This window comes from Streptomyces sp. NPDC001507, assembly GCF_042894765.1.
Taxonomy (GTDB): Bacteria; Actinomycetota; Actinomycetes; order Streptomycetales; family Streptomycetaceae; genus Streptomyces.
In genome coordinates this window covers 115343-228471 of the sequence record NZ_JBIAVV010000002.1, presented here as the reverse complement: position 1 = coordinate 228471, position 113129 = coordinate 115343, and the positions used below count along the sequence as shown (strand labels likewise).

Annotated in this window: 99 protein-coding genes, 1 tRNA gene and 3 pseudogenes (1 of these 103 cut by a window edge); 58 read left to right on the top strand and 45 right to left on the bottom strand. The window is 71.5% G+C overall.

Translation table 11 applies throughout. The annotated features are described in order from the left end of the window. Positions 1-55 precede the first annotated feature (55 nt). Entirely contained in the window at positions 56-1291 is a 1236-nt protein-coding gene (locus tag ACFY0K_RS07210; RefSeq protein ID WP_390639001.1) for a cytochrome P450, read from the bottom strand. A gap of 287 nt (positions 1292-1578) precedes the next feature. Here ACFY0K_RS07210 and ACFY0K_RS07205 point away from each other — a divergent pair, with 287 nt between their 5' ends. After that, on the top strand, positions 1579-2748 hold the full coding sequence (locus ACFY0K_RS07205) for a steroid 3-ketoacyl-CoA thiolase (protein ID WP_390639000.1): 1170 nt from the start codon (positions 1579-1581) through the stop codon (positions 2746-2748). Between the two features lie 151 nt (positions 2749-2899). Here ACFY0K_RS07205 and ACFY0K_RS07200 read toward each other — a convergent pair whose 3' ends face one another. Further along, positions 2900-4945, bottom strand: coding sequence for a bifunctional glycosyltransferase 87/phosphatase PAP2 family protein (locus ACFY0K_RS07200; protein WP_390638999.1), 2046 nt, complete (start codon positions 4943-4945; stop codon positions 2900-2902). A 373-nt stretch (positions 4946-5318) separates the two neighbouring features. Here ACFY0K_RS07200 and ACFY0K_RS07195 point away from each other — a divergent pair, with 373 nt between their 5' ends. The 3 genes from ACFY0K_RS07195 (at position 5319) to ACFY0K_RS07185 (ending at position 7926) form a co-directional block, all read left to right on the top strand. Next, positions 5319-6701, top strand: a complete 1383-nt coding sequence (locus tag ACFY0K_RS07195; protein WP_390638998.1) for an MFS transporter — start codon at positions 5319-5321, stop codon at positions 6699-6701. A 300-nt stretch (positions 6702-7001) separates the two neighbouring features. After that, positions 7002-7211: a hypothetical protein gene (locus ACFY0K_RS07190; protein ID WP_390638997.1), complete on the top strand. Its 210-nt coding sequence runs from the start codon at positions 7002-7004 to the stop codon at positions 7209-7211. Positions 7212-7254: 43 nt separating this feature from the next. Next, a complete protein-coding gene (locus ACFY0K_RS07185) occupies positions 7255-7926 on the top strand; it encodes an O-methyltransferase (protein ID WP_390638996.1) in 672 nt (223 codons plus the stop codon). Between the two features lie 28 nt (positions 7927-7954). Here the strand turns inward: ACFY0K_RS07185 and ACFY0K_RS07180 are convergent, their stop codons facing one another. After that, on the bottom strand, positions 7955-8344 hold the full coding sequence (locus ACFY0K_RS07180; RefSeq protein ID WP_382732996.1) for a hypothetical protein: 390 nt from the start codon (positions 8342-8344) through the stop codon (positions 7955-7957). A gap of 91 nt (positions 8345-8435) precedes the next feature. Here ACFY0K_RS07180 and ACFY0K_RS07175 point away from each other — a divergent pair, with 91 nt between their 5' ends. Continuing rightward, entirely contained in the window at positions 8436-8879 is a 444-nt protein-coding gene (locus ACFY0K_RS07175) for a DUF1992 domain-containing protein (RefSeq protein WP_382732999.1), read from the top strand. Between the two features lie 38 nt (positions 8880-8917). Here ACFY0K_RS07175 and ACFY0K_RS07170 read toward each other — a convergent pair whose 3' ends face one another. Both ACFY0K_RS07170 and ACFY0K_RS07165 read right to left on the bottom strand, forming a co-directional pair. Continuing rightward, a complete protein-coding gene (locus tag ACFY0K_RS07170) occupies positions 8918-9460 on the bottom strand; it encodes a hypothetical protein (RefSeq protein WP_390638995.1) in 543 nt (180 codons plus the stop codon). A 5-nt stretch (positions 9461-9465) separates the two neighbouring features. Beyond that, positions 9466-10113 carry a hypothetical protein gene (locus ACFY0K_RS07165; protein ID WP_351954770.1) on the bottom strand — a complete coding sequence of 216 codons (648 nt, stop codon included), beginning with the start codon at positions 10111-10113 and terminating at the stop codon, positions 9466-9468. Between the two features lie 150 nt (positions 10114-10263). Between ACFY0K_RS07165 and ACFY0K_RS07160 the strand changes: the two genes are divergently transcribed. Continuing rightward, entirely contained in the window at positions 10264-10761 is a 498-nt protein-coding gene (locus tag ACFY0K_RS07160) for a GNAT family N-acetyltransferase (protein ID WP_351954771.1), read from the top strand. Here ACFY0K_RS07160 and ACFY0K_RS07155 read toward each other — a convergent pair. After that, entirely contained in the window at positions 10754-12790 is a 2037-nt protein-coding gene (locus ACFY0K_RS07155; protein ID WP_390638994.1) for a DHA2 family efflux MFS transporter permease subunit, read from the bottom strand. The two genes, ACFY0K_RS07160 and ACFY0K_RS07155, sit on opposite strands and share 8 nt — an antisense overlap. Before the next feature lie 160 nt (positions 12791-12950). Between ACFY0K_RS07155 and ACFY0K_RS07150 the strand changes: the two genes are divergently transcribed. Continuing rightward, positions 12951-13847, top strand: a complete 897-nt coding sequence (locus tag ACFY0K_RS07150; RefSeq protein ID WP_390638993.1) for a peptidoglycan-binding protein — start codon at positions 12951-12953, stop codon at positions 13845-13847. A 192-nt stretch (positions 13848-14039) separates the two neighbouring features. Here ACFY0K_RS07150 and ACFY0K_RS07145 read toward each other — a convergent pair. From ACFY0K_RS07145 to ACFY0K_RS07135, 3 genes and pseudogenes are all read right to left on the bottom strand, one after another. Then, positions 14040-14418, bottom strand: a pseudogene (locus tag ACFY0K_RS07145) (transposase); the annotation flags it as partial. Between the two features lie 46 nt (positions 14419-14464). Next, positions 14465-16201, bottom strand: a complete 1737-nt coding sequence (locus tag ACFY0K_RS07140) for an insulinase family protein (protein WP_390638992.1) — start codon at positions 16199-16201, stop codon at positions 14465-14467. Beyond that, the gene (locus ACFY0K_RS07135; RefSeq protein WP_390638990.1) at positions 16198-17196 is read right to left on the bottom strand and encodes a hypothetical protein; all 999 of its coding nucleotides are present in this window, start codon (positions 17194-17196) and stop codon (positions 16198-16200) included. Before ACFY0K_RS07135 ends, ACFY0K_RS07140 begins: the two co-directional genes overlap by 4 nt. A 220-nt stretch (positions 17197-17416) precedes the next feature. Here ACFY0K_RS07135 and ACFY0K_RS07130 point away from each other — a divergent pair, with 220 nt between their 5' ends. After that, positions 17417-17716: a hypothetical protein gene (locus tag ACFY0K_RS07130; RefSeq protein WP_390638989.1), complete on the top strand. Its 300-nt coding sequence runs from the start codon at positions 17417-17419 to the stop codon at positions 17714-17716. Between the two features lie 407 nt (positions 17717-18123). Further along, a complete protein-coding gene (locus ACFY0K_RS07125) occupies positions 18124-20136 on the top strand; it encodes a S9 family peptidase (RefSeq protein ID WP_390638988.1) in 2013 nt (670 codons plus the stop codon). Positions 20137-20201: 65 nt separating this feature from the next. Here ACFY0K_RS07125 and ACFY0K_RS07120 read toward each other — a convergent pair whose 3' ends face one another. Then, positions 20202-20570: a hypothetical protein gene (locus ACFY0K_RS07120; RefSeq protein ID WP_390638987.1), complete on the bottom strand. Its 369-nt coding sequence runs from the start codon at positions 20568-20570 to the stop codon at positions 20202-20204. A gap of 160 nt (positions 20571-20730) precedes the next feature. Here ACFY0K_RS07120 and ACFY0K_RS07115 point away from each other — a divergent pair. Beyond that, positions 20731-21456, top strand: a pseudogene (locus ACFY0K_RS07115) (transposase); the annotation flags it as partial. 225 nt (positions 21457-21681) lie between these two features. On the opposite strand, the gene ACFY0K_RS07110 reads toward ACFY0K_RS07115, so the two are convergent. Both ACFY0K_RS07110 and ACFY0K_RS07105 read right to left on the bottom strand, forming a co-directional pair. Beyond that, positions 21682-22344 (bottom strand): HAD-IA family hydrolase, encoded by a 663-nt coding sequence (locus tag ACFY0K_RS07110; RefSeq protein ID WP_390638986.1) that lies wholly within the window; start codon positions 22342-22344, stop codon positions 21682-21684. A gap of 188 nt (positions 22345-22532) precedes the next feature. Further along, positions 22533-23114, bottom strand: coding sequence for a TMEM165/GDT1 family protein (locus ACFY0K_RS07105; protein WP_390638985.1), 582 nt, complete (start codon positions 23112-23114; stop codon positions 22533-22535). Positions 23115-23534: 420 nt separating this feature from the next. Between ACFY0K_RS07105 and ACFY0K_RS07100 the strand changes: the two genes are divergently transcribed. The 4 genes from ACFY0K_RS07100 (at position 23535) to ACFY0K_RS07085 (ending at position 28861) form a co-directional block, all read left to right on the top strand. Next, positions 23535-24179 carry an HNH endonuclease family protein gene (locus ACFY0K_RS07100; protein ID WP_351954776.1) on the top strand — a complete coding sequence of 215 codons (645 nt, stop codon included), beginning with the start codon at positions 23535-23537 and terminating at the stop codon, positions 24177-24179. Positions 24180-24337: 158 nt separating this feature from the next. After that, positions 24338-25963 carry an alkaline phosphatase D family protein gene (locus tag ACFY0K_RS07095; RefSeq protein WP_390638984.1) on the top strand — a complete coding sequence of 542 codons (1626 nt, stop codon included), beginning with the start codon at positions 24338-24340 and terminating at the stop codon, positions 25961-25963. A gap of 230 nt (positions 25964-26193) precedes the next feature. Beyond that, on the top strand, positions 26194-28101 hold the full coding sequence (locus tag ACFY0K_RS07090; RefSeq protein ID WP_390638983.1) for an FAD/NAD(P)-binding protein: 1908 nt from the start codon (positions 26194-26196) through the stop codon (positions 28099-28101). Between the two features lie 154 nt (positions 28102-28255). After that, entirely contained in the window at positions 28256-28861 is a 606-nt protein-coding gene (locus ACFY0K_RS07085) for a DedA family protein (RefSeq protein ID WP_390639454.1), read from the top strand. A 33-nt stretch (positions 28862-28894) separates the two neighbouring features. On the opposite strand, the gene ACFY0K_RS07080 is transcribed toward ACFY0K_RS07085, so the two are convergent. Then, entirely contained in the window at positions 28895-29128 is a 234-nt protein-coding gene (locus tag ACFY0K_RS07080; RefSeq protein WP_351954779.1) for a DUF2277 domain-containing protein, read from the bottom strand. Positions 29129-29219: 91 nt separating this feature from the next. Here ACFY0K_RS07080 and ACFY0K_RS07075 point away from each other — a divergent pair, with 91 nt between their 5' ends. Next, positions 29220-30140 carry a ketopantoate reductase family protein gene (locus ACFY0K_RS07075; protein ID WP_390638982.1) on the top strand — a complete coding sequence of 307 codons (921 nt, stop codon included), beginning with the start codon at positions 29220-29222 and terminating at the stop codon, positions 30138-30140. Here the strand turns inward: ACFY0K_RS07075 and ACFY0K_RS07070 are convergent. Continuing rightward, a complete protein-coding gene (locus tag ACFY0K_RS07070; protein ID WP_390638981.1) occupies positions 30137-30712 on the bottom strand; it encodes a hypothetical protein in 576 nt (191 codons plus the stop codon). The genes ACFY0K_RS07075 and ACFY0K_RS07070 overlap by 4 nt on opposite strands. A gap of 566 nt (positions 30713-31278) precedes the next feature. On the opposite strand from ACFY0K_RS07070, the gene ACFY0K_RS07065 reads away from it, so the two are divergent. The 7 genes from ACFY0K_RS07065 (at position 31279) to ACFY0K_RS07035 (ending at position 40898) form a co-directional block, all read left to right on the top strand. Next, positions 31279-32523: an alpha/beta hydrolase family protein gene (locus ACFY0K_RS07065; RefSeq protein ID WP_390638980.1), complete on the top strand. Its 1245-nt coding sequence runs from the start codon at positions 31279-31281 to the stop codon at positions 32521-32523. A gap of 288 nt (positions 32524-32811) precedes the next feature. Next, a complete protein-coding gene (locus ACFY0K_RS07060; protein WP_390638979.1) occupies positions 32812-35064 on the top strand; it encodes a HAMP domain-containing protein in 2253 nt (750 codons plus the stop codon). Positions 35065-35079: 15 nt separating this feature from the next. After that, entirely contained in the window at positions 35080-36630 is a 1551-nt protein-coding gene (gene pgsB / locus ACFY0K_RS07055; protein ID WP_390638978.1) for a poly-gamma-glutamate synthase PgsB, read from the top strand. Then, positions 36627-37109, top strand: a complete 483-nt coding sequence (locus ACFY0K_RS07050; RefSeq protein WP_351954785.1) for a poly-gamma-glutamate biosynthesis protein PgsC/CapC — start codon at positions 36627-36629, stop codon at positions 37107-37109. The genes pgsB and ACFY0K_RS07050 overlap by 4 nt, the downstream gene beginning before the upstream one ends. Positions 37110-37153: 44 nt before the next feature. Next, complete coding sequence (locus tag ACFY0K_RS07045) at positions 37154-38233, top strand: NlpC/P60 family protein (protein ID WP_390638977.1); 1080 nt, start codon at positions 37154-37156, stop codon at positions 38231-38233. Between the two features lie 56 nt (positions 38234-38289). Beyond that, positions 38290-40422 (top strand): ArnT family glycosyltransferase, encoded by a 2133-nt coding sequence (locus tag ACFY0K_RS07040; RefSeq protein ID WP_390638976.1) that lies wholly within the window; start codon positions 38290-38292, stop codon positions 40420-40422. A 134-nt stretch (positions 40423-40556) separates the two neighbouring features. After that, positions 40557-40898: a hypothetical protein gene (locus ACFY0K_RS07035; protein WP_390638975.1), complete on the top strand. Its 342-nt coding sequence runs from the start codon at positions 40557-40559 to the stop codon at positions 40896-40898. Positions 40899-40944: 46 nt separating this feature from the next. Here the strand turns inward: ACFY0K_RS07035 and ACFY0K_RS07030 are convergent. Beyond that, a tRNA-Val gene (locus tag ACFY0K_RS07030) sits at positions 40945-41016 on the bottom strand. Between the two features lie 214 nt (positions 41017-41230). Between ACFY0K_RS07030 and ACFY0K_RS07025 the strand changes: the two genes are divergently transcribed. The 3 genes and pseudogenes from ACFY0K_RS07025 to ACFY0K_RS07015 all read left to right on the top strand — a co-directional run. Then, entirely contained in the window at positions 41231-42619 is a 1389-nt protein-coding gene (locus tag ACFY0K_RS07025) for a hypothetical protein (RefSeq protein WP_390638974.1), read from the top strand. A gap of 69 nt (positions 42620-42688) precedes the next feature. Next, positions 42689-43228 (top strand): DUF4383 domain-containing protein, encoded by a 540-nt coding sequence (locus ACFY0K_RS07020; protein WP_390638973.1) that lies wholly within the window; start codon positions 42689-42691, stop codon positions 43226-43228. Positions 43229-43326: 98 nt separating this feature from the next. After that, positions 43327-43410, top strand: a pseudogene (locus ACFY0K_RS07015) (FmdB family zinc ribbon protein); the annotation flags it as partial. A 17-nt stretch (positions 43411-43427) separates the two neighbouring features. Here the strand turns inward: ACFY0K_RS07015 and ACFY0K_RS07010 are convergent. The 3 genes from ACFY0K_RS07010 to ACFY0K_RS07000 are packed head-to-tail and all read right to left on the bottom strand — an operon-like array spanning position 43428 to position 48201. Continuing rightward, positions 43428-44360, bottom strand: a complete 933-nt coding sequence (locus ACFY0K_RS07010) for an HAD family hydrolase (RefSeq protein ID WP_390638972.1) — start codon at positions 44358-44360, stop codon at positions 43428-43430. After that, positions 44360-46999, bottom strand: a complete 2640-nt coding sequence (locus tag ACFY0K_RS07005; protein ID WP_390638971.1) for a phosphoribosyltransferase — start codon at positions 46997-46999, stop codon at positions 44360-44362. Before ACFY0K_RS07005 ends, ACFY0K_RS07010 begins: the two co-directional genes overlap by 1 nt. 29 nt (positions 47000-47028) lie before the next feature. Then, a complete protein-coding gene (locus tag ACFY0K_RS07000; protein ID WP_390638970.1) occupies positions 47029-48201 on the bottom strand; it encodes an HpcH/HpaI aldolase/citrate lyase family protein in 1173 nt (390 codons plus the stop codon). A 176-nt stretch (positions 48202-48377) separates the two neighbouring features. On the opposite strand from ACFY0K_RS07000, the gene ACFY0K_RS06995 reads away from it, so the two are divergent. Further along, entirely contained in the window at positions 48378-49148 is a 771-nt protein-coding gene (locus ACFY0K_RS06995) for a TerD family protein (RefSeq protein WP_390638969.1), read from the top strand. A gap of 127 nt (positions 49149-49275) precedes the next feature. On the opposite strand, the gene ACFY0K_RS06990 is transcribed toward ACFY0K_RS06995, so the two are convergent. The 6 genes from ACFY0K_RS06990 to ACFY0K_RS06965 form a co-directional block, all read right to left on the bottom strand. Continuing rightward, complete coding sequence (locus tag ACFY0K_RS06990; protein ID WP_093503518.1) at positions 49276-50010, bottom strand: Tellurium resistance; 735 nt, start codon at positions 50008-50010, stop codon at positions 49276-49278. Between the two features lie 119 nt (positions 50011-50129). After that, positions 50130-51275: a DUF475 domain-containing protein gene (locus ACFY0K_RS06985; RefSeq protein ID WP_388596826.1), complete on the bottom strand. Its 1146-nt coding sequence runs from the start codon at positions 51273-51275 to the stop codon at positions 50130-50132. Positions 51276-51404: 129 nt separating this feature from the next. Continuing rightward, positions 51405-51980, bottom strand: a complete 576-nt coding sequence (locus tag ACFY0K_RS06980; protein WP_093503514.1) for a TerD family protein — start codon at positions 51978-51980, stop codon at positions 51405-51407. A 118-nt stretch (positions 51981-52098) separates the two neighbouring features. After that, positions 52099-52674: a TerD family protein gene (locus ACFY0K_RS06975; RefSeq protein ID WP_181803425.1), complete on the bottom strand. Its 576-nt coding sequence runs from the start codon at positions 52672-52674 to the stop codon at positions 52099-52101. A gap of 161 nt (positions 52675-52835) precedes the next feature. Beyond that, the gene (locus tag ACFY0K_RS06970) at positions 52836-53294 is read right to left on the bottom strand and encodes a peroxiredoxin (RefSeq protein WP_388596825.1); all 459 of its coding nucleotides are present in this window, start codon (positions 53292-53294) and stop codon (positions 52836-52838) included. A gap of 117 nt (positions 53295-53411) precedes the next feature. Then, on the bottom strand, positions 53412-53849 hold the full coding sequence (locus tag ACFY0K_RS06965) for a DUF3052 domain-containing protein (RefSeq protein ID WP_207921612.1): 438 nt from the start codon (positions 53847-53849) through the stop codon (positions 53412-53414). A gap of 432 nt (positions 53850-54281) precedes the next feature. On the opposite strand from ACFY0K_RS06965, the gene aceE reads away from it, so the two are divergent. Next, the gene (aceE, locus tag ACFY0K_RS06960; RefSeq protein ID WP_390638968.1) at positions 54282-57029 is read left to right on the top strand and encodes a pyruvate dehydrogenase (acetyl-transferring), homodimeric type; all 2748 of its coding nucleotides are present in this window, start codon (positions 54282-54284) and stop codon (positions 57027-57029) included. A 140-nt stretch (positions 57030-57169) separates the two neighbouring features. After that, positions 57170-58018, top strand: coding sequence for a potassium channel family protein (locus ACFY0K_RS06955; protein WP_390638967.1), 849 nt, complete (start codon positions 57170-57172; stop codon positions 58016-58018). Between the two features lie 164 nt (positions 58019-58182). Here the strand turns inward: ACFY0K_RS06955 and ACFY0K_RS06950 are convergent, their stop codons facing one another. Both ACFY0K_RS06950 and ACFY0K_RS06945 read right to left on the bottom strand, forming a co-directional pair. Next, positions 58183-58470, bottom strand: a complete 288-nt coding sequence (locus ACFY0K_RS06950) for a small hydrophobic protein (protein WP_390639453.1) — start codon at positions 58468-58470, stop codon at positions 58183-58185. Between the two features lie 250 nt (positions 58471-58720). Beyond that, on the bottom strand, positions 58721-60340 hold the full coding sequence (locus ACFY0K_RS06945; RefSeq protein ID WP_388596824.1) for an MFS transporter: 1620 nt from the start codon (positions 60338-60340) through the stop codon (positions 58721-58723). Positions 60341-60406: 66 nt separating this feature from the next. Between ACFY0K_RS06945 and ACFY0K_RS06940 the strand changes: the two genes are divergently transcribed. From ACFY0K_RS06940 to ACFY0K_RS06930, 3 genes are all read left to right on the top strand, one after another. Then, positions 60407-61033, top strand: coding sequence for a TetR family transcriptional regulator (locus tag ACFY0K_RS06940; RefSeq protein WP_390638966.1), 627 nt, complete (start codon positions 60407-60409; stop codon positions 61031-61033). Positions 61034-61136: 103 nt separating this feature from the next. Further along, the gene (locus ACFY0K_RS06935; RefSeq protein ID WP_390638965.1) at positions 61137-62354 is read left to right on the top strand and encodes an alpha/beta hydrolase; all 1218 of its coding nucleotides are present in this window, start codon (positions 61137-61139) and stop codon (positions 62352-62354) included. Between the two features lie 67 nt (positions 62355-62421). After that, the gene (locus ACFY0K_RS06930) at positions 62422-63273 is read left to right on the top strand and encodes a DUF4429 domain-containing protein (RefSeq protein ID WP_390638964.1); all 852 of its coding nucleotides are present in this window, start codon (positions 62422-62424) and stop codon (positions 63271-63273) included. A 70-nt stretch (positions 63274-63343) separates the two neighbouring features. On the opposite strand, the gene ACFY0K_RS06925 is transcribed toward ACFY0K_RS06930, so the two are convergent. Beyond that, positions 63344-63811, bottom strand: a complete 468-nt coding sequence (locus ACFY0K_RS06925) for a MerR family transcriptional regulator (protein ID WP_382734414.1) — start codon at positions 63809-63811, stop codon at positions 63344-63346. A 97-nt stretch (positions 63812-63908) separates the two neighbouring features. On the opposite strand from ACFY0K_RS06925, the gene ACFY0K_RS06920 reads away from it, so the two are divergent. Further along, positions 63909-64379, top strand: coding sequence for a GNAT family N-acetyltransferase (locus tag ACFY0K_RS06920; RefSeq protein ID WP_390638963.1), 471 nt, complete (start codon positions 63909-63911; stop codon positions 64377-64379). 18 nt (positions 64380-64397) lie between these two features. Further along, complete coding sequence (locus ACFY0K_RS06915) at positions 64398-65222, top strand: serine hydrolase domain-containing protein (RefSeq protein ID WP_390638962.1); 825 nt, start codon at positions 64398-64400, stop codon at positions 65220-65222. 228 nt (positions 65223-65450) lie between these two features. Here the strand turns inward: ACFY0K_RS06915 and ACFY0K_RS06910 are convergent, their stop codons facing one another. Next, on the bottom strand, positions 65451-66104 hold the full coding sequence (locus ACFY0K_RS06910) for a pirin family protein (RefSeq protein WP_390639452.1): 654 nt from the start codon (positions 66102-66104) through the stop codon (positions 65451-65453). A gap of 73 nt (positions 66105-66177) precedes the next feature. On the opposite strand from ACFY0K_RS06910, the gene fasR reads away from it, so the two are divergent. From fasR to fabF, 5 genes are all read left to right on the top strand, one after another. Next, the gene (fasR, locus tag ACFY0K_RS06905) at positions 66178-67383 is read left to right on the top strand and encodes a fatty acid biosynthesis transcriptional regulator FasR (RefSeq protein WP_390638961.1); all 1206 of its coding nucleotides are present in this window, start codon (positions 66178-66180) and stop codon (positions 67381-67383) included. Positions 67384-67472: 89 nt separating this feature from the next. Beyond that, positions 67473-68393 carry an ACP S-malonyltransferase gene (locus tag ACFY0K_RS06900; protein ID WP_390638960.1) on the top strand — a complete coding sequence of 307 codons (921 nt, stop codon included), beginning with the start codon at positions 67473-67475 and terminating at the stop codon, positions 68391-68393. A gap of 17 nt (positions 68394-68410) precedes the next feature. Then, the gene (locus ACFY0K_RS06895; RefSeq protein ID WP_390638959.1) at positions 68411-69442 is read left to right on the top strand and encodes a ketoacyl-ACP synthase III; all 1032 of its coding nucleotides are present in this window, start codon (positions 68411-68413) and stop codon (positions 69440-69442) included. An 89-nt stretch (positions 69443-69531) separates the two neighbouring features. Then, positions 69532-69780, top strand: a complete 249-nt coding sequence (locus tag ACFY0K_RS06890; protein ID WP_046425089.1) for an acyl carrier protein — start codon at positions 69532-69534, stop codon at positions 69778-69780. A gap of 85 nt (positions 69781-69865) precedes the next feature. Further along, entirely contained in the window at positions 69866-71128 is a 1263-nt protein-coding gene (gene fabF / locus ACFY0K_RS06885; protein ID WP_388596807.1) for a beta-ketoacyl-ACP synthase II, read from the top strand. Between the two features lie 199 nt (positions 71129-71327). On the opposite strand, the gene ACFY0K_RS06880 is transcribed toward fabF, so the two are convergent. Further along, complete coding sequence (locus tag ACFY0K_RS06880; RefSeq protein WP_093503479.1) at positions 71328-71822, bottom strand: DUF3145 domain-containing protein; 495 nt, start codon at positions 71820-71822, stop codon at positions 71328-71330. A 253-nt stretch (positions 71823-72075) separates the two neighbouring features. Here ACFY0K_RS06880 and ACFY0K_RS06875 point away from each other — a divergent pair, with 253 nt between their 5' ends. The 3 genes from ACFY0K_RS06875 to ACFY0K_RS06865 all read left to right on the top strand — a co-directional run bounded on the left by ACFY0K_RS06875 (position 72076) and on the right by ACFY0K_RS06865 (position 75475). After that, the gene (locus ACFY0K_RS06875; RefSeq protein ID WP_390638958.1) at positions 72076-72978 is read left to right on the top strand and encodes an SGNH/GDSL hydrolase family protein; all 903 of its coding nucleotides are present in this window, start codon (positions 72076-72078) and stop codon (positions 72976-72978) included. A gap of 22 nt (positions 72979-73000) precedes the next feature. Continuing rightward, positions 73001-73975, top strand: coding sequence for an aldose epimerase family protein (locus ACFY0K_RS06870; RefSeq protein WP_390638957.1), 975 nt, complete (start codon positions 73001-73003; stop codon positions 73973-73975). A 264-nt stretch (positions 73976-74239) separates the two neighbouring features. After that, the gene (locus ACFY0K_RS06865; protein WP_390638956.1) at positions 74240-75475 is read left to right on the top strand and encodes a pyroglutamyl peptidase; all 1236 of its coding nucleotides are present in this window, start codon (positions 74240-74242) and stop codon (positions 75473-75475) included. Here the strand turns inward: ACFY0K_RS06865 and ACFY0K_RS06860 are convergent. After that, on the bottom strand, positions 75465-76253 hold the full coding sequence (locus ACFY0K_RS06860; RefSeq protein ID WP_390638955.1) for an EI24 domain-containing protein: 789 nt from the start codon (positions 76251-76253) through the stop codon (positions 75465-75467). The two genes, ACFY0K_RS06865 and ACFY0K_RS06860, sit on opposite strands and share 11 nt — an antisense overlap. 374 nt (positions 76254-76627) lie before the next feature. Continuing rightward, complete coding sequence (locus ACFY0K_RS06855) at positions 76628-77482, bottom strand: hypothetical protein (RefSeq protein ID WP_390638954.1); 855 nt, start codon at positions 77480-77482, stop codon at positions 76628-76630. Between the two features lie 179 nt (positions 77483-77661). Between ACFY0K_RS06855 and ACFY0K_RS06850 the strand changes: the two genes are divergently transcribed. After that, entirely contained in the window at positions 77662-78825 is a 1164-nt protein-coding gene (locus ACFY0K_RS06850) for a serine hydrolase domain-containing protein (protein WP_390638953.1), read from the top strand. Positions 78826-78957: 132 nt separating this feature from the next. Here the strand turns inward: ACFY0K_RS06850 and ACFY0K_RS06845 are convergent, their stop codons facing one another. Both ACFY0K_RS06845 and ACFY0K_RS06840 read right to left on the bottom strand, forming a co-directional pair. Then, positions 78958-79377 (bottom strand): organic hydroperoxide resistance protein, encoded by a 420-nt coding sequence (locus tag ACFY0K_RS06845; RefSeq protein WP_351954824.1) that lies wholly within the window; start codon positions 79375-79377, stop codon positions 78958-78960. A gap of 95 nt (positions 79378-79472) precedes the next feature. Beyond that, positions 79473-80471, bottom strand: coding sequence for an NADP-dependent oxidoreductase (locus ACFY0K_RS06840; RefSeq protein WP_390638952.1), 999 nt, complete (start codon positions 80469-80471; stop codon positions 79473-79475). A 91-nt stretch (positions 80472-80562) separates the two neighbouring features. Here ACFY0K_RS06840 and ACFY0K_RS06835 point away from each other — a divergent pair, with 91 nt between their 5' ends. Beyond that, entirely contained in the window at positions 80563-81012 is a 450-nt protein-coding gene (locus ACFY0K_RS06835) for a MarR family transcriptional regulator (RefSeq protein ID WP_362598700.1), read from the top strand. Between the two features lie 137 nt (positions 81013-81149). Beyond that, complete coding sequence (locus ACFY0K_RS06830; protein ID WP_390638951.1) at positions 81150-82208, top strand: LysR family transcriptional regulator; 1059 nt, start codon at positions 81150-81152, stop codon at positions 82206-82208. Between the two features lie 169 nt (positions 82209-82377). On the opposite strand, the gene ACFY0K_RS06825 is transcribed toward ACFY0K_RS06830, so the two are convergent. Continuing rightward, positions 82378-83223, bottom strand: coding sequence for a hypothetical protein (locus tag ACFY0K_RS06825; RefSeq protein ID WP_390638950.1), 846 nt, complete (start codon positions 83221-83223; stop codon positions 82378-82380). Between the two features lie 201 nt (positions 83224-83424). On the opposite strand from ACFY0K_RS06825, the gene ACFY0K_RS06820 reads away from it, so the two are divergent. From ACFY0K_RS06820 to ACFY0K_RS06785, 8 genes are all read left to right on the top strand, one after another. Next, positions 83425-84582, top strand: a complete 1158-nt coding sequence (locus ACFY0K_RS06820) for a mandelate racemase/muconate lactonizing enzyme family protein (protein ID WP_390638949.1) — start codon at positions 83425-83427, stop codon at positions 84580-84582. Continuing rightward, positions 84579-85586: a zinc-binding dehydrogenase gene (locus ACFY0K_RS06815; RefSeq protein ID WP_390638948.1), complete on the top strand. Its 1008-nt coding sequence runs from the start codon at positions 84579-84581 to the stop codon at positions 85584-85586. The genes ACFY0K_RS06820 and ACFY0K_RS06815 overlap by 4 nt, the downstream gene beginning before the upstream one ends. Before the next feature lie 114 nt (positions 85587-85700). Further along, complete coding sequence (locus tag ACFY0K_RS06810) at positions 85701-86678, top strand: hypothetical protein (protein WP_390638947.1); 978 nt, start codon at positions 85701-85703, stop codon at positions 86676-86678. Between the two features lie 119 nt (positions 86679-86797). Further along, entirely contained in the window at positions 86798-87907 is a 1110-nt protein-coding gene (gene chvE / locus ACFY0K_RS06805) for a multiple monosaccharide ABC transporter substrate-binding protein (RefSeq protein WP_390638946.1), read from the top strand. 44 nt (positions 87908-87951) lie between these two features. Continuing rightward, positions 87952-89514, top strand: coding sequence for a multiple monosaccharide ABC transporter ATP-binding protein (gene mmsA, locus ACFY0K_RS06800; protein WP_390638945.1), 1563 nt, complete (start codon positions 87952-87954; stop codon positions 89512-89514). Beyond that, positions 89511-90755, top strand: a complete 1245-nt coding sequence (mmsB, locus tag ACFY0K_RS06795) for a multiple monosaccharide ABC transporter permease (protein ID WP_390638944.1) — start codon at positions 89511-89513, stop codon at positions 90753-90755. Before mmsA ends, mmsB begins: the two co-directional genes overlap by 4 nt. Positions 90756-90807: 52 nt before the next feature. Beyond that, positions 90808-91962: an aldose epimerase family protein gene (locus tag ACFY0K_RS06790; protein WP_390638943.1), complete on the top strand. Its 1155-nt coding sequence runs from the start codon at positions 90808-90810 to the stop codon at positions 91960-91962. A gap of 211 nt (positions 91963-92173) precedes the next feature. After that, positions 92174-93799 carry a pyridoxal phosphate-dependent aminotransferase gene (locus tag ACFY0K_RS06785; protein ID WP_390638942.1) on the top strand — a complete coding sequence of 542 codons (1626 nt, stop codon included), beginning with the start codon at positions 92174-92176 and terminating at the stop codon, positions 93797-93799. 228 nt (positions 93800-94027) lie between these two features. Here ACFY0K_RS06785 and ACFY0K_RS06780 read toward each other — a convergent pair whose 3' ends face one another. The 5 genes from ACFY0K_RS06780 to ACFY0K_RS06760 form a co-directional block, all read right to left on the bottom strand. Further along, on the bottom strand, positions 94028-95638 hold the full coding sequence (locus tag ACFY0K_RS06780; protein ID WP_390638941.1) for a methyltransferase: 1611 nt from the start codon (positions 95636-95638) through the stop codon (positions 94028-94030). Positions 95639-95698: 60 nt separating this feature from the next. Beyond that, positions 95699-96871, bottom strand: coding sequence for a 4-hydroxybenzoate 3-monooxygenase (locus tag ACFY0K_RS06775; protein ID WP_390638940.1), 1173 nt, complete (start codon positions 96869-96871; stop codon positions 95699-95701). Positions 96872-97173: 302 nt separating this feature from the next. Continuing rightward, positions 97174-98112, bottom strand: a complete 939-nt coding sequence (locus ACFY0K_RS06770; protein WP_388711331.1) for a UTP--glucose-1-phosphate uridylyltransferase — start codon at positions 98110-98112, stop codon at positions 97174-97176. A 128-nt stretch (positions 98113-98240) separates the two neighbouring features. After that, on the bottom strand, positions 98241-99518 hold the full coding sequence (locus ACFY0K_RS06765) for a CaiB/BaiF CoA transferase family protein (RefSeq protein ID WP_390638939.1): 1278 nt from the start codon (positions 99516-99518) through the stop codon (positions 98241-98243). Positions 99519-99523: 5 nt separating this feature from the next. Continuing rightward, the gene (locus ACFY0K_RS06760) at positions 99524-100750 is read right to left on the bottom strand and encodes an acyl-CoA dehydrogenase family protein (RefSeq protein WP_351954839.1); all 1227 of its coding nucleotides are present in this window, start codon (positions 100748-100750) and stop codon (positions 99524-99526) included. Positions 100751-101059: 309 nt separating this feature from the next. Here ACFY0K_RS06760 and ACFY0K_RS06755 point away from each other — a divergent pair, with 309 nt between their 5' ends. Then, entirely contained in the window at positions 101060-101818 is a 759-nt protein-coding gene (locus ACFY0K_RS06755) for an intradiol ring-cleavage dioxygenase (RefSeq protein ID WP_390638938.1), read from the top strand. 40 nt (positions 101819-101858) lie between these two features. On the opposite strand, the gene ACFY0K_RS06750 is transcribed toward ACFY0K_RS06755, so the two are convergent. Then, entirely contained in the window at positions 101859-102323 is a 465-nt protein-coding gene (locus tag ACFY0K_RS06750) for an ATP-binding protein (protein ID WP_388711337.1), read from the bottom strand. A 120-nt stretch (positions 102324-102443) separates the two neighbouring features. Between ACFY0K_RS06750 and ACFY0K_RS06745 the strand changes: the two genes are divergently transcribed. Together ACFY0K_RS06745 and ACFY0K_RS06740 are read left to right on the top strand one after the other, a co-directional pair. Continuing rightward, entirely contained in the window at positions 102444-103274 is an 831-nt protein-coding gene (locus ACFY0K_RS06745) for a Scr1 family TA system antitoxin-like transcriptional regulator (protein ID WP_390638937.1), read from the top strand. Continuing rightward, complete coding sequence (locus ACFY0K_RS06740) at positions 103271-103513, top strand: DUF397 domain-containing protein (RefSeq protein ID WP_390638936.1); 243 nt, start codon at positions 103271-103273, stop codon at positions 103511-103513. The genes ACFY0K_RS06745 and ACFY0K_RS06740 overlap by 4 nt, the downstream gene beginning before the upstream one ends. Before the next feature lie 870 nt (positions 103514-104383). On the opposite strand, the gene ACFY0K_RS06735 is transcribed toward ACFY0K_RS06740, so the two are convergent. Beyond that, positions 104384-104854 carry a pyridoxamine 5'-phosphate oxidase family protein gene (locus ACFY0K_RS06735; protein ID WP_390638935.1) on the bottom strand — a complete coding sequence of 157 codons (471 nt, stop codon included), beginning with the start codon at positions 104852-104854 and terminating at the stop codon, positions 104384-104386. Between the two features lie 90 nt (positions 104855-104944). Continuing rightward, positions 104945-106120 carry a hypothetical protein gene (locus tag ACFY0K_RS06730; protein WP_390638934.1) on the bottom strand — a complete coding sequence of 392 codons (1176 nt, stop codon included), beginning with the start codon at positions 106118-106120 and terminating at the stop codon, positions 104945-104947. A gap of 225 nt (positions 106121-106345) precedes the next feature. Here ACFY0K_RS06730 and ACFY0K_RS06725 point away from each other — a divergent pair, with 225 nt between their 5' ends. Beyond that, positions 106346-107332 carry a GlxA family transcriptional regulator gene (locus tag ACFY0K_RS06725; RefSeq protein ID WP_390638933.1) on the top strand — a complete coding sequence of 329 codons (987 nt, stop codon included), beginning with the start codon at positions 106346-106348 and terminating at the stop codon, positions 107330-107332. Between the two features lie 39 nt (positions 107333-107371). On the opposite strand, the gene ACFY0K_RS06720 is transcribed toward ACFY0K_RS06725, so the two are convergent. Further along, positions 107372-108823, bottom strand: a complete 1452-nt coding sequence (locus ACFY0K_RS06720; protein WP_390638932.1) for a carboxylesterase/lipase family protein — start codon at positions 108821-108823, stop codon at positions 107372-107374. Between the two features lie 112 nt (positions 108824-108935). Here ACFY0K_RS06720 and ACFY0K_RS06715 point away from each other — a divergent pair, with 112 nt between their 5' ends. After that, positions 108936-109913 carry an AsnC family transcriptional regulator gene (locus ACFY0K_RS06715; RefSeq protein WP_390638931.1) on the top strand — a complete coding sequence of 326 codons (978 nt, stop codon included), beginning with the start codon at positions 108936-108938 and terminating at the stop codon, positions 109911-109913. A gap of 9 nt (positions 109914-109922) precedes the next feature. Here ACFY0K_RS06715 and ACFY0K_RS06710 read toward each other — a convergent pair whose 3' ends face one another. Both ACFY0K_RS06710 and ACFY0K_RS06705 read right to left on the bottom strand, forming a co-directional pair. After that, positions 109923-110591, bottom strand: a complete 669-nt coding sequence (locus tag ACFY0K_RS06710) for a DUF4360 domain-containing protein (protein ID WP_351954851.1) — start codon at positions 110589-110591, stop codon at positions 109923-109925. A gap of 204 nt (positions 110592-110795) precedes the next feature. Further along, positions 110796-111254, bottom strand: coding sequence for an Rrf2 family transcriptional regulator (locus ACFY0K_RS06705; protein WP_093503415.1), 459 nt, complete (start codon positions 111252-111254; stop codon positions 110796-110798). Between the two features lie 73 nt (positions 111255-111327). On the opposite strand from ACFY0K_RS06705, the gene ACFY0K_RS06700 reads away from it, so the two are divergent. After that, on the top strand, positions 111328-113129 hold the 5' portion of the coding sequence (locus tag ACFY0K_RS06700; protein WP_390638930.1) for a beta-galactosidase. The gene runs 1192 nt beyond the window's last position; only the first 1802 of its 2994 coding nucleotides appear in the window; the start codon lies at positions 111328-111330; its stop codon lies beyond the right edge, outside the window.

The following is a 113129-nucleotide window of genomic DNA, read 5'->3' as shown; positions in this document are numbered from 1 at the left end:
GGGCCGGCGGCGCCGGGAGCCGTCGGCCCGGCTCCGAGGGGGTGGGGAAGGCGGTCTACGACGTGGTGACCTGGAGGTGTTTCACACCGTTGATCCATGCCGAGCGGAGCCGGTCCGGGTCGCCGACGAGGCGCAGGTCCGGCATCGCGTCGGCGATCGCGTTGAAGATCAGATCGATCTCGAGGACGGCCAGGGACTTGCCGAGGCAGTAGTGGGGGCCGCCGCCGCCGAAGCCGAGGTGGGGGTTGGGGTCGCGGGTGATGTCGAAGGTCCCCGGGTCGGTGAAGACCTCGGGGTCGTGGTTGGCGGAGGCGTAGAAGACGCCGACCCGGTCGCCCTTGCGGATCAGCTTGCCGCCCAGCTCGGTGTCCTGGGTCGCGGTGCGCTGGAAGGAGTTGACCGGGGTGGCCCAGCGGACGATCTCCTCGGCCGCGGTCGCCGGGCGCTCGCGCTTGTAGAGGTCCCAGGCGTCGGGGTGGGTCAGGAACGCGTGCATGCCGTGGGTGATGGCGTTGCGGGTGGTCTCGTTGCCGGCCACCGCGAGCATCAGCACGAAGAAGCCGAACTCGTCGGAGCCGAGGTTGCCCTCGTCCTCGGCCGCCACCAGGGTGCTCACGATGTCCCTGGCCGGGCACTGCTTGCGGTCGGCCGCCATGTTCATCGCGTAGGCGATCAGCTCGGTGGCGGACTCGGCGCCCACCTCCTCGGTGATCGCGTACTCCGGGTCGTCGTACGAGATCATCTTGTTCGACCAGTCGAAGATCTTGGCCCGGTCGTCCTGCGGGATGCCGATCAGTTCCGCGATCGCCTGCAGGGGGAGCTCGCAGGCGACCTCGGTGACGAAGTCGAAGGGGCCGGTGTGGGCGCGGGCCGCCTCGACGATCGCCCCGGCGCGGGTGCGCAGCCGCTCCTCCAGGGCCCGGATGGAGCGCGGCGTGAAACCGCGCTGGATGATCTGGCGGACCCGGGTGTGCTCGGGCGGGTCCATGTTCAGCAGGATCAGCCGCTGGGCGTCGATCGCGTCCCGCTGGATGTGCTCACCGAAGCGGATGATCGCCGTGTTGAGCCAGGAGGAGAACAGCTCGGGGTGCGTGGAGACGTACTTGACGTCCGCGTGCCGGGTGACGGCCCAGTAGCCGTCGTCCGCGAACCCGGCGATGCCGTGCGGCTGTTCGATCCAGCGGACCGGTTCGGCCTGGCGCAGCGCCGCGAACTCCGGGAGCGGCACCCGGTGATGGAGCAGATCGGGGTCGGTGAGGTCGAACCCGTCGGGCAGCGCGGGACAGGGCATGGCGACTCACTCCCACCGTGTACGGACCTGGACGTGTCGGCGTTCCGGCGGTCCTTCCGACAGCCCTTCTGACGGGCCATCAGAAATGCCGGTTGCCGTGAAGGTAATAACGGGTTCTACAAGTCGCAAGGGGCACGGTCACCCCAATTGCGTGCACCCCTCTTGCGGTTGTGGAAGGACTGTCAGCAGACTGCACGCAGAACTAGTACGCGTTCTAGTTCTGCGTGGCGGGCCGGGCCGGGACGCCCCTGCGCCGCGCGGGTGACCGAGGAGAGGACCGAGCCCCCATGGCCGCGGAACCCGTGATCGTCGAAGCCGTACGCACCCCCATCGGCAAGCGCGGCGGCGCGCTCGCCAACCTGCATCCCGCCTACCTCCTGGGCGAGACCTACCGTGAACTCCTCGGCCGCACCGGCATCCCCGCCGACGCCGTCGAGCAGATCGTCGGCGGCACGGTGACCCACGCCGGCGAGCAGTCCATGAACCCCGCGCGTACCGCCTGGCTGACCATGGGGCTGCCGTACGAGACCGCGGCCACCACGGTGGACTGCCAGTGCGGCTCCTCGCAGCAGGCCTCGCACATGACCGCCAACATGATCGCCGCCGGGGTCATCGACGTCGGGATCAGCTGCGGGGTCGAGGCGATGTCCCGGGTGCCGCTGGGCTCGGGCTCCAAGCACGGGCCGGGCAAGCCGTTCCCCGACGAGTGGAACGTGGACCTGCCCAACCAGTTCGAGGCCGCCGAGCGCATCGCCCGCCGCCGGGGCCTGACCAGGGAGGACGTCGACGCGCTCGGTCTGCTCTCGCAGGAGCGGGCGGCGCATGCCTGGGCCGAGGAACGCTTCAAGCGCGAGACCTTCGCCGTCCAGGTGCCGACGACGGAGGAGGAGCAGCACGCCGGGCAGGGCATGTGGCGCCTCGTCGACAAGGACGAGGGGCTGCGGGACACCTCGGCGGAGGCGCTGGCGGGCCTGAAGCCGGTGATGCCGACGGCCGTGCACACGGCGGGCAACTCCTCCCAGATCTCGGACGGCGCCGCCGCCGTCATGTGGGCGTCGAAGCGGATGGCCCGCGCCCTCAAGCTCCGCCCGCGGGCCCGGATCGTCGCCCAGGCCCTGGTCGGCGCCGACCCGCACTTCCACCTCGACGGCCCCGTCGACGCCACCCGCGCGGTGCTCGGCAAGGCCGGCATGAGTCTCAGGGACATCGACCTCGTCGAGATCAACGAGGCGTTCGCGTCGGTGGTGCTCAGCTGGGCCCGCGTCTTCGAGCAGGACCTGGACAAGGTCAACGTCAACGGCGGCGCGATCGCCCTCGGCCACCCGGTGGGCGCCACCGGCGCCCGCCTCATCACCACCGCCCTGCACGAACTGGAGCGCACCGACAAGGAGTTCGCCCTCATCACCATGTGCGCGGGCGGCGCCCTGGCGACCGCGACGATCATCCAGCGGCTCTGAGAAACGCCCCGCAAGTCAACGCCCCGAGGGTCAGCGCCCCAAAGGGGCGCTGGGGGTACCCCCGGCCGAAGGCTGGGGGAGGAACTGCGCGACCAGCCCCAACGGCGCCGCAGCCGAACGACGTCCCACCGCACCGCTTACAACCGCACGTTCACCCGGGAGCCGGTGCCGTCACCGGCTCCCTGGGCTCCCGGACCTCCTTGTCGGCCCCCGCCAGCCGCAGGGCCCGCGGCCCCTGCAGCAGATACCCCACGCCGAACCCCGCGCCGACCACCGCCGCCCCGCCCACCGCGTCCAGCACCCAGTGGTTGCCGGTGCCGATGATCGCCGTGACCGTGAGGAGCGGGTGGACCAGGCCGAAGGCCTTGAGCCACCACTTCGGGGCGACGACCGCGATGACGATCCCGCACCACAGCGCCCAGCCGAAGTGCAGCGAGGGCATCGCCGCGTACTGGTTTGTCAGCTGGGTGAGGGTGCCGTAGTCCGGCCTGGCGAAGTCCTGCGGGCCGTGCACGGTGTCGATGATGCCGAGGCCCGGCATCAGGCGGGGCGGGGCCAGCGGGTAGAGCCAGAAGCCGATCAGGGCGAACGCGGTGGCGAACCCGAGGGCGGTACGGGCCCAGCGGTAGTCGACCGGGCGGCGGACGTAGAGGACGGCGAGGACGGTCAGCGGGACGACGAAGTGGAAGGACTCGTAGTAGAAGCCGAGGAAGCTCCGCAGCCAGCCGATGCCGTACACCGTGTGATTGGCCCAGTGCTCGATGTCGACGTGCAGGAACCGCTCGACATCGTGGATCTGGTGCCCGTGGTGCTCGGCGCGGGCCCGCCCGGAGGTGCCGTTCCCGTCGCCGGCGGCGGCGAGCCGTATCTGCTGGTAGACGAAGTAGACCAGCCGCATCGCGACCAGTTCGAGGAAGAGGTTGGGGCGGGACAGCACCCGGCGCAGCGCGGAAGCCGACGGGACCCGCCGGAAGCGGGCCGGGACCGGCTCGGCGTACTCCGTCGGGACCGGGCGGGCGAACTCCGGGGCGGTGCGGGAGAGGAAGGGGACGACCGTGGCCGCGGCCAGGGCGGCGAGCAGGATCGTGTTGTCGCGCACGGGCACGAAGAGCGACTGGTTCGGCAGCAGCGCCTTGGCGGGCAGCGTCATCACGAGGACGACCACGACCGGCCACACGGGCCGGTCGGCGGTGCGCCGCCCGGCCCGGCCGACCACCGCGAGCAGCACCCACAGCAGCTGGTGCTGCCAGGCCGTCGGCGACACAGCCACCACCGCGCAGCCCGTGATCGCGACCGCGAGCAGCAGCTGCCCGTCCCGGGCGTAGCGCACCGCGCGGCGCAGCGCGAGGACGGCCACGGCCGCGCCGAGCGCCAGGAACAGCATGATCTCCAGCGGGCCGGTCAGCCCGAACCGCAGCAGGGCACCGTGCAGCGACTGGTTGGCGAGCGCGTCGGCCTGACCGCCGAGGCCGGCGCCGGCGATGTGGTGGACCCAGTAGGTGTACGAGTCGTGCGGCAGCGCCGCCCAGGCCAGCGACGTGCAGACGGCGAAGGTCGCGCCGGTGGCGACGGCTGCCCGGCGGCGGCCGGTGAACCACAGCAGCGGGGCGAAGAGCAGCAGGGCCGGCTGGAGGGCGGCGGCCAGCCCGACGCACACTCCGCTGTCGCGCTGCCCGCGGGCGGCGAAGCAGCCGAGGAGCACCAGCAGGACCGGGATGATGCTGGTCTGGCCGAGCCAGAGGGTGTTGCGGACGGGCAGCGAGAGCATCAGCAGGCTGATCGCGACCGGTGCGGCCAGCAGCGAGGTGCGGCGGCCGACCGGCTGGGGCAGCGCGCGGGCGGCGACCAGGCCGAGGGCGACCACCAGCAGCAGGGTGCCGAAGGTCCAGCCCCAGCCGAGGGCCTGTTCGGCGGCTCTGGTGAGCGGCTTGAGCACCAGGCCGCCGAAGGGGGTGCCGGTGAACTGCGTGGAGTCGTACAGGGAGCCCTTGACGTGCAGCACGCCCTCGGGGCCGACCCAGGTCTCCAGGTCCGTCAGCCGTTCCCCGCTCGGGGTGGCGAGGACGACGGCCAGCTGCCGTACGACGAGGATCGCGGCCACCGCCCACAGGGCGAGCCGGACCATTCTGAACCGCGCTCCGGCTTCCGCCCCTCCGAATGCCTCTCCCGCTCGCCCGCTGTGCTCCACGTTCGCCACGCCTCGCCGGCCTCCCGCCGCGTCCCGCACGTCGTCTGAGAACCCTACGAGGCTCCCACCACCTCTGTGCACAGACGCAGGCAACCCCCTCTTCACCTGACATCCGACCGCCTTTTGACCGGAAGACGACGAAGTCGACGGGGCACGAGCGGCGTGGTTGCGCCCGCGGAGCGCGACAAGGATCACAGTGCCCGGCCTGCATACGGCCGCGCGAGCGGGCAGACGTCCCTGCGTACAGCACATTTAGCTGCACTACGCACGTAAGTGCGTACGCGACGTAACGCCCCCAAGTGCTCCTATCGTCGCTTTTCGTCCCGTCCACCGCCGTACGGGCCGCGCCCCTGTCCCCCACGAAAGGTAGGCGAGCCCCGTTTTGGCGACCGCCACAGCAGTCACCCCGTCCGCGCAGGTCCCCGGCCCCCGTACGGCCACCGCCCCCGCGCCGACCGTCACCGACCCCGCGCTGGTGAAGCGCGCCGTGAAGGCGGCCGCGCTCGGCAACGCCATGGAGTGGTTCGACTTCGGCGTCTACAGCTACATCGCGGTGACGCTGGGCAAGGTCTTCTTCCCGTCCGGCAACCCGACCGCCCAGTTGCTGTCCACGTTCGGCGCCTTCGCCGCCGCCTTCCTGGTCCGCCCGCTCGGCGGCATGGTCTTCGGCCCGCTCGGCGACCGCGTGGGCCGCCAGAAGGTCCTCGCCGTCACCATGATCATGATGGCGGCCGGCACCTTCGCGATCGGCCTGATCCCGTCCTACGCGTCGATCGGCGTCGGCGCCCCGCTGCTGCTCCTCGCCGCCCGCCTGGTCCAGGGCTTCTCCACCGGCGGCGAGTACGCGGGCGCGTCCACGTTCATCGCCGAGTACGCGCCGGACAAGAAGCGCGGGTTCTTCGGCAGCTGGCTGGAGTTCGGCACGCTGGCGGGCTACATCGGCGGCGCCGGCCTGGTGACCCTGATGACGGCCCTGCTGTCCGCGGACGACCTGACCTCCTGGGGCTGGCGCATCCCCTTCCTGATCGCGGGCCCGATGGGCATCATCGGCCTCTACCTGCGGATGCGCCTGGAGGAGACCCCGGCGTTCGCGGCGGAGGTCGAGAAGGCGGAGTCGGCCCGCCCGAAGGTCCCGCTCCGCGAGATGATCACCAGCCAGTGGCCCGCCCTGCTCCTGTGCATGGCCCTGGTCCTGGTCTTCAACGTCACCGACTACATGCTCCTGTCGTACATGCCCAGCTACCTCACCAGTGAGCTGAAGTACGACGAGACGCACGGCCTGCTGGTCGTCCTCGGCGTGATGGCGCTGATGATGATCGTCCAGCCGTTCGCCGGCGCCCTCACCGACCGTGTCGGCCGCCGCCCGGTGATCGCGGCGGGCTGTGCGGGCTTCCTGTTCCTCTCCGTCCCCGCCCTCCTCCTGATCCGCCAGGGCAGCCTGCTCGCGGTCGGCCTCGGCATGGGCGCCCTCGGCCTCCTCCTGGTCTGCTTCACGGCAGCGATGCCGGCCGCCCTGCCGGCCCTGTTCCCCACCAGGGTCCGCTACGGCTCCCTGTCCATCGGCTTCAACATCTCGGTCTCCCTCTTCGGCGGCACGACCCCGCTCGCGGTGACCGCCCTGATCGGAGCGACGGGAAACCTGATGATGCCCGCGTACTACATGATGGCCGCGGCGGTGGTGGGCGGCTTCGCCGCCTGGCGCATGACGGAAACAGCAGGCAAGCCCCTCCCGGGCTCGGCCCCATCTGTGGAAGCACCCCGCTAGAAGCCCCCCGTCAGGGGCGCGGGGAACTGCGCGACAAGCCCCCACACACCCGCGGCCGACGGCGCGGGCGCCCCCCGTCTCAGGGGCGCGGGGAACTGCGCGACAAGCCCCCACCGCCCCGCACCCGACGAAACAAGCACAGCCGCCCCCCAGGGGTGCGGGGAACTGCGCAAAACGGGTCGTCTACGCCGGCCGTCTCGGCCACCCGGCGGGCGAGCTGGGTGAGCTGGTGCCGGCACCCCGTACCCGACGGCGATCGGCCAGGAGTTCCCGTACCCGTCCCGGATCACCGCCGACCACGTGCTGCGGCGGGCAGCCTCCGACACCCCGTTCCAGCAGGTCGTCTACGAGGACCGGCTGCGCGAGGTGGCCGGGGTTCCGGCCTGGCTGCTGACGGTCGCCGCCGCACTGCTGCCGGCCGTCACGGCCGCCTCCCTGACGGCCGTACGACACTCCCGCCGCCCGCCGCCGGCGCCCCCCGTCGCCGCCCCGGTAGTGCTATCCAGGTAGCTGCACTGGACGGCGATCTGCATAGGCGAAAGGCTACGGACGCATGAGCGGCTCTCAGCTCTGGGACGACGTCGACTTCTACTTCACCAGCCACCTGTCACCGGACGACGAGTCGTTGCAGGCGGCCCTGCGGGAGAGCGAGGCGAACGAGCTTCCGCACGTCAACGTCACCGCCAACCAGGGCAAACTGCTCCAGCTCCTGGCCCAGATCCAGGACGCCCGGAACATCCTGGAGATCGGCACCCTCGGCGGCTACAGCACCATCTGGCTGGCCCGCGCCCTGCCCGCCGACGGCAGGCTGATCTCCCTGGAGTACAGCGCCCACCACGCCGAGATCGCGGTCCGCAACATCGCCCGCGCGGGCCTGGAGAAGCTGGTCGAGGTGCGGGTCGGGCCCGCCCTGGAGTCGCTGCCCAAGCTCGCCGACGAGAACCCCGCCCCCTTCGACCTGGTCTTCATCGACGCCGACAAGGCCAACAACCCGCACTACGTGGAGTGGGCGCTCCGGCTCACCCGCACCGGCAGCCTGATCGTCGTCGACAACGTGGTGCGCGGCGGCCGGGTCGTCGACGCCGAGAGCGCCGAGCCGGACGTGGTCGGCACCCGCGCCGCGATCGAGCTGATCGCGGCGCACCCGAGGCTGACCGGCACGGCGATCCAGACGGTCGGCAGCAAGGGCTACGACGGCTTCGCGCTGGCGCGGGTCCTCGACTGAGCCGGCCCGGCCGCCCACGAGTTGCCGCTCAACCCTCCTGGTAGAACCCCACGTTGACGCTGCGCGGGGCGGTGCGGTCCCGGATGACGATCTCGCCGGAGCCGCCCCGGGGCAGCGCGACCGTGCCGCCGTAAGCGATGGCCTGGGCGTACTCGCCGACGGTCAGCAGCACCTCGGAGGAGGGTTCGGCCTGGGAGCCGCGCAGCCAGGTGACCTGCCAGCCGCCCTCGGGCCCGCACAGGAACTCCAGGTGCACCCGGGAGACGAACAGCCAGTCGTCGGGCGTCGTCAGCCGGCAGGTGGCGGCGTCGCGGCCCACCCGCAGCACGGCACCGGGGTCGCTGGGCGCGTCGGCCATGAGCATTCCGGCCGTCTCGCCCGCTTCTCCGGACACGGAGGCCATGGTGAGTTCGAGCACGTGCGTTCCCCCTGCGCGGTTCCTGAATCCTTCGTGGATCTCCGGCGCATGATAAAACGCCCGGCCGGGCGGCGTCCGGCACAATGGAGTCATGACCGAGCGAAAGCCACCCGGGGTGCCGTTCGAGTCCTGGGTCGACAAGCAGATCCAAGACGCCCAGCGGCGCGGTGAGTTCGACCGGCTGCCGGGCGCGGGCGAGCCGTTGCCCGCCGCCCTGGAGACGTCGTACGACGAACTGTGGTGGATCAAGCGGAAGATGGCCCGGGAGGGCCTGGCCGTGCTGCCGCCGACGCTCGCCCTGCGCAAGGAGGCCGAGGACGCGCTGGCGGCCGCCTACGCGGCGCCTTCGGAGCGGATCGTCCGCAAGATCATCACCGATGTCAACGTCAAGATCCGCGACATGATGTTCAAGCCGCCGCCCGGGCCCCCGCTGGGCAAGAAGCCGTACGACGTCGAGGAGGTCGTACGCGAGTGGCGGGAGCGCCGGACGGCGGCCGGGGCGGAACGGGACCCGGAGCCGGACCCGCACGGGTGACACGCGGGTGACACGGAGGCGCGGGCGGCTCGGGTGACTCACATGTGCAGCAGCCGGTCCGCCAGTTCGCGGTACTCGCGCAGGGCCAGCCGGAGCTGCTCGGTGTCGGCGCTGCCGGGGCGGTTCGCGTCGGCGGACTGCCAGCTGCCGCGCAGCGTGCGGCGGCGCCGGTCGACGGCGTCGGTGAAGCGGGCGCTGATCTCCTCGACGGCCCGGTCCGCCTCCTCGACGGCCGTCCGCGGCTCGTCGACGAAACCGGTGACCGCGTGCTGGAGCCTGCGCTCCAGCTGTCCGCACTCCTCGCGGGGCATCAGCTGCTCGCCGCCGCGGCCCGCGTCCGTCTCGTGCCCCGGGCCGTCACCGGCCACCAGCACCGCCTGCCCGGCGTCGCCCCGGTCGCCCCGGTCGTCCCGGGGCGCCATGCGTTCGGGTTCCTCCTGTCCCGGGGTGACCCCGCTGACGGCGGCGTCGCCCCAGTCGGTCGTCCCCTCCTCACGTCCCGGGGGCGTCGCGGTACCGCCGGGATACACGTCACCGCCGACGGGGCGGCGGCCCGATGATCCGGTCCTGGCGTCGGTCATGTCGGTCAACTCTCCTTCGGGCGGCTCTGGTCGGCGGACCAGGGCAGGTGTCCGCCGGTGTCGGCACCGACACCGGCGCGGTGCCGGCCGTGCTCGTGGGACGAGGGGGTGACCAGGTCGTCGAAGAGGGAGCGGGCCTCGATCATGGCCGTCCGCATCTCCTCGGTCCCGGCCTGGCTCTGCGGCGACCCGCCCACGGGCGCCTGGACGGCACGGTGGACGCGGCGGTAGCCGTCGACGTGTGCGGCGTGGTGCACGGAGAGCGCGGCCACCTGCTCCTCGTAGTCGGCGCCGGCCGGGAAGCCGCGGTCGGCGGCCAGTTCGGCGAGCAGCCGGTCGATCTCGGCCACGGACTCCCGGGGCGAGTCGACGAAGTGCTCCTGTGCGGTGGTCCAGCGGGCCGCGTAGCGCTCCCGCTCCGCCGGTTCCAGCTCGCGCTCGTGCAGTCCGCCGTGGCGCTGCACCCGCTCGGCGAGTTCCTGCTCGGCCGCCTTGGTGTCGCCGCCGTGCTGGGCCACCGTCCGCTCGTACTCGGGTCCGAAGCGCCGCTTCAGACCCTGCGGGCCACTGCCCCTGGCGCGCACGGCCAGCAGGGCCGCGACGACGACCACGGCGGCCACGATCACGATCGCGATGATCAAGCCTGTGGACATGGTTGCCTTCCGGTGTCTCGGCCCGACGGGCCGTCTCCCCCATCGGGTGACCCGCACACCGCCCGGCAAACAGCCCGGCCGGACGGACCAGGACCCGGCCGCCGATATCCGGTTGCGCGGACCACCCCGGACCGCCGGACACTACGGCCCATGACCTCCTGGACGATCACCCCGGAACGCCCGGACTCCGTCGCCGCCCGCGCCCTGTGGCGGGCGTACTACACGGAGGTCAGCGACCGCTGGTACCTGCACCACGAGGGCCGCCGCACCGACCCGGCCGAGCTGGAACGGGAGATCGCCGCCCGGCCGGGCTCCGAACTGGCCCCGCCCACCGGCGGGTTGCTGATCGCGCGGTACGGCGGTGAGCCGGCCGGCAGCGCGGGCGTACGGCTCCTGGAGCCGGCCACCGCCGAACTCACCCGGGTCTTCGTGCACGAGGGGCTGCGCGGCCGGGGCGGGGCCGCGCTCCTCGTCGCGGCGGCCGAGGACACGGCCCGTGCCCTCGGGGCCGCGCGGATCGTCCTGGACACCCGCACCGACCTGGTGGAGGCCCGCGCCCTGTACGCGCGGCTCGGCTACACGGAGACCGCGCGGCACAACGACGACGTCTACGCCGAGCACTGGTTCCGCAAGGAGCTCGTCAGCTGACCTGCCCGGCCGCGCGGTTCTGCGGCTGCTCGCGTTCGGTGCCGCACAGTTCGTCGGTCAGTTCCCTCACCAGGCGGTCCAGGTCGGTGGGCCGGTCCGGGCTCCACCAGTCGCCGAGGAGGTCGGCCAGGGACTCCTCACGGGCCCCGGCGAGCCGGTCGGCGACCTCGCGGCCCTGCTCGGTGAGGGTCAGGTCGAGGCCCAGGCGGTCGGCGAGGTGCCGCTCCTCCAGCTGGCGGGCGCCCGCCAGGACGACGTTCATCGGGACCGGGCCGCGCTCGGCGAGCCGCCCCGGCTCCACGGAGCCGTACTTCCGGATCCGCAGCAGCAGCCAGCCGGAGGCGGGCAGCAGGTCGGCGTACCCGGCCCGCGCGTTGATCTTCCGGTAGACCTCCCGGCGTCCCTCACGGGTGCCGAGCAGGGACAGCGCCCGGGAGCACTCGTCGTACGACGACCGGTGGACCGGGTTGGGCGGGATGGTCTCGGAGGCGTCCGGCGCGGTGACCGAGCCGCGCAGCGGGTCCTCCTTGAGGAACCAGGCGAGGGCGAAGCCGAGGAGGGCGACCGGGGCGGCGTACAGGAAGACGTCGGTGATCGAGGACGCGTACGCGTGCAGGGCGGCCGGACGCAGCGCGGGCGGCAGGGTGGCGATGCCGCGCGGGTCGGCCTTGAGGGCGTCCGGGGTGGCGCCGGGCGGGAGGCGGACGCCGCGGAAGGCGTCGGCGAGCTTGCCGGCGAGCCGGCCCGCGAAGACGGAGCCGAAGACGGCGACGCCGAAGGAGGCCCCGATGGAGCGGAAGAAGGTGGCGCCGGAGGTGGCGACGCCGAGGTCCTCGTACGAGACGGAGTTCTGGACTATGAGCACCAGCACCTGCATGACCAGGCCGAGGCCCAGGCCGAAGACGAAGAAGTAGGCGCTCATCTCGGCGGTCGAGCTGTGTTCGTCGAGCCGGTGCAGGAGCAGCAGCCCGATGGTGGTCACACCCGTGCCGGCGACCGGGAACACCTTCCAGTGCCCGGTACGGCTGACGATCTGCCCGGAGAGCGTGGACGACAGCAGCAGCCCGATCACCATCGGCAGCATGTGCACGCCCGACAGGGTCGGCGAGATGCCGTGCACGACCTGGAGGAAGGTCGGCAGATAGGTCATCGCGCCGAACATCGCGAACCCGACGACGAAGCTGATCACGGCGGCGAGGGAGAAGGTGCGGATGCCGAAGAGGTTCAGCGGGAGCACGGGTTCGGCGGCCCGCCGCTCGACGGCGACGAAGGCGACGGCGAGTGCCACCCCGACGACCACGAGCCCGATGATCTGCGCCGACCCCCACGCCCACGTCGTCCCGCCCAGCGAGGCCACCAGCACCAGGCAGGTGGCGACGGCGGCGATCAGGAGGGTGCCGAGGTAGTCGATGACGTGGTGGGCCCTCCGGCGCGGGATGTGCAGCGCGGCGGCGATCACTACGAGCGCGACGACGCCGACGGGCAGGTTGACGTAGAACACCCACCGCCAGCTCAGCTGCTCGGTGAGCACCCCGCCGAGCAGCGGCCCGAGCACGCTGGTGGTACCGAACACGGCACCGAACAGCCCCTGGTACCGCCCCCGTTCACGCGGCGGCACGATGTCCCCCACGATCGCCATCGACAGCACCATCAGCCCGCCGCCGCCCAGCCCCTGCAGGGCGCGGAAGCCGATCAGCTCGCCCATGTTCTGGGCCATCCCGCACAGTGCCGACCCGACGAGGAAGATCACGATCGCGAGCTGGAAGAGCCGCTTGCGCCCGTACTGGTCGCCGAGCTTGCCCCACAGCGGGGTGGCGGCGGTGGAGGCCAGCAGGTAGGCGGTGACCACCCATGACAGGTGTTCGAGGCCCCCGAGGTCGCTGACGATGGTCGGCAGCGCCGTCGACACGATCGTCTGGTCCAGCGCGGCCAGCAGCAGCCCGAGCAGCAGCGCGCCGATCGGGACCAGCACGTTGCCGGGTACGCGCTCCGCGTCCTTCGCCTGGGCGTGCGTCGTTTCCAGCGCCATGGAGACCTCCCGGGGCTTTCGGCCATCTTCCATCGTGGACGGTGTCACCCGGTATGGCCCGTCGAGTCCTTTTCGGCGCCTGTGAGACGAGGGGTTCCGGAGAACGTACGTGTGGGCGCTCTGCATAATCTGTGGAGTTCGTGAGGGGAGGGACGACGCCGTGAGCCACCAGTGCCCGGAGTGCGGGACGCCGAAGGGGCCGGACGGCTCGCCCGCCTGCGACTGCAACCAGCGCACCGCCGACGCGTTGCGCGACGCGCGTACGGCCGAACAGGCGGCGGCGGAGGACTTCGACCCGCTGCGGATACGGCCGTACGTGGCCATCGAGGCGGACGCGGGGGCCGATGCCGATGCCGGTGGCGGGACCGCACCGCTGCCGGTGGTGGCGGAGCCGACCGTGCCGTTGCGGGCGGTGGCCGCCGACGCGGCCGACGCGGCCGAGGCGGCCCCGGCCCGGCAGCCGCGCCGGAGTCCCCGGTGGGCCCTGCTCGTGGCGGTAGCCGCGGCGGTGGCCGCGATCCTCGGAGTGGCCGGGTTCGCGAGCGGGCTGTTCGCCCGCGTGACGCCGACGAGGGACGGGGCGGCACCGGCGGACGTACGGCAGAGCGTCCCGGACGTGACCCCGAGCACGGCGTCGACCTCGGCGGCGTCGGGCACCTCACCCTCACCCTCGCCGTCGGCCACACCGTCCGCGCCGGCGAGCCCGAGCCCGTCGCACTCCCCGTCCCCGACGCCGTCCGGCACGCCGGCCTCCCCCACGCCCTCCCGCTCCGCGGCCCCGACCGCATCCGCGACGACGGCGGGCACGGCGGCCTCCGCGCAGCCCACCACGGCTCCGGTCCTCCGCCCCGGCGACACCGGGGCGGAGGTGACCGAGCTCCAGCAGCGGCTGGCCCAGCTGAACCTCTACACCGGGAGGCCCGACGGCCACTACGACCGCACCACCGAGGACGCGGTACGCACGTACCAGCTGGCGCGGGGCATCCTGACCGACCAGTCGGGGGTGTACGGGGCGGCTACCCGGACGGCACTGGAATCGGAGACGACGAAGCCGTAGGGGGTGGGCCGACGGGGGGTACGTTGCCGCACGGATCCCTGAACGGCGCCGGCCGGGACGGTTGCGGGGTGGGTTGCGGTGGTGGGTGGGTGCGGGTGAGTGGGGGCTTGTCGCGCAGTTCCCCGCGCCCCTTACGGGGCTACTCAGCCGCCCGCAGCCGTGCCAGCCACCTAGATGATCTGTTCCAAGGGGTCAGTGATCGTAGGCGGTCAGTGAGCGTAGGACGGTTTGTCCGGTGGCGTCGTTGTGCCAGACCGCGGCGGTCAGCGCGAGTACGCGTTGCATGACGCGTGCGATGACGCCGTCGGGTTACGTCCGCGGTGCTGTTCGAGGTCGAGCTGCCCCTTGAACGTCTCGTTGATCGACTCGACGACCTGCCGCTCGCCTTTCGAAGGCGCGGCCGAAGTAGTTCTTGTCGCCGATCAGTGTCTGTCCGGGGTGGCGTCGGAGGAGGTCGGGTCCGGCGGAGAGGAGGTCGAGGAGGGTTTCGCGTTCGTCGGCTTTCGCTCCGGTCAGGGCAAAGGCGATGGGGCAGGCCCTGGAGGGTGCAGACCAGGTGCAGGCGCAGACCCCGTATCTTCGGTAAGGACCTTCGGCGGGGCCCTTCGGTGGGACACTCACCCCCGTCGGGTGCGCCGCAGGATCCGTACGGCGGGCCAGGCGACGAGTGCGGTCACGCCCCACAGGAAGCCGGCGATCGCGATCCACGCACCGGTGCTGGTCTGCGGGTCGTCGCCGCCGAAGACCGTGACCGCCAGGGCCAGCAGGGCACAGATGCCGCCGAAGAGCCCGAAGACGACCAGAGCTGCCGTCTGCAGCCCGGTGCGCGGTGCCGTCGGGCCGGCGCCGACGCCGGCCGCGGTCTCACCGTTGCCCGACGAGACCCTGGCCGCTTCCGGCTTCGGCTGCTGCCGGCGGGGCGGCAGCCACACCACCGCGGTCGGCGGCACCGCCGCGTCGATCGTCGCCATCGTGTGCGCGTCGATGCGGTACAGACCCGGCTCCAGGTCGATGACCAGGCCGTCGGTGCCGATGAGCCTGCGGCCGCCGTCCGGCCAGCTCATCATCGCGGCGCAGGTCCGGTAGGACACGGTCACCACATGCTCCCCCTCCTTGCCCCCGGCCGTGACACTGACGCCCTCGTCCCCCACCACGAGCGCCGTACCGTCGCCTTGGAGCGAGGCGAAACGCCGCCCGGCCACCGCGTACGACGAGCCGGTGGGCGCCGCCGTGTAGCCGGCCCAGTCGGCGCTGTGTCCGGCGGGCACCTGCAGCAGGGCGCTTCCGGCAGCCTCCACGGCCACCGCGTGCAGATGACCCGGCGTCACCGCCCATAGCTCGTACCGCAGTTCATCGAGAGTGCGCAGGGGCCGTCCGGTGAGCAGATCCTCGGCCGCTGCGGGCAGCCGTCGTACGGCCGCGTCGGGAGCGGTCAGCGCCCCGTCGGCCCGGGTGCGCACCGCCTCTACGTCCGCCTGCCCGATCCGTCCCACCTGGAGCCCGGCGAGGACATCGAGGAAGCCGCCGAGCACCGCGTCCTGCTTGGCGGGCAGAGCGTCCGCGAAGGCGGTCACGAGGGCGAAACCGTCACGGCGGTCGGTGTAGTCGGTGGCCGTCGTATAGGAGGACCCGTCCTGCTGGCGCAGGGCGCGGGAGAGTTCGCGTTCCAGGACGCCCGCGTAGAGCCGGGCGGCGGTCGTGTCGGTGACGACGGCGTCGAGCAGGACGCCGCCCTTGCCGGCGGCGAAGTAGGCGGGGGTGGTCGGGAGGGCGGAGGTGGCGGCAGGCAGGGGACGACGCGGACCGGAGGGCAGCTTCAGGGTGAGCCCGGCCGGGAGGCGCTCGCCGGCGATCCACAGCACGGCGTTGCCCTGGGTGAACCAGCTCTGCGCCCAGAGCTGTACGTCGTCGGGCCGCAGGCCCCGTACGCCCCACTCCGGGTAGCTGACCAGGCCGTGGCCCTGGGCGCCGTAGCGCCACAAGGGAAGTTGGGGGTTGTCGCGCCGGGACTCCTCGGTGCGCAGGATCTCCTTCTCGGTCTCCAGGCGTTCCATGGGCAGATCGGTGAGCGAGGCGCAGACGCCGTTGAGGTAGGCGGCGATCTCGTGCTCGGCGCCTTCCACGTGGAAATGGGTGAAGGCGGCCTTGGTCGCGCCGTTGAAATGGTAGTCGGCCAGGCCCTGGCGGTGCAGGGCGAGGTGCTCGACGAGGTGCGTGACGCCGGTCCGGGCGAGCGTCTCGTCGGCGACGCCGACGCGGAAGACGAGTCCGGCGCGCATCGGGCCGGTGGCGTAGGCGAAGAGCGTGGGTATGCCGTCGACTTCGGTGGCGTGGACGGCGGTCAAGGGGTTCATCTCCGGCCTCGGTTCGGCACCTTCACCATCCGGATGCGTGGTCGTAGGCCCAACGCATCGTCACGGTGCAGGACATAGGCCGCGGCGGGGTCGCGGCCCATGTCGGACCAGGGGTACTCGGAGGCGAGGTTGCCGAGGGCCCGGAAGCAGGCGGCGGACCGTGCGGTGTCGCCCGTGAGGGAGAATACGGCGGCGAAGTAGCCCTGAACCGTGACCCAGCCGTAGCCGCGGTGGAAGTTCGGGTGGAGCACGGAGCGTTCGGCGGCCCCGATGAGTTCGGCCCGCACGGAGTCCTGGTACAGATAGTCCACGCGCTCCTTCCCCTGCAGGGTGAGCCAGTGCTCCATGTGCGCCTCGGCCACCAAACCGCCGTTCATCGCCCCTTCGGGCGCGCCCAGCAGGCACTCCCGGGCGAAGCCGTGGGCGGCCTCCCAGCTGCCGCCCCACTTCGGGCACAGCTTCTGCAACAACCGGCCCTGCCCGGTGAGGTGGTGCGGGTGGTGGGCGGCCAGCCGGTCGTACCGGCGCCGCGACTCGTTCTGCCCGAGCTGCAGCCCCATGGCGGTGGTGAGCCGCTCGGCCCAGGCGGCGTCGTACGACGGGTCGAGGGCCGTGGCCCGGATCAGCAGCTGTTCGGCCTGCCGCAGGTGCGCGTGCAGCCCGGCGAACTGTTCACGGCTGACCTGCTTGGCGGGTGCGTCGGTCCGGATCTCCCAGCCGATACGCACCTCTCGTGCGCCGAGGACGGTGAGCGCGAGCACGTCGTCGGGCGCGGCGGCGAGGAGATCATGCAGGAACGTCTCGATTCCGGACACCTTGCTCAGCACGCCGACGGCGAAAGTACGGTCCGTGCCCCGGGGCAGCCCGTCGACGTACTGCCGGACGGCCCCCCAGTTCCGCGCCGCGGCGGCCTGCCGCAGCCAGCCGGCCTCGGGGAAGGCGGACGCCACCTCGAAGTCGGGTGGCGGCAGGGAGGAGTTGGAAACCAGCGACATGCGCGGATCCTAAGGGAGAGGTGTCACGTCGGAGTTCGCCGGCATCGCCGAGGCCGGAGCGACGGAATCACAACTCCGGCTTGACCTTTCCCATAACACCCGGCCAGCTGCCGTTCACCAGTCCTCCATACCGTCCGCGCATCCCTATGCGGGCGTCTGTTCGGCAGGGGAGCGCCTCCCTTGCGCCTTCCTTCCGCATCCTCTTCCGTCCGGAGTGCCCATGTCGCTGAACACCCGCCGCGCGCGCCAACTACTCGAAGCGGCCACCCCCTTGCGGGGCGGCAAACCGGGCAAGCTGCTGCTGAACCTCCCCCGCCCCTACGTCTCGGCGGGCGGCTCGAAGAAGGCGTTCTTGTGCCTGCAGTACGTCACCCACCCGACTGTGGGGACGGTTCCGGAAGGGCGGCTCACCATAGCCCGGAGGGGGCAGGTCGGCCGACGAGTCGCCTCGATGATCTATTTGTCCTGTCTCAATGAAGTTAGTCGGCCGCATGCTGCTGACCTGCATGGACTGGATTGAGTGAGACGCGTGGACTCGGTTGGTTGAGACAGACTGCAGGGAGTGTCGTCGCCGTGTTCGCCGATGCCGCACCAATCTGAAACAGCTCGGCTGAGGTTACGGCTGTGGACCGAGCCAGACATCGCCGCTCAACACACGCTCATCACCGAACGGGCGGGGCTTGGTAGGAATTGGGAGTCGGGCCGCGCCCCTGGAAGGGGGGCGTTCGTGAGCGTCGGGTGCGGTCTGAACGTGTTGCTGTGATCGGAGGCGCCGTTCACGAGTCAGCTCGTAGGCGGTTGACGGGATCCCGTCCGATCACTTTGATCGGGCGGGATCTCTGCGTGCCGGACGGGCGACAGGCACCGCTGGCGGGCGGCGCCCGTAATCCGCTATTCACCGCCTCCTTCGCGAGCAAGAATCTCCGCATGTCTGCGATCCCCGGTGGCACGACCGCCTTCCACGAACTGCCCGCGTTCCTCGCCCAGCCTCGCGTCAACTCCCTTGCGCTGTCCGTCGACGGTGGCCGTCTCGTCGCCACCGTTCAGACGCTGTCGGAGGACCGGACCAGGTTCGTGTCCGGGCTGTGGGAGATCGATCCGGCTGGGGAGCGCGAGGCGCTGCGCCTGACCCGGTCGGGGAAGGGCGAGTCCGGGCCCGCGTTCGGTCCGGACGGGGTGCTGTACTTCCTGTCGGAACGCGAGGACGACGGTGAGGAGGACAAGCACGAGGGTGCCGCGCTGTGGGCGCTGCCCGGACGTGGTGAGGCCGCCGTCGTGGCCCGGCACCCGGGCGGGATCACCGCGTTCACCGTCGCCCGGGATGCCGGCGCGCTGGCCCACACTGCCGGGCTGCTGCCCGGGGCCGCCGACGCCGACGCGCACGGCAAGCTGCGCACGGCGCGCAAGGACGCGAAGGTCACCGCGATCCTGTACGAGGCCGGGCCGACCCGCGCCTGGGACCGCGATCTCGGCCCCGAGGAACAGCACACCTTCGTGCGCGCGGGGGCCGAGGGCGTCGTGGTTGACGCCGGCGGACAGGGTGTCGGCCTCGAGAATCCCGGGGACGTGGCGCTGTCGCCCGACGGGACGCGAGTGGCCTACACCCGGTTCGTACCCGGCCGGGTGCCCGCCGAGAACCGCACCGCCGTGGTGGTGGCTCACGCGGCCACCGGCGAGGAGGTCTTCGTCCTGGGCGATGTGGAGCACCTCTATGAGGCGCCGGTGTTCACGCACGACGGCTCGGCGGTCGTGTGCTCGCGGATGACGTGGCCGACTTACGACGAGTCGATGGACATGACGCTCGTCCGGGTCGGCGTGGACGGTGGCGAGGCCGTCGATCTGCTGCCCGGGTTCGACAACTGGCCTGTCGGCGCCGTCTGTTCGACGGTCGACGAGGTCCTCTTCTTCGTGGCCGATGTGGAGGGTCACGGGCCCGTCTTCCGGCGGGACGCGGACGGCACCGTGACCCGGCTCACCGCCTCGGGCGCGTACGGCTCGCTCTGCGTGGCTCCCGACGGGCGGACGCTGTACGCGCTGCGCAACGCGATCGACTCGCCGCCGCGGCCGGTCAGGTTCGAGGCCGGCGTCGCCGACCAGACGCCGGTCGAGCTGCCCGCCCCCGGTGCGTTCGACGCGCTGCCGGGCACCCTCACCGAGGTGCACGCCAACGCGGCGGACGGGTACCGGTTGCGCGGCTGGCTCGTGCTGCCCGAGGGCGCGTCGGCCGAGAACCCCGCGCCGCTGCTCGTCGCCGTGCACGGCGGGCCGCAGGGCAGCTGGAACGGCTGGACCTGGCGGTGGAACCCGTGGCCGTTCGCGGCTCGCGGCTACGCGGTGCTGCTGCCCGACCCGGCCCTGTCGACCGGCTACGGTCAGCAGGGCCACCGGCGCGGCTGGGGGCAGTGGGGCGGGGTCCCGTACACGGACGTGATGGCGCTGACCGACGCAACCGAGGCCCGTGACGACATCGATGCCGCGCGGACCGCGCTCGGGGGCGGCTCCTACGGCGGCTACATGGCCAACCGGGTCGCCACGAGCACCGATCGGTTCAAGGCAATCGTGAGCCACGCGGGCCTGTGGGACCTGCGGTCCTTCCAGGGCGAAACCGACGCGCCCTGGTACTTCCAGTGCATCTTCGGGGACCCGGTGACCCGGCCCGAGCGGTACGAGGCGCACTCCCCGTACCTGGACGCCGCGAAGATCCGTACGCCGATGCTGGTCATCCACGGCGCGAAGGACTACCGCGTACCGGTCGGCCAGGGCGCCGCGCTCTTCCAGGATCTGCAGCGGTTCGAGGTGCCTGCGAAGTATCTGTACTTCCCGGACGAGAACCACTGGATCCTCTCTCCGGGCCACATCCAGGTCTGGTACGAGGCGTTCCTGAACTTTCTCGACCACCACGTCCTTGGTGACGAGTGGCAGCGGCCCGGACTGCTGTGAGCGCGGGCGGGCGTCTGCCTTCGAAGAGGTTGGATCCCCGCTTTTGGGCAGGAACGGACGCCGGTTCACCGCGGCCGACGCGTCAGCGGACGCCAGGTGCAGCGACACCCGACCCGGCAGTTGGTGACCTCGCCCGCGACACCGGTGTACTGCCAGGGCACGTGGGTGGCGATGTCGACGGAGTGGTGGGACGGTTCCCCGCCGACCAACGTGTGGCCGGCGGGGCGTGGGGCGGCCCCTATCGTCGGCGGCCGGTCCGGCGGGGCCGCGAGCAGGCCCTTCTTCGCCGTCACCCCCGAGCACTGGCGGCGCCGCGGGTTCCACTCGGGGCTGTCGTAGGTGCGGTGCTTGATGCGGATCCCGTAGGCGTTGATCGCCTGCCAGCGCTCCGGCAGCAACTCGACGCAGTCCTCCCCGCTGAGCGGCACTGGCACGTATCCGCGGGAATCGAGCAGCGGCGCCGCGCGACCAGGTTCGCTGAGACAGAAGCCCGAACGACTCGGTTCGTTGAGAAAACGACTCGATTGAGTGAGACAGGACACTGTTTCAAGAGGTCCTTGCGGGAACGATGACGAGGGTGTCCAAGATCGTTTTGTGACGAACGACCTGGACACCCTCGCGACCGCGCTCTACGCGACGACGGACGACCTGCCGAAGGAGCATCCCGGCCTGGCTCCCTGGCGTCCGCAGGTCGGGATCACTCCCCGCCTGAGCGATGCCGAACTGGTCACCCTTGCGATGATGCAGGCCGTGCTCGGCTTCACCTCCGAGGCCAAGTGGCTCCGCCGTGCCCGCTCCCACGTGCGACACCTCTTCCCCTACCTGCCGCAGCAGCCCGGCTACAACAAGTGGCTGCGCAAAGCCGCCGGCCTGATGCGCCGCATCACCCGCATCCTCGCCACCTCGATATGGAGCGACGACGTATGGGTCGTGGACTCCACCCCGGTCGAGTGCGGTGGCTCCCGCGAGACCTTCAAACGCTCCGACCCGGCAGGCTGGGCCGAATACGGCTACTGCGCCGGCCACAGCCGCTTCTTCTGGGGTCTGCGCCTGCACCTGGTCCGCACCCTCCAGGGCCTGCCCATCGCCTTTGCCCTGACCGGAGCGAAAGCCGACGAACGCGAAACCCTCCTCGACCTCCTCGCCGCCGAACCCGACCTCCTCCGACGCCACCCCGGACAGACACTGATCGGCGACAAGAACTACTTCGCCCGCGCCTTCGAACACGAACTCGCCGAGCGCGGTACCCAAATGCTGAGGCCAACCCGCAAAGGCGAGCACGACCGGCCGGGCGCCCCTCTGTTCAAACCCCTGCGGCAGCAACCGTGCCAGCCACCAGCAGTCGCGTCCCAGCCGCGCGCAATCACGTCAGCCACCCAGCTGCGGGCAGCCGTGTCAGCCACCCAGCTGCCCGCAGTCGTGTCAGCTACTCAGCTGCGGGCAGTCGTGCCTCCCCCAGAGCCCGAAAGGCCTGGGGGACCCCCAGGCGGCACGGGTGGGCGCGGCGGTACCCCGTCGGCGCCGGTGAGCGTCGCTGCCCCGGCCTCAGGCTTCGCCGACGTGCACCCGGATCGACCCGTCCGCCGTCGCCTCGACCCGCACCTCCGTGAGGTCCCGCACGACCGCGTCCGGCCCGTGCACCCCGGCCCGCGCGCCGACGCCGACGACCCGCATCCCGGCCGCGCGCCCCGCCGCGATCCCCGCGCCCGAGTCCTCGAACACCACGCAGTCCGCCGGAGCGACGCCCAGCTCCGCCGCCCCCTTCAGAAAGCCCTCGGGGTCCGGCTTGCTGGCGCCCACCGACTCCGCGGTCACCCGCACCGCCGGCAGCGGCAGCCCGGCGGCGGCCATCCGCACCGTGGACAGCGCCACGTCCGCCGAGGTCACCAGCGCGTGCGGCAGCCCCTGGAGCGAGGCGAGGAAGGCCGCGGCACCCGGGACCTCCACCACGCCCTCCACATCGGCCGTCTCCTCCGCCAGCATGCGCGCGTTGTCCGCGAGGTTCTGCTTCACCGGCCGGTCCGGCAGCAGCACGGCCATGGACGCATGCCCCTGGCGCCCGTGCACCACCTTCATGACCTCGTCGCCGTCCAGCCCGTGCCGCTCGGACCAGCGCCGCCAGATGCGCTCGACGACGGCGTCGGAGTTGACGAGGGTGCCGTCCATGTCGAGCAGGAGGGCGCGGGCGGTGAGGACGGTGGCCGTCATCGGGCAGCTCCTAGTACACGGGCCGAAAGCGGGCCGGGGAGAACAAGGCGGCCCCGCCCGCCGGTCAGGGAAAACGGGCGGGAGCCACTTTGTTCCCCCACGGTACAAAACAGAACGCCGATCCCGCCACCGCCTTCGCCGACCGTTCACCGAGTCTTCAACCCGTCCGGCCCCAGGGCGGGCCCCGCTCAGCCCGCGATCGCCTCCCACAGGCTCCACACGCCCAGCGCCAGCATCAGCACCGCCGCGATCTGCGTGATCAGCCGCAGCGGCACCTTCCTCATGAGCGCCTTGCCGCCGACGATGCCGAGTCCGGCGACCGCCCACAGGCCGAGCACGGCGCCGAGACCGACGGAGAGCGGGTCGTCGTAGCGGGCCGCGAGGTTCGCCGTCATGATCTGCGTGAGGTCGCCGAACTCGGCGACCAGGATGAGCATGAACCCGGTGCCGGCGACCTTCCAGAAGGACTGGTCGGCCGGCTTGCGGATCTCCTCGTCCTCCTCGCCCTTCTTCAGCAGCAGCACGGCCGCGCCGCCGAGGAAAAGCACGCCGGTCAGCGCGTGCACGATCTGCTGCGGGAGCAGGGTCAGGACGCTGCCGGCCGCGACGGCGAGCACGACGTGCAGGAGGAAGGCCGCGGCGACACCGGCGAAGACGTACGACGCCCGGTAGCGCGTGCCCAGGACGAGACCGGCGAGCGCGGTCTTGTCGGGCAGTTCGGCGAGGAAGATGACGCCGAAGACGAGCGCCGTCACGGTGATGCTGATCAAGGGTCCTCAATCGGTCGGGGCCACCCCACCGAGAGCACCGCACTTCGCAGACGATCACCTCGGCAGGCCAGCGCACACGGGCACCCGTGCCGTACGGCACAGGCGTGCACTGCTTGCCGAAGGTCTCGCTGGCGGCCTCCGACCGAGATGGCCGAGGTCCGCCTCCGGGCGCCGGCTCAGACGGGCTGAGCAGTATGTCGACGGTCCGGCGAAGAGCTACTCCCCTTCAACGCCGTCAAGAGTACGTGACTCCGCCATCGATCCCAAGGCCGCACGCCCCGCCTGTGAGTCACGTCGCACATCTTGTCGTGTCATGCACACGTCATTAGTTTCTTACCGAACGCTCACCCAGCGGCAACACGGCGGCGCGAGCATTCCCTCGCTCGCGCTCCAACACCCCACCCCCACCAGGGAGTTCGCATGCCGAAGTTCTACGCGCGTCGACGACTCAGCATACTCGCGGCCTTCACCGGACTCATAGCCTCCGCCGCGCTGTTCAACTCCCCGAGCGCCTCCGCCGCCCTCCCCACCCCGGTCAGCGCGTCCACCGCCCGCACCTACCTCGCCTCCCTCACCGTGGCCACCGAGAACCGCACCGGCTACGCGCGCGACCTCTTCCCGACCTGGGACACCATCAGCGGCACCTGCAACACCCGCGAGTGGATCCTCAAGCGCGACGGCACCAACGTCGTCACCAACTCCGCCTGCACCGCCACCAGCGGCTCCTGGTACTCCCCCTACGACGGCGCCACCTGGACCGCCGCCTCCGACGTCGACATCGACCACCTGGTGCCGCTCGCCGAGGCCTGGGACTCCGGCGCAAGCAAGTGGACCACCGCCCAGCGCGAGGCCTTCGCCAACGACGTCACCCGCCCGCAGCTCCTCGCCGTCACGGACAACGTGAACCAGTCCAAGGGCGACCAGGACCCGGCCACCTGGATGCCGTCCCTCACCTCGTACCGCTGCACCTACGTCCGCGCCTGGGTCCAGGTGAAGTACTACTACAACCTCTCCGTGGACTCCGCCGAGAAGAGCGCGCTCACCAGCTACCTCTCCGCCTGCTGAACCGGCCGCCGCAGCGGCGTCGCTTCCCCCGCGTTCCGGCCACGCTCCCCCCCTTCCCTGCTCTCTTTCCCGTGTCGGGACCTCCCCGTCGGCCTCCGTCGTTCCGTACCGTACGGGGCGACAGAGGCGAACCGACCGAGGAGGAGGGCGGGGCGATCGTGGCCGGACTGCGCCTGGGACCGCTGCTGAGGTACACGGACGGCTCGTCGGCGACCGTCTGGGTCGAGGCGAGCCGTCCGTGCACCGCCGAGGTGCGCTGCTCGGACGGCGCCGGCGGCACCGCGCACACCTTCCAGGTGGCCGGCCACCACTACGCCCTCGTCCCGGTCACCGGGCTGACCCCGGGAACCGCCCCGTCGTACGACGTCCTCCTCGACGGCACCCGCGTGTGGCCGCCGACCGGCTCCCCCTTCCCGCCCCCGGTGATCCGCTCCCCGGCCGCGGGCGAGCCCCTGCACGTCGTCTTCGGCTCCTGCCGCTGGGCCGCGCCGCCCGCCGACGGCCCGGACCCGGTCGGCCCGGACGCCCTCGACAGCCTCGCCGCGCGCATCGCCGCCGGCGGCGAACGGCCCGACGTGCTCCTGCTGCTGGGCGACCAGGTGTACGCCGACGAGACCTCGGCGGCCACCCGGCACTGGCTGGCCGCCCGCCGCGACCTCGCGGACCCGCCCGGCGCCGAGGTCGCGGACTACGAGGAGTACACCCGCCTCTACTACGAGTCCTGGCTCGACCCGGAGGTGCGCTGGCTGCTCTCCACCGTGCCCAGTTGCATGATCTTCGACGACCACGACGTCATCGACGACTGGAACACCTCCGCGGCCTGGCTGGCCGACGTGCGTGCCACGCCCTGGTGGCAGGAGCGGCTGCTGAGCGGACTGATGTCGTACTGGGTCCACCAGCACCTGGGCAACCTCTCCCCGGCCGAGCTGGCCGCCGACCCGCTGTACGCCGCCGTGTGCGACGCACCCGACGGCACGGACGAGTTGCGCGCCTTCGCCGCCGGGGCCGACGCCGACCCGGCCTCCGTACGGTGGAGTTACCGGCGTGACTTCGGGCGGGTGCGGCTGCTGATGGTGGACACCCGGGCGGCGCGGGTCCTGGCCGAGCAGAGCCGCGCCATGCTCGATGCCGGCGAGGCCGGGTGGCTGCGTGAACAGGCCCTGGACCACCGCGCGTCGTACGACCATCTCCTGGTCGGCACCTCGCTGCCCTGGCTGCTGCCGCACCTGATACACGACCTGGAGACCTGGGACGCGGCCCTGTGCCGGGGCGAACGGGGCGCCCGCTGGGCCCGGTTCGGGGAACGGCTGCGCCGCGCGGCCGACCTGGAGCACTGGGCGGCCTTCCCCACGTCCTTCGCCGAGCTGGCGGACCTGTTCGCCCGGACCGGCTCCGGGCCCGCGGCACCCGCCTCCGTCTGCGTGCTCTCCGGTGACGTCCACCACGCCTACGTCGCCGAACCCGAGTGGCCCGCCGGGAGCGCGCCCGGCTCCCGGGTGCTGCAACTCACCTGCTCCCCCGTCCACAACTCCGTGCCGCCGACGATCCGGGCCGGCTTCCGGTTCGGCTGGAGCACGCTGGCCCGGTTCCTCGGGCGGCGGCTGACCCGGCACGGGCGGTGCGCGCGGCCACCGGTCACGTGGCGGAAGAGGGGCGGGCCGTGGTTCGGCAACCAGCTCATGACGCTGACGCTGCACGGCCGTTCGGCCCGGCTGCGGCTGGAACGGGCCCGGCGGGACGGGACCCTGGAGACCGTGTCGGAGTCCGTCCTCACCGACCGGTGAGCACAGCCGGGTGACAACTGTGTTGCGTGGTGCTCACGTTGGCATTCGCTGACCGCGACGGCATGATGAGGCGGACCGTCCGCTTCCCGTTCCCGCGCGGGCGGCGTCACTGCCCTGCGCCCCCCACTCGCCCGGGAGTCACCTCTTTGTCCTCCTCCCCCCAGGAGTCCCCCCAGGAGTCCCCCCGAGAGCCCGTCCAAGAGCGCGTCCGGGAGCGCGGCCAGGAATCCGTGCCGGTCTCCGTCGCCCTGGTCGGCGCCGGCCCGCGCGGCACCAGCGTCCTGGAACGCCTCTGCGCCTCCGCCCCCGAACTGCTGCCTGGACGGCGTCTCACGGTCCACGTGATCGATCCCGACCCACCTGGCCCCGGCCGGGTCTGGCGTACGACACAGCCGGCGGAACTGCTGATGAACACCGTGGCGAGCCAGGTCACCCTGTTCACCGACGCCAGCGTGGACTGCGCGGGCCCCGTGCGGCCCGGCCCCAGCCTGCACGCCTGGGCCGCCGCCACGGACGGCGGCGAGCTGGGCCCCGACGACTACCCGACCCGCGCCCACTACGGCCGCTACCTGGAGTGGGTGTTCGCCCGGACGGTCTGCCGGGCACCGGCGGCCGTCCGCGTCGAGACCCACCGCGCCCGCGCCGTACGGCTCGACGACGACCCCGACGGCCGCCATCAGACGCTCACCCTCCACGACGGCCGCACCCTGCCCGGCCTGGCGGCGGTCGTGCTGGCCCAGGGCCACCTCCCGGCGACGGCGTCCGCCGCGGAACGCCGGTTCGCCGCCCACGCCGCCCGGCACGGCCTCCGGCACATCCCGCCCGCCAATCCGGCCGACGTCGACCTCACCCCGCTCGCGCCCGGCGAACCGGTGCTGCTGCGCGGCCTCGGCCTCAACTTCTTCGACCACCTGGCCCTGCTGACCACCGGCCGGGGCGGCCGTTTCACCCGCACCCCCGGCGGCACCCTGCGCTACACCCCCTCCGGCCGCGAACCCCGCCTGTACGCGGGCTCCCGGCGCGGCGTCCCGTACCAGGCACGCGGCGACAACGCGAAGGGCCCGTACGGCCGCCACACCCCGCTCCTGCTCACCCCCGAGGTGATCGCGGGCTTCCGCGACCGCGCGGACTCCGGCGCGGCGCCCGACTTCCTCGCGGAGATCTGGCCGCTGGTCGCGAAGGAGGTGGAGACGGTCTACTACTCCGCCCTGACCGGTGACCCCGGGTTCACCGCGCGCTTCCTCGCGGCCGGCGGCCGGCGCGCGGAGACGGCCGTACTCGACGCCCACGGCGTGCCGGAGCCGGACCGCTGGTCCTGGGAGCGCCTCCAGCACCCGTACGGAGACCGGAAGTTCGCCGATCCCGCGCAGTGGCGGGCCTGGCTCCTGGACTATCTGCGCGAGGACGCGGCACAGGCCGCCCTCGGCAACGTACGCGGCCCGCTCAAGGCCGCCCTGGACGTACTGCGCGACCTGCGCAACGAGATACGGCTGATCGTCGACCACGGCGGCCTGGCCGGTGCCTCCCGGCGGGCCCACCTGGACGGCTGGTACACCCCGCTCAACGCGTTCCTGTCCATCGGCCCGCCCCGCCGCCGTATCGAGGAGCTGGCCGCGCTGGTGGCGGCGGGCGTGGTGGAGGTGCTCGGCCCGCGGCTTGAGGTGCACCACGCGGACGGCGGGGGCGGCGGGGGCGGCGCGTGGGTGGCACGCTCCCCCGCGGTACCCGGCTCGGAGGTCCGGGTGACCACCGTCGTCGAGGCCCGCCTCCCGGAGCCGGACCTGCGCCGCACCGCCGACGAACTGCTGGCCGCCCTGCTCCGCGAGGGCGCGTGCCGCCCGCACGTGGTGGACGGCCACGAGACCGGCGGGGTCGACGTCACACCACGCCCGTACCGCCTCCTCGACCGTCACGGCCGCCCGCACGCACGGCGGTTCGCCTTCGGGGTGCCCACCGAGGGCGTGCACTGGGTGACCGCGGCGGGAGCCAGGCCGGGCGTGGACTCGGTGACCCTGTCGGACGCCGACGCGATAGCACGGGCGGTGCTGCGGACGGCGGCGGCCGAGGGGCGACCGCGGACGGAGACGCACCCGGAGCGGCCGGCGACGGCCGAACGGCACACGCCGGTCGCCGTATGACACCGCATGGCACCCGCATGACCGTTCTCCGACAACCCTTTGCCGAACATACGAGCCCCCCGTGACACTCCTGTCACACCCCCGGCGTACGCTGTATGGCTGTCGCCGGGGGGCACAACAGGACAATCGCGGGGGAACCGTCGTGTGGGAAAGCATGGGGTCGCTGGAGGCCGGGCCATGGATGTACGCCATGGTCGCCCTCTCCGTGCTGCTCGACGTGTTCCTCCCGGTCCTGCCGAGCGGAGTACTCGTCATCACCGCGGCCACGGCAGCGGCGGCGGGCACCGGCGCGTCGGCCGGACAGGTCCCGCCCCACGCCCTCCCCGACATCCTGGCGCTCACCCTCTGCGCGGCCACCGCCTCGGTCCTGGGCGACCTGTTCGCCTACCGGCTCGCCCGGCGCGGCGGAGCCCGCCTGGACCGCGCGATCGCCCGCTCCCGACGGCTGAGCGACGCGCAGGAACGTCTCGGCGAGGCCCTGTCCCGGGGCGGCGGAGCGCTGGTCGTCCTGGCCCGTTTCGCCCCGGCCGGCCGCTCGATCGTCTCCCTCGGCGCCGGCGCCACCCAGCGCAGCGTCCGCGACTTCCTCCCCTGGTCCGCCCTGGCAGGCCTCACCTGGGCGATCTACAGCGTCACCCTCGGCTGGCTCGGCGCCCAGTGGCTGGGCGCGACCTGGATGGCCACGGCGGTATCGGTAGCAGCCCTGTTCGGCGCGGGCGCGGGCGCGGGCTACCTGATGCGAAGACGCCGCCCGGCGTAGTACGCACCCCTGAGCCGCGGGCAGCCGTATCCCTCAGCCCCCACCACCCACGGCCCCCTGCCCCCGCACCTCCAGTCCCCCCAGCAACGCGGCGGTCGCCTCCGCCACCGCGTCCACCGCCCGCTCGAACACCTCCCGGTTGTGCGCGGCCGGCGCCCGGAACCCGGACACCTTCCGCACGTACTGCAACGCGGCAGCACGGATCTCCTCCTCCGTGGCCTCCTCGGCCAGCTGGGGCGGACGCAGGGTCTTGATACTCCGGCACATGTCCCCAGTCTCCCGCAGACCCCCTCCCTCCTGCGAGGATCTTCCAGAGGCGGCCACCGCTCCCGGGGCCGACCGACGAAAGGACGACGCCATGCCGACCACCCCGAACGCAGCGGCCCCCCACCTCACGGTCGCCGTCCTCGGCCCCGGCGGCGTCGGCGGCCTGCTGGCCGCCCTGCTCTCCCGCTCCGGCCACCGCGTCGTCTGCCTCGCCGGCGAGGAGACCGCACGCACCCTGCGCGCCACCGGAATCCGGGTCCGCAGCGCCCTGTTCGGCGACTTCACGGCCCCCGTCGACGCCGACACGGCCCTCCGCGAACCCGTCGACGCCTGCCTGGTCACCGTCAAGGCCACCGCCCTGGACGCGGCCCTCACCCGGATCCCGCCCGCGGCGCTCGGCGACGCCCTTCTCGTCCCGTTCCTGAACGGCGTGGAACACCCCGCGCTGCTGCGCGCCCGCTACGCCCCCGACCGCGTGGCCCCCTCCGTCATCCGCGTCGAGTCGACCCGCACCGCACCGGGCGTGATCGAACACACCAGCCCCTTCGCGGAGATCGACCTGACCGGCGCCAAGGTCCCCCGCCCCCGCCTGGAGGCCCTGGCCGAAGCGCTCACCGCCGCAGGCCCGGCCACCCGCGTCCTGGACGACGAGACCACCGTCCTCTGGGCGAAGATGGCGTTCCTCGCCCCGTTCGCCCTCCTCACCACCCGCTACGCCCTCCCTCTCGGCGAGGCCCGCACCCGGCACCGCGAGGAACTGGCGTCCCTCGTGGCGGAGACAGCGGCCGTCAGCCGCGCCTGCGGCGCCCCCGCCGACCCGGCCCAGGCGCTGGCCAGGTACGACGCCTTCCCGCCCGCCGCCAAGTCCTCGATGCAGCGCGACGCGGAGGCCGGCCGGCCACTCGAACTCGACGCGATCGGCGGCGCGTTGCTGCGCGCGGCGGACCGGCACGGCGTACCCGTGCCGGTGACGGCCCGCATCATCAGGGAGTTGCGCGAGGCCGGCCGCTAGCGGCTGTTCTGCCCGGGGGTGCGGGCGGCGGCGACGAAGGCGGCCATCTTCTCGCGGCTCTTGACCCCCGGCGCGGTCTCCACGCTGCTGGAGACGTCCACGCCGTAGGGTCCGAACTCCGCGACGACACCGGCCACGTTGTGCTCGTCGAGGCCCCCGGCGATCACCACCTTGCCCGGCACCTCAGCGACCCAGCGGGGGATGTCCTCGAACACGCCGCTGCCCGCGCTGGCGTCGTAGAAGAAGTACCGCAGCGCCTCCGGCTTCTCGGGCGGGGTGCCGGAGGCGAGGGCGAGGTTCGGGATGTCGGCCGGCTCGTAGATCTGGACGACGTCGAAGTGCTCGGCGACGGCGGACGTCTCGGCGAGGGTCAGGGCCACGGCGAAGACGGGGATCCGTCCCCGGGCGTGGCCGGCGAGCGCCACGGCGCGTTCGGGCGGGCAGTACCGCTTGCTCTTCGGCGTCACGACGATCCCGACGGCGTCGTACCCCAGCTCGACGGCCCAGTCGATCTGCTCCTCCCGGGTGAGCCCGCACACCTTCACGAACACCGGCTGCCGCTGCCCGCTCATCCTGTCCTCGCTCCGTTCTCCCGCCCGGCGGGAACACGATCCTGCCCCCAGCTTCTCAGCCCGCGGGCCGGGGCCGGGCGGGAGCTCCGACGATCGCGGCTCCTCTCCGGCCTCGCCGCCCCCGGGCGCCCGTGGTGTGCAACGCTGACCTGCGTACGCGCCGCGCAGTGCGGACCCACGAGCCGACAGGTCGTCAGACCGCCGTCCCCGTGTGGTCACCGACGTCGGCAACCGAGCCGACCTGCCGCCGAGCGGCTTGACTTGACGCGCGTGCTCGGCCGCACCGCAGGGGCGCGGCCGACGCCATGGAGCGCCGGATCAGCGGACCGTGACAGGGCTCGGTATCCGGTACGTGAGGTCACCACGGGGTCATCCGGGGCGCGTGGGTCCGCAGGGAGCTGTCGCGGTACGGTGTGCGGCAGTCGATCGCCCGTTCTGTGATCGCCGACCCACGAGGGGGTTTCATGAATCACCGTCGCCTGCGCCACCGTCGCAGATTGATCGCCGTTGCGGTCGGCTCTGCGGGTGCGCTGGCCGTTGCACTGGGTGTGGGGCTGTCATCGGCGATGGCCACCGGCACATCGTCCTCCCAGCCCACGACCACCGCGTCCTCGTCCGCCACGAGCACGCCCTGGGCACCCGAGAACGACGAGAAGCCGCTGGGCCGCCAGAAGGCCGCCGTACGCCCGCAGACTCTCTCGGCCGCCCGCAAGGCCGCGTCCGGCCTGCAGCTCAAGATGCCCGCCCCGAGCGGGAAGTACAGCGTGGGCATGGTCGGCCTGCACCTCGTCGACAAGTCCCGTACGGACCCGTACGTGTCCGGCAGCAAGTCCCGCGAGCTGATGGTGTCGCTCTGGTACCCGGCCACCTCCACGTCCGGGCACTACCAGGCGCCGTGGATGCCGTCGATCTCCGGTGCCCACTTCCTCGCCACGCGCGGGCTGTCGCCGCAGCTGGTGACCCTGCCGACCACGGCGGGCCATGTCCTCGCCCCGGTGAACACCACGCTCGGCAAGCTGCCCGTCCTGCTGTACTCGACCGGGCTGCACTCGGACCGTGCGATGGGCACCGCGCTCGTCCAGGACCTCGCCAGCCGCGGCTACCTCGTCGTCACCGTCGACCACACGCACGACGCCAACGAGGTGCAGTTCCCCGGCAACCGGCTCGAGGTCAACCAGATGCCGGCGGGCGCCCACTCCTCCGACACGCTCAAGGTACGCGCGGCCGACATCAAGTTCGTCATCAACCAGCTCTCCACGCTGAGCAAGGGCGGCAACCCGGACGTCGGCAAGGCCACCCTCCCCGTGGGGCTGACGAAGTCGGTCGACATGTCCAGGATCGGGATGTTCGGCTGGTCGCTGGGCGGCGCGGCGGTCGACACCGCCATGCAGCTCGACAGCCGTATCGCCGCCGGTGCCAACCTGGACGGCCAGTTCTTCGGGACGGCTCCGAGCAAGGACCTGAACCGCCCCTTCATGCTCTTCAGCTCCGGCAACCACAACCGCAACAACGACTCGTCGTGGCGCACGCTGTGGTCCCACCTGAAGGGGTACAAGGTCGACATCAAGCTCAAGGGCGCGGCGCACCTGTCCTTCAGCGACAACGAGTGGCTGGTGCCCCAGTACGCGCCCCTGCTCGGGATCTCCCAGTCGCAGCTCCAGCAGCAGTACGGGACGATCGACCCGAACCGTGCGATCGCGGTCCAGCGCGTCTACCTTGCGGCCTTCTTCGACCAGGAGTTGCGCAAGCAGCACAGCACCCTGCTCGACGGCACCAGCAGCAAGTACCCGGAGATCTCTTTCGTCCGCTGACCGGACAGTCAGCCGGACATCCGAAGGGCGGGCCCAGCTCATGGCTCCGCCCTTCGGCTCGCCGTGGGACCCGTGCGGCGACCGTCACAGGGCGGGCCGGTTCACACGTACGAAACAGGCGTGAAAGTGTGATGGTTATGTAATCGCGCGACGCTAGAGTGTTCGGCCTGTAGAACGTTCGGGCGCTCGGCGCCAATTGACGAAGGATTTCCTGCCCTGCCCTCCGCCCCCCGGGCGCCGCGCCGGCATCGCACCCGCCGCCGCGCCGATATGCCGATCCTTGGCGGGGTGCGCCCGCCGATCGCCTCGCTCGTCGTACTCCTGCTGGTGGTCGCAGCCCTGACCATGATCGGCCTCGACGGCATCCATGCCACGGGGGTGCCGCAGGCCGTGTCGGACGGGGAGCAGCAGATCGCCGCCGACACCGCGCTGTCGGTGCGCACCAGCATCGACGCCGAGGCGAGCACGGTCCGCCGTGCGGCCAAGGCGTACCCGGCGACGAGCGCGTCGACCCCCGCGACCACGCTCAAAGCACTGACTGCCGCCCGGAAGGGGATCCTCGGCAGTGCGCTGCTCGACCCGCAGACCGGCAAACTGCTGGCGACCGGCGGCAAGACGGTGCAGCTGGCCGGGTTCGACGCCGCCAAGGCGGCCTCCGGGCACAGGGGGATCCCGCCCCGTCTGGTGACCTCGGACGGCACCCGGCAACTGCTGTACTTCGCCAAGGTCACCCTGCCCGCACAGCAGGAGGACGCCAACCAGGACCAGAACCAGGTCCCGAGCGGCCCCGACCGGCAGTGGCTGCTGGTGGTCTCCGAGGCGCTCCCCGCCCCCACGGCGTACGGCGACGGACGCACCGCCGAGGTGCTGGACGCGAGCGGCACCGCGCTCGCCACCGCGTCCCACGGCACGGCGGCGCCGGCCGGCGCCGACAGCGATCTGCCCTCGGCGGCGACCCGCGCGGCGAAGGGGTCGGGGCAGGACACCGACGCCTCGGGAAGCCTGCTGGGTGCCTCCGCGGGCAGCCGGCGCACGGTGGCCGGCTGGGCCCAGGTCGCCTCGACGACCGGTCCCGGCGACACCGACGGCCTCGGTCTGGTGGTGCTCACCTTCCGCACGGTGCCCGCCACGGCCAGCGCCGTCGACTACTCGGGCTTCGCCCTCAAGGCGGCGGGTGCGCTGGTCGTGCTCGCGCTGCTGCTCGGGCTGGCCCTGCACTTCCTCCTGCAGCGGCCGCTGCTGTGGCTGTACCTGTCCGCGGGCCGCCTGGCCCGGGGCGCGACCGAGGGCGGGCCGACCGCGTGGGAGGAGCTGTCCCGGCCGGTTCCGGTGAACGGCTTCGGGGAGATGTCCCGGATCGGGCGGGCCCTGGAGTCGCTGCGCCGGCAACTGCTCGGCGAGAGCGGCCCGCAGGAGTTCCCGGCCCGGCGCGGACCGGGCTACCGGGCGCTGGCCGCGGTCGGCGTGCTGGTGGTGGCCTGCTGGGCGGTGCCGATGATCTCCGTGCTGAACCGGGCGCACAGCGCGACCGCGGTCCCGGCCTCGGTCCTCGCCGTCCAGCAGACCCGCACCGAGATCGCCTCGAACCGGGTCCGGCAGTCCCTCGACCAGCTGTACACCGACCTGAGCGACGCGGCCGCGAGTCTGCCGGGCAGCAGCCGGGCCGCCCAGACCCAGGTGCTGCGGCGCACCCTCGCCGACCACAAGCAGTACCGCTCGCTGTACCTCCTGGACAGCTCGGGCTCCATCACGCTGCGCGTGGGCGGGTCACCGCTGCGCACCATCGTCCACGTGCCCGGCGGCGGCGGGATCACCACCGTCAACACCTCGGGCCGGATCCCGGCGATCGCCGCCTACGCGCAGGTCCGGGCCGTCAAGGGCAAGGCCCCGGCGGAAGGCGTGGTCCTGTTCGGCGAGATCGACGTGAAGGCGCTCAACTCCATTCTGTCCAGACCGAAACTGGGCAGCGTCTGGGTGACGGACGACAAGGACAGGGTGCTGGCGGCGAACGTGGGCTACCGCGCCTTCCAGTCGCTGCCCGACCCCGGCCTCAGCCGTCTCGCCCGCGCCACCCAGGGCGCCCCGGGGACCGCGGGCACCGCGACCTCGCGGGTGCTGCGCACGTCCTCCGGTCCGTCGGTCGACGGTGCCGCGCCGCTGGCGCAGAGCGGTCCGACGGCCCGGCTCGGCTGGCACGTGGTGACCGCGGAACCCGCGGCGGCGCTCCAGATTCCCGCGGTGCAGGCCGAGCAGCGCACCATGCTCGCGGGAATCCTCGGCCTCACCCTGGGCGCCGCCTGCCTGGGCTGGCTGCATGTCGTGGTGGTCCGGCCGCTGCGCTCGGTCGCGGTGCTCGTCGAGCGGCTCGCCGGCGGTGATCGCCGCACCGTGCTGCACCCGGTCAACCACGACGAGATCGGCTCGGTCACCCGCAGCCTGGAACTGATGCGCCAGGCCCTGGCGGAACGCGACCGGACGGCCAGATCCGGCCATGCCGCCGGGTCCCCCCCGTCCCGGCGTCAGACCACCCTCCAGCGGTAGAAGGACGGAATCGGCATGCTCTTCCTCTATGTCATCGTCCTGCTGTGCTGTGCCGGGCTGTGGATCGCCGGAATCGTGGAGCAGCGGCGGCACTTCGCCTCGCTGGAGCAGATACCGACGCGGGTGCTGGTCAACGGCATCCGCGGCAAGAGTTCGATCACCCGGCTGTGCGCGGGCGCGCTGCGCGGCGGCGGCCTGGTCACGGTGGCCAAGACCACCGGCACCGCGGCCCGGTTCATCCATCCGGATGCCACCGAGGAGCCGATCTACCGCAAGTTCGGGCTGTCCAACATCGTCGAGCAGATCGGCATCGTGCGGCGGGCGGCGACCTACCGGCCGGACGCGCTGGTGATCGAGTGCATGGCGGTGATGCCGGCGCTGCAGGAGATCAACCAGGAGAAGCTGATCCGTTCCACGATCGGCGTGCTGTGCAACGTCCGCGAGGACCATCTGGAGGAGATGGGACCGACCCTGGACGACGTCGCCCGCTCGCTCTCCCGCTCGATGCCGGTGGGCGGGGTGTGCGTGACGGCGGAGAAGGACCGGCTGCACATCCTCCAGGAGGAGGCCGACAAGCGGAACTGCCGCCTGATCGCGGTCGATCCGGAGACGGTGACCGACGCGGAGCTGCGCGGCTTCAGCTGGTTCACCTTCAAGGAGAACGTGGCGATCGCGCTGGCCGTCGCCGAACTGCTCGGGGTGGAACGGCAGACCGCGATGCAGGGCATGTGGGACGCGCCGCCCGACCCGGGCGTGCTGTCGGTGGAGCGCTACGTCACCCCCGAGGGCAAGCAACTGCGGTTCGCCAACGTCTTCGCGGCCAACGACCCCGAGTCGACGCTCATGAACGTCCAGCAGCTGGAGGATCTGGGCGCGATCAGGCGGCCTCTCAACGTGGTCATCAACTGCCGTCCGGACCGGGTGGAGCGCAACGGCCAGATGGGCGCGATCGTCCCCGACCTCGCCGCCGAGACGGTGTTCCTCATCGGCCATCCGACCAAGAGCGCCCGCGACGCGATCCCGGCCGCCTTCACCGGGCGGGTGGTGGATCTCGGCGGCGACCGCCGGGACCCCGAGGAGGTGACCGAGTCGATCCTCGCGGAACTCGGCCCGTCCTCCTCGATGGTGGCGATCGGCAACATCCACGGCCAGGGCGAGCTGTTCCTCGAATGCCTCGCCGGGCTGCCGCTGGACGAGTCCGAGGATCCCTTCGGCGCCGTTCCCCAGGGCGACGGCCTGGACCAGGAGACCATGCAGATCGTGCTGGTCCGGCCGCAGGTCGCGCTGGCCCGGCCGCCCGAGCCGGAGCCGTACAGCTGGGTGGCACCGCTGGAGACGACCCACAGCTTCCACATCCCGAACCAGCGCGAACTCGCCCGCCAGTTCGCCGCCACCCACGGCCGGTCCGACAGCAACGGCCGGTCCGACAGCAACGGCCGGTCCGACACCCACGGCCGGCCCAACACCCACGGCCGGTCCGACACCCACGGCCGGTCTGACAGCCAGAGCGCCCCGGACGACCCGCGCCACTCCTACGGTCAGCCCCAGTCCACGAGGAACCCGTGATCCCCGCCAACCTCACCGCACAGACCGCCGCACTCGGGATCGCCCTCGGGCTGGTCTTCTCGCTCGTCTGCTACCTGACCACCAATCTCTCGCCCGGGGGGATGATCACCCCGGGCTGGATCGCCCTCACGCTCGTCACCGACGTGCAGATGGCCGGGCTGATGGTCGGTGTCGCGGCGGTCACGTACTTCGCCACAAGGCTGCTGCAGCGCACCGTGATCCTCTACGGCAAGCGGCTGTTCGCCGCCGTGGTGCTGAGCGCGGTGCTGATACAGACCACCGTGATGCTCGCCCTCAGCCACGAGTTCCCGCTGCTGTACACCTCACAAACCCTTGGCTTCATCGTTCCCGGTCTGGTCTCCTACCAGATGGTCCGTCAGCCGATCGCCGCCACGGTCATCTCGACCACGGCCGTGACGCTGGCCACGTACGTGGTGCTGGTCTCCGGTCTGCTGATCGGCGTCCTGCCCACCGGCTGACCTGCCCACCCCCAGCTCACCCCGTCATTCCAGGAGGATCGGTCATGCACTCCCACTCCGCCGGCAGAGGCAGCAGCCGCCCGACCCGCCGCGCTCTGCTCGGGACGATCGCGGGCTTGACGGCCGCCGGGGCGGTGGGCGGGTACGCCTGGAACCGGCACGACAGCGGCAGCGGCGACGGCGGCGGCACGGCCGCCGACGGCACGGGCACCGGTTCGGGTTCCGGGAAGCGGACCTTCGAGCGGCTGTCCGCCCCCGCCCGCACCGTGGTCCGCGGCGCCGACGGCGGCACGCTCGCCACGTTCACCGACGGAGCCCGGACCGCCGTGCTCACCGGGCGCACCCGCAGCTTCAGCGAGCCGCGGACCACCGAGGCCAAGGTGACCACGGACGCCTGGGTGCGGGTGCTGCCGCAGAGCTGGCAGGAAGGCATGGAGAAGTCCGCCTGGTTCAAGAGCTGGTTCGACAAGACGCTCGGCGACACCAGCCCGGACGTCTTCGCGGTGGCGTTCCAGTACAGCAGCGCCGGGGCGCCCGACCAGCACAACGCCAAGGGCGTGCGCTACGCGGGCACCGCGCACTTCGGCCCGCGCAACTCCGCGGTCAACAACCCGCTGGACTTTGCCTACCACGACGAGCAGTCCGACTTCTACGACTATCTGGGCGTTCCCTGGACCTTCCCGGACGGCACCCGCGTACAGCCGGAGCAGGCCCGCTACGGCGACGTCGACTGCTCCGGCTTCCAGCGTCTGGTGTGGGGCTACCGCATGGGCATCCCCCTGCACAACACCAACACCAAGGGCACCGGTCTGCCGCGCCGCGCCTTCGCCATCGCCGCCTACGGTCCCGGCCGCCTGGTGATCCCGCACACCGGCACGAAGCAGGCCACCGACCTGGGCACCCTGCAACCCGGCGACCTGGTCTTCTTCGCCATCATCAAGGACAAGCCGGACTTCATCGACCACTGCGGCATGTACATGGGCCTCGACGACCAGGGCCGGCACCGCTTCTACTCCAGCCGCTCCGCCGCCAACGGCCCCACCCTGGGCGACCTGTCGGGCCACTCGCTGCTGGACGGCACCGACTTCTACGCCCGCGGCTTCCGGTCGGCCCGCCGCCTGTGATCCCGCCGCCAGTGCACCGCGGCCCCACCTGACCTGCTGATCCAAGGACCCCTGCCATGACCGCCATCCCCGCCGCCCGGCCCACCGGAGCGCACCGAGGCCGCCGGGCGGCGAACCGCCGATCCGGCCCGCCGGAAGACGCCCCGCGCTGGGAACGCCCGGCGCTCGCCGCGGTGCTGGCCGTCGCCACGCTGCTGTACTCCTGGGGCATCGGGCATGCCGCGCTCCACCCCTTCTACGGGGCGGCGATACGGTCCATGGCCGGCAGCTGGCGGTCCTTCTTCTTCGGCGGGCTCGACGTCAGCGGTTCGGTCAGCATCGACAAACTGCCCGGCGCCCTGTGGCCCGACGCCGTCTCCGTCTGGCTCTTCGGCCCGCACACCTGGGCGGCCGCTCTTCCGCAGGTCGTCGAGGGCGTGCTCACCGTATGGCTGTTGCACCGGATCGTACGGGCCTGGGCCGGGCCGTTCGCCGCGCTGGTCGCAGCCCTGGCGCTCACCGTCACCCCGGTCACGGTGGTCCTCAACCGGGGCACCATCCCGGACACCGCGCTCACCCTGCTCCTGGTGGCGGCCGCCGGAGCGCTGCAGAAGGCGGTGCGCACCGAGCGGCTGCTGCCGCTGATCACCTGCGGGATCTGGGTCGGGCTCGCCTTCCAGGCGAAGATGCTGCAGGCGTGGCTGGTGCTGCCGGTCTTCGCCGCCGTGTACCTGGTCGCCGCCCCCGGCACACCGCTGAAGCGGGCGCTGCGCGTCCTGCTCAGCGGTGCGGTCGCACTGGCGGTCTCCTGCTTCTGGGTGCTGATCGCCTGGGCGACCCCGGCCGCCGGCCGCCCGTACCTCGACGGCACCTCCGACAACAATCCGTTCGCCCTGGTCTTCGGCTACAACGGCCTGAGCCGCTTCAGCAGCGACACCACGGCGTTCGGTGCCGTCGCGGGCACCGCCACCAGCCGCACCACCGGCAACACCGGCTGGGACATGCTGATCAACGACACGGTCGGGCCCCAGGTCGCCTGGTTCCTGCCGCTCGCCGTGCTCGCCGTGGTACTGGGCGTCGTCTGGCGCACCGGCCGACCGCGAACCGACATGCTGCGCGCGGGGTTTCTGATGTGGGGCGGCTGGCTGGCCATGCACGCCCTGGTGTTCAGCGCCTCCAACGGCAACCACGCCTACTACACGGCGGTCATCGCCCCGGCGCTCGCCGCACTGGCCGGCGGCGGGCTCGCGCTCTTCCGGTCCGAGTACGAGTCGGCGTACGAGCCGAACCCCGGGCCGAAGCCCGCGCTGGAGCACGAACCGGAGTACGAGCCGGAACCCGAACCGGCGCACGAACCGACGCACGAACCGGGACCCTGGTCGCCGTACGTGTCGGCGTACGGATCGGAGCACTGGTCGCCGCACGTGGCGCAGAGCGTGTCGGTGTTCGAATCCGAGCACGAGTCGGCGCCCGAGCCGGAGCAGCGGTACGAGGGCGGATCGGGCGGCCGACGGCACCTGGCGCTGCCGGCGGCGATCGTGCTGACGGTGGCATGGGCGCTGGTGCTCGACTGGCCCACCCGGTTCGTCTCCTGGCTGCTGCCGGTCGCCGTGATGCTCGCACTGTGCGGCGTGGTGGGCCTGTGGACCCGCGGCCCGCGCACCTCCTCGCGGATGGTCCACGCGGCCCTCGCCTCCGCGATCGCGGCGACCCTGGTCGCACCGGCCGGCTGGGCCGCCTCCAGCCTCGACTCGCTCTACGCGGGTGCCGCCACCGCGCCGATAGCCGGCCCGGTCGGCAACGCGTACTACGACAGCATCCGTCAGCACCACGCACCGCGGAGGATAGGGCTCGACCAGCCGAGCGCCCGCGACACCGCCCTGCTCGACTACCTCACCGAGCACCGCAACGGCGAGAAGTACCTGCTGGCCACCCAGGCCGCCTACGGCGCCGAGCCCCTGCTGCGCGCGAAGTCCGAGCCCGTCCTCGTCATGGGCGGCTTCACCGGCAACACGCCCTTCCCCACCGCCCAGCAGCTCGCCGGCCTGGTCACCGCCCACCAGCTGCGCTACGCGCTGCTCACCACTCAGCGCCCCACCACCGCCGTCACCACCTGGGTGAAGTCCCACTGCACCCGTGTCCCGGCCGCCGCCTACGGCGGCACCACCGGTGGCAGCTTCTCCCTCTACGACTGCAGTCCCAAGAAGTGAGACGACGCGCCCGGGCCCGCGGCAGGCCCGTGGCGCACTCCCGGGCTGGTCCCCGGTCCGCCCGACCACTCTCGAACACATGAACCCCTCGAACGAGCTCGCCACCTAAATTCGAACAGGCGTACCATTGCCGCGTGGCTGCGACCTATGACTTTCCGGGTGACCTTCTCGCCGGTCAGGAGGAGCTGCATCAGGTCCGGGCCGAGCTGTCGGCCCTGCTGAAGCAGCTCCCCTGGTCGGTCGAGCCGCTGGACGGATTCAGTGACGACGGCGGCTGGCGCAAGGTGGAGCGTCCCGCCTCGCCGGGCTGGACCGAGGACCAGCAGGCCGCGGTGGAGAAGCTGCGCCGCCGCGAACACGAGCTCGCGGTGTTCGTCAGCGGCCACCGCTTCTGGGCGGAGATAACGGCACCGGACCGCATGGACGCCCGAAGCCTCCTCAAGCACGCACACGAGCACGCACACGAGAAGGAGTGAGAACGCGAGAAGACCCCGGCCGATCCGGCCGGGGTCTTCCTCGAAGTGGGCGCGGACGGTTTCGAACCGCCGACATCCTGCTTGTAAGGCAGGCGCTCTACCCCTGAGCTACGCACCCGAGACGAGTCGACAGCCTACATCGTCCCCGGCTCCGTCCCGCAATTCCGTTTCTCCGGACCGGCACCCGAGGGCGCGCCGCCTCCTCCCGCTCCTCGACCCCGCGAAGTGAGCACGCGAACCGCGAACTGACCGGCCCGTGTGTTCGTCTTTCACGGGTGGGAGAATGATTCGAACCCCAGAGCACAGGGCGTACCGCGGCACGGGAGAGGGATGTGACGGCGACAACGGCGACACCCGGGCAGTCGTATGCGCCTCCCCCGCCGCCCCGGCGCGGTGCCACCGCCGCCCTCCGGGACGCCCTCGTCCTCATGGGTCTGCCGCTGGCGGCCCTGCTCGTGGTGCCCGGGGCGTTCGCCGGCGGGGGTACCCGACGGTGGTTCGGCGGGCGGGCGGAGAGTCAGCGGGCCGAGGCCCAGGCGGCCAAGGACGCGGCTGCGGCCGCCTTCTACGAGCTGGACACCGCTCAGCGGGATCTGCGGATCTCCATGGAGACCATCTCCGCCGTCGACGACTCACCGGCCGCCCGCCGCGCCCTCTCCGACTTCGAGGCGCTGGGGCGGCGGATAGACGAGGCGAGCAACCGGTACATCCAGGCCATCGACGCCTACGACCTGGACCGGGACGATCTGGAGGCCGGTGCCGCGTCCCGGGCCCGGACCGAGATCACCCGGGCCAAGGACGAGCTCGTCGGCGTCAAGCGGGAGCTGGACCGGTTCGGGGAGTCGCTCGGACCGTTGCTCGGCAAGGCCGAGACGCAGCTGGCGCGGCTCGCGCCCGCCGTGGAGCGGGCCCGGCAGGCGCTGCTGGCGGCCAGCAACGCTCTTGACGCCGTACGAGAGACGCAGTTGCGGGCCGACGAGCTCGCGGCCCGGCTCGCCGCGCTCGCGCCTGAGCTGACGAAGCTGAATCAGGGGGCCGGGCAGCATGGTGCACAGGCGACGCTGGAGCGGGCCGGGCGGGTGCAGCGGGAGGCCGAGGCCATCCGGGTCGAGGCCGAGCGGCTGCCGGAGAAGGCCGCCGAGATCGATCACCGGCTGGTGAGCCTGCGCACCCGTGCGCAGGCGCTGACCACCCGGGCCGGGCAGGTCGACCCGGTGCTGAGCGAGCTGCGGCGGCGGTTCGCGGCAGCCTGCTGGCAGGATCTGCAGCAGGTGCCCCAGCAGGCCGTGGACAACGTACGGGAGGCCGAGCGGAAGCTCACTGAGGCGCAGACCGCGCGGGACGCGCAGAAGTGGGCCGATGCCACATCGCTGCTCGCCACCGTGCGGGCGCTGCTCAACAGCACGGACGAAGCAGTGTCGGCGGCGGGTGACCGGCTGAGCCGTCTCAACGCCGTGCAGAAGGATCCGCAGGCGGAGATCGAGCGGACCCGGTTCGCGATCCGGGACGCGCAGCGGCTTGCGATGGCCGGGCGGACCAGCCCGGATCCGCGGCACGCACGGCCGCTGGACGACGCGGTGGCCCGGTTGGACCGGGCGGTCGGGGCGCTCCAGGGGCGGCACCCGGACTACTGGCACTTCCTGACGGAGACCGAAGTGGTACGGCAGTCGGTCGCACGGGTGGTGGCGCAGATCCGGGAGGATCGCGGCACCGGTCACTGAGACGTTTGCCGAGGAGCTGTCCTGGGCGGATATTGGGTAGCGACCCGCATTCGATACCAGGAGGCGGAGATGGCCTCACATGTCACGCACTCGGGGACAGGGCGGAAGAAGATCGACTTCGATGAGGCGCTGCCCGTCGACCACCGCCTGAACAGGGTCTACCGCATCGGGGCCGGCCTGATGGGCCTCTTCCTGTTGGCCTTCGGCATCCTCGGACTCACCGACAACATCGGCTTCTTCGACACGGGCGGGAACACCGCGATCGGCCTGAACACCAACGGCGCGCTGAGCGTGCTGTCGATCTGTGTCGGGCTGCTGCTCTTCGTCGGCATGGTGATCGGCGGGAACTTCGCGTCCACGCTGAACATGGTGCTCGGTGTGCTGTTCATCCTGAACGGCTTCCTGTTCCTGGGCCTGCTCGACACGGACTCGGACTTCCTGGCCTTCAAGATCCAGAACGTGCTGTTCAGCTTCGTGGTGGGCCTCGTGCTGATGGTGTTCGGGATGTACGGCAGGGTCAGTACGAACCTGCCGCACGACAACCCGTACTGGCGGGCCCGCCACCCCGAGGCGGAGCAGCGGGGCGGATCTGAGACCCAGGTGCGGTAGCGGGCGGCGTCCAGGCCCGCACCCAGCGCGGCTCGCCGCTACGTCGCGGGAGCGAGCGATGCCCGTCGCTCCCGCCGCACTCCCGCTAGCCTGTTCTCATGCCCCGCTACGAGTACCGCTGCCGCACCTGCGGCGACACATTCGAACTGTCCCGCCCCATGGCCGAGTCATCGGCTCCGGCAGCATGCCCGGAGGGGCATCAAGACACGGTGAAGCTCCTGTCGACGGTGGCGGTAGGGGGAACGGCCGCCGCGTCCGCCGCCGGCTCCGGCGCCCCCGCCGGCTCCGGTGGGGGCTGTTGCGGCGGCGGCTGCTGCGGCTGACTCCCGTTGCGGGCCGCCTTCAGGAACTCCCGCAGGATCCGCTCACCGGCGAGCACTCCCCGCTCCGGCAGCGCGGTGATGGCCGGCCCGGCCCACCCGGCGTCGGCCAACTCCCCGTGCCCCGGCCGCCAGCCGCGGTCCGCGGCCAGCAGCAGGTCGGCGTCGAGCAGGGAGTCACCGGCGGCCAGCGTCAGCTCGGCGCCGGTCCGGCGCGCGACCTCCCGTACGGCCGCGCTCTTCGTCAGCGGCTTCGGCACGGCGTAGATCTTCCGCCCCTGCAACGACACCGTCCAGCCGCGGTTCTCCGCCCACACCGCGAGGCTCTTCACCCACTCCTCGGGCAGCAGCTCCCGCTCCACGACCAGGTAGGCGAACAGGTCCTCGGCGACCCGCTGCTTGCGCAGCCACACCGGGTCGGCGTGCTCCGTCAGATACGCCCGCACCTCGTCGAGGGGCGCGCACTCGTCGGCCAGCCGCGCCAGCACCCGCCCGTGCCAGTCCACGTCGGACACCCCGTCGACCAGCAGGTGCCCGCCGTTGGCACAGATGGCGTACCGCGGCGCGGCCCCCGGCAGGTTGATCCGCTCGTACTGCTTGCGGGTCCGGGTGGTCGTCGGCACGAAGACGGCCGTGTCCCCCAGCTCGGTCAGCAGCTGCGCGGCCGTCTCCGTCAGGTACGACAGCGGCCTGCTCTCGTGCACCTCGACGCAGAGCAGCCGGGGCGCCCGCGCGTCCGGCATGGTCAGCGCCAGGGCGCCCGCCGAGTAGATGAGCGTACGGTCGAGGTCGCTCGCGACGAGCACCGCCATCAGACGTTCACCGCCCGGCCGTCGGCGCCGGTCGCGCCGCGCGTGTACTTGGGATGGATCAACCCGACACAGGTGTAAGGCAGTTCGCCGACCTCCTCGACCGGTACCCCTCTCTGCTCCGCGAGCAGCCGCACATGGTCGAGGTCGGCGCCCGCCCCGGCCCGCGCCAGGATCTTCCAGGGCACCCGGCGCAGCAGCACCCGGGTGGTCTCGCCGACGCCCGGCTTGACCAGGTTCACGTCGTGGATGCCGTACTCCTCGCTGATCCGCTCCACCGCCGCCCAGCCCTCCCAGGTCGGCGTGCGGTCGGCGACGGCCAGCTCCTTCACGGCCGCGTCCACGGCTTCGGTCACCTCGGCGAACCGGGCCGCGACGGCGTCCAGGAAGGCCACCGACACGTCGGCGCCGGCCAGTTCGCGGTAGTACTTCGCGCCGTGGAAGTCGTCCGGACCCACCAGGTCGGCGCGCAGCACGGTCCGCGAGATCAGCCCGGAGACGGTCGAGTTGAGGCACGCGGAGGGGATCAGGAAGTCCTCCCGGGTGCCGTACGTCCGCACGCACGAGCCCGGGTCGGCGAGCACCGCGATCTCCGGATCGAAACCGGAGACGCCGGTCCGCGCCTCGAACTCCGCTACGGCGTCGGCGAGTTCCCGGGTGATCGCACCCTTGCCCGTCCAGCCGTCCACGAACACGACGTCCCGCGGGTCGTGGTGCGCGGCCAGCCAGCGCAGCGCGTTGGCGTCGATGCCGCGGCCGCGCACGATCGACACCGCGTAGTGCGGCAGGTCGAGGCCGTAGCGGAACTGCGCCCAGCGGCGCATCAGCACGCCCACCGGGGTGCCGGCCCGCGCCAGCGACACCAGCACCGGCCGCGGTGACCGCTCGGCCATCACGGTCTCGGTGACCACTCCGACCGCCTGCGCGATGCGCGCCGCCGAGGTCTCCAGGGCGGCGTGGAACAGCGCCTGGTACTGCTCGCTCGGCTGGTACTCCACCGGCAGCGACTCGGCGTAGTGCGCGCCGCCGCTCTGGATCGCCTCCTCGCGCTCCTCGGTCGGCGCCTCCAGCGTGACGTCCGAGAGGTCCTGGAGCAGCCAGCCGACGTCCTCCGCCGGGTACGAGGAGAAGGCGGGGCCGCGGAGGGGCTCGGGCAGCATGGCGGGGCTCTCTTCGGGTAGCGCGGGGACGTACGACGGTACAGCCGCGAGCAGGACGTGCGGGGCATGCGCGCCGAGCCGGTCGAGGAGGCCGCCGGGGGCGTGCAGTTCGGGGGTGTCGCCGGCCGAGTCGACGAACAGGACGACGGCGTCGAAGCCGGCGCCGGCGACGTTGTACGCGTAGCGCTCGCCGGGGCCGTCGGCGGGGTTGTCGTGGGCCGGGAAGACGAGGCGGCTGCGGATGGCGTAGCCGGGGTCGTCGACGGCCAGGACGGGCGAGCGGGTGGTGGTGGAGTACCGCACCTCGGCGGCGACCAGGGCCTCCAGCTCGCGGGCGATCCTGAGGGGGGTGTACATCAGCTCCTCGAAACCGAGCGTGAGCACGCGGCGGGCGCCGGGGGGCAGGGCTTCGGCGACCCGCGCGGCCATGAGGGGGAGGGCCGCCTCCAGGCGTCTGCGGTGGGCCGGGGTGAAGCCGTGCCGTCCGCCGTCGGGGAGGCCGTGCGGCCAGTGCAGGGCGACGCGGGTGAGGTGGCTGCGGTGGGGGGTGGTGCGGTTGTCGTCCGGGGGCGGGCCGCTGGGGGCCGATCGCGCAGTTCCCCGCGCCCCTGGGTGGGTGAACGGGTCGTCGGCTTCAAGGGCAACGCCCTCGGAGGGCGCGCGCACCCCCAGGTGGGTGAGGGCAACGCTTTCAAGGGGCGCGGGGAAGTGCGCGAACGGCCCCGACGGCGCCGCGGACGGCTGATCGCCTGTCGCGGCACTCGCTTCGTACCGAGCCACCAGTTCCTGGCCCTTTTCCAGCACGCCCTCGGGCAGCTTCACCGTCCCCGACGCCGCCGCCACCAGATCCACCCGCGCGTCGATCTCCCGCGCGAAGTCGGTCAGACGACCCGCATCCGCCGACGAGCGCATATCGACCAACGCCACCACGACGTAACGTTTCCGCGGATAACGGGTGTGCAGGTCGCGGATCGTGTTCAGGACCGTGTTGCCGGTGGAGAACTCGTCGTCGACCAGGACCAGGGGGCCCTCGCCGGACAGCAGGGCGGGGTCCTCGGGGAGCAGCAGGTGCGAGGTCGCGTGCGAGTGGGACTCCTCGAAGCCCCCCGCGGGCGTGACCCCGGCGACCGGCCGGCGGGTGGAGTGCAGGTACGGGGCGAGGCCGATCCCGTCCGCCACCGAGTGACCGAGGCCGGTGGCCGTCTCGGCGTACCCCAGGACGACGGCCTGGCGGGCCTCCCGCTCACCGAGCAGGTCACGTACCCGGCGGCCGAGGGCGAAGCCATGCCCGTAGACCACGGACGGCGACTGCGGCACGTGCTTGCCGAGCACGTTGGAGACGAGGAGGTGGGCCCGTCTGGGGTTGCGGCGCAGGGCGAGGCCGAGGAGGGCCGTCAGGCCGTCGTCGCCCACGAGTTCGACCCCGAGCCGCTCGGCGACCCAGCTGCCGGACCAGACCCCGTTGTTCGCTGCGATGTTCATGCGTTCCCTGTGTCGTCCCGTAACGCCCGTCAACCCGGTATCCCGGCGGCGAGCAGCTCCACGAAGCCGACGTCCTCGTTGGCCACGCCGAACACCTCGGCGCGGAGCATGGTCCGCTCGGCCCAGGCGCGGTGCGGCTTCACCTCGTTCATCTTGTTCGTGTAGGCCGAGCGAAGTACACCCCCGCCGCCGCGTTCCGGCCGCAGGATGTCCTGGGCGTCGGAGAACTCCTCGTGACTGACGACGGACAGTGCGTGCACGGGGATGACGTGCGACGGGTGGATGCAGGTCTTGCCGAGCAGTCCGTTGGCCTGGTCGAGGGAGATCTCCCTGAGCAGGCCGTCCATGGCGTGCTCGATGAGCCGGTTGCGCAGCTCCACGGCCTGCTCCTCCAGGAAGGGGCTGGTCCGCAGCATCGGCTTGAACATGCGCTCGGGGACCCGGAAGTACTCCCACACCGGCCCGGTCACCGTGAACCCGGTGCCGTCGGCCCGGCCCAGCATGTTCACCACGTCGGCGATGACGGAGGCGATGATCTGCACGTCGTAGGCGGTCATGTCGGGGGCCCGCCGCAGCCCGTAGGACGAGCAGAAGTCGGTCACCCCGAGGCGCAGCGCCAGCACCTTGTCGCGGTACTTGTCGACGGCGCGGGCGATGCCCTCCAGGGCGTCCACGCGCGTCTCCCGGTACATCAGCTCGGGCGTCTCCAGGACCGGCATGCCGAAGAGCCGGCGGCCGCTGCTCAGCGTGGCGCCGTCCAGGGCCTGCAGGAAGGGGATGCCGCGCTCCTCGGTGAACTTCGGGAACACGAATCCGGACAGCAGCGAGACGCTCGCGCCGAGCCGTCGTACCAGGTCGGAGATCTGCTCGGGCTCGCGCACCCGGATGAAGAGCAGCGGGAGCTCCACGCCGGCCCGCTGCCGCTCGGCCAGGTCGGCGAACTGCCGGACGAGGTTCTCCTCGCCGGCCGCCACGTCCTCGTCGCCGATGGAGTCCTCCAGGCACAGCACCATCGAGACCACGCCGAGTCCCGCCTGTTTGACGATGTCGTCGGCGAGCCGCGGCCGGGTGGCCGGGCTGTACAGCGTGGCACCCAGGGCCGCGGAGAGCAGCCGGGCCGAGGAGTCGGCGGTGAACTCGCACGGCTCCTGGTGGAAGAGGCGCTGCCGCACCTCAGGTGCGATGTGCCCGAAATGACGCATAGAACTCCCCCGTGGCGTGGGCCGAGCCTGTGAAATTGGTAAAGGGTGGCCGGTAATAGTACGTACAAAGCCATGTCGGGGGTTCCCGCCGGGCATGAACTTCAGGTAACCCGCCTGTGTCGGTCACGATGCCCCCCGCGTTGTCGTGACCAGGACCGAGAGGGCAGGATGACCGCATGACGCACGCGATGCTGAAGGGGTCGAACGCCCCCGTGGAGGCCACCACGGTCCGGGCCGTGCTGCGCTGGACGCCCGGGCAGGGAGTTCCGGACGTCGACGCCTCGGCGCTGCTCCTCGGCCCCGACGGACGCGTGCGCTCCGACGAGGACTTCGTCTTCTACAACCAGCCCCGGCACCCCTCCGGGAAGGTCTGGCGGCTCGGCAAGAAGCGGGTGGCCGAAGGTCTCACCGACACGATCCAGACAGATCTCCCCGGTGTCGAGCCCAATGTCGGCCGAATCCTCCTGGTCGCGTCGGCCGACGGCGTCCCCTTCGAACACGTACCCGCCCTGCGCATCCTGCTGTACGACGCCGCGGCGCCCGACGCCGAACCGCTGGCCCACTTCGACATCAAGCCGGAGACCGGCGCCGAGACGGCCCTGATCTGCGGCGAGCTGTACCGCAGGGGCGAGGGCTGGAAGTTCCGCGCGCTCGGCGAGGGATACAGCAACGGCCTCAAGGGCCTGGCCACGGACTTCGGCATCTCGGTGGACGAGTCGGAACCGATGGAGGAGCCGTCGGCCTCCATGCCCCTCCCGCCCGAGCAGCCCACCTCAGTACCCACCCAGCCTGCCTACGGCTACCCGCAGCCGGCCACCTACGCCTACCCCCAGCAACAGCCCCCGTCGGGCTACGGCTACCCCCCACCGGCGCCCATCCCGGTGGCGACGGTCCCGAACGCGGACTTCCGACTGCCTCCGCAGGGGCCACAATTCATCGGGCGCTAGGGACACCCACCTGCTTTCCAGGGGCGCTGGGGGTACCCCCGGCCGAAGGCTGGGGGAGGAACTGCGCGAGCACCCACAACGGCGCCGCACCCGCGCACGCACCGCACCACCCACCCCCGTAGGCGAACTACCGCTCCGCGGTCTTGTACCCCCGCCCCCACTGCAACCCCCACCCGTACAACCGGTCCAGCTCCCCCTGGAACCCGTACACGAACTTCACCTCACGCCGGACGACCAGCTCCCCCTTCACGTTCTCGATCATCACCACCGCACACGACCGCGCCTGCGGATGCCGTTCGTCGAGGCCTATCTCGATCCGCGGCCCGTTGCTCGGGTACAGCGTGACGATCGCGTGGGTGCGGTCGAACGCCGGCGTCTGGTCGTAGATGTACACGAACACCAGCAGCCGCTTGATGTCGTCCCGGTGGTCGAGGTTGACGTACATCGTCTCGCCGGACGCCGACCCGAACCGGTCGTCGCCGCTGAGCTTGACGTACGGCGGTGCGTTCACGTCCCCGAGCAGGCCGCCGAGGGGCTGGACGACCCCCTTCGTCCCGTCGGCCAGCTCGTACAGCGCCCCGAGGTCGAGGTCGACGTTGACCATGCTCTGCCCGTGCCCGGTCACCTCCGGCGGCCTGAGCGCCTTGAAGGGGTGCCGCAGCAGGCTCGTGCGCTGTTCGCCGTCGAAGTCGGACGTCCGCATCCGCCAGCTCAGGTTGATCCGCAGGTTGCCGGTGGCCGCGCCCTGCTTGGTGAGGGACACCTGCTGGTGCCGCCTGGTGAGCTCGATGGAGTTGGACGCGGCGCTGCCCGAGTCGAACTCGGCCGCCTTCCCGCCCAGCAGCCCGTCGAAGAAACCCATTCCCGCCCCCAGTAACTCCTGAAAACGCCTGGGGACGGCCGACCGCTCGGCCGCCCCCATCAGAGCGTTCCTCGTCGAGGAGGGCGTCACACCCTCCGTTTCCGGCCCGGCGAGCCGGTTCAGACCCCGGAGGGGACCTCAGCCTTGTCGTCCGACCCGGCGTTTCCCCCGGCTTCCGCGAGCCGCTGGTTGCGCCGTACGGAGGACCAGAACGACCAGCCGATCAGGACGACGCCGACGAGACCGGTGATGACCTCGTTGATCTCGTACTGGATGGTGACCATGAGGATCACGGCCAGCGCGCCGATGGCGTAGTGGGCGCCGTGCTCCAGGTAGACGTAGTCGTCCAGGGTGCCCTGGCGTACCAGGTAGACGGTGAGCGAGCGGACGTACATCGCGCCGATGCCGAGGCCGAGGGCCATGAGGACGATGTCGTTGGTGATGGCGAACGCGCCGATCACGCCGTCGAAGGAGAAGGACGCGTCCAGGACCTCCAGGTAGAGGAACATGAAGAACGCGGCCTGGCCGGCCAGCTGGACCGCCGACTTCTTCTTGCCGGTGCGCTCGGCCTCTTCCTCCTCCTCGTGCTCGCGCTCCTCCTCGGCTTCGAGGCGGTCCTCGAAGAAGCCGGAGAGGCCACCGACGATCATGTACGTGATCAGGCCGGCGATGCCGGCGATCAGGACCGTCTGCGCCTTGTCGACGTGGCCGCCGCCATGCTGGTGGGCGTGGGTGGCGAAGGTGAAGGAGGTGATCAGCAGGACGATCAGGGCGATGCAGACCGACAGCATGTCGACCTTGCCGAGCTTGGCGAGCGGGCGCTCGATCCAGCGCAGCCACTGGATGTCCCGGTCCTCGAAGATGAAGTCGAGGAAGATCATCAGCAGGAACATGCCACCGAAGGCGGCGATCGCCGGGTGGGCGTCGGTGACCAGCTCCTGGTAGCGGTCCTTGTTGTTGAGCGCGAGGTCGACGGCCTCGATGGGGCCCATCTTGGCGGTGATCGCGACGATGACGACCGGGAAGACCAGCCGCATGCCGAAGACGGCGATGAGGACGCCGACCGTGAGGAAGATCTTCTGCCAGAAGGCGTTCATCTTCTTCAGGATTCCGGCGTTGACGACCGCGTTGTCGAACGACAGGGAGATCTCCAGGACGGCGAGGATCGCCACGATGCCGAAGGCCTGCCACCCCCCGTAGAAGACCGCGGCGACCAGGCCGAGCGCGGTGATCGCGAACGACCAGCCGAAGGTTTTCAGAAGCACTGGCTACCCAATCTTGTGTGTACGGGTCTCGCTCGCGCCGTACTCGGCTTTACCTACTGTTGACCACGAAGTGTAGAGGGCGCCGGTGTCCTGCGGGTGGGGCGGGCCCTACATCCGGACCGATCGGTGCTATGAGACGTTCACACCGAAGTCGAGCGCGATGCCGCGCAGGCCCGAGGCGTACCCCTGGCCGACGGCGCGGAACTTCCATTCGCCCTGGTAGCGGTAGAGCTCGCCGAAGATCATGGCAGTCTCGGTGGAGGCGTCCTCGGACAGGTCGTAGCGGGCGAGCTCCTGGCCGTCGGCCTGGTTGACGACCCGGATGAAGGCGTTGGAGACCTGGCCGAAGGTCTGGCCGCGTTCGTCGGCCATGTGGATCGAGACCGGGAAGACGATCTTGTCGCAGGTGGCGGGCACCTTCGGCAGGTCGACCAGAATCGATTCGTCGTCCCCCTCGCCCTCACCGGTGAGGTTGTCGCCGGTGTGCTCGACCGAGCCTTCCGGGCTCTTGAGCTGGTTGTAGAAGACGAACCACTCGTCGCCGAGGACCCGCCCGCCCTGGCACAGCAGCGCGCTGGCGTCCAGGTCGAAGGGGGCGCCGGTGGTGGAGCGGGCGTCCCAGCCGAGTCCGATCATGACGTTGGTGAGGTTCGGTGCGGCCTTCGAGAGGGAGACATTGCCCCCCTTGGCGAGCGTGACGCCCATGATGCTGGTCCTCCCCTAGCGGTGATTCTCCGGTTGTCCTGCACGTCCGGCGCCGACCGTAAACGGTGCGGCGCCGGACAGAGCGGACTTTCGAACGCCCCGGGGGCGTTCACCTGGCTCAGACGTTGACGCCGAAGTCCTGGGCGATACCGCGCAGGCCGGAGGCGTAGCCCTGGCCGATGGCGCGGAACTTCCACTCGGCGCCGTTGCGGTACAGCTCGCCGAAGACCATCGCGGTCTCGGTCGAGGCGTCCTCGGACAGGTCGTAGCGGGCGATCTCGGCGCCGCCGGCCTGGTTGACCACGCGGATGAACGCGTTGCGGACCTGGCCGAAGGACTGCTGGCGGTTGTCGGCGTCGTAGATCGACACCGGGAAGACGATCTTGTCGACGTCGGCGGGGACCGCGGCCAGGTTGACCTTGATCACCTCGTCGTCGCCCTCGCCCTCACCGGTGAGGTTGTCACCGGTGTGCTCGACCGAGCCGTCGGGGCTCTTGAGGTTGTTGAAGAAGACGAAGTTCTGGTCGCTGGCGACCTTGCCCGCCGAGTTCAGCAGGAGTGCGCTGGCGTCCAGGTCGAAGTCGGTGCCGGTGGTGGTCCGGACGTCCCAGCCCAGACCGACGAGGACCGCGGTCAGGCCGGGGGCCTCCTTCGTCAGCGATACGTTGCCGCCCTTGCTGAGGCTGACTCCCACGAGTCCTCCCATGTGTGTCTGGGGCGGGGAGCCCCGTCGTGCTTCGGATACCGGATCAACGATTCGATCCTAGTGACGGGTTCCCGCCGCACGCAGGCCCTGGACCCCGAAGAATCACGGGGTGTCGGCCGTGCGGACCCCTAGGGGGCCGGCAGGGGGGGTCACAGCGCGTCGAGCGCCGTCACGTACTCGTTCAGGTCGCGGGCGTCCGGCAGACCGTTGACCACGGTCCAGCGCACGACGCCCTCCTTGTCGATGACGAAGGTGCCGCGGACGGCGCAGCCCTTGCCCTCGTCGAAGACGCCGTAGGCGCGCGAGGTCTCGCCGTGCGGCCAGAAGTCGCTCAGCAGCGGGTACTCCAGGCCCTCCTGCTCGGCGAAGACGCGCAGGGTGTGGATGGAGTCGTTGGAGACCGCGAGCAGCTGGGTGTCGCGGTCCTCGAACTTCGGCAGGTTGTCGCGCAGCTCGCACAGCTCACCGGTGCACACGCCCGTGAAGGCGAACGGGTAGAAGAGCAGCACCACGTTCTTCTCACCGCGGAAGTCGGACAGCTTCACGGCCCGGCCGTGGTTGTCCTTGAGCTCGAAGTCGGGCGCCTTGTCGCCGACCTGGATCGCCATCGCTGCATCCCATCGTCAGGGGCTGTTCGGGTGTGGACACCCTATGCGGCGGCACCCGCGCGGCGATCACGGCAGGCCGGTGGACGGACCGGCGCCCGGTCCGTCCACCGGCGGGGCTCAGCGCTTCTTGGCGGCGGCCTTCGGCGTGTTCAGCCGGCTGCCGTTCCAGTCCTTGCCCACGCTGACGCTCTTGGTCTGCGAGAGGCCGGCGGTCGTGACCGCCTCGCCGATGTCGCTCGGCTCGACGTAGCCGTCGCGGCCGGTCTTCGGCGTCAGCAGCAGGATCGAGCCACCTTCCTCGAGGAAGCCGAGGGCATCGACCAGCGCGTCCGTCAGGTCGCCGTCATCCTCACGGAACCAGAGCACCACGGCGTCTGCCACGTCGTCGTAGTCCTCGTCCATCAGCTCGTTGCCGATGGTCTCTTCGATGGACTCGCGGAGCTCCTGGTCGACGTCGTCGTCGTAGCCGATCTCCTGGACCACCTGGTCTGGCTGGAACCCCAGCCTGACGGCAGGGGTGGTCCGCTCCTCCGCGTGGTCCGCGGTCGCGCTCACGGGTTGCCTCCTGATCATGTCTTGGTGATGAACTCAGCCACGCGCGTGCGCGAAGCATTGGCCGTAGTCCACACGGGCGGGACGGATCGCGCAAGTACCCGGCCGTCCAGACCGCCGAAACGGTGACGATCCCGGCCGTGTCGCCGCAACTCCCGGCACCGTATCGCGGACGGGCGTGACACACACCACTCCCTTTTGCCCGCTATGTGCCTTTCGGAATCATCCTCACATACGGCGGTCGAACGAGTTTGCCAAGCGCGTCACACCCCGGGCGTATCGTTGCGTTTTGGCCGGTCCCGAGTTACCTCGCGGTAGAGATGACGTGCGCTGCCCCGGGGTGGACGATGGGACAGCGGTGCAGGCCAAGCGCAGGGAACAGTGAAAACCGAAAAAAACAGGGAATCAGTGGCCCTCTGACAGGTAAGGAACAGCGTGGCTTCCGGATCCGATCGCAACCCGATCATCATTGGTGGCCTTCCGAGTCAGGTTCCTGACTTCGATCCCGAGGAAACCCAGGAGTGGCTCGACTCGCTCGACGCCGCCGTGGACGAGCGCGGCCGGGAGCGGGCCCGTTATCTGATGCTCCGCCTGATCGAGCGCGCCCGCGAGCGGCGCGTCGCGGTGCCCGAGATGCGCAGCACGGACTACGTCAACACGATCCCGACCCGGGCCGAGCCCTTCTTCCCGGGCAACGAGGAGATCGAGCGCAGGGTCCTGAACGCGACCCGCTGGAACGCCGCGGTGATGGTCTCCCGCGCCCAGCGTCCGGGCATCGGCGTCGGCGGCCACATCGCCACCTTCGCCTCCTCGGCCTCCCTCTACGACGTCGGCTTCAACCACTTCTTCCGCGGCAAGGACGACGGCCTCGGCGGCGACCAGGTCTTCTTCCAGGGGCACGCCTCTCCCGGCATCTACGCCCGCGCGTTCCTGCTCGACCGGCTCAGCGAGGCCCAGCTGGACGGCTTCCGCCAGGAGAAGTCGAAGTACCCGGACGGCCTCTCCAGCTACCCGCACCCGCGTTCGATGCCGGACTTCTGGGAGTTCCCGACGGTGTCGATGGGCCTCGGCCCGATCGGCGCGATCTACCAGGCGCGGATGAACCGCTACATGCACGCGCGCGGGATCGCCGACACCTCGAAGTCGCACGTCTGGGCGTTCCTCGGCGACGGCGAGATGGACGAGCCGGAGTCGCTCGGCCAGCTCTCCATCGCCGCCCGCGAGGGCCTGGACAACCTGACCTTCGTCGTCAACTGCAACCTGCAGCGGCTCGACGGCCCGGTGCGCGGCAACGGCAAGATCATCCAGGAGCTGGAGTCGGTCTTCCGGGGCGCCGGCTGGAACGTGATCAAGCTGGTCTGGGACCGCACCTGGGACCCGCTGCTCGCCCAGGACCGCGACGGCGTGCTCGTCAACAAGATGAACACGACCCCCGACGGCCAGTTCCAGACCTACGCCACCGAGTCCGGTGCGTACATCCGCGACCACTTCTTCGGCGACGACCAGCGGCTGCGCGCCATGGTCGAGCACATGACCGACGACCAGATCCTGCACCTGGGCCGCGGCGGCCACGACCACCGCAAGATCTACGCGGCGTTCAAGGCGGCCACCGAGCACCGCGGCCAGCCGACGGTCATCCTGGCCAAGACGATCAAGGGCTGGACACTGGGCCCGAACTTCGAGGGCCGCAACGCCACGCACCAGATGAAGAAGCTGACGGTCGCCGACCTCAAGGGCTTCCGGGACCGCCTGCACCTGCCGATCTCCGACAAGGAGCTGGAGTCCGGCCTGCCGCCGTACTACCACCCGGGCCGGAACTCGGAGGAGATCCAGTACATGCACGACCGGCGCAAGGGCCTCGGCGGCTACGTGCCGACCCGCGTCGTACGCTCCAAGCCGCTCGCCCTGCCGGACGACGAGACGTACGCGACCGTGAAGAAGGGCACCGGCCAGCAGTCGATCGCCACGACGATGGCGTTCGTACGACTGCTCAAGGACCTCATGCGGGACAAGGAGCTCGGCCGCCGCTTCGTGCTGATCGCGCCGGACGAGTACCGCACCTTCGGCATGGACTCCTTCTTCCCGAGCGCGAAGATCTACAACCCGCTCGGCCAGCAGTACGAGGCGGTCGACCGCGACCTGCTGCTCGCGTACAAGGAGTCCCCGACCGGCCAGATGCTGCACGACGGCATCTCGGAGGCAGGCTGCACGGCCTCGCTGATCGCGGCCGGTTCCGCCTACGCCACGCACGGCGAGCCGCTCATCCCGGTCTACGTCTTCTACTCGATGTTCGGTTTCCAGCGCACCGGCGACCAGTTCTGGCAGATGGCCGACCAGCTTGCACGGGGTTTCGTCCTGGGCGCGACCGCCGGCCGTACGACCCTGACCGGTGAAGGCCTCCAGCACGCCGACGGCCACTCCCAGCTGCTGGCCTCGACGAACCCGGGCTGCGTGGCCTACGACCCGGCGTACTCGTACGAGATCGCGCACATCGTCCAGGACGGCCTGCGCCGCATGTACGGCGGCGACGCGGAGCACCCGCACGGCGAGGACGTCTTCTACTACCTGACCGTCTACAACGAGCCGATCCAGCACCCGGCCGAGCCGGCCGACGTCGACGTCGAGGGCATCCTCAAGGGCGTCCACCGGATCAGCGCGGGCACGGCGGGCACGGTCCCGGCGCAGATCATGGCGTCGGGCGTGGCGGTCCCGTGGGCGATCGAGGCCCAGAAGATCCTCGCCGAGGACTGGAACGTGAAGGCCGACGTCTGGTCCGCCACCTCCTGGAACGAGCTGCGGCGCGAGGCCGTGGCGTGCGAGGAGCACAACCTGCTGCACCCGGAGGAGGAGCAGCGGGTGCCGTGGGTGACGCAGAAGCTGAGCGGCGCCGAGGGGCCGTTCGTGGCCGTTTCCGACTGGATGCGGTCGGTTCCGGACCAGATCGCGCGCTGGGTGCCGGGCACGTACCAGTCGCTGGGCGCCGATGGGTTCGGCTTCGCCGACACGCGGGGCGCGGCGCGCCGGTTCTTCCACATCGACGCGCAGTCGATCGTGGTCGCGGTGCTGACCGAACTGGCCCGCGAGGGGAAGCTCGACCGATCGGTGCTCAAGCAGGCCATCGACCGGTACCAGCTGCTGGACGTGACGGCGGCGCACCCGGGCGCGGCGGGCGGCGACGCGTAGCGCTCCGCGAGGAGGCCGGTGGGCGACTGCGGGCCGGTGGGGGCCGGTCGCGCAGTTCCTCCCCCAGCCTTCGGCCGGGGGTACCCCCAGCGCCCCTCCGGGGCGCTGTCGGGGGCGCGGTTGATGCCTACGATGCGCACATGGAACGACAGTCGGCACAGGCCCGTTGGGAGCAGGTCACCCAACGGCCGTTGCTGGCGCTCGCGGTGGTCTTCGCCATCGCCTACGCGCTGCCGATCGTGGACGGTTCCGCCGGGCACGTCCTCACCGCCGCGTGCACGGTGGCGGAGTGGGTGGTGTGGGGTTCCTTCGCCGTGGACTACCTGATACGGCTCGCCCTCGCGCCGCGCCGCAAGGAGTTCGTGCGGACGCACTGGATAGACCTGTGCGCGGTGGTGCTGCCGCTGCTCCAGCCGTTGCGGCTGCTGCGGCTGGTAGCGACGCTGATGCTGGTGGGGCGGCGAGCCCGGATGGCCTCGCAGATCCGGCTGACGACGTACGTCGTCGGCGCGGTCGTCGGCCTGCTCATGTTCGGCTCGCTGGCCGTGCTCTCGGTGGAACGCGACTCGCCGAACGGGAACATCCGGACGCTGGGTGACGCCCTGTGGTGGTCGTTCACGACGATGACGACGGTGGGGTACGGGGACCACGCGCCGACGACCGGGCTGGGCCGGATGATCGCGGTGGGCCTCATGCTCTCCGGGATCGCCCTGCTGGGTGTGGTGACCGCGAACATCGCGACCTGGTTCATCGCGCGGTTCGAGAAGGACGACGTCGAGGAGCGGCGGCAGACGGAGGCGATCGCTCTGCTGACGGAGGAGGTACGGGCGCTGCGGGCGGAGGTGCTCGCCTTGCGCGAGGGCGTGGGCGCTGAGGCCACGGCGTTGCGCTCACCGGCGCTGGCCGGGTGCCCCTGCGCCCACCCGTGCCGCCTGGGAGTGCCCCCAGGCCTTTCGGGCTCTGGGGGAGGCACGACTGCCCGCAGCTGAGACGCTTGCGCGGGTGCCGCTTCGCGGGTGGGCGCCGCCCGAGCGGCACGACTGCCCGCAGCTAGGGAGACACGGCTGGGGAGCGCCCCGTAAGGGGGCGCTGGGGTACCCCCGGCCGAAGGCTGGGGGAGGAACTGCGCGACCAGCCCTCACCGGGCCGCACGCTAGAGCGATACCCCGCCCAGGAACAGCAGCGCCAGCAGCGTGTCGATCGCCCCCAGCACCACCGCCACCAGCGCCGGTATGGAACTCTTCGGGTTCCACGCCCGGCCCATCGAGAACCAGCCGCACACCAGCGCCACAGGCCCCAGCACGATCCCCAGCGCGAAGAAGCCGGCGACCGCGCAGATCGTGCCGACGATGCCCAGCGTGTCGCGGTCCAGCCCGCTCCGTGGGCCTGCGGCGCCACGTGAACGGGGGTACCCGCGTGTTCGTTGCCCGAAGCTCGCCATCATCAACTCCTCGGTCTTGGTGACCTGTTCGGGTTGATGACCGGGTACCCCTGTTCCGCGCCCGCAGACCTGCCCGCGCGCTGCCCCCCTCCAGCAGCGCGCCGCGGCCAGCCCGTCCCCCCATGCCCTGCGGAGGACTTGACCCACTGTGACCTGCGGCGCGTGCCAAGAGCGAGGAATCTTTAGCGGAGTCACCCTGATAGGCGAACTTCGCTCCCAGAAACCGGACATATCGGCCCGGCGCGTTGCGCTAGATGTGACCCACGCCCGCGTCAGCGCCCGCGTTCTCGCCGCGCTTGGTGAACAGCGCGACCAGGATCGCGACCGCCGCCACCCCGGCCGCGACGAGCGAGGCGAGGCTCATGCCGGAGATGAACGTGTCATGGGCGACGTCGGAGATCTTCGCGGCGATCTCCGCGGGCGTGCCCTTGGCGACCGGCGCGACGCCGACCTGGACGGCCTCCGAGGCCTGTGCCAACTGCGCGTCGGTCAGCTTCGGCAGACCCGCGTCGGCCCAGTTGCCCGGCAGGTCGCTGTCGACCTTTGAGGCCATCACGGCGCCGAGCACGGCCGTGCCGAGGCTGCCGCCGATCTGCATCGCGGCCTGCTGGAGACCGCCGGCCACGCCGGACAGCTCCATCGGCGCGTTGCCGACGATCACCTCGGTGGCGCCGACCATGACCGGCGCGAGGCCGAGGCCGAGCAGCGCGAACCAGAGGGACATGAGCGCGCTGCCGGTGTCCGCCTTCAGCGTGGACATGCCGTACATGGCGATCGCGGTGGCCGCCATGCCGCCGGCCAGCGGGATGCGCGGGCCGAGCTTGGTGATCGCGGCGCCGGCCAGCGGGGAGCCGACGATCATCATGCCGGTGAGCGGGAGGAGGTGGAGGCCGGCGTCGACCGGGTCCATCCCGTGCACGTTCTGCAGGTAGAAGGTCACGAAGAACAGGCCGCCCATGAAGGCGATGGCCATCAGGACCATGAGCACGACGCCCGCCGAGAGCGGGACCGAGCGGAACAGGCCGAGCGGGATCAGCGGCTCCTTGACCCGTGTCTCCCAGAAGGAGAAGAGGGCGAAGCCCAGCACCGACGCGGCGATGAACGTCCACGTCTTGCCGTCGCCCCAGCCCCAGCTCGGCGCCTTGATGAGTGCCCAGACCAGGCAGAACATGGCGCCGGAGAGCAGGGCGATGCCGGGCAGGTCGAAGGAGCGCGGCGCGTTCTCCGCGCGGTGGTCGAGCAGCATGACCACGCCGAGGATCAGGGCGGTGGCGCCGACCGGCACGTTGATGAAGAAGACCGACTGCCAGCTGACGTGCTGGACCAGCACACCGCCGAGGATCGGGCCGCCGGCCGTGGAGGCGCCGATGACCATGCCCCAGATGCCGATCGCCATGTTGAGCTTCTCGGCCGGGAAGGTGGCCCGCAGCAGGCCGAGCGCGGCCGGCATCAGCAGTGCGCCGAACAGGCCCTGGAAGACGCGGAAGGTGACGACCAGGCCGATGCTGTCGGAGAGGCCGATGGCTCCGGAGGCCGCGGCGAAGCCGACGACGCCGATCAGGAACGTCTGCCGGTGGCCGAAGCGGTCGCCGAGCTTGCCCGCGGTGATCAGGGAGACCGCGAGGGCCAGGAAGTAGCCGTTGGTGATCCACTGGACCTGGGCGAAGGTGGCGCCGAGGTCCTTCTGGATGGCGGGGTTGGCGATGGCCACGATGGTGCCGTCGAGGGCGACCATCATGACCCCGACGGCGACGGTTATCAGGGTGAACCAGGGGTGGCCGCGCAGGCCGGAGGCCGGCGGCTGTTCCGGCAGGGCTGCTGGTGCCTTGTCCCCCGACCCCGCCGTGTCGATCGTCGTCTGACTAGTCATGCGTTCGAGGCTAGTGACAGCCGCTGACAGTTGACAAACAATTTCACTAGTCAGTAACTGTCAGGCATGGAAACGCTGCGCGAACGCAAGAAACAGCGCACCCGGGACATGCTGCTGCGGTCCGCACTGGAACTGTTCGTGACCCAGGGCTACGAGCACACCACGGTGGACGAGATCGCCGCGGCCGTCGACGTCTCGCAGCGCACCTTCTTCCGTTACTTCGCGAGCAAGGAGGACGTGGCCTTCTTCGTGCCGCGGCTGACCGAGGAGCACTACGCCGAGGCGGTGCGCCGCCGCCCGCCCGAGGAGCCCCCGCTGGAGGCGCTGCGCCGGTCGATCATGGACAGCTGGGACACCATCGAGGAGGCCATCGAGCGGTACGTGCCGATCGAACTGTTCCTGCGCACGTACAAGATGATCGAGGCGACCCCGGCCCTGTTCGCCGCCCATCTGCGGCGCCAGGCGGAGACGGAGGAGGAGATCGCGCGGATCGTCGCCGGGCGGGAGGGCGTCGACCCGGACACCGATCCCCGGCCCCGGCTCGTGGTCGCCGTGTTCGGCGCGGTCATCCGGGTCACCGAGCGGCACTGGTCGGTCGGCGCCGACTTCAGCATCACGGCAATCCGCGAACTCACCGCCTCCTACCTCGATCAGGTGGGACCGGCGCTCACCGGGAACTGGCGAGAGGGCTGACGCCCCGTCACACCCGCCTGAGACAGGCCTCACGTTTGCCAAAACGTGATAACTGTCACTCAGTTAACGCGAGACCCCTTCGTTCTCCTAGTGTGTCCTCCCAGTGACTTCCTTCGACACCTCCCCGCCCCTCAACGTCTGGCGCGCACTGCTAGCCCTGGCCGTCGTGTTCGTGATGCTCGCGACCACCGGCTGGACCGCCCTGCGCACGCACCGCGAGACCACCGCCCTGCAGACCTCCCTCGCCAAGTGGGAGCACGGCAGCGTCCACGGCCTGCACCTGCCGGACCCGGAGGCGTCGCCCGCGCTCCTCACCCGGTTCTTCACCTCGCTCACCGCGCAGGAGCGCGACCGGCTCGTGCACCGGTACCCGCTCGCCGTGGGCAACATGAACGGCGCTCCGGTCGAACTGCGTTACCGCGCCAACGACATCGCCCTCGGCCAGCAGCGCGCCGTCGAGAAGAAACGCATGCACGACCCACGGCTCAGCACGGCCGGGCAGCAGGACGCCGGCCGGCGCATGCATCGCTACGAGGCGCTGATGACGAAGGGCCGGCAGATCCTCGCCTTCGACCCGGACGGCGGCGGCCGGGTCGCCGAGGTGTTCGGCGACCTCACGAAGGCCGAGCGGATCTCCGTCGTCGTCCCCGGCGTCGACACCGACCTGCTCACCTTCCAGAAGACGTACCGGCAGTACACCGCCCCGGTCGGCATGGCCAAGGCGCTGTACGGGGCGGAGCGCACGGCGAGCCCGTCGACCCGTACGGCCGTGATCGCCTGGGCCGACTACACCGCGCCCGACGGTCTCGGCGTGGCCGCGGCGACCGGGACGGCCGCCGAGCAGGGCTCCGTACGACTCAACGCGCTGCTGCGCGCGCTGCCCGGGGACGCGCCGGTGTCGATGTTCTGCCACAGCTACGGCTCGGTGGTCTGCGGGGTCGCCGCGCACGCCATGCCGGACCGGGTGACCGACATAGCGGTGGCCGCGAGCCCCGGGATGCGCGTCGAGAGCGCCTCCCACCTGGGCACCTCGGCCCGGGTGTGGGCGATGCGGGACGCCACCGACTGGATCCAGGACGTCCCCTACCTGGAGCTCGGCGGACTCGGCCACGGCGCCGACCCCGTCTCCTCCGCCTTCGGCGCCCGGGTGCTGTCGGCGCTCGACGCGAAGGGACACGCCGGCTACTTCGAGCCGGGCACGGACAGCCTGCGCAACCTCGCGGACGTCGGGGTCGGCGCATACGGCGCGGTGACCTGCGCCCGCGACGATGACGGGTGCCGGGCGGGTTTGTCCGGCACGTCGACGGCCGGACGCGCGTAGAGACAGCAGGAAGTGCGGTATGCGCGGGGATGGGACTGGGAAGCACGTGCCGCATACGATGAGCCGCATGGGTGACGTACTGGCCGGATTTCATGCCGCCTGGGAGTTCGAGTCCGACTCCGTGCTCATCCGCTACGAACGGGGGATTCGAACACCCAAGCTGTTCCAGAGCCTGGGCGAGCGCCGGGTGCCGCTGGCCGCGCTGGCGGGTGTGACGCTCACACCCGGCAAGCGGGGCACGGTCGTCCTGAAGGCCGAGCCGCGCCCCGGCGCCGATCCCCTCCTGGAGGCGGCGGCCGGACAGCTGAAGGACGGCAGCGACCCGTACCGCCTGGTGGTCCCGGCCGAGCGGGCGACCCTCGCCGAGTACTACGCCGACGAGCTGCGACCACTGCTCACGCAGTCCGGGCCGGCGGACAGGTTCCTGGTCGCCGCGCCCGAGGGGCCCCGGCAGTTCAAGGCGTACGACGGGAAGGCGAGCTTCGACGGCAGTGCCGTGCACTTCCGGTGGTCGTGGACGGGTGCGTCCACGGCGAAGTGGAAGGCCGGCGACCAGAGCTTCGCCGTCGCCGACCTCGGGGGTGTGGAGTGGCGCTCGCCCGAGGTCTTCGAGGGGCACCTGCGGCTGCTGCGGCGGGACCTCGCGGGGACGAAGCCGACGGTCCCGGCCGACCAGGATCCGGCGACCGTGGTGTTCGGGCTGGGATACGGGCCGGTGCACGAGTCGTTGCCGTTCGCGGCGGCGGTGCTGGAGGCCCTGCGGGCCAAGGGGGCCGCGGCGGTGCCGGTGCCGGCGGGGCGGCGGGACCCCGCGGACATCGCGGAGCGGATTCGGCATCTGGGAGAGCTGCATCGGGCGGGGCTGGTGACCGACGAGGAGTTCGCCGCGAAGAAGGCGGAGTTGTTGGCGGAGCTTTGAGGGTGCGTTGTCGGGTGCGGCGCGGTGGGGGCTGTTCGCGCAGTTCCTCGCGCCGCCGAAGGGGCGCGTTTCAGTTGCCGCCTGTTTCATAGAAGCTGATCTTGCGGTCCAGGACCGACAAGGTGTCGTGCAGCTCGGCGATGCGGGCCAGGACGTCCCTTCTCGTCTGCTCCAGGAGCTCGCGGCGCTCGGGGTAGGTCGTCTCGCCCTCCCTCACCAGCTCCGCGTAGCGGACCATGTCGGCCACCGGCATGCCGGTCAGGCGGAGCTTGGTCACGAAGTCGAGCCAGTCCAGGTCGCGGTTGCTGTACCGGCGCTGACCGGTGTGGGAGCGGTCGATGCTGGACATCAGGCCGATCCGCTCGTACCAGCGCAGGGTGTGGGCGGTCAGGCCGGTGAAGGCGACGACCTCGCTGATCGTGTAGCGGTCCTGGCCCTCGGGGCGCGGATGCCGCCGGGGCGGGGCGGAACAGATGTCGGCGGGCGCGCGCTCGGACTGCTGGGTGGGGGTCGCGGTCGTGGTCTGCATCACCGTCATGCGCCCACGCTATGACCTTCGAGTGGACTCGAAGCAAGCGCAACCCGGTAATAAATACCCGCGACGGGCGGCCCCGGCGGTGACTAGCGTGCGGGGCATGAGTCTCGTACGCCGTGCCACGGCCGAGGACGCCGCGGAAGTGCTGCGTCTGCGCCAGGTGATGATCGACGCGCTGCCCGGCGGGGACAGCTCCACAGGATGGCACGCCCAGGCGCGGCCGGCGCTGGAGGAGAGGCTGGGCGAGCCGGACGGGGACTTCGCCGCGTTCGTCGTCGACCACCCGGACCGGCCGGGGGCACTGGCCGCGCTGGTCGCCGGGACCGTCGACTACCGGATCGGCAAGGCGGGCAATCCGCACGGCCGCTCCGGGTACGTCTTCAGCGTGGCGACCGACCCGGACGCCCGCCGCCGCGGGTACGCGCGCGCGTGCATGGCGGAGCTGCTGGCCAGGTTCCGCGAGCGGGGTGCGGGGCAGGTCATGCTGACCGCGTCCGCCGAGGCCGAGCCGCTCTACGCCGCGCTCGGCTTCGTCCACAAGCCGGACCCCACGATGACCCTGCGGCTCTGAGCCGCTTAGGGTCGTGGCATGCCCTTGAACAGCCTCGCCTCGATCGAGAACTGGCCCGTCCCCACCGCCGCGGCGGGTGTCGTACGCGCCGACGGGACGGTCCCCGGGACCCACGGGCCGGTCGGGCACCGCTTCCCGCTGGCCTCCGTCACCAAGCCATTGGCGGCGTACGCGGTGCTCGTCGCGTACGAGGAGGGGGCGGTCGAGCTCGACGAGCCGGCGGGGCCGGAGGGGGCGACGGTACGGCACCTGCTCGCGCACACCTCGGGGCTGGCCTTCGACGAGCACCGGGTCATGGCGCCGCCCGGGGATCGGCGGCTGTACTCGAACGCCGGGTTCGAGGTGCTCGGGGACCATGTCGCCAAGGCGACGGAGATGCCGTTCGCGGAGTACGCGCGGCAGGCGGTACTGGAGCCGCTGGGCATGACGTCGACGTCGCTGGAGGGCTCCCCGGCAAAAGACGGCGTGTCCTCGGTCTCCGATCTCCTCCGCTTCGCGGCCGAGCTGCAGGCGCCGAGGCTGCTGGACCCGCGGACGGTGGCGGAGGCGACGCTGAGCGTGCAGTACCCGGGCACGAAGGGCGTGCTGCCGGGGTACGGCCACCAGAACCCGAACGACTGGGGACTGGGCTACGAGATCCGCGACTCCAAGTCCCCGCACTGGACGGGTGGTTCGTCCTCGCCCCGCACCTTCGGCCACTTCGGCCAGGCGGGCACGTTCCTGTGGGTGGACCCGGACGCGGGGGTGGCGTGCGTCGCTCTGACCGACAGGGCGTTCGGCCCCTGGGCGATCGAGGCGTGGCCGGCGTTCACGGACGCGGTGCTGGCGGAGCTGCGGGGCTGAGGCCGGCCGGGGCGGGGGGACGCTTACCGGCGCTGGCAGGGTGCCGCTGCGCCCACCCGTGCCGCCCTGCGGCACGCCTGCCCGCAGCTGACACGTAGGCCGGAGCTGTGTAGCTGACACGTAGGCCGGAGCTATGTGGCTGGCGCGAGTGCAGCGTCCCGTAAGGGGCGCGGGGCCCCAGCCGATATGCGGCTCCGCCGCGCGGGCGCGGCCGGCCCGCGACCGTCGCTACCCCGCCATTTCCCACAGCAACAGCTCTGTCTCCGTGATCCCCGACACCTCCAAGTCCTTCGCGTCGGTGATCCGTGCGGAGTCCCCCGGCCCCAGCTCCACCCCGTCCACCCGCACATCCCCCCGCACCACGTGCACGTACACGTACGCCCCGTCCGGTACCGCCGTCCGCTCCCCCGCCCCCAGCCTGCGGACGTGCAGCATCGCGGCGGCCTCCGGGACCGCGTACGGAGTGGAGTCGGCGATGCCGCGGACGATGTCGTAGGAGGGGTCGCCGCCGGGGCGTGCCGGGGCCAGCCACATCTGGACGAAGGTCAGCGGGCCGGGGCCGTCGTTGCGCTCCACGTGGCGGACGCCCCCCGCGGAACTCAGCCGCTGCACGTCGCCGGGGCGCACCACCGTCTCGTGGCCCGCCGAGTCGCGGTGCGTGAGCTCGCCCTCGACCACCCACGTCACGATCTCGGTGTGGCTGTGCGGATGCTCGTCGAAGCCGGCGCCCGGCGCCAGCCGCTCCTCGTTGCAGGCGATGACCGCCCCGAAGCGCAGGTTGCCGGGGTCATAGTGCGGGCCGAAGGAGAAGGCGTGCGACGACTCGATGCCGGTCGCCGGGTCGCCTCCCGGATAGCGCTGCGCCGCGCGCCGTACGTCCATCACGGCACCACGGTAGACCGCAGTCGGCACCCGGCGGCGCAGGCTCCCGTCCGGATAAGGCAGTCTTGTCCCCGTGCCCGAACCCGTAACAAGCAAGTCCGACCCCTCGGCTCATCAGGCCCACCCGCACTCCGCGACCCTGAAGCGGCTGGAGAAGTCGTCCGGCAGCCTCGCCGCCCAGGCCATCGCGCGGATGGACGAGACCCTGCCGTGGTACCGGGCCATGCCCCCGGAGAACCGCTCCTGGATCGGGCTCGTCGCCCAGGCGGGCATCGCGGCCTTCACCGAGTGGTTCCGGCACCCGGACGCCCCGCAGGCGATCTCGACGGACGTGTTCGGGACCGCGCCGCGGGAGCTGACCCGGGCGATCACGCTGCGGCAGACCGTGGAGATGGTGCGGACCACCATCGAGGTCATGGAGAGCGCGATCGACGAGGTCGCGGCACCCGGCGACGAGAGCGTGCTGCGCGAGGCGCTGCTCGTGTACGCCCGTGAGATCGCCTTCGCCACCGCCCAGGTGTACGCCCAGGCCGCCGAGGCACGCGGTGCCTGGGACGCGCGGCTGGAGTCGCTGGTCGTGAACGCCGTGCTGAGCGGGGAGGCCGACGAGGGTGCCGTCAGCAGGGCCGCGGCGCTCGGGTGGAACTCGCCCGACAACGTGTGCGTCGTGCTCGGGACCGCGCCGGACGGGGACAGCGAACTGACCGTCGAGGCGATCCGGCGGGCCTCCCGGCACGCCAAGCTCCAGGTGCTGACCGGGGTGCTCGGGGACCGCCTCGTCGTCATCGCCGGCGGCAACGACAATCCGCTGGCCGTGGCCAAGTCGCTGATCGGGCCGTACGCCGCGGGGCCGGTCGTCGCCGGGCCGGTGGTGCCCGACCTGCTGGCGGCCACCCGGTCCGCGCAGGCCGCCGCCGCTGGGCTCAAGGCCTGTTCCGCCTGGCAGGACGCGCCGCGGCCGGTGCTGGCGGACGATCTGCTCCCGGAGCGCGCCATCGCGGGCGATCCGAGCGCGCGCGAGCAGTTGGTGGAGGAGATCTACAGACCGCTGGAAGAAGCCGGTTCGGCTCTGCTGGAAACGCTGAGCGTATATCTGGAACAGGCGAGCAGCCTGGAGGGTGCGGCCCGGATGCTCTTCGTCCACCCGAACACCGTGCGCTACCGGCTCCGACGTGTGACTGACGTCACCGGATGGTCGCCATCCGATGTACGATCCGCCTTCACACTGCGGATCGCGCTGATCCTGGGGCGTCTGGTCGATGGAGATCCCCAGTCATAGGATTTTGTCGGGGGCCCACAAAACCCCCTCGTGTTCTTCGTCCCTGTCCCCACGGGCGGCCGTGGCCGTCCCCAAGAGAGAGTGTGAGAGTGCTCGTACTCGTCGCTCCCGGCCAGGGCGCCCAGACCCCTGGCTTCCTGACCCCCTGGCTCGACCTTCCCGGTGTCGAGGACCGTCTGCGTGCCTGGTCGGACGCCATCGGTCTCGACCTGGTGCACTACGGCACGGACGCCGACGCGGACGAGATCCGGGACACCGCGATCGCCCAGCCGCTGCTCGTCGCCGCCGGACTCGTCTCCGGCGCGGCACTCGGTGACATCGCCGGCATCGCGCCGGGCGCGGTCGCCGGACACAGCGTCGGCGAGATCACCGCCGCCGCCTTCGCGGGCGTCCTGGACGAGACCGCCGCGCTGGCCCTCGTGCGCAAGCGCGGCCTGGCGATGGCCGAGGCCGCCGCGATCACCGAGACCGGCATGTCGGCGCTGCTCGGCGGCGACCCGGAGGTCTCCGTGGCGCACCTCGCGAAGCTCGGCCTGACCCCGGCGAACATCAACGGCGCGGGGCAGATCGTCGCGGCCGGCACCCTGGAGCAGCTCGCCGCGCTGAACGAGGACAAGCCCGAGGGCGTCCGCAAGGTCGTCGCCCTCAAGGTCGCCGGCGCCTTCCACACGCACCACATGGGCCCCGCCGTCGAGAAGCTGGCCGAGGCGGCCAGGGAACTCGCGCCGCTGGACCCGAAGTTCGCCTACGTCTCCAACAAGGACGGCCGGGCCGTGGCGTCCGGCGCCGAGATCGTGGAGCGCCTGGTCGGCCAGGTCGCCAACCCGGTCCGCTGGGACCTGTGCATGGAGACCTTCAAGGAGCTCGGCGTCACCGCCCTCCTGGAGGTGTGCCCCGGCGGCACCCTGACCGGCCTGGCCAAGCGCGCCCTGCCCGGCGTGAAGACGCTGGCCCTGAAGACCCCCGACGACCTCGACGCGGCCCGCGAGCTCATCGCCGAGCACAGCTGAATCAGGAGCCCATTGCGATGTCGAAGATCAAGCCCAGCAAGGGTGCTCCGTACGCGCGCATCCTCGGCGTCGGCGGCTACCGCCCGACCCGCGTGGTGCCCAACGACGTGATCCTTGAGACGATCGACTCCTCCGACGAGTGGATCCGGTCGCGCTCCGGCATCGAGACCCGCCACTGGGCGGGCCCCGAGGAGACGGTCGCCGCGATGTCGATCGAGGCCTCCGGCAAGGCGATCGCGGACGCGGGCATCGACGCCGAGCAGATCGGCGCCGTGGTCGTCTCGACCGTCTCGCACTTCAGCCAGACCCCGGCCGTCGCGACCGAGATCGCCGACAAGCTGGGCACGAACAAGGCCGCCGCCTTCGACATCTCGGCGGGCTGCGCGGGCTTCGGCTACGGCCTCACGCTCGCCAAGGGCATGGTGGTGGAGGGTTCCGCCGAGTACGTGCTCGTCATCGGCGTGGAGCGGCTCAGCGACCTCACCGACCTGGAGGACCGGGCCACCGCCTTCCTGTTCGGCGACGGCGCGGGCGCGGTCGTGGTGGGTCCCTCGCAGGAGCCGGCGATCGGCCCCACGGTGTGGGGCTCCGAGGGCGACAAGTCGGAGACCATCAAGCAGACCGTCCCCTGGGACCGTTTCCACTTCGGTGACAGGTCCGGGCTACCGGTCGACAGCCAGGGCAACATCAAGTTCCCGGCGATCACGCAGGAGGGCCAGGCGGTGTTCCGCTGGGCCGTGTTCGAGATGGCGAAGGTCGCTCAGCAGGCGCTGGACGCGGCCGGGATCAGCGCGGACGACCTGGACGTCTTCATCCCGCACCAGGCCAATGTGCGGATCATCGACTCGATGGTGAAGACTCTGAAGCTGCCGGAGCACGTCACGGTCGCCCGTGACATCCGCACCACCGGCAACACCTCGGCCGCCTCGATCCCGCTCGCGATGGAGCGGCTCCTGGCGACCGGTGAGGCGAAGAGCGGCGACACCGCACTCGTCATCGGGTTCGGGGCGGGTCTCGTCTACGCCGCCACTGTCGTTACCCTCCCCTAGGCACTCCGTGCCGGATCATGCATCCGGAACGGGTCGCCGTCCGCAGTACCTCAGCAACCGTCTGGAACATCTAAGAAGGAGCGCCTGACATGGCCGCCACTCAGGAAGAGATCGTCGAAGGTCTCGCCGAGATCGTGAACGAGATCGCCGGCATCCCGGTTGAGGACGTCCAGCTGGACAAGTCCTTCACCGACGACCTGGACGTCGACTCGCTGTCCATGGTCGAGGTCGTCGTCGCCGCCGAAGAGCGCTTCGACGTCAAGATCCCGGACGAGGACGTCAAGAACCTCAAGACCGTCGGCGACGCGACCGACTACATCCTCAAGCACCAGGCCTGAGGCAGTTAACTAGCCTCCGGCTGCAATGCCCCGCCACCCGGCGGTGGCGCCGTCGAATCCCGTATCCGTTGGAGAAAGAATTCCCGTGAGCCCGACCAATCGCACCGTGGTCGTCACCGGTATCGGCGCAACCACACCGCTGGGTGGCGACGCAGCTTCGTTCTGGGAGGCCCTGGTCGCCGGCAAGTCCGGCGTCCGCCTCCTGGAGCAGGACTGGGCGGCCGAGCTGCCCGTCCGTATCGCGGCGCAGATCGCCGTGGAACCGGGCGAGATCATTCCCCGCCCGCAGGCCCGCAAGCTGGACCGGTCCGCGCAGTTCGCGCTGATCGCCGCCAAGGAGGCCTGGAAGGACGCCGGTTTCACCGCCAAGGCCGGTGAGGACGCGTCCGCCAACCCCGACCGGGTCGGCGCCGTCATCGCCTCCGGCATCGGCGGTGTCACGACCCTGCTCGACCAGTACGACGTGCTCAAGGAGAAGGGCGTACGCCGTGTCTCCCCGCACACCGTGCCGATGCTGATGCCCAACTCGCCGGCCGCCAACGTCGGTATCGAGCTGGGTGCGCGGGCCGGTGTGCACACGCCCGTGTCGGCCTGCGCCTCCGGCGCCGAGGCCATCGGGTACGCCATCGAGATGATCCGCACCGGCCGTGCTGACGTCGTCGTGGCCGGCGGCACCGAGGCGGCGATCCACCCGCTGCCCATCGTCGCGTTCGGCAACATGATGGCGATGTCCAAGAACAACGACGACCCCGAGGGTGCGTCGCGTCCCTACGACTCCGGCCGTGACGGCTTCGTCCTCGGCGAGGGCGCGGGCGTGATCGTCCTGGAGTCCGAGGAGCACGCGAAGGCGCGCGGGGCGCGGATCTACGCGGAGGCGGTCGGCCAGGGCATCTCGGCCGACGCGCACCACATCACGCAGCCGGAGCCGTCGGGCAACGGGATCGCGCACGCGCTGCAGAACCTGCTCGACAACACGGATCTGAAGCCGGCCGAGATCGTGCACGTCAACGCGCACGCGACGTCGACGCCGCAGGGTGACGTGGCCGAGATCAAGGCGCTGCGGAAGGTGTTCGGCGACGACGTCGACCACATGGCGATCTCCGCGACCAAGTCGATGACCGGTCACCTGCTCGGTGGTGCCGGCGGTATCGAGACCGTCGCGTCGATCCTGGCGCTGGTGAACCGGACCGCTCCGCCGACCATCAACCTCGACGACCTCGACCCCGAGGTCAACGCGGACGTGGTGCGGGGCGAGGCGCGGCAGCTGCCCGAGGGCAGGATCGCCGCGCTGAACGACTCGTTCGGGTTCGGCGGCCACAACGTCGTCCTGGCGTTCAGGACCGTGTGAGAGACGCTGTGCTGAGGCTTGTGGCCCGGACTCCGTTGGACGGAGTGCGGGCCACAGTGCGTCTCGTCGTCGGCTGACCGCCCGGTGGGGGCTGGTCGCGCAGTTCCCCGCGCCCCTAAAGGGGCGCTCGCCCCTGGTCTTTTAGGGGCGCGGGGAACTGCGCGACCAGCCACGACGGCGCCGCAGACGACACGGCGGCTCAGACCACCTGGTGGAGCCACCGCACCGGCGCGCCCTCGCCCGCGTAGCGGAACGGCTCCAGTTCGTCGTCCCAGGGCTTGCCGAGGAGTTTGGCGATCTCGGCCTCCAGGGCCGTCTCGCCGCGCTGTGAGCGGGTCAGGGCGGCCCGCAGGCGGTCCTCGGGGATGAGGATGTCACCGTGGATTCCGGTGACCGCGTGGAAGATGCCGAGGTCGGGGGTGCAGCTGTAGCGCTCGCCCTCGGCCTTCGCGCAGGGTTCGGCCGTGACCTCGAAGCGGAGCAGGTGCCAGCCGCGCAGCGCGGACGCCAGTTTGGAGGCCGTGCCGACCTCGCCCTGCCAGGAGAACTCGGACCGCCAGGTGCCGGGTGCGGCCGGCTGGCGGATCCAGTCGAGGTTGACGCGCGTGCCGAGCACCCCGGCGACGGCCCACTCGACGTGCGGGCACAGCGCGCGGGGCGCGGAGTGCACGTACAGAACTCCACGTGTCGTCACCGGAACCTCCGGGCTGAGCGGGACATCTTGCTGGCTGGCCGGCGGCAGTGACACGACCGCCGCGTTGATGGCGAGGCTACCGTGCGGTGGCGCAAGGAGTGTGACGTACCGTCGGTCCCACAGCCAGGAAACCCCCGCCATTCACCCAGGGGGACGCTTGTACGGGGGTGGTCCGTTGCAGGGCGCGGGGCGGGAACTCCCGTGCGTTGTTATGGACGGGGACGATCGGGCAGACGGAGAGGACCGAAGGGGTATGCGCAAGCAGCGACGACGTCGGCGTTCGCGTGCCCTGGCAGGCGCCGTCGCCGTCACCGCCGTGCTGGGGGTGGCCGGGTGCGATGTGCTGGGCGGTTCCTCCGCCGCGACGAAGAGCGAGAGGACGCGGGCCGCCCGGGCCGTGCAGGTGTGGGACCGCAGCCCGGCCTCGATCGCGGCCGTCGGCGACTCCATCACCCGCGGCTTCGATGCCTGCACGGTCCTCTCGGACTGCCCCGAGGTGTCCTGGGCGACCGGCACCAGCGAGCAGGTGGACAGCCTCGCGGTACGGCTGCTGGGGCGGGCGCAGGCGGCCGACCACAGCTGGAACTACGCGGAGACCGGCGCCCGGATGGCCGACCTGCCGGGGCAGATGGCCGACGCGGCGGTGCGCAGGCCTCAGTTGGTGACGGTGATGGTGGGGGCGAACGACGCCTGCCGCACGTCGGTGCGGGCGATGACCCCGGTGGCCGACTTCCGCAGCGAGTTCGAGGACGCGCTGGCCACCCTGCGCAAGGCGCTGCCGAAGACGCAGGTGTACGTGGCGAGCGTGCCGAACCTGAAGCGGCTGTGGTCCGAGGGGCGGACCAACCCGCTGGGCAAGCAGGTGTGGAAGCTGGGCATCTGCCCGTCGATGCTCTCCGACGCGGACAACCTGACCAGCGCGGCGACCGTGCGCCGGGACAAGGTGCAGCAGCGGGTCGAGGACTACAACAAGGTGCTGCGGGAGGTCTGCGCCAAGGACCGGCGGTGCCGGTTCGACGGCGGGGCGGTGTACGCGTACCGGTTCGGGACCGGTCAGCTCAGTCACTGGGACTGGTTCCATCCGAGCACCGACGGTCAGTCGAAGCTGGCCGCGATCGCCTACCGGGCCGTCACCGCCAAGGATCCGGTGGACTAGACCCTTGCCTTAGGGTTTCCCCATGAGCGAACTTTTCGGCACACTTTCCGACGGCACCGAGGTGCACCGCTGGACGCTGGAGCGCGCGGGGACCCGGGTGCGGGTGCTGTCGTACGGCGGGATCGTGCAGTCGGCCGAGGTCCCGGACCGGGACGGGCGGACCGCGGACGTGGTGCTGGGGTTCGCCGGCCTGGACGGCTACCTGGAGAACCCGGGGCCCTACTTCGGCGCCCTGGTCGGCCGGTACGCCAACCGGATCGCGCACGCCCGCTTCCCGCTGGACGGCGTGACCTACTCCCTGGAGCCGAACAACGCGCCCAACTCCCTGCACGGCGGCGCCCGCGGTTTCGACAAGCGGGTGTGGGAGGCGACGGCCGTCGAGCACGGCGTGCGGCTGACCCGGGTGAGCCCGCACGGGGAGGAGGGGTTCCCGGGGCGGCTGGCGGTCGCCGTGACGTACACGCTGGACGAGTCGGGGGCCCTGCACATCTCCTACGAGGCGGTCACCGACGCGCCGACCGTCGTGAACCTCACCAACCACAGCTACTTCAACCTGGCCGGTTCCGGGCACGCGGGCGGCCACGAGCTGCGGATCGCGGCCTCGCGCTACACGCCCGTGGACGGGGACCTGATCCCGACGGGGGAGCCCGCGGACGTCTCGGGCTCCCGGTTCGACTTCCGTACGGCCCGCAAGATCGGCTCCGGCTACGACCACAACCTCGTCCTCGACAAGGGGGGGACGGAGACTCCGGTGGAGATCGGCGAGCTGTACGACCCGGCGTCCGGCCGCACCCTCACCGTGGCCACCACCGAGCCGGGCATCCAGCTCTACACGGCCGAGCACCTGACCGGCCCCTTCGCCCCCGGCGACGGTGTCGCCCTGGAGACCCAGCACTTCCCGGACTCCCCCAACCGCCCCGACTTCCCGAGCACCCGGCTGGACCCGGGCCGGACCTACCGCTCGGCGACGGTGTACGGCTTCGGCGTCCGGGACTGACGCTCCGGACAGTACGCAAGCCCCGGTCCAGGGGTCAGGTCCCGGACCGGGGCTGCTCAAGGGGGACGCGTCCCGGCTCCGACCTTAGCCGCGGCTGTGAGAAGTCGGCCGGTCATCGGGCGCGTCGCAGCGATCTCGTACGAACCCTTCACAAACGCCCGCGGGTTCGTCGGGGGGCTCATGGTGTAGACCACATCGCGGCCCACACGCGATACTGCGCCCGATCGGCACCACGCACCCCACTGCGACGGAAGGCCAACCCCCTTGACTTCCCCACGTGTTCGGATCGGCGTCCTCGGCATCGTGCTGCTGACCGGAGCGCTCGTCCCCACCGCCGCGCACGCCGCCACCACCCCCTCCCCCACTGTCGAGGAACAGCGGCTCGACCAGCCGGTGCCGCAGGAGATACTCCGGCGGTCCGGGTTCGACGCCGTGGCCCCCGGGTTCGCCCGTGCGCTGGAGCACACGCACTCCTACGCGCAGGCCCGGCAGGCCGTGGCACGGCAGGGGGCGGCGCTGTGGCGGCGGGCCGTGGACCGGGCGCAGGGCAGCGGGCCCGCCGGCGGTGACCTGAGCCGGGACGACGACCGGCCGCTGTACTGGGCGCGGCTCGGGATGACGCGCCAGGTGCGCACCTGGGCGCCGGGGTTCGCGGTCGGCGAGCGGCAGCGGGCCGCGCTGCTGGACCTGCTGGAGCGGACCTCGCGCGGGCAGACGGACATCCGCTACCCCGGCAAGGGCCTCCGGCGGATCCTCCTCACCGGGTTCGACCCGTTCACGCTGGACCGGGACATCCGGATCTCCAACCCGTCCGGGGCGAGCGCGCTGGCCCTCGACGGGACCGTGATCGAGACCGACGAGGGGCCCGCGCGGGTGGAGACGGCGGTGTTCCCGGTGCGGTGGGACGACTTCGCGGCCGGGACCGTGGAGCGGACGCTGCGGCCGTACCTGCCGAAGGTGGACCTGTTCACGACCGTGAGCCAGGGGCGGGTCGGCCGGTTCGACGTGGAGCGGACGAACGGCGCCTGGCGGGGCGGGTTCCCGGACAACGAGAACGTGAGCCGGACCGGGACCGTCCCGGTCGCCGACCCGGCCTCGCAGCCGCAGTGGACGACCACCACCCTCCCGTACGCGGCGATCACGGCGGCGGACACGGGGCGGTTTCCGGTGTACGACCACACCGAGGTGACCGAGATACCCGCGGGCGCGACCGACCCCGTCGTACGGGCGGACGGGCCGACCGCCGGGTCCGCCGCGCGGGCCGGGGGCGGCGGGGACTACCTGTCCAACGAGATCGCCTACCGGGCCACGCTGCTGCGCGACCGGCTCGGGCTGCACGGCACGCTGCCCGGCGGGCATGTGCACACGCCGGTGCTGCAGTTCGGTGCCGGGAACACCACGCAGGTGACCGACCCGGAGTTCGTGCGCAACCGGGTGGACATCGTCGAGCAGGTACGGGCGATCGTGACCGTGGCGGCGGACGCGTCGTTCAGGGACTGACGGGTTCCCCGGTCCGCTCGTCCTCCTCGGCCGTCTCCTCGCCCAGCAGGTCGCGGGCGAGGAGGGTGGCACCCGCGACCGCGCCCGGCATCAGGAACACCGCGACGAACGGGACCAGGAAGGCGAGGCCCAGCGGGGTGCCGAAGCCCCACACCAGGGTCTTCCGGGACCGCAGCAGGGCGAGCCGGGCGCGCAGGTCGACGCCCCGGCGCTGGAGGGCGACGGCGGTGAGTTCCTCGGTGAGGAAGAAGCCGGTCACGAAGAAGCCGATGACCGGTACGACGGTCTGCCCGACGAAGGGCAGGAAGCCGAGGGCGAAGAGCAACACGCCCCAGAGGGCGGCCCGGACCAGGATGCGCAGGCTGTCCCGGGCGGAGATCCACAGCTCGCGCCAGAACGGCAGCCCGGACTCGGGCGCGGTGCCGTCGGGCGAGACGTCCGCGTCGACCTTCTCGGAGAGGTTCTCGTAGAACGGCTGGCCGACCAGCAGGGTCACGGCGGTGAAGGTGAGGACGGCGCCGAGGAGGCCGAGGGCGAACAGGACGGCGGTGAGGAAGCCGCGGAAGAGGCCGAGCCAGGGGCTGGACCAGTCGTCGGCGAACGGGGTGGCCCAGGCGACGAAGTCAGCTCCCCATATCGCGAGGGCGACGAGGGCCGCCGCGTAGAGAACCAGGGTGATCAGACCGGGCAGCAGACCGAACCCGAACTGCCGTCCGTGCCGCCCGACCCACCGCTGGCCCTTGAGAAGATAACCGAACCCCACCCCGAGATCACGCATGGCCAAAACTTTACCGGCCCCCGAACAACACCCCGCGGGGGGGGCAACGCCCCCAAAGGAACGCGAGGAACAGCGCGACCAGCCCCAACGAACGCCCCGGACGAACAACGCCCCATCCCGACCAGCGCCCCCGAAGGGGCGCGAGGAACTGCGCGACCAGCCACGAGGGCGCCGCGGACGAAACGACGCCCCATCCCGAACAGCGCCCACAAAGGAACGCGAGGAACTGCGCGACCAGCCCCAACGAACGCCCCGGACGAACAACGCCCCATCCCGACCAGCGCCCCCGAAGGGGCGCGAGGAACTGCGCGGCCAGCCGCGACGGCGCCGCGGGCGAAACGACGGCGTGGACTTCGGCCGACCCGGCGGAGCGCTTACGCAGGGGTCACCGCCACCACCACCCCCCGGTCCGCCGCCGGGCTGACCGCCGCCGACACGCGTACCGCCGTCGCCCGGGCCACCCGGCCCGCGCCGGCCGCGGAGGCCAGCAGCAAGGGCTGGAGGTGTTCGAGCCCCGTCACGGCGAGTTCCTCGGCGGCGATGAGCGCCGGGCCCGCCGCCCGGGCCGTCTTCGCCGCCGCCTCGGTCAGGTCGGCCAGCGGCGGCAGCGCGGCCCGGACCACGCCCGCGCCCGCCTCGGTCACGCGCTCGGCGAGGGCCATCTGGAGGGGCAGCAGCGGGGCCACGGCCGAGGTGACGGCGTCGGCGATGCGGTGGAGTTCGGGGGCGGAGTCCCGGAGGGCCTCGGCCGAGGTGCGCAGCAGCGGGGTGAGGGCCAGCAGGACGCCGGCCGCCCCGCCCGCGGCCGCCGGCAGCAGCGGGGACAGCGCCTCGGTCAGTTCGCGCAGCGCCGCCGCGAACTCCTCCACGGCCGGCTCCACCGCGTCCAGCAGCGGCAGCAGACTGTCCCTGAGGGCCGTCAGGAGCGGCTCCGCGACCGGGTGGACGGCCAGCGGGGCGCCGCTGGTGCCGAGCCGGGTGAGGGTCTCCACGACGCGGTAGAAGGCCTCCTGCGCCCCCGGTGCGGCACTGGCCTCGGCCAGCTCCGCGGTCGTCCGGCGCAGGACGCGCAGGAGTTCGGGGGCCGAGCCCTCGCGCGGGTCCAGGGTGTTGACCGCGATCCTCGTGAGGTTCTGGGCGGTGTCCAGGAGCTGGCCGGTGATGTCGGTGGTGCTGCGGGCCATGCGCAGCACGTCCGCCCTGCCGGGAAGTGAGGGAATCGTCGCCATGAGCCGGGGCCCTCCCGCCGCTGTGGGGTCTGTCCGCGGTGTGTCCGCCCTCAGCATGCCCCGGTTGAGTCGAACAGGTACATCTCGCCGTACCGATCGCAGGAAGGGGTAGGTCGCCCAGGTGGGTAGGGCGTTGTTCACAGTGGGAGCTGCCCCGGCGGCTCGGTTGAGGAGAACGGATGACGCAGGAGATCACCGTCCAGGGCACGGTCGCGGAGGGCTTCGAGGCGGTGCGCGAGGAGTTCGCCGCCTTCGTCGCCGGCGGACCGGCCGACTACGAGGGGCAGTTGTGCGCGTACGTCCGCGGCAGGCGGGTCGTCGACCTGTGGGCGGGCGAGGGGGCCGGCGGGGACTCCCTGTACGGCGTGTTCTCGTCCACGAAGGGGGCGGCGCACCTGGTCGTGGCGATGCTGGTGCAGGACGGCACGCTGGAGCTGGACCGTAAAGTCACCTACTACTGGCCGGAGTTCGGCGCGGAAGGCAAGGGCACGCTGACCCTGCGGGACCTGCTGGCGCACCGGGCGGGCCTGGTGGGTACCGACGCCGGGTTCGGCCCGCAGGAGCTGGCCGACGACCGCGCGATGGCCGAACGCCTGGCCGACCAGCGGCCGTTCTGGCGCCCTGGCACGGCCTTCGGCTACCACGCCCTGGTCATCGGGGCGCTCACCGGCGAGGTGGTACGGCGCGCGACCGGCCGTACCCTCCAGGACGTCTACGAGGAGCGGGTCCGGGCGCCGTACGGCCTCGGGTTCTTCCTGGGCCTGCCGGCCGCACACGAGCCGCGTTTCCGCACGACCCTGCCGATGCGGCCCACGCCCGAGGAGCAGGCCCTGCTCGACTCCGTCCCGTCCGGCCCGCACACCCTCGGGGGGATCGCCTTCAACGAGCACGCCGCCGAGCCCACGGACCTGGCGGCCCTCCCCAACGACCGGCTGGTCCGCGCCAAGGGCCCCGCCTCCTTCGGCGGGGTGGCGTCCGCGCGCGGCCTGGCCGGGATGTACGCGGCGCTGCTCAGCGAGGTCGACGGCAAGGCCGCGCTGCTGAAGGAGGACACGGTGGCGGAGTTCGGCCAGTTCCACTCGGTCGGCTACGACCTGGTGACCCGGACCCACAGGTCGTACGGCCTGGGCTTCCAGGTGACGGCGGACACCTGGCACCCGTTCCTCGGCGCGGGCACCGTCGGCCACAGCGGGGCAGCGGGCTCCCAGGCTTTCGCGGACCCGAGGAGCGGGGTCGCCTACGGCTACACACGCCGCCGGTTCGCGTTCCCGGGCGGAGCGGCCCCGGAGAACGACCGGCTGGCGCGGGCCGTGCACGAGGCGGCGCTGAACGCGCCCCTTTAGGGGCGCTGGGGGAGGAACTGCGCGAGCAACCACGACGCACCCGCACCCGACACGGAATCCGCACCCGGCACGGCGAGAGACCGCACCCCACGTCCAAGGGTGCGGCCTCCGCACACAGCGCAACGACGACCGTCAGGCCAACGTCACGCCGATGTTCCCCCGAGTTGCCTTCGAATAAGGGCAGACCCCGTGCGCCTTCTCCACGAGCTCACGGGCAACCCCCTCCTCGACGCCCGGAATCTCCGCCGAGATCTCGACGATGATCCCGAACCCCTCCTCGTTCTTCCCGAGCCCCACCTTCGCGGTCACCCGGGACCCGGACACGTCGACCCCGGCCTGCCGGGCGACGACCGCCAGCGCCCCCTGGAAGCACGCGCTGTACCCGGCGGCGAACAGCTGCTCCGGGTTGGTCCCGGCCCCGCTGCCGCCCAGTTCCTTGGGCGGGTTGACGACGACGTCGAGCCGCCCGTCGTCGGTGGCGACCCGGCCGTCGCGGCCGTTCTCGGCGGTGGCCACGGCGGTGTAGAGGACGTCGGACTGCTGAATGGGCATGCGGTTTCTTCTCTCCTCGGTCCGCCGCGACTCGCGCCCACGATCGACGACGGTTTCGGAAAGAAGTTACCGCATACCGGAAAGTGGAGACAGGCCTACAGCTTGACGATCATCTTGCCGGTGTTGTCGCCGCGCAGGACCCCGAGGAACGCCTCCACGTTGTTCTCGATGCCCTCGACGACCGTCTCGCGGTACTTCAGCTGCCCGGAGGCCACCCACGGGCCGACCTCGGCGACGAACTGCGGCTGCAGGTCGTAGTGGTCGCCGACCAGGAAGCCCTCGATCCGGCCGCGGGTCTGGATGAGGCGGGCCAGGTTCTTCGGGCCGGGGACCGGCTCGGTGCTGTTGTAGACGGAGATCATGCCGCAGACCGCGATCCGGCCGTCCCGGTTGAGCTGGCCGATGGCCGCCTCCAGGTGGTCGCCGCCGACGTTGTCGAAGTAGACGTCCACGCCGTCGGGCGCGGCGGCGCGCAACTGCTCGGCGACCGGGCCGTTCTTGTAGTTGAAGGCCGCGTCGAAGCCGTACTCCTCGACCAGCAGCTTCACCTTCTCGTCGGAGCCGGCCGAGCCGATCACCCGCGAGGCGCCCTTGAGCTTGGCGATCTGGCCGACCTGGCTGCCGACCGCGCCGGCCGCGCCGGAGACGAAGACCGAGTCGCCCTCCTTGAAGGAGGCGGTGCGCAGCAGGCCCGCGTAGGCGGTGAGGCCGGTCATGCCGAGGACGCCGAGGTACGTCGACAGGGGGGCGGCGCCGGCGTCGACCTTGACGGCGTTCTTCGCGTCCACGACCGCGTACTCGCGCCAGCCGAAGAAGTGCAGCACGTGGTCGCCGGCCGCGATGCCCTCGGCGTTCGACTCGACGACCTCGCCGACCGCGCCGCCCTGCATGACCTTGCCCAGCTCGAACGGGGCGACGTACGACTTCGCGGCACTCATCCGGCCGCGCATGTACGGGTCGACCGAGAGGTACTTGTTCCGCACGAGCACCTGCCCCTCGCCCGGCGTGGGGACCTCCGCCTCGACCAGGGCGAAGTCCTCCGGCTTCGGCCAGCCGACGGGACGGCTCACCAGGTGCCACTCGCGGTTGATCATGACATGCGCCTTTCCTAAATTACTTCAGTACCTGAAACAACCATGCTCCTGAATATTTCATGATGTCAAGTAACGCGGTACCCTGGAGCGCATGTCGTCCACACGGTCCACTCCCGCGCAGACCCGCCGCCCCGACGCCCTGACCCTGGAGGTCGTCGAGCTCATCGGGGACGTCGTGGCCCGTTTCTACGCGGACTACGAGGAGGCGGCGGGCGAGCACACCCTCACCGGGGCGCAGGCCCGGCTGCTCAGCCTGCTCTCGCTGGAGCCGCTGCCGATGCGGAAGCTGGCGCAGAAGCTGAAGTGCGAGCCGTCCAACGTGACGGGGATCGTGGACCGCCTTGAGGCGCGCGGGCTCGTGGAGCGGCGGCCCGACCCGGCCGACCGCCGGGTGAAGCTGGCCGCGGCGACGGACGAGGGGCGCCGGGTCGCCCGTGACCTGCGCGAGGGGCTGCGCTTCGCGCGGGAGCCGCTGGCGGGGCTCTCGGACGAGGAGCGGCTGTCGTTGCGGGACCTGCTGCGGCGCATGCTCGACGCGTGACGCTCCGCCGGCAGCGCCGCGAGAGGCCGCCGGCCGGGTGCGGCGCCGTCGTGGCCGGCCGCGCAGTTCCTCCCCCAGCCTTCGGCCGGGGGTGCCCCCAGCGCCCCTTCGGGGGCGCTGCCGCCTAGAGTCGCCGGATGCAGATGGATCTCAATCTTCTGACGGTACTCGACGCGCTGTTGGAGGAGGGGAGCGTCACCGGGGCCGCGGATCGGCTTCGGCTCTCCGCGCCCGCGGTCAGCCGGAGTCTGGGGCGGATCAGGCGACTGACCGGCGATCAGATCCTGGTGCGCACCGGCCGGACGATGACGGCCACGCCGTACGCGCTGGCGGTGCGGGCGGACCTCCACCGGCTGGTGCAGGAGGCGCAGGGGCTGCTGGCCCCGCAGCGGCGGCTGGATCTGGCCACGCTGGACCGGACGTTCACCCTGCAGTTCCACGACGCCGTCACCACCGCGATCGGCCCCGGGCTCCTGAAGGCCGTACGGGAACAGGCACCCGGTGTGCGGCTGCGGTTCCTTGCCGAGGCGGGTACGGACACGAACGACCTGCGGCACGGGCAGGTGGACATCGAGGTCGGTGCCACCGAGCCGGCCGCACCCGAGATTCGTTCGCAGACGCTGGGCGAGGACCGGCTGATGGTCGCCGTGCCCGGGGACCTTCCGGGCGAGCGGCTGACCCTCGCGCGGTACGCCGCGGCCGACGAGACCCGGCTGACCGGGATCGCCGCGGACGTGCTCGACGCGGCGCGGCTGGCCGAGGCGCTGCGGGGCAGCACGACCGTGCTGTCCGGGCTCGGCATCAGCGGCGGCAGCGGGCGGGGCGTCCTGACGGCGGGCGCGCGGGCGGCCGTCGACGCGGGCGCCCGGGTGATCTGGCTCGGCGCCTTCGGCACGGGCGTGACCGCGCAGGCGGCCGGCGGGTTCACCCGGAACCTGCTGCGGACGTTCATGAAGTCCGAGATGAGCGACCGGGTGACGGCGTGTGAGGTGGTGATCGGGGCCGGCGGCACGGTGTTCCACGCCGGTCCGCTGGCGGACACACCGCTGAGTGCGGGCCGGCGCACGCTGACCGTGGAGGAGGCGCCGAGGAGGTTCTTCCCCGCGAGGGTGGGGAGAGCCACGGTCGCGGCGGCGATGCTGGACGAGGCCGAGAGCGGGAGTCATCCGGGGCGGACGGTGATTCCGGTGGACTGAGCCGGTTGCATGCTGGGTTTGCTGCGGTGGATGCGTCGGGTGCGGACCGGTGGGGGCTGGTCGCGCCCACGCGGCGGAGCCGCAAATCGACACAGCCCCGCGTCCCTTACGGGGCGCTCTCCAAGGCGGCGTCGAAAGGAAGATCCCCCTTACGAGCACCACCACAGAATTACGAGCACCACCACAGAAATCGCGTGCACGTCTTGCTCGGGGACGGGGAGGGGGACGGGTCCGACGTCGTCGGGGTCGCCGTCGGGGTCGAGCCCGTCGTGGATATCGCCGTCGCCGTCGGCTTGCCGGCGCCCGGGCCCGTCGACGCCGACTGGCCCTCCGTGTCCTTCGGGGAGGCCGACGGGGAGGCGGACGCCTTGTCCTTCGAGGAGGACGGGGACGGGGAGGCGGACGGGTCGGCCGAGGCGGAGTCCGCCCTGCCGGTCGCGCCGGAGGTGTCGCCCAGGGGCTGGGCCGTCGTGGTCGGGGACGACGTCGAGGTACCGCCGTCGGTGGTGTCGCCGCCCGCCGAGGCAGGGCCGGGGCTGGTGAACGGTATGGCGTCCGTGCCGAGTTCGGCGAGGCTCAGGCCGCCGGCCGCCAGCACGCACGCCGCGACCACCAGCAGGACCCTGCGGCGCCTACGGCGATGGGCCGCGGCTTTGCGGTCGCGACGGCTTCCGTCGGGGGCGGACTGCCCCTCCTCGGGATCCTCGGCGAAGCTCTCGGCGGCCTGCCCCCGGCTCCGGCCGCCGCGCCCACGCGTCGCCCGCCGCCGCTCGGCCCGGCCGCCCGACCGCGGTCCGTCGGCCTCGTCGGCCTCGGCCTCCACCTCGCCCGCCGGGCCGGGGTCGTACCCGTTATCGGTGAACTCCGGCTCCGTGTACGGGGTTTCACTGGGCGTGACCGGTTCGGAGGTGGCCGCTCGCGGCGCTGACGCGCGTAGCGTCTCGGCGGCGGTGCCGCACCCCGGGCAGGCGAGGGCGCCGTTGAGGTGCCGGCGGCACGGGTGGCAGTAGTCCATGACGCGGGAAGACTAAGTTCCCCGCGGGTCACATAACCAGGCACCGCTGTGAAGGTTCTGTGGGGGACCGAAAAACCTATCGCAAGCCTTGCCGAAACCGTTACCTGTTCGACCCATTGACACCCCCGCCGCCCCGTCCTTACTGTCACGCCAGCATTTCGAACGTGTGACGAAATCTCGAACAGCTGAGGGGCAACTGCCGTGCGCATCACCGGAATCAGCACACACGTGGTCGGGACGCCGTGGCGCAACCTGACGTACGTCCAGGTGCACACCGACGAGGGGATCACCGGAGTCGGCGAGACCCGGATGCTCGGTCACACCGACGCGCTGATCGGCTACCTGCGAGAGGCCGAGGCCAACCACATTCTCGGTTCGGACCCGTTCGCGCTGGAGGACCTGGTGCGCCGGATGAAGTACGGCGACTACGGCCGGGCGGGTGAGATCGTCATGTCCGGTATCGCCGTCGTCGAGATGGCGTGCTGGGACATCAAGGGCAAGGCGCTGGGCGTGCCCGTGTGGCAGCTGCTCGGCGGGAAGGTGACCGACAGGGTCAAGGCGTACGCCAACGGCTGGTACACCACGGAGCGGACGCCCGAGGCGTACCACAAGGCCGCCCAGGGGGTCATGGAGCGCGGGTACCGGGCGCTGAAGATCGACCCGTTCGGCACCGGGCACTACGAGCTGGACCACGAGCAGACCCTGTACGCCGTGTCGCTCATCGAGGCCGTCCGGGACGCCATCGGGCCGGACGCCGAGCTGATGCTGGAGATGCACGGCCGGTTCTCGCCCTCCACCGCGGTACGGCTGGTGCGCGAACTCGCGCCCTTCAAGCCGGCCTGGCTGGAGGAGCCCGTGCCGCCGGAGAACCTGAAGGCGCTGGAGAAGGTCGCCGCCAAGGTGGACATCCCGGTCGCCACCGGTGAGCGCATCCACGACCGCATCGAGTTCCGCGAGCTCTTCGAGAGCCAGGCCGTGGACATCATCCAGCCGGACGTCGGCCATATCGGTGGAATCTGGGAGACCAGGAAGCTCGCCGCCACCGCCGAGACGCACTACGTACTGGTCGCCCCGCACAACGTGGGCGGCTCGGTGCTGACCGCCGCCTCCCTCCAGGTCGGGTTCACCTCGCCGAACTTCAAGATCCTGGAGCACTTCAACGACTTCGCCGACGCCGAGATCAAGAAGGTCGTCAGGGGGGCACCGGAGGTCGTGGACGGGTACTTCCAGCTGTCCGACGCGCCGGGGCTCGGGGTCGAGTTCGACGCCGACGCGGCCGCCGAGTTCCCGCAGCAGCAGGCCCGGTTCGACCTGTGGGCCGAAGGCTGGGAGCAGCGCAAGCCGAAGGGCACGAAGTGAGCGCGTCGCAGGTCGTCGTCGAGGCGCCGGGCGCCCACCGGGTCGAGGAGCACACGCCCCGCGAGCCGGGTCCCGGCGAGGCGCTGGTCGCCGTGCACGCGGTCGGGATTTGCGGAAGCGACCGTGAGGTGTACCAGGGGAACCGGCCCGAGGGGTACGTCCGGTACCCGTTGACGCCGGGTCACGAGTGGTCGGGAACGGTACGGGCGGTCGGCGCCGGGGTCCCCACGTCGCTGGTCGGGCGCAAGGTGGTCGGCGAGGGGTTCCGGAACTGCCAGGTGTGCGACCGCTGCCACGCCGGGGAGACCACCCTGTGCACCGACGGCTACGAGGAGACCGGCTTCACCCAGCCGGGCGCCATGGCCGCCACCCTCACCCTCCCGGCCCGGCTGCTGCACGCCCTCCCTGACGACGCCGACCTCACCGCCGCCGCCCTCCTGGAGCCGGCCGCCTGCATCGCGGCCGCCGCACTGAAGGGCAACGCCCGGCCGGGCGAGCGGGTCGCGGTGGTCGGCACCGGGACGCTCGGGATGTTCGCCGTGCAGTTCCTGCGCGCGATCTCGCCGGACGAGCTGCTGGTGGTGGGGACCAGGAACGACCGTGAGGCGCTCTCCCGGTCGTTCGGGGCCACCGACTTCCGTACCAGGGACCAGGAACTGCCCGACGACTTCGACGTCGTCATCGAGACCGCCGGGTCCGCGTCCGCCGCGCGCACCGCCGCCTCCCTGCTCAGGCGCGGCGGACGCCTGGTCCTGACCGGTATCCCGGCCGCGGGTGCCGACGGCCTGGACCCGACCGACCTCGTCGTACGGCAACTGGAGGTGCACACCGTCTTCGGGGCGCCGCCGGACGCCTGGGCGCACACGGTCCGGGTCTTCGCGGCCGGCCTCCTCGACCCGTTGCCGCTGGTCACGCACGAGCTGCCGCTGACCGAGTTCCCGCACGCCATCGAGCTGGTGGGGGCCGGTGATCCGAAGGTGGGCAAGGTGCTGCTCCGCCCCTAGTCGTACGCCGGCCGCGGCGTGCCCTGATCTCGCCGTGGCCGGCGTACCACCACAGCCTTTTTTCTGCCCCGAGCCGCGAACCTTGTCCGAAATACCGAACACAAAGGACAGCTTGTGACGACCGACGCTTCCGTTACGGCGGCCCGCCGACCCGGTGAGCAGGCGCTCGCCGCCCTCGGCCTGGGCGCTCCCGCCCTCGACCCCGCCGACGCCTCCGCCCACAGCTTCCCGGGCGGCGGGAAGTGGCGCACCGAGATCCCCTCCTGCGAGGGTCCCGAGGCGCTGGCCGTCGTCCTCAAGGAGTCCTCGCGGCTGGACGTCCCGATCCACCGGATCAGCCAGGGCAGCGGCGTGTGGATGCTCACCGACGCCGAGATCACCGAGATGGTCGACGCGACGAACGAACGGGACATCGAGCTCTGCCTGTTCACCGGCCCGCGCGGCACCTGGGACATCGGCGGCTCGGTGCGGTCCGACTCGCGGGGGGCCGGACTGCGCGCCCGCGGCCACGACGCCGTCGCGGGATGCGTCGAGGACGCGGTACGGGCGACCGAGCTGGGCGTCAAGTGCCTGCTCGTCGCCGACGAGGGCGTGCTGTGGACGCTGCACCGGGCCCGGCAGGCGGGGATCATCCCGGCCGACACGACCCTGAAGGTCTCGGCGCTGGTCGGTCCCGTCAACCCGGCCTCGTACTCGGTCTTCGAGCACCTCGGCGCCGACTCGATCAACGTGCCGAGCGACCTGACGCTCGATCACCTCACCGAGATCCGGCGGGTGTCGGGCGCGCCCATGGACATGTACATCGAGGCCCCCGACGACCTCGGCGGCTACATCCGGATGTACGAGGTCGCCGAGCTGATCCGGCGCGGGGCGCCGGTGTACCTCAAGTTCGGCCTGTCCAAGGCCCCCGGCATCTACCCGTGGGGCAACCACCTGCGGGACGTGACCCTCAGCACCGCCAAGGAGCGGGTGCGGCGGGGGCGGCTCGCCCTGGACCTGCTGGCGCGGCACGGGGCGGACGGGGACATGGCGCCGCTGGGGTCGCGGCTGCCGGGGGTTCTGAACCGGTTCCCGGCCGACGGTTCTGCCTGATGAACGTCGGGGACTGCGGGTCGTCTGTGGCTGGTCGCGCAGTTCCCCGCGCCCCTTTCGGGGCGCTTCACAACCTTGCTTGACACATCTCAACGACGAGAAGAACAGGGACCGATCACATGCGCACTCGTAGAAGCGCCCTCACCCTCATAGCCGGGGCCGCCTCGCTCGCTCTGACGCTGTCCGCCTGCGGACAGAGCGGTGAGGGCGGCAGCAAGCAGGACAGCGGCAGCGCCAAGGGCGGCACGATCGGCATCGCGATGCCGACCAAGTCCTCCGAGCGCTGGATCGCGGACGGCAAGAACGTCGTCAAGGACCTGGAGTCCAAGGGCTACAAGACCAAGCTGGTCTACGGCGAGGACAACCCGGACACCCAGGTCTCGCAGATCGAGAACCTGATCACGCAGGGCGTCAAGGGCCTGATCATCGCGGCCATCGACAACAAGTCCCTGAACAACGTGCTCCAGGAGGCCGCCGACGCCAACATCCCGGTCATCGCCTACGACCGCCTGATCCTCGGCACGAAGAACGTCGACTACTACGCGTCCTTCGACAACGAGAAGGTCGGCGTCGAGCAGGGCACCTACATCGTGCACAAGCTGGGTCTGGACAGCGGCAAGAAGGGCCCGTTCAACATCGAGCTGTTCGCCGGCTCCAACGACGACAACAACACCAAGTACTTCTTCAACGGCGCGATGAGCGTGCTCCAGCCGTACATCGACAAGAAGCAGCTGGTGGTCAAGTCCGGCCAGACCGCGCTGAACAAGGTGACCACCCTGCGCTGGGACGGTGCGACCGCGCAGTCGCGGATGGAGGACATCCTCACCTCCTCCTACAAGTCCGCCAAGGTCGACGCGGTGCTCTCGCCGTACGACGGCATCTCGATCGGCATCATCGCCGCGCTGAAGTCGGACGGCTACGGCTCCAGCAGCCAGCCGCTGCCCGTGATCACCGGGCAGGACGCCGAGCTGGCCTCGGTGAAGTCGATCATCGCGGGCGAGCAGACGCAGACCGTCTACAAGGACACCCGGCAGCTCGCCAAGGTCGCCGCGACCATGGTCGACGACGTCCTGAACAAGAAGACCCCGCAGACGAACGACACCAAGACGTACGACAACGGCTCCAAGGTCGTGCCCGCCTACCTGCTGCAGCCGGTGAGCGTCGACAAGTCCAACTACGAGGAAGTCCTCGTCAAGGGCGGCTACTACACCGACGCCGAGCTCAAGTGACCCCTGTCCCCCACTAGTTGTCCTACGGATTGGAAGGCACGACCATGGCGGGACCCGTCCTGGAAATGCGCTCGATCGTCAAGACCTTTCCCGGCGTCAAGGCGCTGTCGGACGTCACGCTGACCGTCCGCCAGGGCGAGGTCCACGCCATCTGCGGGGAGAACGGCGCCGGCAAGTCGACCCTGATGAAGGTCCTCTCCGGCGTCCACCCGCACGGCAGTTACGAGGGCGACATCCTCTTCGAGGGTGAGCTCTGCAAGTTCGGTGACATCCGGGCGAGCGAGCAGCGCGGCATCGTCATCATCCACCAGGAGCTGGCGCTGTCGCCGTACCTCTCGCTGGCGGAGAACATCTTCCTCGGCAACGAACACGCCAAGGGCGGCTTCATCGACTGGCGGGAGACCCTGCGGCACGCCACCGAACTGCTGCGCCGGGTCGGTCTCGACGACCACCCGGAGACCCGCGTCACCGACATCGGCGTGGGCAAGCAGCAGCTGGTGGAGATCGCGAAGGCGCTGTCGAAGAAGGTGAAGCTGCTCATCCTCGACGAGCCGACCGCGGCGCTGAACGACGAGGACAGCGGCAAACTCCTCGACCTGATCCTGGAGCTGAAGAACCAGGGCATCACCTCGATCATCATCTCGCACAAGCTCAACGAGATCCGCCGGGTCGCCGACTCGGTGACGATCATCCGGGACGGCCACTCCATCGAGACCCTCGACGTGAAGTCGAAGGAGACGACGGAGGAGCGGATCATCGCGGGCATGGTCGGCCGCGACCTGGACCACCGCTTCCCGGAGCGGACCGCGTACGAGGGCGAGACGGACGCGGCACCGGCCCTGGAGATCCGCAACTGGACCGTGCGGCACCCGATCGACCACGAGCGCAAGGTCGTCGACGACGTGTCGGTCCACGTCCGGCGCGGCGAGATCGTCGGCATCGCGGGCCTGATGGGCGCCGGCCGCACCGAACTCGCGATGAACGTCTTCGGCCGGACCTACGGCCGCTACGACGGCGGCACGGTCCTCAAGGACGGCACGGAGATCCGTACCAAGTCGGTCGCGGAAGCGGTCGGGCACGGCATCGCGTACGTCACCGAGGACCGCAAGCACTACGGCCTCAACCTCATCGACACCATCAACCGCAACATCTCGCTGACCGCGCTGAACAAGGTCGCCCGGCGCGGGATCGTGGACGAGCACGAGGAGCGGCAGGTCTCCGAGGGCTACCGCACGTCCATGAACATCAAGGCGCCGACGGTCTTCGAGCCGGTCGGCAAGCTGTCGGGCGGCAACCAGCAGAAGGTCGTCCTCAGCAAGTGGATCTTCGCGGGTCCGGACGTGCTGATCCTCGACGAGCCCACCCGCGGCATCGACGTCGGCGCCAAGTACGAGATCTACACGGTCATCGACCAGCTCGCCGCCCAGGGCAAGGCGGTCGTCTTCATCTCCTCCGAGCTGCCCGAACTGCTCGGCATGTGCGACCGCATCTACACCATGGCCGCGGGCCGCCTGACCGGTGAGGTGCCCAGAGCCGAGGCCACGCAGGAAGTGCTGATGCGCCATATGACGAAAGACAAGGCGAAGGACAAAGAGGTAACGCGATGAGCACGGATGTCACCGCCAAGAGCCCGGCGCCCGCGCCGCCGGGCAAGAGCGGAGCGGCCGCCGACGGGAACCTGCTGCGGATGGTCCTGGACGGGCTGCGCCGCAACATGCGCCAGTACGGCATGCTGATCGCGCTCGGTCTGATCGTCGCCCTGTTCGCGGTGTGGACCAACGGCGACCTGCTGCTGCCGCGCAACGTCTCCAACCTGGTCCTGCAGAACAGCTACATCCTGATCCTGGCCATCGGCATGATGATGGTGATCATCGCCGGGCACATCGACCTGTCGGTCGGCTCGCTGACCGCGTTCGTGGGCGCCTTCGCGGCCGTCCTGACGGTCAATCACGGAGTGGCCTGGCCGATCGCGTTGATCCTGTGCCTGGTGATGGGCGCCGTGGCAGGTTCGCTGCAGGGGTTCCTGATCGCCTACCTCGGCATACCGTCGTTCATCGTCACCCTCGCCGGGATGCTGCTCTTCCGCGGTCTCACCGAGATCCTGCTCCAGGGCCAGACCATCGGCCCCTTCCCGAACGGCCTGCAGAAGCTGGGCAACGGCTTCCTCCCCGAGGTCGGCCCGCACACCAACTACCACAACATCACGCTGCTGCTGGGCATCGTGCTGATCGCGGCCGTGGTCTGGCAGGAGTTCCGGGACCGGCGCCGCCAGCAGGAGTTCGCCCTGGAGGTGCCGCCCACCCGCCTGTTCCTGCTGAAGCTGACCGCGCTAATCGCCGCGATCCTCGTCCTCACCATGCTGCTCGCCAGCTACAAGGGCGCCCCGATCATCCTGATCGTCCTGGGCGCGCTGGTCGTCGGCTACGGCTACGTGATGCGCAACGCGGTCTTCGGGCGGCACATCTACGCGATCGGCGGCAACCTGCCGGCGGCCAAGCTGTCCGGCGTGAAGGACAAGAAGGTCTCCTTCTACGTCTTCCTGAACATGGGCGTGCTCGCGGCCCTGGCCGGCCTGGTGGTGGCGGCCCGGCTGAACGCGGCCTCACCGAAGGCGGGCGACGGCTTCGAACTGGAGGCGATCGCCTCCTCGTTCATCGGCGGCGCCTCCATGAGCGGCGGTGTCGGCACCATCCTCGGTGCCATCATCGGCGGTCTCGTCCTCGGCGTGCTGAACAACGGCATGAACCTCCTCAGCGTCGGCACCGACTGGCAACAGGTCATCAAGGGCCTCGCCCTCCTCGCGGCGGTCGGCTTCGACGTGTGGAACAAGCGCAAGTCCGGTTCGTAGTCAGCGCGGGCCTCGCCGAAAGGCGGGGCCCCTCCTTCGTAAGGAGCCGCACATGGAACTGAACAGACGCACGGTCATCGCAGGAGCCGCGGCGGCGGGCATCGCCGCCACGACCCTCGGCGCGGGCACCGCCGAGGCCGCCTCGGGAGGCAGGAAGCCGGTGAAGGAGCTCTTCGGCACCCTCGCCGACGGGACCAAGGTCCACCGCTGGTCCCTGGCGAACGGCGGCACCCGCCTGAAGGTCCTCTCCTACGGCGGCATCATCCAGTCCCTGGAGATCCCGGACCGGCACGGCAGGTACGCCAACGTGTCGCTCGGTTACGACAACCTGGCCGCGTACGTCGCCGGCACCACCTTCTTCGGCGCGACCATCGGCCGGTACGGGAACCGGATCGCCAAGGGCCGGTTCACCCTCGACGGCACCACCTACCAGCTCTCCGTCAACGACGGCGTCAACAGCCTGCACGGCGGCGCCAAGGGCTTCAACACGAAGGTCTGGGACATCGAGGGCTTCACCTCGGGCTCCGACGTCGGCCTGCACCTGCACTACACGAGCGTCGACGGCGAGATGGGCTATCCGGGCACCCTCAGGACGAAGGTCACCTTCACCCTGAACCGGCACGGCGACTGGACCATCGACTACGAGGCCACCACCGACAGGCCGACCGTGGTCAACCTCACCAACCACACCTACTGGAACCTCGCCGGTGAGGGCAACGGCACGATCGAGGACCACGAGCTGGCGATCGCCGCCGGCCGCTACACGCCCACCGACTCGGGCCTGATCCCCACGGGCGAGCTGGCCACGGTCTCCGGCACCCCCTTCGACTTCCGCAAGGGCAAGCCGGTCGGCCGGGACATCCGCGCGGGTCACCCCCAGCAGGTGCAGGCCAAGGGCTTCGACCACAACTGGGTCCTGGACAAGGGCGTCACGGCGAAGCCGGAGCACATCGCCACGCTGCGCGACCCGCGCTCCGGCCGCACCCTGAAGATCGCCACGGACCAGCCCGGGCTGCAGTTCTACTCGGGCAACTTCCTCGACGGCACCCTCACCGGCACCTCCGGCCGCACCTACCGGCAGGGCGACGGGCTGTGCCTGGAGACCCAGCACTTCCCGGACTCGCCGAACCACGCGAGCTTCCCGTCGACGGTGCTGCGGCCGGGGCAGGTGTACAGGACGCGGACGGTTCACTCGTTCGACGCCTGAGGTGGGACGGCGTGGGCGCGGCCGGTAAGGGGCTGGTCGCGCCCACGCGCGTACGGTTCCAAGAAGAAACGTAAACCCACACTTTTTTCACACGGATTGAACAGCGCCGCACCCGCCCCCGTACTCAAGGGCGGCCCGTGCTCCCCCGCGCGGGCCGCCCAAGACGACGGGCCCGGACGTCTCCATCGGGCCCGCCTCATACGGAGGTTCAATGGCCGGCAGCGTCACCTCGTTGTTCCGCAGCGGAGCTCACAGCCCGTCGATGGCGGCACTGACCCGCGAGGGGGGCGACGGCACCGGCCCGGTCGACTTCTGCATACCCTGCAACCCGTACTTCCCCACCCCGGCCATGATGGAAACGATGGCCGCCCGCCTGAAGGACATCGTCACCTTCTACCCGAGCAGCGCCGACACCATCACCGCGGAGCTGTGCGAGCTCCTCCAGCTCCCCCCGCAGGCCGTGGCCATGGGCAACGGGTCCACCGAGCTGATCACCTGGATCGACCACCTGCTGGTCCGCGAGTCCCTCGCCGTCCCCGTCCCCACCTTCGGCCGCTGGACCGACCAGCCGATGGAGACCGGCAAGCGCGTCGACATGTTCCCGCTCCAGGAGTCCAACGGCTTCGCCCTCGACCTCGCGCAGTACGCCGAGTTCATCCGCAAGCGGGGCACCAGGGTCGCCGTCATCTGCAACCCCAACAACCCCGACGGCGGCTTCCTGCACAAGCAGGCGCTGGTGCAGTTCATGGACGCGATGGCCGACCTGGACCTGATCGTCGTCGACGAGTCGTTCCTGGAGTTCGCCGACGCCGAGGCCGAGCCCAGCGTCGTCCAGGAGGCGATGCTGCGGCCGAACGTCATCGTGCTGCGCAGCCTCGGCAAGAACTTCGGCCTGCACGGCATCCGGTTCGGCTACATGGTCGCCAACCCCGCACTGGCCGGCAAGGTCCGCTCGATGCTCCCGAAGTGGAACCTCAACGCGTTCGCCGAGTACGTCGTCTTCATGCTCAAGGAACACGGCGCCGAGTACGCGCAGAGCCTGCTCCAGGTCCGCAAGGACCGCCTGGAGATGGCCAGCCAGCTCGCCACCCTGCCCGGCCTGACGGTCTACCCCTCGCAGGGCAACTTCCTCTTCGTGCGCCTTCCCGTCGGCGCCGAGGGCACCGTGGTGCGGGACCGGATGCTCACCGAGCACCGGATCCTGGTCCGCGAGTGCGGCAACAAGATCGGGTCTTCCAGCCGCTTCCTGCGTCTCGTGGTGCGCCCCGAAGTGGACGTGCGTCGCCTGGTGTCCGCCATGGAACAGGTGCTCTACGGGACCAGGAGGGGAGCCGCCGTGCCCGAGCTGAGCACCGGGACCAGCTACAGCTCGGGTACGGCGGCGGTGGACCGGCTGGTGAGCGAGACCAACGGGGCGGGCATCCAGCTCGCCCAGGCCGTCGGCGCGGGGCCCGTACCGGGGCTCGCCGCCGCTCCCGCCGCCGGTGTCGGCATGCCGCTCCCCGTCGCCGCGCAGCAGGGCGGCGCCGGGATGCCGATGCCGGCGGCAGCCATGCAGATGCAGCAGCCTCAGCAGCAGCCGGTGATGGCACCGGTGATGCCGATGGCACCGGCGCCCGCGCCCGCCCCGATGCCCATGCAGATGCAGGCCCCGGCGCCCGCCCCGGCCGGGCCCACGCCGCCCGGGGTCCCCGCGCGCGGTGGCCTCACGGCCGCCCAGGTACGAGGCATGACGGCCCCCGCACCACCGGTCCCGAACCTCGCCCCGGCCCCGGCCACCGGCTGGCCGAACGCCCAGAGCTGGCCCAACGCAGCGGGGATGGGCCAGGCCGGCTAGCCACCCCAGGCGGTCCGGTGCGCTGCCGGGTGCACCACCACCGTGGCTGATCGCGCAGTTCCCCGCGCCCCTGAAGGGGCGCCCCACCAGGGGCGCGAGGAACTGCGCGACCAGCCCCCACCGACCCGCGGGAACAAACGAAACGCCGCCCCGTCAGGGGCGCGGGGAACTGCGCGACCAGCCCCCACCGGCCCGCGGGGAAGGAGCCGGCCGGGAGCAGTGGGGTGCTCAGTTGCGGGCGGCTCGCAGGAGGGCGGCTCCCAGCGGGAGGGCGTGGCAGGACGTCGGCTTGAAGCCCGCCTCCTCCAGGAGGCGGGCGTAGTGGGCCTCGTCGCGTTCCCGGCCGCCCACGTTGCACAGCATGTGGATGTCCCAGGCCGCGGCCGTCTCGCTGGGCAGCAGGCGCTCCACGACGAGGAGTTCGGCGCCCGGGCGCATCGCCTCCGCGCAGCGGCGCAGGATGGTGCGGCAGCGGTCGTCGTCCCAGTCGTGCAGGACGCGGGACAGGAGGTACACGTCGCCGCCGGACGGGACGGACGCCGTGAAGTCGCCCTCGGCGAACGTGCAGCGGCCGGAGAGGTCGGCCAGTTCCGACCGGGCCGCCGCCAGGGCGTCGGGGCGTTCCAGCAGGACGCCCGCCAGGTGACCGTGGGCCCGCAGGATCCGGCCGAGCAGGGCGCCGTTGCCGCCGCCGACGTCGACGACGCGTCGTGCGCCGGAGAAGTCGACGAGGTCCGGTACCGGCGCGAACATCTCCGCGCTCGCCGCCATCGACCGGTGGAAGAGGCCGGCGAGTTCGGGGTGCTCGGCGAAGTAGCGGAAGTGGTGCTTGCCGTAGCGGTGGGCGAAAGCTTCCTTCCCCGTGCTGACGGCGTACGGGAGCCCGGCGAAGGAGTCGTAGAACGGGCCGCCGTAGAGCAGTGCGAGGGGGTGGAGGGATTGCTCGGTGTGGGTGCGCAGGGGTTCGCCCAGGGCGGTGAGGTGGTGGGTGCCGTCGGGGGACGAGGTGAGCAGGCCCAGGGTGGCGAGGTAGCGCAGGAGGCGGCGCAGGGCGTCCGGGTCGGTGCCGGTGAGGGTGGCGAGGGTGGTGGCGTCCAGGGCGGGGCGGGCGGCCAGGTGGTCGGCGATGCCCAGTTCGGCCATGGTGCGGACGGCCTGCGTGGCCCAGGCGCCGGTCATGACGCCGAGGAGGGCGAGGGTGGGGTCGGGCAGGGGTTCCTGGCGGCCGGGGAGGCGGAGTTCGAAGCGCCGGTGGCCGGCGGTGCGGAAGTAGAGGACGGTGACGTTCTCGTGGTTGTTGTAGCCGCCGCCGTCCGGGACCGCGCCGCCGCGTTCCGTCAGGAGGGTGCGCAGTCCGGCGGGGATCACCCGGCCCGGTGCGGTCACCGCGAAGGCGTGGTGCGACTCGTGGCCGCCCGCCCGCTCGTCGGCGGCGACCGCCTCCAGCGGGGAGCCGGGCGGCACGGGCAGCGCGAAGATCTCCACGGTCCGCCCGGCCACCGGCACGTGCACGATCCCGACCGGGCTGTCGCCGAGGACGGCGCCATAGCGGCGGGCCAGCCGTCCGCGCACCACCACGCTCGGGGTGACGGGACCCGGGTCGAGGCCGGCGCCGCGCAGGTCGTCGCCGAGCCCGTCGAGGGAGGCGGGGAAGACCAGCACGGCGGTGTGGTCGTAGCCGAGGTGGCGGGCGACGTCGGCCCGCTCGTCGGCCGTCAGGCCGGGCAGCAGCCCGGCGAGGACCTGGTCCGTGTCGTGGTCGCGGACGTGGTCGGCCGCGTGCCGGATCCGGTCCAGGTCGGTTTCCGTCAGACATGCCTGTACGACGGAGAGGTTCATGAAGGGTTCCCGAGGATCGTGGGGCAGGAAGAACCGGGGCGGCAGCGCCGGCCCCGGGGGTCAGATGCCGGTGTAGTTCTCGGCGAAGAAGTCCTGGTGGGCGCGGGAGGCGCGCAGGCTCTCCAGGCGGGCGTACTGCAGCCGGCGGCCGTAGCGGGCCTCGTCGTCCACGCCGGCCGGGCCGTGCAGCAGGCCGCTCATCCAGTGCGAGAACTCGTGGGCCCGCCAGACGCGGGGCAGGCAGTCGGCGGCGTAGCGGGCGAGGCCGGTCCCGTCGCCGTGGGCCAGGGCCGCTTCGAGGGCGAGGGCCAGCAACTCGGCCTGGAGGACGGCGAGGTTGGCGCCCTTGGCAGCCGAGGGGCTGATGAGTCCGGCGGCGTCACCGGCCAGCCACAGCCGTCCGGCGCCCGGGGAGTCCAGGACGTCGGAGCGCAGGTCGACGACGGCCTTCTCCAGGACGGGGCCGGAGCGCAGCGGCCCGAACTCGGCGGTCCGCAGCCGGGTCGCCAGCTCCGTCCAGATCCGGTCCGCGCTCCAGTCGGCGGGGTCGGTACCGCGCGGACACTGGAGGTAGTACCGGGTGACGGTGTCCGTGCGGGCCATGTGGCCGGCGAACCCGCGCTCGTGCAGGGCGTATCCGACGGCCTCCAGGCTGGGCGGGGCCGCGACCAGCACGGCCAGCCAGGAGACCCCGTGGTCCCGGCGGGCGGTCCGGGTGCCGCGGGCCGTCAGCGCGGCGCGGCCGGTCCCCCGGTGCCCGTCGCAGCCGGCCACGTACCGCCCGGTGACGTCGGCACCGCCGCGCACCCGCACCCGGGCCGCCGCGCCCTCCTCGGTCACTTCACCGGCCTCGGCGCCGAACCGGATCTCCCCGCCGCGCCGCAGGTACTCGGCGATCAGGTCCCGTACGAGGTCCTGCTGCGGATAGACGGTGTGCGGCTGACCGAGGCCCAACGTGCCGTAGTCCAGGGTGAACTCGCCGCGGTCGCCGCGGAACAGGCAGGTGGTGTGGGTCTTCCCGCGGGCCAGCAGGCCGTCGGCCAGGCCGTGTTCCGTCAGCACGCGCACGGAGTGGGCGGCCAGGAATCCGGCGCGGGCCCTGCCCTCCACCGCGGCTCGGTCGCGCCGCTCCAGGATCACGCAGTCGACGCCGCGGTCCAGCAGCAGGTTCCCCAGTACGAGCCCTGCCGGGCCGGCGCCGAGGATCACTACACCGGCCTGTGCTGTTGCCATGCCCCGCCCCTGGAGTTGCCCTCTGTCCAGAAGGTTTCATATCAGCCGCAACCCATACATAAGGGTAGGAAGCTGACTAATTACCCCTAAAGGGTTGCCTGAGGTGACGAGAGCTGCCGGGAAACGCCGGGAACCAGGGCGGAAACAGAACGGTGCCCGTCCGCATCGAATGCGAACGGGCACCGGATCGAGCGCCGGGCAGGCCTTGCACCTGCATCTCCCCGCAGGAAGCGGGGCGTCTTTCCTTGGACCACCAACGCAGCACCAGCCTCCGCGAGTTGCGGCGACCAGCTCTGAAACGATCATACCGTACGCTGCACGTCACCCCGCAACTCGCCCCGCACGTCGCCCTCGTCGAGCTTGCTGACCAGACCGCGCAGCACGGGCCCGTACTCGGGGTGGGCGAGGGCGAAGGCCATCTGCGCGACGAGGTAGTCGGCCGGGTTGCCGGTGTCGTACCAGCGGCCCTGGATGACCTGCCCGTACACGGCCCGGCTGCCGGCGTAGGCGTTGATGGCGTCGGTCAGGTACACCTCGCCGGTGCGGTGTTCGTACCAGCGGCGGGTCTGCTCGCGCAGCTCGTCGATGATGCCGGGGGTGACGACGTAGCCGCCGATGGCCGCGTACGGCGACGGCGCGTCGGCCGGCGCGGGCTTCTCGACCAGGCCGGTGATGCGCAGCTGGCCGTCGCCGAGGTCCTCCTTGACGATGGGCACGCCGTAGCGCTGGGAGTCGGCGGGGTCCATCGGGAGCAGGGCGAGGACCGGGCAGCCGGTCTGCTCGTAGGCGCGGATCAGCTGCTGGGCGCGGGGCACCTCGGCGACGAACACGTCGTCGGGCCAGAGCACGAGGACGGGCTCGTCGCCGAAGGAGCGGGCGGCGTTCAGCACGGGCGTGCCGTTGCCGTACGGCCCGTGCTGGTCGAGGTAGGTGATGTGCCCCTTGCGGGCCAGCTCGGCGACCTCCTCGACGGCGTCCGCGTAGGCGGTCTTGCCGTCGGCGCGCAGCTGCTCCACGAGGGCGGGATTGGGCCGGAAGTGGTCCTGGATCAGGCTCTTGCCGCCGGAGACGACGATGGTGATGTCGGTGATCCCGGAGTCCACCAGCTCCCGCACGGTGTGCTCTATCACCGGTTTGTCGCCGACGGGGAGCATCTCCTTCGGCGTGGCCTTGGTCAGGGGCAGCAGGCGGGAGCCCAGTCCGGCGGCGGGGATCACGGCCCTGCGGATCGTCGGGGACATCAGGTCTCTCTCGGTCGGACGGCACGGGGTACGCGGACGCTACCAACGAACCCTGTCCCACCCGGGAAACGCAGACCGGCCGGACCCCTGCTTCCAGACGACTTCGAAGCCAAGCCGAGATGAGGGGTTCAGCGCGGCGGCCCCTGCGGCGGTGTGCCGGGGACAGCTCCCCCGGCGCGCAGTGCGGCGATCTCGGCGGGGCCGAATCCCAGCTCGGCGAGGATCTCGTCGTTGTGCTCGCCCAGGTCCGGCGCCCGCTTCGCGGGCACCTTCGGGACCCCTCGGAGGGTGACCGGGCTGCTGACGGTCTCCGTCAGCCCGCTGACTCCTGCCAGCGGTACGACGATGTCGTTGTCGCGCAGCTGCTGGTCCCGCGCGGCCGCTTCCGGCGTCTGGATGAGGCTGTAGGTGATGCGTTCGCGGCTCAGCGCGTCCTTCCAGTGGTCGAAGGTCTGCGAGCGGAACTCGGTGTCGAGCAGCTCGGTCAGCGCGTCGGCGTGCCGGACCATGCCCTCCAGGTCGGCGAACCTGGGGTCCTCCAGCAGTTCGGGGTGTCCGACGGCGCGTGTCAGTCCCGGCCAGCGGGTGGGCGAGGCGACCAGCATGAACCACTCGCCGTCGGCGGTCTGGTAGGGGTTGATCAGCGGGTTCGCCGGGGCCTTGCGGTCGTGCAGTTCGAAGGGGGTGCCGTGGGCCAGGGCGCCGGCCACGAGGGTTCCGGTGGCCCAGACGCCGGTGGCGAGCAGCGACGTCCCGACGTCGGCGCCCTGTCCGGTCCGTTCGCGGTGGTAGAGGGCGGTCGTGATCGCCGCGTAGACGGCGATCGCCGTCGTGTAGTCGCCGCTGCCCCACACCGGTACGGTCGGCGGGGCACCGGCGTCCCGGGTGGAGGCCAGCAGACCGCTGCGCGACCAGAAGGCGGTCAGGTCGAACCCCGGCTGCCGGGCGTCGGGCCCCGCGTCCCCGAAGCCGGTGAGGTCGGCGTAGACGACCCTCGGGTTCCAGCCGGCGACCTCCTCGTAGCCGAGGTGCAGCTTCTCGCGTGTACCGTGCGGGAAGTTGGTGATCACCACGTCGGCCCACCGGACGAGCCGCTTGAGGACCTCGACGGCCGCCGGAGACTTCAGGTCGAGCACCATGCCCCGCTTGTTGCGGTTGGCCAGGTGCCAGCTGTAGTTGGCCTCGGCCTGCGGGCTGGGCGGTACGGAGCTCAGGCGCCGCTGGGGGTCGCCCGTCCCCGGCGGCTCGATCTTGATGACATCGGCTCCGAAATCGGAGAGCACGGTGGCCGCCGCGGGTCCCGCGATGAACGAGGACGCGTCGAGGACCTTCAGGCCGCTGAAGACGGACTCGGGGGTACCGGATTCGGGGGTACCGGATTCGGAGGTACCGGATTCAGGAGTCATCGCCGTCACTTCACGAAGGCGCTCAGGCCGTCGGTGACGGCGCGTCCCACGATCAGGGTCTGGATCTCGCGGGTGCCCTCGTACGAGTAGAGGGCCTCGGCGTCGGCGACGAAGCGGCCGACCTTGTAGTCGAGGATGATGCCGTTGCCGGCCAGCAGCTCCCGGGCCCAGCCGACGTTCTCCCGCATCCGCACGGTGCAGTAGGCCTTCGCGAGGGCGGAGTGCTCGTCCCGGTAGATCCCGGCGTCCTGCAACTGCGCCAGCCGCGTCACCATCCCGCACGAGGCCGTGGCGTTGCCGAGCATCTTCACCAGCAGGTCCTGGACGAGCTGGAAGCCGCCGATCGGGCGCCCGAACTGCTCGCGCTCCTTCGCGTACCGCAACGCGATCTCGTACGCGCCGAACATCACGCCCACGGCCTGCCAGGCCACCCCGCTGCGTGTCTGGCGCAGGATGCCCGCGGTGTCCTTGAACGAGTTCGCGTTCTGCAGCCGGTTGGCCTCCGGAACGCGGCAGCCCTCGAGCACGATGTCGGCGTTCTGCACGATCCGCAGCGCCATCTTGTTCTCGATCTTCGTCGCGGTGAACCCGGGGGTGTCCTTCTCCACGACGAAGCCCAGCACGTGGTTCGTCTCGGTGTCCCGCGCCCAGATCACGACCAGGTCGGCGAAGGTCGCGTTGCCGATCCACCGCTTGGCCCCGTCGAGGACCCAGCCGTCGCCGTCGCGGCGCGCGGTGGTGCGCAGGCCGCCGGCCACGTCGGAACCGCCGTGCGGCTCGGTCAGCCCGAAGGCCCCGATCTTCTCGAAGCGGCTCATCGCCGGCAGCCACCGCCGCTTCTGCTCCTCGGAGCCGCAGGCGAGGATCGAGCCCATGGCGAGGCCCGTGTGCACGCCGGAGAACGTCGCCAAGGACGCGTCGGCATGCGCGAATTCCAGCGCGAGGAAACCCGAGAGGAGATTGCTCGGCTTCGACTCCGCGGAGTCCGGGTCCGCCCAGTCCGCGAGTCCGAGGCCGCCGAATCCCGGCACCAGCTGGAAGGGGAACTCGGCCCGTGCCCAGTAGTCGTCGACGAGGGGAGCGGCCTGCGTTTCGAGGAACGCACGGACGCGCTCGATCTTCTCCCGCTCGCCGTCCGTCAGCAGTTCCTCGAAGGAGTAGAAGTCGGCGGGCAGCAGCCCTTCGCCCAGGTAGGGACCGGACGGCGTCGGCAGGGGCGGGGTGGCGCCCATGGAAATCCTCCTCCAGCACTGCGGGACAGGGTGGTGACGTCGAAGCCCCTCGCCACCCGGCACTGTCCGTGCGGTGTCTCGGTTCTCCGGCGCGATTAGACCCGGATCCCGCACCGAATTCCGCGAGCCCTCGCCGTTCAGGGGGTGCCCTCGCCGCGGCGAACTACCCTAATGGCCCCTTTGCCCGCACATTGTCCGCGCTGCCGGACACCGGCCGCCGAACGGCTGTCTCAACTCGGGACTTGACGGCCGGTGGCTTTACGGAACTGACAGCTCGCCGACAGGAGCCCTTCCTAAGGTGCCGTGTCCATGACAGATACCTCAGATGGCGCCCGCTCCGTCGGCCGCCGTACCGTACTCGTCGCCACCGGGACGACCGCCGCTGCCCTGGCCGTAGGCGCAGCGGTCTCGACCGAGGCCCCCGCGGCAGCCGCCGCCCCCGACCTCCGGCCGGCCGCCGCGGCGGCGGTCTGCACCCTCACGGAGGAAATGACCGAAGGCCCCTACTACCTCGACGGCGCGCTGGTCCGCACCGACATCACCGAGGGCAAGGCGGGCATCCCGCTCAAGCTCGCCCTCACCGTCGTCAACTCCGCCTGCACCGTCGTCCCGAACGCCCTCGTCGAGGTCTGGCACACCGACGCGCTCGGCGAGTACTCCGGCTACGTCGGCAACAACGGCCACAACGAGGCCGACGACGGCACCTTCCTGCGCGGCGGCGTCCTCACCAACTCCAGCGGCATCGCCAACATCACCACGATCTACCCGGGTTGGTACCGGGGCCGCTGCATCCACATCCACGTGAAGGTCCACACGGGCGTCACCCTGACGTCCAACGGCTCCTTCACCGGAGGCAGGACCGTGCACACCGGCCAGCTCTTCATCGACGAGACCATCACCACGGCGGTCGCCAAGGTCTCGCCCTACTCGACCAACACGACCACCCGCACCACCCTCGCGCAGGACTCGATCTACGACGACGGCGGCGCCTCCTCCGGCCTCATGACCGTCACCGGCTCCACCACCGCCGGCTACACCGGCACGCTCACCCTGGGCGTCTCGACCTGACGCCCCCGGCCCCGGAGGGACACATCCCCCGGGGCCCCGCTCAGGGTCTGCGACGAAGCGGCAGGTCCACCTCGGCCCGTACGGTCTTGCCCGGTGCGCCGTCGCAGTCCCGCTCCAGCACCTCCCACCGATCCGCCAGGGCGTCCACGAGCACGAGCCCGCGCCCACCGGCGTCCAGCGGCCCCGACGGCCGTACGTCCCGGGGGCCGGGCGGCCGCCGTTCGGCCCGGGTGTCGGTGACCTCGACCCGCACGCTCCCCGTCACCACCGACAGCCGCAGCTCGAAGTCCCGCCCCGGCACGCGGCCGTGCGTCACGGCGTTCGCGGCCAGCTCCGCGACGATCACCGACACCTTGTCGATCACCTCCGCCGACGCGAACCGGCCGCCCCATGCGTGGAGTTGCGCGACCGCGAGATGCCGCGCGAGCCGGGCGCCCCGCGGGGTGCCGCTGAGCCGCTGGGCGAGTGTTCGACTGACGGTGACCGTGGTGGGGGGTGCGTCCATGCCCCCAATCTGCCGCCAGGAACGGGCACTTCTCCAGGTGGAAGCCGCGTACGCCGGTCCCGCGTACGCGGTCACGGACTGGACCGTACCGGTGACGCGCCGTCACCATGGGGCCGGGAGGTGGCCTACGTGGGCGATGGAGCGGAGCCGGAGTCGTCGGACAGTCTGCGGACCTTCGGGGCGGTGGTCCAGGCGTTGCGCGAACATGCCGGGCTGAGCAGGGAGGAGTTCGGCGAACGGGTGCGGTTCTCGAAACACACGGTGGCGTCCGTGGAGCTGGGCCGCCGCATGCCGGACGAGTCCTTCGTGGAGGCGGCGGAGGAGGCCCTGGGCAACACGGGCGCGCTGCGGCGGGCGGCGGGGCATGTGGCGCGGCAGCCTGGGTTGGCGGCTTGGTTTCGGCGGTGGGCGCGGATGGAGGCGGCGGCGATCACGCTGTACACCTACGAATGCCGGTTGCTGCCCGGCCTGTTGCAGACGGAGGCGTACGCGCGGACGTTGTTCACCCAACAGCTGCCGCCGCTGGACGACGAGCAGATCGAGGCACAGTGGGTGGCCCGAGCCGACCGACAGCGACTACTGCGCGAGCGCCCCAACACGGCGTTCAGCTTCATCCTGGAAGAGGGGGTGTTCCTGCGCCGGACCGGCGGAACGGAGGTCACCCGAGAACTCATCGACCATGTGCTGCGGCTCGCGGAGCTGCGGAACGTCGAGATCCAGGTCATGCCGCAGGTACAGGAGACTCATGCCGGCCTGGACGGCCCCATGCGGCTGCTGGAAACATCGGAGAACCGCTGGTTCGCCTACTGCGAAGGCCAGGAGAGCGGTCAACTGATCTCTGACTCCAAAGTGGTCAGCATGCTCCAGATGCGGTATGCCAGGATGCGCTCGCAGGCTCACACTATTAGAGACTCAGTCGGCCTGCTGGAGCGGATGCGAGGGGACTTATGAGCACCACCAACCTGGCCTGGTTCAAGAGCAGTTACAGCGGCGGCTCGGGCGACGACTGCGTCGAGGTGGCCCTCTCCTGGCACAAGTCGACCTACAGCAGCGGCAGTCAGGGCGACTGCGTCGAGGTCGCCCCCTGCCCCACCACCATCCACATCCGCGACTCCAAGAACCGCCGGGGCCCCCAGCTCGCCCTCTCCCCCGCCGCGTGGGCCAACTTCCTCACGCACGCCGGAAAGTGACCGTGGGGCCGCCCGCTTCTCTCTCATGGTCGTGCCTCCGCGACCCGAGTAAAGGGCGCTGCGCGTCGCCTTCGGCGATGGGCCTGCGGCCCACCCTTGACACGGGTCGCTCCACCACGGGGAAGAAGCGAGCGGGCAGCCCGGGAAAGTGGGCGGCTCGGGCAAACAGGCCCCACGGCCGGCTGCGTACGCGTCCGGCGTGAAGGGACGCGGTCGCGCCTCGTCGGCACGCCGGGCCGGCAAAGCGGCGAACGGCCGGTGGCGGGTGGCCGAAGGCCAGGGCCGGAGCCACCGGCGCCGCCTCGGCCCTTCGCCCCCACCCTCCGCACCGCCGCACCGTCTGGAGGGGCGAAAGGAGGATGTGTGCCGGGCTGGGGGGATGTCCGCCAGGTGAGGCGGGGATGGACCGGTGGACGGATGGCACGGATCCTCCGATCCACCCGTGACTCCACCGGAACAACAGGACCCTGCGGCTGGGCTGAGCGGTCCGGCCGCCACCGGCCGTTCGCCGCTTGGCCCGCGCGGCGTGCCGCCGAGGCGCGGTGGCGCCCCCGGCCGCGATGCGGACTTGGCCGACGGCTGGGTACACCCCGGTCGGCCCCCGTTCCCCTCCGGCCGCCCGCACGCTTCTCTCCCGTGCTGGAGCGCACCGAGTCAAGGGTGGGCCGCAGGCCCATCGCCGAAGGCGACGCGCAGCGCCCTTTACTCGGTGCGCGGAGGCACGACACTGGCCGGAGAAGCGGGTGGCCTCACGGTCCTTCTCCGCCAGGCGTGCACAACGGCGGGCCTCCGGCGTCTCGGCTGCAGACGCCCTTCGACCGGATCCGTCTCGGCAAGCCCGTGCAAGGGCCCGTGCACGGCCCCGCAGCCCTAGACCAGCCACTTCCCGTCGCGCATTAGGGTCCGTCCGGCCAGCTCCGGGACCGTCCCCCACGCCTGCAGCACCTGCGGGGCGACCTGGAAGAAGACGTACGACGGGTGGTCCTCGCGCGGGTCCCAGCCGTCCTTGGCGGCGAAGGAGTCGCCCACCGCGGCCGGGAGCTCCTCCCGGGTGAGCATGCGCGCGGTGCCGTGGACCAGGACGACGTCGCGGGTGTGGCCGAAGGAGAGCCGGACCCGGCCGGAGGCGATGAGGTTGCGTCCGGTCGGGTTGGTGTCGCGGGTGGCCAGCCACACGCTCCCGCCGTCCCACCAGAAGGCGAGCGGGACGAGGCACGGCTCGCCGCTGGCGTCGGCCGTGGCGACCCACACGTCGTTGTCCCGCGCGAGCCGCTCCAGGGCCTCGCGCTTGCGCTGCTCCTGGCTTCGGGGTTCGCCGCGGGAAGAGTCAACTGATGCCATGCGGCGAGGCTATGAGGTGACGCGTCCGGTCGCATCCGGCGTCGGGCCTAGGGCGCGAGGCGTAGGGCCGTTGCGGCCGGCGGCCGTTCCTCAGGTGTAGCCGCCGCGACGTGGCAGGCCGTGTTCGTCGCGCAGCATCTCCTCCGTGGTGACCGGCACCCGCCGCTGCTCGTGCAGGGCGGTGGAGGTCTCGTTGCCGGTGACGGTCGCCGCCTCCTCGTCACCGATGTTGCGGATGTTGATGCCGTGCATGTTGTGCTGCGCGTGGATCAGTTCGTGCCCGTAGACCAGGAAGGCGGGCGAGACGGCCTCGCCCTCGTGCGCGCCCTCGCTGTCCCGCAGGCCGTGCGGCACGGCGACGACGCTGGTGCTGCCCCTGCCGGGGGTGTCGGGGGCGGACGCGAGTCCTTCGGGCGTGTCGACGGCCGCCTCCGCGCCGACCACGCTGTTGCCGCCCATGAACTCGATCTGCTCGGGGTGGAAGGGCACGACGCCCACCATGGCCGTGCCGGCGCCCGCGACCCCTGCGGTGAGACCGCCGACCAGGTTCCGGCCGTGCTGCCGGGAGAGCAGCCGGGCGTGGTGGGACAGCATCTGGTCCTCGAAGCCCCGCACCGGGGCGGGCGTACGGTCCTCGCCGAACGGCCGCGGGGTCGACGAGGTCCTGATGCCCTGGCCGCCGACCACCCGCGACCAGGTGTCGGACAGCTGCGCCAGGCTCTCGGTGTCCTGGGGACCGATGTCGGCACCGACGGGACGCAGGCCGAACCGGCGCAGGATGCCCACGTACTCGATGTGCCGCTGCTGGATCTCGTCGAGCAAGGCCTTCAGCGCGGTGGTACGCGGGTTGGCCGTCCGGCCGGCCGGGCCGTCGGCGCGGAACTGGCCGTAGACCATGTGCTCGGCGGTGTCCAGAGACATGCCGAGGTCGTCGCAGTGCTTCTGCTGGCTCTCCCTGCCCCGCAGCCGGAACGCGAACCCCTGTGCCGTGGCGATCAGGGAGCGGGCGGTGCCCAGCATCTCCTCCACCGCGTCGACGATGGGCTGGATCTCCGGATCGGCCGTCCTGGTCCGCTGCACCGTCGCGACGGGGTCCCGGAGGCGCTGGACCGCCCGGGTCACCGCTTCGTTGCCGGCGGTCCCCTGGAAATCCCGGACGCCCGCAGGGCTCAGGTCCCGCACGGGCGGCCGGACGGTCGCCGCTTCGGACCGCTGCGGCCCGGCCCCGGTCGCCTCGACCGCGCCGGGCCGTGTCTGCGCGCGCACGCCACTTCTCCTTCATGTCGGCCAGGGCAGAGAGGGAGGATCTTCCACCCTTGGCGACTCGTGGGGAAGGGGCGGAGGGGCAAGCCCGGGGGCAGACATGCCCAGCCCATACCCGCGACAGCCGCCCCGGCGGACCGCGGCCCTAGTCGTGCGCGGCGGGGTCGAACCCCTCGGGTGCCCGGTCCAGGTGGTGGCAGGATAGGCCGTGAGCGATAGGATCGTGCCATGTCCGCCGACATCGACTTCCTGCCCGCCCGCCCGCACCGGGTCGTCGTGCTCGCTCTCGACGGGGTCTACCCCTTCGAACTGGGGATCCCGAACCGCGTCTTCGCCTGCGTTCCCGGCGCCTACGACGTGGTGACCTGCACGGCGACGGACGACCGTACGGTGGCGACCAACGCCGACTTCACCATCACCGTCGGGCACGGGCCCGAGGCGCTGGAGAGCGCGGACACCGTGGTCGTACCGCCGTACGACATGGCGCGGATCGCGCAGGAGCTGTCCGGGCCCGACGCCGCCGCGCTGGCGCGGATCCGGCCCGGGACCCGGATCGTCTCCATCTGCACGGGGGCGTTCGCGCTCGCGGCGGCCGGGATGCTCGACGGGCGGCCGGCGACGACGCACTGGGCGCTGGCGCCGCGGTTCCGGCGGATGTTCCCGCAGGTGGCGCTGGATCCGGACGTGCTGTTCATCGACGACGGGGATGTGCTGACCTCGGCCGGGGCGGCCTCCGGCGTCGACGTGTGCCTGCACGTCGTGCGCTCCGACCACGGCAGCGCGGTCGCCAACAGCGTGGCCCGGCAGTGCGTCGTACCGCCGTGGCGGGACGGGGGCCAGGCGCAGTACATCGAGCTGCCGGTGCCGGACGAGGGCGCCACCGGTACGGCGGCCACCCGGGCGTGGGCCCTGGAGAACCTGGAACGGCCGCTGGCGCTGCAGGAGCTGGCCGAGCACGCCCGGATGAGCCGGCGCACCTTCGCCCGCCGGTTCCAGGAGGAGACGGGGACGAGCCCGGGGCGCTGGCTGATCCAGCAGCGGGTGCGGCGCGCCCGCGACCTCCTGGAGACCAGCGAGCTGTCGGTCGACCGGATCGCCGCCGAGGTCGGCTTCGCCACCGGCACGTCGCTGCGGCAGCACCTGCACGCGGCGATCGGCGTCTCCCCGCAGGCCTACCGGAACACGTTCCGGGCCACGGCGGCCGGCCGGGTCTGAGCGGGCCGCCGCCGTCCGGGTTCAGCCGGTTCAGCCGGTTCAGCCGAAGTGGCGGACGCGGGCAGGCATGCCGGGGGCGTACGGGAGCCAGTCCCGCACCGAGCCGGTCCTGACGAACTCGGCGACGGCGGTGGCGAACTCGTGCCCGAGGGCGCGCTGGGCGTCGCCGACACTGCCGAGCATCGGGCTGTCCGGGTAGGCGTCGAACGTGTTGAAGAGGAAGGGGAGTTCGGCGCAGTGCGCGGCGCCGAGGGCGTGCGGGTCCGCGGCCGGGCGGTAGTCGAACTCGTAGACGTGGGTCGCGTTGCCGCCGGCCGCGTGGTGGTCGGCGATCTGCAGTGAGCCGTCGCGGAAGAGGGTGTCCGTGCCGATCGCGGTGAAGATCTGCGCGGGGGTGCCCTGCGGGAGCCGGGCGGCGTACGCGTCGTAGATCGCCCCGGCCCGGTCGCCTGCCTGGGCGGACAGGAGGTCCAGGGCACCGGCGCCGGTGAGGTTCCGGACGGCCGGGTCGAAGGCGAAGAAGGACGTGGCCTCGTCGGCGGTGGTCCCGATGAGCAGCGGCTTGCCCTCCAGGGCGCCGTCGGCGAGCGCCCGCTGCCAGGTGCGGGGCATGCCGGGGGCGCCGAGCACCGGGTACATGGGCGGGGCGGCGTTGCCGGGGCGGGCGAGGCGGGCCGCCAGCTGCCCGTAGGCGGACAGGAGCCGCTCGGCGGGCAGGGCGCGCAGGGCCTGCGCGGTGCCGGCGCCGGCCGGGACGCCGAGCAGCTCCAGGTAGGCCCCGGCGTTCGCGGCCGCGTCCTCGGGGTCCTGCGGGGCCAGTCCGAACGGGCCGCTCTGCACGAGCACCCGGGTGACCAGGCCGGAGGTCGCCGGGTCGAGCGCCAGGGACAGCGCGGAGTAGGCGCCGGCCGACTGTCCGCCGACCGTCACCGCGCGCGGGTCGCCGCCGAAGGAGGCGATGTTGTCCCGCACCCAGCGCAGCACGGCGGCCTGGTCCTGGGGGCCGAGGTTGGCGGCGCCGATCTCCGGGAGGTACAGGTAACCCAGCGGTCCCACCCGGTAGTTGGCGGTGACGACCACGATGTCGCCGAGGGCGGCGAGGCGGCCGCCGTCGTACCAGTCCCAGCCGCCGGAACCGCTGGTGAAGCCGCCGCCGTGCCACCAGAGCAGGACCGGGCGGGGCGTGCCGTCCGCCAGGGCCCCGCGTGGCGCGAAGACGTTGACGGTGAGGCTGCCGTCCTCGTCCCAGTCCGGCACCCGGTGTCCCATCACCCGCTCCAGGCGGGACGGGCCCTGCGGGACGGACGGTCCGGCCTTGACCGCCTCCCGCACCCCCGTCCAGCCCTCGTGCGGCCGCGGTGCGGCGAACCGCAGCCCGCCGACCGGTGACGCGGCGTACGGGATGCCCCGGAAGGAGACCGCCCCGCCTTCCGCCACGCCCTGCACCCTGCCCTGCTCCGTGGCCACGACCGGGTTCTCGATGCCCGCCATGGTGCTCACCTCTCTCGGTTCGGCTGCGATGTCACCGATCCTCACCAGGAGTGCGGAGATGAGCCAGAATGCGGGCTGGATATCGAGAAAGCGTGTCATATCATCGATCGATATGGAGAAAGCGCGTCATCAGCTGGACGAGACCGACAGCCGGATCGCCGCCGCGATGCTGGCCTCCCCGCGAGCCTCCTGGCGCACGGTGGGGCGGGTCCTCGGGGTCTCGGAGCGGACCGTGGTGCGGCGGGCGGCGCCGCTCTACCACGACGGCACGCTGCGGGCCACGGCCGTCCGCAACCCGGTGTGCTTCCCCGACCTGATCCCGCTGGCCCTGCGCATCCGCTGCAAGCCCAACCGGATCAGCGCCATCGCCGCCACCCTGGCCCGCCGCCCCGACACGATCTGGGTGGACGTCCTCGGCGGCGGCGACGAGATCTGCACGATCCTGTTCCTGGACGGGCCGGACGCCCGCAACAACCTGCTGCTGCGCGACCTTCCGGCCACCGCGGCGGTCCAGTCGTGGACCTCGCACGCGCTGCTGCGCGTCTTTCCGGCCGGTTTCGACTGGAGCGGCGGCCTGCTGTCGCAGGAGGAGCTGGCCAGTCTGCGCCCCGACCTGCCGGAGGGCGCCCCGCGCCCCGCGCTCACCCCGGCCGACCACCAGCTGGTCGCCGGGCTCGTGGAGGACGGGCGGGCCTCCTACACGGACCTCGCCCGCCGGGCCGGCATCAGTGCCCTGACCGCCCGCCGGCGCCTGGAGGCGCTGACGGGCGGCCTGGTCCTCAGGCTCGCGACCGAGGTCGATCTCGCCCGGCTGGGCATCCGTACCGAGGCGTTGTTGTGGATGACGGTGGCCCCCGGCCGCCTGGAGGAGACCGGGCGGCGGCTGAGCCGTCATCCACAGGTGCGGTTCGCCTCGGCCACCACCGGCTCGGCCAACCTGGTCGTGGCCGTGGCGGCGGCCGACCTCGACGCGCTCTACGTCTTCCTGAGCGAGACGGTCGGCGCCCTGGAGCACGTCTCCGCGATGGAGGTCACACCCATCCTGACCGGGGTCAAGCGGACCGGACTGGTCCGGCCGGGAAGCCTGTGACCGGCCGGGCTACTTGGCGGGGCAGTGCTTCCAGGCCAGGTGGTAGACGGTGCTGATCTCGCCGTCGGTGGAGTCCATGGTCATGAAGCTGACCTTGCCGGGGTTCGCGCTGCCGGCGCTCACCCGCAGCTCGGTGTTGATGTTGAAGTTGCGCTGGACCCCGCAGGGCGCCCAGACCAGCTGGGCCCAGTCGGTGGTGTCGGTGGCCTGCCAGTTGTCGTTGTAGGGGCCGGTGAAGGGGTGGTTGGCGGACGCGGTGTTGGAGGAGCCCTGGAAGTAGTACGAGGCACGCTGGGTGCCGGTGGCGCCCGGCTGGAGCGAGGCGAAGCCGCGGTAGTCGGCGCTGGCGATGGCGTAGGTGAAGCCGCCCGGCACGTGGACGACCAGGTTGAGCTGGCAGTTGCGCCGGAAGGCGGTCGGGTCGGAGTTGCCGCCCGCCTGGGCGAGGTAGGCGCTGTAGGTGACGGTGAAGGCCTCGTTGTCCTCGGACACGGCGACCGCGGTGGTTCCCTGCGGACAGCCGGAGCCGTTCACCGTGGCGACGTTGATGACGATCTTGTCCGGCGGCGGGTCGTCGAAGACCGGCGACGACGAGGCCTGAGCCTGAGCGGGCAGCCCGGCGGTGAGCAGCGCGGCCAGCGCTCCGCCGAACAGGAGTCGGTGTCTCCTGGGTCCCATGGTTTCTCCGGTTCGGTGATCGAGTGGGGGGTTGCACCCGCGGCCGTCCCGTAGTTCCGTAGTTCACTTTTGAAGAAACTGTGAGTTTCCTGTGAAGGCCGGGGCGCTCGAATCGTAGGAACCATGGCATGAACCGGTCAGGTCGAACTCCGGCCATTCACAACGCCGGATTTCACACCCCCCCAGAGGCACCGCCGCAGGGGCTCAGGGGTTCTCCCAGGCCGCCGGTTCCGCCGCCAGCGCCCGTACCGGCTCCGGCAGGGCGTCCGCCGCGATGTCCGCCACCGTGACGCCTTCGAGGATCCTGCGGACGTTGGCGCGCAGGGCGATCCACAGGGGCAGCAGCGGCTGGGCGGTGCCGGTGTAGGCCAGGCCCGTCGGACGCTCGCCGCGCACCGAGACGATCGGGCCGTCCACCGCGCGGATCAGGTCGGCCACGGTGATCGCGGACGCCTCCCGCGCCAGCCGGTAGCCGCCGCCCCCGCCACGCCGGCTGTCGACGATCCCGGCACGCCGGAGGTCACCCAGAATGCCCTCGAGGAACTTGTGCGGGATGTCCTGGGCGCCGGCGATCTCCTCCGCCTTCACGGGGCCCTCTCCCTGCCGTACGGCGAGCTCCAGAACCGCCCGTACCGCGTAATCCGCTCGTGCCGAGATCCTCATGCGTCCATTGTGGGGCGTCCTCCCGTGGACAATGGCCGCACCCGCGCCCCGTAAGATCGCCCGGGAGGATCCCTTGGCGCTCAGCAGACGTACCTTCAGTGCCCTCGCCGGCTCGGCCGCGCTCGGCTTCGCACTGGGCGGCAGCGGCGGCCCCGGGGCGCCCGCGGCCTACGCGGCACGCAGTGTGCCGACCGGCCCGGCACCGGCCGCGCCGAGAGCCGACGGACGGCGGCACACCATCGGCTACGACCACTACTCCCTCGTCGTGGACGGGCGGCGCCTGGTGGTCTGGTCCGGCGAGCTGCACCCCTTCCGCCTGCCGAGCCCGTCCCTGTGGCGGGACGTCCTGGAGAAGATGCGGGGGCACGGCTACAACACGGTCAGCATCTACGTGGCGTGGAACTACCACTCCCCCGCGCCCGGGGAGTACGACTTCACCGGCGTACGCGACCTCGATCTCTTCCTGCGCACGGCGGCCGAGACCGGGCTGTACGTGATCCTCCGCCCCGGCCCCTACATCAACGCCGAGGTCGACGCGGGCGGCTTCCCCGGCTGGCTCACCGCCACCGAGGGCGCCGCCCGGGGCACCGACCCGACCTACCTCGGCCACGTCGACCAGTGGCTGACGGCCGTCAACCGCATCGTCCGCCGCCACCAGCACACCGACGGCGGCGGCACCGTCCTGCTCTACCAGATCGAGAACGAGTACGACGGCCACGTCACGGACCCCAGCGGCCCCGCCTACATGTCCCACCTCTACAAGAAGGTGCGGGCCGACGGCATCGACGTCCCCCTCTTCCACAACGACAAGGGCCGCAACGGCTACTGGATCCCCGGCTCCTTCGACACGGGCGGCGAGCGGGGCAAGTGGCTGTACGGCTTCGACGGCTATCCCTCGCCCTCCCAGCCCCCGCCGGACTGGGGCGACTTCGGGATCGGCGGCCTCAAGGGCGGTGCGACCGCGAGCCCGCGCACCCCCGGGTTCGTGCCGGAGTACGGGGGCGGCTGGTTCGACCCCTGGGGCGGGGTCGAGTTCGGCGGCAAGGGGTACGCCGAGTCCCGGCGCACCCGCGACGCGGCCTACGAACGCCGCTTCTACCTCACCAACCTCGCCAACGGCCTCACCCTCCACAACGTCTACATGACCTTCGGCGGCACCACCTGGGGCTGGCTGCCGGCACCGGTCGTCTACACGTCGTACGACTACGGCGCCGCCATCGACGAGGCCCGCAACGTCACCCCGAAGATCGCGCCGATGCACCAGCTCGGCCATCTCCTGCAGCGCGTACCGGACTTCGCGAAGCTGGACCGCGCGGCCGACGTCCACGTGGCCGGGCTGAAGACGTACCACCTCACCAACCCCGACACCCAGGCACACGTCTACGTCCTGCGCAACGACGGCGCCGACGAGGTCACCTCCACGCTGCGCACCGCCGACGGCGACGACGTCGAGCTGACCGTCGCGGGCCACGACGCCCGGCTCGTCACCACCGGCCTCTCCCTCGGCAGGCGGACGCTGCGCTACTGCACCGCCCAGCCGATGTTCGTGCTCACCGCGGGCCGCCAGGACATCGCCCTGTTCACCGGCCGCTACGGCGAGATGGCGCACCTCGTCCTGGAGTGCCCGGCCGAGCCGTTGGTCCAGCGCGTCGACCCCGAGGCGGCCTGGGTCTACGACCAGGGCGTCCTGCACGTCACCGCGCCGCTCGGAAAGGGCGGGCTCACCCGGGTCCTGGTCCAGCGCGGCGAGTCCGACACCCCGCTGCTCCTCCTCTTCGCCGACGACGCGACCTCCGTACGGCTGTTCCCGTACGACACCCCGTCCGGCACGCTCCTGGTCTACGGCCCGGCGCTGCTGCGCCACGCGAAGCTCGA

What these genes read in the sequence shown, in the direction of transcription:
- ACFY0K_RS06875 (WP_390638958.1), top strand. Translation starts at nt 72,076, where the DNA reads ATGCGCAAGCAGCGACGACGTCGGCGTTCGCGTGCCCTGGCAGGCGCC.
- ACFY0K_RS06715 (WP_390638931.1), top strand. Translation starts at nt 108,936, where the DNA reads ATGGAGAAAGCGCGTCATCAGCTGGACGAGACCGACAGCCGGATCGCC.
- ACFY0K_RS06710 (WP_351954851.1), bottom strand. Translation starts at nt 110,591, where the DNA reads ATGGGACCCAGGAGACACCGACTCCTGTTCGGCGGAGCGCTGGCCGCG.
- ACFY0K_RS06845 (WP_351954824.1), bottom strand. Translation starts at nt 79,377, where the DNA reads ATGCCCATTCAGCAGTCCGACGTCCTCTACACCGCCGTGGCCACCGCC.
- ACFY0K_RS06950 (WP_390639453.1), bottom strand. Translation starts at nt 58,470, where the DNA reads ATGGCGAGCTTCGGGCAACGAACACGCGGGTACCCCCGTTCACGTGGC.
- ACFY0K_RS06825 (WP_390638950.1), bottom strand. Translation starts at nt 83,223, where the DNA reads ATGGACTACTGCCACCCGTGCCGCCGGCACCTCAACGGCGCCCTCGCC.
- ACFY0K_RS07045 (WP_390638977.1), top strand. Translation starts at nt 37,154, where the DNA reads ATGCACTCCCACTCCGCCGGCAGAGGCAGCAGCCGCCCGACCCGCCGC.
- ACFY0K_RS07020 (WP_390638973.1), top strand. Translation starts at nt 42,689, where the DNA reads ATGGCCTCACATGTCACGCACTCGGGGACAGGGCGGAAGAAGATCGAC.
- ACFY0K_RS07205 (WP_390639000.1), top strand. Translation starts at nt 1,579, where the DNA reads ATGGCCGCGGAACCCGTGATCGTCGAAGCCGTACGCACCCCCATCGGC.
- ACFY0K_RS06735 (WP_390638935.1), bottom strand. Translation starts at nt 104,854, where the DNA reads ATGGCATCAGTTGACTCTTCCCGCGGCGAACCCCGAAGCCAGGAGCAG.
- ACFY0K_RS06910 (WP_390639452.1), bottom strand. Translation starts at nt 66,104, where the DNA reads ATGGACGTACGGCGCGCGGCGCAGCGCTATCCGGGAGGCGACCCGGCG.
- ACFY0K_RS06890 (WP_046425089.1), top strand. Translation starts at nt 69,532, where the DNA reads ATGGCCGCCACTCAGGAAGAGATCGTCGAAGGTCTCGCCGAGATCGTG.
- ACFY0K_RS06930 (WP_390638964.1), top strand. Translation starts at nt 62,422, where the DNA reads ATGGGTGACGTACTGGCCGGATTTCATGCCGCCTGGGAGTTCGAGTCC.
- ACFY0K_RS06835 (WP_362598700.1), top strand. Translation starts at nt 80,563, where the DNA reads ATGTCGTCCACACGGTCCACTCCCGCGCAGACCCGCCGCCCCGACGCC.
- ACFY0K_RS06750 (WP_388711337.1), bottom strand. Translation starts at nt 102,323, where the DNA reads ATGGACGCACCCCCCACCACGGTCACCGTCAGTCGAACACTCGCCCAG.
- ACFY0K_RS07010 (WP_390638972.1), bottom strand. Translation starts at nt 44,360, where the DNA reads ATGGCGGTGCTCGTCGCGAGCGACCTCGACCGTACGCTCATCTACTCG.
- ACFY0K_RS07135 (WP_390638990.1), bottom strand. Translation starts at nt 17,196, where the DNA reads ATGTCGCTGGTTTCCAACTCCTCCCTGCCGCCACCCGACTTCGAGGTG.
- ACFY0K_RS06790 (WP_390638943.1), top strand. Translation starts at nt 90,808, where the DNA reads ATGGAACTGAACAGACGCACGGTCATCGCAGGAGCCGCGGCGGCGGGC.
- ACFY0K_RS07165 (WP_351954770.1), bottom strand. Translation starts at nt 10,113, where the DNA reads ATGTCCACAGGCTTGATCATCGCGATCGTGATCGTGGCCGCCGTGGTC.
- ACFY0K_RS06980 (WP_093503514.1), bottom strand. Translation starts at nt 51,980, where the DNA reads ATGGGCGTCACGCTCGCCAAGGGGGGCAATGTCTCCCTCTCGAAGGCC.
- ACFY0K_RS06870 (WP_390638957.1), top strand. Translation starts at nt 73,001, where the DNA reads ATGAGCGAACTTTTCGGCACACTTTCCGACGGCACCGAGGTGCACCGC.
- ACFY0K_RS06940 (WP_390638966.1), top strand. Translation starts at nt 60,407, where the DNA reads ATGGAAACGCTGCGCGAACGCAAGAAACAGCGCACCCGGGACATGCTG.
- ACFY0K_RS06775 (WP_390638940.1), bottom strand. Translation starts at nt 96,871, where the DNA reads ATGGCAACAGCACAGGCCGGTGTAGTGATCCTCGGCGCCGGCCCGGCA.
- mmsB (WP_390638944.1), top strand. Translation starts at nt 89,511, where the DNA reads ATGAGCACGGATGTCACCGCCAAGAGCCCGGCGCCCGCGCCGCCGGGC.
- ACFY0K_RS06850 (WP_390638953.1), top strand. Translation starts at nt 77,662, where the DNA reads ATGACGCAGGAGATCACCGTCCAGGGCACGGTCGCGGAGGGCTTCGAG.
- ACFY0K_RS06915 (WP_390638962.1), top strand. Translation starts at nt 64,398, where the DNA reads ATGCCCTTGAACAGCCTCGCCTCGATCGAGAACTGGCCCGTCCCCACC.
- ACFY0K_RS06725 (WP_390638933.1), top strand. Translation starts at nt 106,346, where the DNA reads ATGTCCGCCGACATCGACTTCCTGCCCGCCCGCCCGCACCGGGTCGTC.
- ACFY0K_RS06755 (WP_390638938.1), top strand. Translation starts at nt 101,060, where the DNA reads ATGACAGATACCTCAGATGGCGCCCGCTCCGTCGGCCGCCGTACCGTA.
- ACFY0K_RS07155 (WP_390638994.1), bottom strand. Translation starts at nt 12,790, where the DNA reads ATGGCGCTGGAAACGACGCACGCCCAGGCGAAGGACGCGGAGCGCGTA.
- chvE (WP_390638946.1), top strand. Translation starts at nt 86,798, where the DNA reads ATGCGCACTCGTAGAAGCGCCCTCACCCTCATAGCCGGGGCCGCCTCG.
- ACFY0K_RS06840 (WP_390638952.1), bottom strand. Translation starts at nt 80,471, where the DNA reads ATGATCAACCGCGAGTGGCACCTGGTGAGCCGTCCCGTCGGCTGGCCG.
- ACFY0K_RS07175 (WP_382732999.1), top strand. Translation starts at nt 8,436, where the DNA reads ATGACCGAGCGAAAGCCACCCGGGGTGCCGTTCGAGTCCTGGGTCGAC.
- ACFY0K_RS07070 (WP_390638981.1), bottom strand. Translation starts at nt 30,712, where the DNA reads ATGAGCGGGCAGCGGCAGCCGGTGTTCGTGAAGGTGTGCGGGCTCACC.
- ACFY0K_RS07075 (WP_390638982.1), top strand. Translation starts at nt 29,220, where the DNA reads ATGCCGACCACCCCGAACGCAGCGGCCCCCCACCTCACGGTCGCCGTC.
- ACFY0K_RS06920 (WP_390638963.1), top strand. Translation starts at nt 63,909, where the DNA reads ATGAGTCTCGTACGCCGTGCCACGGCCGAGGACGCCGCGGAAGTGCTG.
- ACFY0K_RS07110 (WP_390638986.1), bottom strand. Translation starts at nt 22,344, where the DNA reads ATGACGGCCACCGTCCTCACCGCCCGCGCCCTCCTGCTCGACATGGAC.
- ACFY0K_RS07005 (WP_390638971.1), bottom strand. Translation starts at nt 46,999, where the DNA reads ATGAACATCGCAGCGAACAACGGGGTCTGGTCCGGCAGCTGGGTCGCC.
- ACFY0K_RS07160 (WP_351954771.1), top strand. Translation starts at nt 10,264, where the DNA reads ATGACCTCCTGGACGATCACCCCGGAACGCCCGGACTCCGTCGCCGCC.
- ACFY0K_RS06740 (WP_390638936.1), top strand. Translation starts at nt 103,271, where the DNA reads ATGAGCACCACCAACCTGGCCTGGTTCAAGAGCAGTTACAGCGGCGGC.
- ACFY0K_RS07100 (WP_351954776.1), top strand. Translation starts at nt 23,535, where the DNA reads ATGCCGAAGTTCTACGCGCGTCGACGACTCAGCATACTCGCGGCCTTC.
- ACFY0K_RS07140 (WP_390638992.1), bottom strand. Translation starts at nt 16,201, where the DNA reads ATGAACCCCTTGACCGCCGTCCACGCCACCGAAGTCGACGGCATACCC.
- ACFY0K_RS06860 (WP_390638955.1), bottom strand. Translation starts at nt 76,253, where the DNA reads ATGCGTGATCTCGGGGTGGGGTTCGGTTATCTTCTCAAGGGCCAGCGG.
- ACFY0K_RS06760 (WP_351954839.1), bottom strand. Translation starts at nt 100,750, where the DNA reads ATGGGCGCCACCCCGCCCCTGCCGACGCCGTCCGGTCCCTACCTGGGC.
- ACFY0K_RS07170 (WP_390638995.1), bottom strand. Translation starts at nt 9,460, where the DNA reads ATGACCGACGCCAGGACCGGATCATCGGGCCGCCGCCCCGTCGGCGGT.
- ACFY0K_RS06720 (WP_390638932.1), bottom strand. Translation starts at nt 108,823, where the DNA reads ATGGCGGGCATCGAGAACCCGGTCGTGGCCACGGAGCAGGGCAGGGTG.
- ACFY0K_RS07125 (WP_390638988.1), top strand. Translation starts at nt 18,124, where the DNA reads ATGTCTGCGATCCCCGGTGGCACGACCGCCTTCCACGAACTGCCCGCG.
- ACFY0K_RS06970 (WP_388596825.1), bottom strand. Translation starts at nt 53,294, where the DNA reads ATGGCGATCCAGGTCGGCGACAAGGCGCCCGACTTCGAGCTCAAGGAC.
- ACFY0K_RS07065 (WP_390638980.1), top strand. Translation starts at nt 31,279, where the DNA reads ATGGCCACCGGCACATCGTCCTCCCAGCCCACGACCACCGCGTCCTCG.
- ACFY0K_RS06895 (WP_390638959.1), top strand. Translation starts at nt 68,411, where the DNA reads ATGTCGAAGATCAAGCCCAGCAAGGGTGCTCCGTACGCGCGCATCCTC.
- ACFY0K_RS06925 (WP_382734414.1), bottom strand. Translation starts at nt 63,811, where the DNA reads ATGACGGTGATGCAGACCACGACCGCGACCCCCACCCAGCAGTCCGAG.
- ACFY0K_RS07210 (WP_390639001.1), bottom strand. Translation starts at nt 1,291, where the DNA reads ATGCCCTGTCCCGCGCTGCCCGACGGGTTCGACCTCACCGACCCCGAT.
- ACFY0K_RS06955 (WP_390638967.1), top strand. Translation starts at nt 57,170, where the DNA reads ATGGAACGACAGTCGGCACAGGCCCGTTGGGAGCAGGTCACCCAACGG.
- ACFY0K_RS06855 (WP_390638954.1), bottom strand. Translation starts at nt 77,482, where the DNA reads ATGGCGACGATTCCCTCACTTCCCGGCAGGGCGGACGTGCTGCGCATG.
- ACFY0K_RS06780 (WP_390638941.1), bottom strand. Translation starts at nt 95,638, where the DNA reads ATGAACCTCTCCGTCGTACAGGCATGTCTGACGGAAACCGACCTGGAC.
- ACFY0K_RS06765 (WP_390638939.1), bottom strand. Translation starts at nt 99,518, where the DNA reads ATGACTCCTGAATCCGGTACCTCCGAATCCGGTACCCCCGAATCCGGT.
- mmsA (WP_390638945.1), top strand. Translation starts at nt 87,952, where the DNA reads ATGGCGGGACCCGTCCTGGAAATGCGCTCGATCGTCAAGACCTTTCCC.
- ACFY0K_RS07040 (WP_390638976.1), top strand. Translation starts at nt 38,290, where the DNA reads ATGACCGCCATCCCCGCCGCCCGGCCCACCGGAGCGCACCGAGGCCGC.
- ACFY0K_RS06990 (WP_093503518.1), bottom strand. Translation starts at nt 50,010, where the DNA reads ATGGGTTTCTTCGACGGGCTGCTGGGCGGGAAGGCGGCCGAGTTCGAC.
- ACFY0K_RS06945 (WP_388596824.1), bottom strand. Translation starts at nt 60,340, where the DNA reads ATGACTAGTCAGACGACGATCGACACGGCGGGGTCGGGGGACAAGGCA.
- ACFY0K_RS07000 (WP_390638970.1), bottom strand. Translation starts at nt 48,201, where the DNA reads ATGCGTCATTTCGGGCACATCGCACCTGAGGTGCGGCAGCGCCTCTTC.
- ACFY0K_RS07080 (WP_351954779.1), bottom strand. Translation starts at nt 29,128, where the DNA reads ATGTGCCGGAGTATCAAGACCCTGCGTCCGCCCCAGCTGGCCGAGGAG.
- ACFY0K_RS06830 (WP_390638951.1), top strand. Translation starts at nt 81,150, where the DNA reads ATGCAGATGGATCTCAATCTTCTGACGGTACTCGACGCGCTGTTGGAG.
- ACFY0K_RS06770 (WP_388711331.1), bottom strand. Translation starts at nt 98,112, where the DNA reads ATGTCCCCGACGATCCGCAGGGCCGTGATCCCCGCCGCCGGACTGGGC.
- ACFY0K_RS06995 (WP_390638969.1), top strand. Translation starts at nt 48,378, where the DNA reads ATGACGCACGCGATGCTGAAGGGGTCGAACGCCCCCGTGGAGGCCACC.
- ACFY0K_RS06785 (WP_390638942.1), top strand. Translation starts at nt 92,174, where the DNA reads ATGGCCGGCAGCGTCACCTCGTTGTTCCGCAGCGGAGCTCACAGCCCG.
- ACFY0K_RS07085 (WP_390639454.1), top strand. Translation starts at nt 28,256, where the DNA reads ATGGGGTCGCTGGAGGCCGGGCCATGGATGTACGCCATGGTCGCCCTC.
- ACFY0K_RS07185 (WP_390638996.1), top strand. Translation starts at nt 7,255, where the DNA reads ATGAGCGGCTCTCAGCTCTGGGACGACGTCGACTTCTACTTCACCAGC.
- ACFY0K_RS06705 (WP_093503415.1), bottom strand. Translation starts at nt 111,254, where the DNA reads ATGAGGATCTCGGCACGAGCGGATTACGCGGTACGGGCGGTTCTGGAG.
- pgsB (WP_390638978.1), top strand. Translation starts at nt 35,080, where the DNA reads ATGCTCTTCCTCTATGTCATCGTCCTGCTGTGCTGTGCCGGGCTGTGG.
- ACFY0K_RS07130 (WP_390638989.1), top strand. Translation starts at nt 17,417, where the DNA reads ATGTCGCTGAACACCCGCCGCGCGCGCCAACTACTCGAAGCGGCCACC.